The organism is Cytobacillus sp. FSL R5-0377 (assembly GCF_038004385.1).
GTDB lineage: Bacteria > Bacillota > Bacilli > Bacillales > Cytobacillaceae > Cytobacillus.
The window spans coordinates 57672-173014 of the sequence record NZ_JBBORA010000002.1 but is presented as its reverse complement, the minus strand read 5'-3'; the positions used below and the strand labels follow the sequence as shown (position 1 = coordinate 173014).

The 115343-nt window shown below is 35.9% G+C and carries 103 protein-coding genes (1 of these 103 only partly in view); 47 read left to right on the top strand and 56 right to left on the bottom strand.

The window, feature by feature from the left end:
• On the top strand, positions 1–2017 hold the 3' portion of the coding sequence (locus NSQ49_RS25720; RefSeq protein ID WP_159871211.1) for a tetratricopeptide repeat protein. 122 nt of this gene lie to the left of the window's left edge; only the last 2017 of its 2139 coding nucleotides appear in the window; its start codon lies off the left edge, out of view; its stop codon occupies positions 2015–2017.
• Complete coding sequence (locus NSQ49_RS25715) at positions 2017–3246, top strand: MFS transporter (RefSeq protein ID WP_159871208.1); 1230 nt, start codon at positions 2017–2019, stop codon at positions 3244–3246. The genes NSQ49_RS25720 and NSQ49_RS25715 overlap by 1 nt, the downstream gene beginning before the upstream one ends.
• A 44-nt stretch (positions 3247–3290) precedes the next feature.
• Here NSQ49_RS25715 and NSQ49_RS25710 read toward each other — a convergent pair whose 3' ends face one another.
• The 3 genes from NSQ49_RS25710 to NSQ49_RS25700 all read right to left on the bottom strand — a co-directional run bounded on the left by NSQ49_RS25710 (position 3291) and on the right by NSQ49_RS25700 (position 7175).
• On the bottom strand, positions 3291–4622 hold the full coding sequence (locus tag NSQ49_RS25710; RefSeq protein WP_159871205.1) for a UDP-N-acetylmuramate--L-alanine ligase: 1332 nt from the start codon (positions 4620–4622) through the stop codon (positions 3291–3293).
• A 49-nt stretch (positions 4623–4671) separates the two neighbouring features.
• A complete protein-coding gene (locus NSQ49_RS25705) occupies positions 4672–5457 on the bottom strand; it encodes a Cof-type HAD-IIB family hydrolase (protein WP_159871202.1) in 786 nt (261 codons plus the stop codon).
• A 605-nt stretch (positions 5458–6062) separates the two neighbouring features.
• A complete protein-coding gene (locus tag NSQ49_RS25700) occupies positions 6063–7175 on the bottom strand; it encodes a hypothetical protein (protein WP_159871199.1) in 1113 nt (370 codons plus the stop codon).
• Between the two features lie 868 nt (positions 7176–8043).
• Between NSQ49_RS25700 and NSQ49_RS25695 the strand changes: the two genes are divergently transcribed.
• Both NSQ49_RS25695 and NSQ49_RS25690 read left to right on the top strand, forming a co-directional pair.
• Positions 8044–9765, top strand: a complete 1722-nt coding sequence (locus tag NSQ49_RS25695; RefSeq protein ID WP_159871196.1) for a helix-turn-helix domain-containing protein — start codon at positions 8044–8046, stop codon at positions 9763–9765.
• A gap of 29 nt (positions 9766–9794) precedes the next feature.
• Entirely contained in the window at positions 9795–10049 is a 255-nt protein-coding gene (locus NSQ49_RS25690; protein ID WP_236566341.1) for a hypothetical protein, read from the top strand.
• 385 nt (positions 10050–10434) lie between these two features.
• Here NSQ49_RS25690 and ltrA (NSQ49_RS25685) read toward each other — a convergent pair whose 3' ends face one another.
• From ltrA (NSQ49_RS25685) to NSQ49_RS25665, 5 genes are all read right to left on the bottom strand, one after another.
• Complete coding sequence (gene ltrA, locus NSQ49_RS25685; protein ID WP_159871190.1) at positions 10435–12234, bottom strand: group II intron reverse transcriptase/maturase; 1800 nt, start codon at positions 12232–12234, stop codon at positions 10435–10437.
• An 834-nt stretch (positions 12235–13068) separates the two neighbouring features.
• Positions 13069–13353 (bottom strand): hypothetical protein, encoded by a 285-nt coding sequence (locus NSQ49_RS25680; RefSeq protein WP_159871187.1) that lies wholly within the window; start codon positions 13351–13353, stop codon positions 13069–13071.
• Between the two features lie 184 nt (positions 13354–13537).
• Entirely contained in the window at positions 13538–14446 is a 909-nt protein-coding gene (locus NSQ49_RS25675) for a stage II sporulation protein P (protein WP_159871184.1), read from the bottom strand.
• Entirely contained in the window at positions 14436–14975 is a 540-nt protein-coding gene (locus tag NSQ49_RS25670) for an RNA polymerase sigma factor (protein WP_285871337.1), read from the bottom strand. Before NSQ49_RS25670 ends, NSQ49_RS25675 begins: the two co-directional genes overlap by 11 nt.
• A gap of 598 nt (positions 14976–15573) precedes the next feature.
• A complete protein-coding gene (locus NSQ49_RS25665; protein ID WP_159870551.1) occupies positions 15574–16869 on the bottom strand; it encodes an IS110 family transposase in 1296 nt (431 codons plus the stop codon).
• Positions 16870–17251: 382 nt separating this feature from the next.
• On the opposite strand from NSQ49_RS25665, the gene NSQ49_RS25660 reads away from it, so the two are divergent.
• Positions 17252–18487 (top strand): IS110 family transposase, encoded by a 1236-nt coding sequence (locus tag NSQ49_RS25660; RefSeq protein ID WP_159871969.1) that lies wholly within the window; start codon positions 17252–17254, stop codon positions 18485–18487.
• Positions 18488–18838: 351 nt separating this feature from the next.
• Here the strand turns inward: NSQ49_RS25660 and NSQ49_RS25655 are convergent, their stop codons facing one another.
• The 4 genes from NSQ49_RS25655 to NSQ49_RS25640 all read right to left on the bottom strand — a co-directional run bounded on the left by NSQ49_RS25655 (position 18839) and on the right by NSQ49_RS25640 (position 24338).
• A complete protein-coding gene (locus NSQ49_RS25655; protein WP_201306633.1) occupies positions 18839–19357 on the bottom strand; it encodes a SecY-interacting protein Syd in 519 nt (172 codons plus the stop codon).
• Between the two features lie 30 nt (positions 19358–19387).
• A complete protein-coding gene (locus NSQ49_RS25650; protein WP_236566356.1) occupies positions 19388–21115 on the bottom strand; it encodes a T7SS effector LXG polymorphic toxin in 1728 nt (575 codons plus the stop codon).
• A 434-nt stretch (positions 21116–21549) separates the two neighbouring features.
• Positions 21550–22752, bottom strand: a complete 1203-nt coding sequence (locus NSQ49_RS25645; protein WP_159871975.1) for an IS110 family transposase — start codon at positions 22750–22752, stop codon at positions 21550–21552.
• A 299-nt stretch (positions 22753–23051) separates the two neighbouring features.
• On the bottom strand, positions 23052–24338 hold the full coding sequence (locus NSQ49_RS25640) for a S41 family peptidase (protein WP_159871958.1): 1287 nt from the start codon (positions 24336–24338) through the stop codon (positions 23052–23054).
• Between the two features lie 389 nt (positions 24339–24727).
• Between NSQ49_RS25640 and NSQ49_RS25635 the strand changes: the two genes are divergently transcribed.
• The gene (locus tag NSQ49_RS25635) at positions 24728–25957 is read left to right on the top strand and encodes an IS110 family transposase (protein WP_009333976.1); all 1230 of its coding nucleotides are present in this window, start codon (positions 24728–24730) and stop codon (positions 25955–25957) included.
• Positions 25958–26170: 213 nt separating this feature from the next.
• On the opposite strand, the gene NSQ49_RS25630 is transcribed toward NSQ49_RS25635, so the two are convergent.
• The 3 genes from NSQ49_RS25630 to NSQ49_RS25620 form a co-directional block, all read right to left on the bottom strand.
• Complete coding sequence (locus NSQ49_RS25630; protein ID WP_159871956.1) at positions 26171–26656, bottom strand: YjdJ family protein; 486 nt, start codon at positions 26654–26656, stop codon at positions 26171–26173.
• 518 nt (positions 26657–27174) lie between these two features.
• On the bottom strand, positions 27175–28470 hold the full coding sequence (locus tag NSQ49_RS25625) for an IS110 family transposase (RefSeq protein WP_341071464.1): 1296 nt from the start codon (positions 28468–28470) through the stop codon (positions 27175–27177).
• A 63-nt stretch (positions 28471–28533) separates the two neighbouring features.
• Complete coding sequence (locus NSQ49_RS25620; protein WP_159871921.1) at positions 28534–28680, bottom strand: hypothetical protein; 147 nt, start codon at positions 28678–28680, stop codon at positions 28534–28536.
• 87 nt (positions 28681–28767) lie between these two features.
• On the opposite strand from NSQ49_RS25620, the gene NSQ49_RS25615 reads away from it, so the two are divergent.
• The 3 genes from NSQ49_RS25615 to NSQ49_RS25605 are packed head-to-tail and all read left to right on the top strand — an operon-like array spanning position 28768 to position 30381.
• Positions 28768–29190: a MerR family transcriptional regulator gene (locus NSQ49_RS25615; protein WP_159871924.1), complete on the top strand. Its 423-nt coding sequence runs from the start codon at positions 28768–28770 to the stop codon at positions 29188–29190.
• Positions 29180–30202, top strand: a complete 1023-nt coding sequence (gene clpP / locus NSQ49_RS25610; RefSeq protein WP_159871927.1) for an ATP-dependent Clp endopeptidase proteolytic subunit ClpP — start codon at positions 29180–29182, stop codon at positions 30200–30202. The genes NSQ49_RS25615 and clpP overlap by 11 nt, the downstream gene beginning before the upstream one ends.
• 11 nt (positions 30203–30213) lie before the next feature.
• Positions 30214–30381, top strand: coding sequence for a hypothetical protein (locus tag NSQ49_RS25605; protein WP_159871930.1), 168 nt, complete (start codon positions 30214–30216; stop codon positions 30379–30381).
• Positions 30382–30557: 176 nt separating this feature from the next.
• On the opposite strand, the gene NSQ49_RS25600 is transcribed toward NSQ49_RS25605, so the two are convergent.
• The 7 genes from NSQ49_RS25600 to NSQ49_RS25570 all read right to left on the bottom strand — a co-directional run bounded on the left by NSQ49_RS25600 (position 30558) and on the right by NSQ49_RS25570 (position 38653).
• Positions 30558–31073 (bottom strand): phosphoribosylanthranilate isomerase, encoded by a 516-nt coding sequence (locus NSQ49_RS25600; protein ID WP_159871933.1) that lies wholly within the window; start codon positions 31071–31073, stop codon positions 30558–30560.
• A gap of 89 nt (positions 31074–31162) precedes the next feature.
• Complete coding sequence (locus NSQ49_RS25595; protein ID WP_159871936.1) at positions 31163–31504, bottom strand: YunG family protein; 342 nt, start codon at positions 31502–31504, stop codon at positions 31163–31165.
• Between the two features lie 458 nt (positions 31505–31962).
• Positions 31963–33258, bottom strand: coding sequence for an IS110 family transposase (locus NSQ49_RS25590; RefSeq protein ID WP_159871962.1), 1296 nt, complete (start codon positions 33256–33258; stop codon positions 31963–31965).
• A gap of 712 nt (positions 33259–33970) precedes the next feature.
• Positions 33971–35266 (bottom strand): IS110 family transposase, encoded by a 1296-nt coding sequence (locus NSQ49_RS25585; RefSeq protein WP_159870551.1) that lies wholly within the window; start codon positions 35264–35266, stop codon positions 33971–33973.
• A 299-nt stretch (positions 35267–35565) separates the two neighbouring features.
• Positions 35566–36711 carry an o-succinylbenzoate synthase gene (gene menC / locus NSQ49_RS25580; protein WP_201306616.1) on the bottom strand — a complete coding sequence of 382 codons (1146 nt, stop codon included), beginning with the start codon at positions 36709–36711 and terminating at the stop codon, positions 35566–35568.
• A gap of 1 nt (position 36712) precedes the next feature.
• The gene (locus tag NSQ49_RS25575; RefSeq protein WP_159870548.1) at positions 36713–37843 is read right to left on the bottom strand and encodes a M20 peptidase aminoacylase family protein; all 1131 of its coding nucleotides are present in this window, start codon (positions 37841–37843) and stop codon (positions 36713–36715) included.
• 12 nt (positions 37844–37855) lie between these two features.
• Entirely contained in the window at positions 37856–38653 is a 798-nt protein-coding gene (locus NSQ49_RS25570; protein WP_159870545.1) for a MurR/RpiR family transcriptional regulator, read from the bottom strand.
• A 112-nt stretch (positions 38654–38765) separates the two neighbouring features.
• On the opposite strand from NSQ49_RS25570, the gene NSQ49_RS25565 reads away from it, so the two are divergent.
• Positions 38766–40175, top strand: a complete 1410-nt coding sequence (locus NSQ49_RS25565; protein ID WP_159870542.1) for a YfcC family protein — start codon at positions 38766–38768, stop codon at positions 40173–40175.
• Between the two features lie 127 nt (positions 40176–40302).
• On the opposite strand, the gene NSQ49_RS25560 is transcribed toward NSQ49_RS25565, so the two are convergent.
• From NSQ49_RS25560 to NSQ49_RS25550, 3 genes are all read right to left on the bottom strand, one after another.
• Positions 40303–40506 (bottom strand): hypothetical protein, encoded by a 204-nt coding sequence (locus NSQ49_RS25560; protein WP_159870539.1) that lies wholly within the window; start codon positions 40504–40506, stop codon positions 40303–40305.
• 423 nt (positions 40507–40929) lie between these two features.
• The gene (locus NSQ49_RS25555) at positions 40930–41115 is read right to left on the bottom strand and encodes a hypothetical protein (protein ID WP_159870536.1); all 186 of its coding nucleotides are present in this window, start codon (positions 41113–41115) and stop codon (positions 40930–40932) included.
• Between the two features lie 46 nt (positions 41116–41161).
• A complete protein-coding gene (locus NSQ49_RS25550) occupies positions 41162–41401 on the bottom strand; it encodes a hypothetical protein (protein WP_159870533.1) in 240 nt (79 codons plus the stop codon).
• Positions 41402–41787: 386 nt separating this feature from the next.
• Between NSQ49_RS25550 and NSQ49_RS25545 the strand changes: the two genes are divergently transcribed.
• Entirely contained in the window at positions 41788–42285 is a 498-nt protein-coding gene (locus NSQ49_RS25545) for a hypothetical protein (RefSeq protein ID WP_159870530.1), read from the top strand.
• A gap of 177 nt (positions 42286–42462) precedes the next feature.
• On the opposite strand, the gene NSQ49_RS25540 is transcribed toward NSQ49_RS25545, so the two are convergent.
• Positions 42463–43311: an ATP-dependent DNA ligase gene (locus NSQ49_RS25540; RefSeq protein ID WP_019380460.1), complete on the bottom strand. Its 849-nt coding sequence runs from the start codon at positions 43309–43311 to the stop codon at positions 42463–42465.
• Positions 43312–43526: 215 nt separating this feature from the next.
• Here NSQ49_RS25540 and NSQ49_RS25535 point away from each other — a divergent pair, with 215 nt between their 5' ends.
• Both NSQ49_RS25535 and NSQ49_RS25530 read left to right on the top strand, forming a co-directional pair.
• Entirely contained in the window at positions 43527–44561 is a 1035-nt protein-coding gene (locus tag NSQ49_RS25535; protein WP_159870528.1) for a hypothetical protein, read from the top strand.
• An 11-nt stretch (positions 44562–44572) separates the two neighbouring features.
• A complete protein-coding gene (locus NSQ49_RS25530; protein ID WP_159870526.1) occupies positions 44573–45283 on the top strand; it encodes a hypothetical protein in 711 nt (236 codons plus the stop codon).
• Positions 45284–45303: 20 nt separating this feature from the next.
• On the opposite strand, the gene NSQ49_RS25525 is transcribed toward NSQ49_RS25530, so the two are convergent.
• The 10 genes from NSQ49_RS25525 to NSQ49_RS25480 form a co-directional block, all read right to left on the bottom strand.
• On the bottom strand, positions 45304–45936 hold the full coding sequence (locus tag NSQ49_RS25525) for a hypothetical protein (RefSeq protein ID WP_159870524.1): 633 nt from the start codon (positions 45934–45936) through the stop codon (positions 45304–45306).
• Between the two features lie 2 nt (positions 45937–45938).
• On the bottom strand, positions 45939–46469 hold the full coding sequence (locus NSQ49_RS25520) for a hypothetical protein (RefSeq protein WP_159870522.1): 531 nt from the start codon (positions 46467–46469) through the stop codon (positions 45939–45941).
• A 43-nt stretch (positions 46470–46512) separates the two neighbouring features.
• Positions 46513–48636: a peptidoglycan DD-metalloendopeptidase family protein gene (locus tag NSQ49_RS25515; protein ID WP_034297894.1), complete on the bottom strand. Its 2124-nt coding sequence runs from the start codon at positions 48634–48636 to the stop codon at positions 46513–46515.
• A gap of 4 nt (positions 48637–48640) precedes the next feature.
• Entirely contained in the window at positions 48641–52726 is a 4086-nt protein-coding gene (locus tag NSQ49_RS25510; RefSeq protein WP_159870520.1) for a hypothetical protein, read from the bottom strand.
• Between the two features lie 16 nt (positions 52727–52742).
• Positions 52743–54848 carry a VirB4 family type IV secretion system protein gene (locus tag NSQ49_RS25505; RefSeq protein ID WP_159870518.1) on the bottom strand — a complete coding sequence of 702 codons (2106 nt, stop codon included), beginning with the start codon at positions 54846–54848 and terminating at the stop codon, positions 52743–52745.
• Positions 54787–55707, bottom strand: coding sequence for a hypothetical protein (locus tag NSQ49_RS25500; RefSeq protein ID WP_019380453.1), 921 nt, complete (start codon positions 55705–55707; stop codon positions 54787–54789). The genes NSQ49_RS25505 and NSQ49_RS25500 overlap by 62 nt, the downstream gene beginning before the upstream one ends.
• Positions 55704–56048, bottom strand: a complete 345-nt coding sequence (locus tag NSQ49_RS25495) for a PrgI family mobile element protein (RefSeq protein ID WP_159870516.1) — start codon at positions 56046–56048, stop codon at positions 55704–55706. The genes NSQ49_RS25500 and NSQ49_RS25495 overlap by 4 nt, the downstream gene beginning before the upstream one ends.
• A gap of 73 nt (positions 56049–56121) precedes the next feature.
• Positions 56122–56493 (bottom strand): pilin, encoded by a 372-nt coding sequence (locus tag NSQ49_RS25490; RefSeq protein WP_159870514.1) that lies wholly within the window; start codon positions 56491–56493, stop codon positions 56122–56124.
• A 219-nt stretch (positions 56494–56712) separates the two neighbouring features.
• Positions 56713–57312: a hypothetical protein gene (locus NSQ49_RS25485; protein ID WP_009336127.1), complete on the bottom strand. Its 600-nt coding sequence runs from the start codon at positions 57310–57312 to the stop codon at positions 56713–56715.
• A complete protein-coding gene (locus NSQ49_RS25480) occupies positions 57309–57734 on the bottom strand; it encodes a hypothetical protein (protein WP_019380475.1) in 426 nt (141 codons plus the stop codon). Before NSQ49_RS25480 ends, NSQ49_RS25485 begins: the two co-directional genes overlap by 4 nt.
• A 408-nt stretch (positions 57735–58142) precedes the next feature.
• On the opposite strand from NSQ49_RS25480, the gene NSQ49_RS25475 reads away from it, so the two are divergent.
• Positions 58143–58421, top strand: coding sequence for an HU family DNA-binding protein (locus NSQ49_RS25475; RefSeq protein WP_159870511.1), 279 nt, complete (start codon positions 58143–58145; stop codon positions 58419–58421).
• Between the two features lie 42 nt (positions 58422–58463).
• On the opposite strand, the gene NSQ49_RS25470 is transcribed toward NSQ49_RS25475, so the two are convergent.
• The 11 genes from NSQ49_RS25470 to NSQ49_RS25420 all read right to left on the bottom strand — a co-directional run bounded on the left by NSQ49_RS25470 (position 58464) and on the right by NSQ49_RS25420 (position 68966).
• A complete protein-coding gene (locus NSQ49_RS25470; protein WP_159870508.1) occupies positions 58464–58826 on the bottom strand; it encodes a hypothetical protein in 363 nt (120 codons plus the stop codon).
• A gap of 2 nt (positions 58827–58828) precedes the next feature.
• The gene (locus NSQ49_RS25465; RefSeq protein WP_236566337.1) at positions 58829–59224 is read right to left on the bottom strand and encodes a YolD-like family protein; all 396 of its coding nucleotides are present in this window, start codon (positions 59222–59224) and stop codon (positions 58829–58831) included.
• 39 nt (positions 59225–59263) lie between these two features.
• On the bottom strand, positions 59264–59599 hold the full coding sequence (locus tag NSQ49_RS25460) for a YolD-like family protein (RefSeq protein ID WP_159870505.1): 336 nt from the start codon (positions 59597–59599) through the stop codon (positions 59264–59266).
• A gap of 361 nt (positions 59600–59960) precedes the next feature.
• Positions 59961–60713 carry a hypothetical protein gene (locus NSQ49_RS25455; protein WP_159870502.1) on the bottom strand — a complete coding sequence of 251 codons (753 nt, stop codon included), beginning with the start codon at positions 60711–60713 and terminating at the stop codon, positions 59961–59963.
• Positions 60714–61418: 705 nt separating this feature from the next.
• Positions 61419–61823, bottom strand: a complete 405-nt coding sequence (locus tag NSQ49_RS25450) for a DUF6262 family protein (RefSeq protein WP_236566336.1) — start codon at positions 61821–61823, stop codon at positions 61419–61421.
• Positions 61816–63822 carry a tyrosine-type recombinase/integrase gene (locus tag NSQ49_RS25445; RefSeq protein WP_159870499.1) on the bottom strand — a complete coding sequence of 669 codons (2007 nt, stop codon included), beginning with the start codon at positions 63820–63822 and terminating at the stop codon, positions 61816–61818. The genes NSQ49_RS25450 and NSQ49_RS25445 overlap by 8 nt, the downstream gene beginning before the upstream one ends.
• A complete protein-coding gene (locus NSQ49_RS25440) occupies positions 63812–64906 on the bottom strand; it encodes a tyrosine-type recombinase/integrase (protein ID WP_159870496.1) in 1095 nt (364 codons plus the stop codon). The genes NSQ49_RS25445 and NSQ49_RS25440 overlap by 11 nt, the downstream gene beginning before the upstream one ends.
• A gap of 589 nt (positions 64907–65495) precedes the next feature.
• Positions 65496–66755, bottom strand: a complete 1260-nt coding sequence (locus NSQ49_RS25435) for a DUF3854 domain-containing protein (protein ID WP_159870493.1) — start codon at positions 66753–66755, stop codon at positions 65496–65498.
• A 36-nt stretch (positions 66756–66791) separates the two neighbouring features.
• Positions 66792–67085 (bottom strand): DUF4258 domain-containing protein, encoded by a 294-nt coding sequence (locus NSQ49_RS25430; protein WP_159870490.1) that lies wholly within the window; start codon positions 67083–67085, stop codon positions 66792–66794.
• A gap of 182 nt (positions 67086–67267) precedes the next feature.
• The gene (locus NSQ49_RS25425) at positions 67268–68749 is read right to left on the bottom strand and encodes a hypothetical protein (protein ID WP_159870487.1); all 1482 of its coding nucleotides are present in this window, start codon (positions 68747–68749) and stop codon (positions 67268–67270) included.
• Positions 68721–68966, bottom strand: coding sequence for a helix-turn-helix domain-containing protein (locus NSQ49_RS25420; RefSeq protein WP_009336117.1), 246 nt, complete (start codon positions 68964–68966; stop codon positions 68721–68723). Before NSQ49_RS25420 ends, NSQ49_RS25425 begins: the two co-directional genes overlap by 29 nt.
• Before the next feature lie 451 nt (positions 68967–69417).
• Between NSQ49_RS25420 and NSQ49_RS25415 the strand changes: the two genes are divergently transcribed.
• The 10 genes from NSQ49_RS25415 to NSQ49_RS25370 all read left to right on the top strand — a co-directional run bounded on the left by NSQ49_RS25415 (position 69418) and on the right by NSQ49_RS25370 (position 80572).
• Positions 69418–69759 (top strand): Rad52/Rad22 family DNA repair protein, encoded by a 342-nt coding sequence (locus NSQ49_RS25415; RefSeq protein WP_236566335.1) that lies wholly within the window; start codon positions 69418–69420, stop codon positions 69757–69759.
• 750 nt (positions 69760–70509) lie between these two features.
• Positions 70510–72411, top strand: a complete 1902-nt coding sequence (gene ltrA / locus NSQ49_RS25410; RefSeq protein ID WP_159870484.1) for a group II intron reverse transcriptase/maturase — start codon at positions 70510–70512, stop codon at positions 72409–72411.
• Positions 72412–72524: 113 nt separating this feature from the next.
• Positions 72525–73211 carry a hypothetical protein gene (locus NSQ49_RS25405; protein WP_201306615.1) on the top strand — a complete coding sequence of 229 codons (687 nt, stop codon included), beginning with the start codon at positions 72525–72527 and terminating at the stop codon, positions 73209–73211.
• An 84-nt stretch (positions 73212–73295) separates the two neighbouring features.
• Entirely contained in the window at positions 73296–74420 is a 1125-nt protein-coding gene (dnaN, locus tag NSQ49_RS25400; RefSeq protein WP_159870481.1) for a DNA polymerase III subunit beta, read from the top strand.
• Between the two features lie 44 nt (positions 74421–74464).
• Complete coding sequence (locus NSQ49_RS25395; protein WP_159870478.1) at positions 74465–74809, top strand: hypothetical protein; 345 nt, start codon at positions 74465–74467, stop codon at positions 74807–74809.
• A gap of 12 nt (positions 74810–74821) precedes the next feature.
• The gene (locus tag NSQ49_RS25390; protein WP_159870475.1) at positions 74822–75364 is read left to right on the top strand and encodes a hypothetical protein; all 543 of its coding nucleotides are present in this window, start codon (positions 74822–74824) and stop codon (positions 75362–75364) included.
• Positions 75339–76046 carry a hypothetical protein gene (locus NSQ49_RS25385; RefSeq protein ID WP_159870472.1) on the top strand — a complete coding sequence of 236 codons (708 nt, stop codon included), beginning with the start codon at positions 75339–75341 and terminating at the stop codon, positions 76044–76046. Before NSQ49_RS25390 ends, NSQ49_RS25385 begins: the two co-directional genes overlap by 26 nt.
• A 797-nt stretch (positions 76047–76843) precedes the next feature.
• Positions 76844–78655 (top strand): group II intron reverse transcriptase/maturase, encoded by a 1812-nt coding sequence (gene ltrA / locus NSQ49_RS25380; RefSeq protein ID WP_251168858.1) that lies wholly within the window; start codon positions 76844–76846, stop codon positions 78653–78655.
• A 209-nt stretch (positions 78656–78864) separates the two neighbouring features.
• Entirely contained in the window at positions 78865–79725 is an 861-nt protein-coding gene (locus NSQ49_RS25375; protein ID WP_341071722.1) for a hypothetical protein, read from the top strand.
• Position 79726: 1 nt separating this feature from the next.
• Positions 79727–80572, top strand: coding sequence for a ThiF family adenylyltransferase (locus NSQ49_RS25370; protein WP_159870466.1), 846 nt, complete (start codon positions 79727–79729; stop codon positions 80570–80572).
• A gap of 106 nt (positions 80573–80678) precedes the next feature.
• Here the strand turns inward: NSQ49_RS25370 and NSQ49_RS25365 are convergent, their stop codons facing one another.
• From NSQ49_RS25365 to NSQ49_RS25345, 5 genes are all read right to left on the bottom strand, one after another.
• Positions 80679–81530, bottom strand: a complete 852-nt coding sequence (locus tag NSQ49_RS25365) for a hypothetical protein (protein ID WP_009336108.1) — start codon at positions 81528–81530, stop codon at positions 80679–80681.
• 21 nt (positions 81531–81551) lie between these two features.
• Complete coding sequence (locus NSQ49_RS25360) at positions 81552–82202, bottom strand: hypothetical protein (RefSeq protein WP_159870463.1); 651 nt, start codon at positions 82200–82202, stop codon at positions 81552–81554.
• A complete protein-coding gene (locus NSQ49_RS25355; protein WP_159870460.1) occupies positions 82199–82783 on the bottom strand; it encodes a hypothetical protein in 585 nt (194 codons plus the stop codon). Before NSQ49_RS25355 ends, NSQ49_RS25360 begins: the two co-directional genes overlap by 4 nt.
• Positions 82784–82915: 132 nt before the next feature.
• A complete protein-coding gene (locus NSQ49_RS25350; protein ID WP_019379635.1) occupies positions 82916–83788 on the bottom strand; it encodes a tyrosine-type recombinase/integrase in 873 nt (290 codons plus the stop codon).
• A gap of 515 nt (positions 83789–84303) precedes the next feature.
• Positions 84304–85218, bottom strand: a complete 915-nt coding sequence (locus NSQ49_RS25345) for a hypothetical protein (protein ID WP_159870457.1) — start codon at positions 85216–85218, stop codon at positions 84304–84306.
• Between the two features lie 819 nt (positions 85219–86037).
• Between NSQ49_RS25345 and NSQ49_RS25340 the strand changes: the two genes are divergently transcribed.
• Positions 86038–87386, top strand: a protein-coding gene (locus NSQ49_RS25340; protein WP_159871978.1) for an IS1182 family transposase whose coding sequence is annotated in 2 segments (ribosomal slippage) — positions 86038–86602 and positions 86602–87386 — 1350 coding nt in all. Because the reading frame shifts where the segments join, the coding sequence is not laid out codon by codon here.
• A 127-nt stretch (positions 87387–87513) separates the two neighbouring features.
• Here the strand turns inward: NSQ49_RS25340 and NSQ49_RS25335 are convergent.
• Complete coding sequence (locus tag NSQ49_RS25335) at positions 87514–88869, bottom strand: cell division protein FtsZ (RefSeq protein ID WP_113885130.1); 1356 nt, start codon at positions 88867–88869, stop codon at positions 87514–87516.
• Positions 88866–89207 (bottom strand): hypothetical protein, encoded by a 342-nt coding sequence (locus NSQ49_RS25330; protein WP_009336102.1) that lies wholly within the window; start codon positions 89205–89207, stop codon positions 88866–88868. Before NSQ49_RS25330 ends, NSQ49_RS25335 begins: the two co-directional genes overlap by 4 nt.
• A gap of 1094 nt (positions 89208–90301) precedes the next feature.
• On the opposite strand from NSQ49_RS25330, the gene NSQ49_RS25325 reads away from it, so the two are divergent.
• From NSQ49_RS25325 to NSQ49_RS25240, 18 genes are all read left to right on the top strand, one after another.
• Complete coding sequence (locus tag NSQ49_RS25325) at positions 90302–91624, top strand: hypothetical protein (protein ID WP_236566287.1); 1323 nt, start codon at positions 90302–90304, stop codon at positions 91622–91624.
• The gene (locus NSQ49_RS25320) at positions 91614–94388 is read left to right on the top strand and encodes a type IV secretory system conjugative DNA transfer family protein (RefSeq protein ID WP_159868168.1); all 2775 of its coding nucleotides are present in this window, start codon (positions 91614–91616) and stop codon (positions 94386–94388) included. The genes NSQ49_RS25325 and NSQ49_RS25320 overlap by 11 nt, the downstream gene beginning before the upstream one ends.
• Positions 94389–94593: 205 nt before the next feature.
• The gene (locus NSQ49_RS25315; protein WP_009336099.1) at positions 94594–95499 is read left to right on the top strand and encodes a S1 RNA-binding domain-containing protein; all 906 of its coding nucleotides are present in this window, start codon (positions 94594–94596) and stop codon (positions 95497–95499) included.
• Positions 95499–96455, top strand: coding sequence for a hypothetical protein (locus NSQ49_RS25310; protein ID WP_159868165.1), 957 nt, complete (start codon positions 95499–95501; stop codon positions 96453–96455). Before NSQ49_RS25315 ends, NSQ49_RS25310 begins: the two co-directional genes overlap by 1 nt.
• A 4-nt stretch (positions 96456–96459) precedes the next feature.
• Entirely contained in the window at positions 96460–97050 is a 591-nt protein-coding gene (locus NSQ49_RS25305; RefSeq protein WP_159868162.1) for an HD-GYP domain-containing protein, read from the top strand.
• Positions 97051–97288: 238 nt separating this feature from the next.
• On the top strand, positions 97289–98815 hold the full coding sequence (locus NSQ49_RS25300; RefSeq protein WP_159868159.1) for a hypothetical protein: 1527 nt from the start codon (positions 97289–97291) through the stop codon (positions 98813–98815).
• On the top strand, positions 98812–99576 hold the full coding sequence (locus NSQ49_RS25295; RefSeq protein ID WP_159868156.1) for a hypothetical protein: 765 nt from the start codon (positions 98812–98814) through the stop codon (positions 99574–99576). Before NSQ49_RS25300 ends, NSQ49_RS25295 begins: the two co-directional genes overlap by 4 nt.
• A 16-nt stretch (positions 99577–99592) precedes the next feature.
• A complete protein-coding gene (locus NSQ49_RS25290; RefSeq protein ID WP_159868153.1) occupies positions 99593–100750 on the top strand; it encodes a ParA family protein in 1158 nt (385 codons plus the stop codon).
• Positions 100751–100763: 13 nt separating this feature from the next.
• Positions 100764–102290, top strand: a complete 1527-nt coding sequence (locus NSQ49_RS25285; protein WP_236566286.1) for an ATPase, T2SS/T4P/T4SS family — start codon at positions 100764–100766, stop codon at positions 102288–102290.
• Positions 102283–103266 (top strand): hypothetical protein, encoded by a 984-nt coding sequence (locus NSQ49_RS25280; protein ID WP_019379623.1) that lies wholly within the window; start codon positions 102283–102285, stop codon positions 103264–103266. Before NSQ49_RS25285 ends, NSQ49_RS25280 begins: the two co-directional genes overlap by 8 nt.
• A gap of 15 nt (positions 103267–103281) precedes the next feature.
• On the top strand, positions 103282–104196 hold the full coding sequence (locus NSQ49_RS25275) for a hypothetical protein (RefSeq protein ID WP_236566285.1): 915 nt from the start codon (positions 103282–103284) through the stop codon (positions 104194–104196).
• Between the two features lie 26 nt (positions 104197–104222).
• Positions 104223–104366: a hypothetical protein gene (locus NSQ49_RS25270; protein ID WP_157380284.1), complete on the top strand. Its 144-nt coding sequence runs from the start codon at positions 104223–104225 to the stop codon at positions 104364–104366.
• Positions 104367–104377: 11 nt separating this feature from the next.
• Positions 104378–104530 carry a hypothetical protein gene (locus tag NSQ49_RS25265; RefSeq protein WP_019379620.1) on the top strand — a complete coding sequence of 51 codons (153 nt, stop codon included), beginning with the start codon at positions 104378–104380 and terminating at the stop codon, positions 104528–104530.
• A 27-nt stretch (positions 104531–104557) separates the two neighbouring features.
• On the top strand, positions 104558–104719 hold the full coding sequence (locus NSQ49_RS25260) for a hypothetical protein (protein WP_009336089.1): 162 nt from the start codon (positions 104558–104560) through the stop codon (positions 104717–104719).
• A 55-nt stretch (positions 104720–104774) separates the two neighbouring features.
• On the top strand, positions 104775–105152 hold the full coding sequence (locus NSQ49_RS25255) for a hypothetical protein (protein WP_019379619.1): 378 nt from the start codon (positions 104775–104777) through the stop codon (positions 105150–105152).
• Positions 105153–105163: 11 nt separating this feature from the next.
• Positions 105164–105661, top strand: coding sequence for a peptidase M23 (locus NSQ49_RS25250; protein WP_159868150.1), 498 nt, complete (start codon positions 105164–105166; stop codon positions 105659–105661).
• A gap of 358 nt (positions 105662–106019) precedes the next feature.
• Positions 106020–107066, top strand: a complete 1047-nt coding sequence (locus NSQ49_RS25245) for a hypothetical protein (RefSeq protein ID WP_159868147.1) — start codon at positions 106020–106022, stop codon at positions 107064–107066.
• A gap of 2 nt (positions 107067–107068) precedes the next feature.
• A complete protein-coding gene (locus tag NSQ49_RS25240) occupies positions 107069–110830 on the top strand; it encodes an Ig-like domain-containing protein (protein WP_251283957.1) in 3762 nt (1253 codons plus the stop codon).
• Positions 110831–110881: 51 nt separating this feature from the next.
• On the opposite strand, the gene NSQ49_RS25235 is transcribed toward NSQ49_RS25240, so the two are convergent.
• Positions 110882–111073, bottom strand: coding sequence for a hypothetical protein (locus NSQ49_RS25235; RefSeq protein WP_019379616.1), 192 nt, complete (start codon positions 111071–111073; stop codon positions 110882–110884).
• A 12-nt stretch (positions 111074–111085) separates the two neighbouring features.
• Entirely contained in the window at positions 111086–112354 is a 1269-nt protein-coding gene (locus NSQ49_RS25230) for a tetratricopeptide repeat protein (protein ID WP_251283958.1), read from the bottom strand.
• Positions 112355–113041: 687 nt separating this feature from the next.
• On the opposite strand from NSQ49_RS25230, the gene NSQ49_RS25225 reads away from it, so the two are divergent.
• From NSQ49_RS25225 to NSQ49_RS25210, 4 genes are all read left to right on the top strand, one after another.
• On the top strand, positions 113042–113368 hold the full coding sequence (locus NSQ49_RS25225) for a hypothetical protein (protein WP_113885545.1): 327 nt from the start codon (positions 113042–113044) through the stop codon (positions 113366–113368).
• 294 nt (positions 113369–113662) lie between these two features.
• Positions 113663–114193: a hypothetical protein gene (locus NSQ49_RS25220; protein ID WP_159868138.1), complete on the top strand. Its 531-nt coding sequence runs from the start codon at positions 113663–113665 to the stop codon at positions 114191–114193.
• Positions 114193–114609, top strand: a complete 417-nt coding sequence (locus NSQ49_RS25215) for a hypothetical protein (protein ID WP_159868135.1) — start codon at positions 114193–114195, stop codon at positions 114607–114609. Before NSQ49_RS25220 ends, NSQ49_RS25215 begins: the two co-directional genes overlap by 1 nt.
• A gap of 18 nt (positions 114610–114627) precedes the next feature.
• On the top strand, positions 114628–115008 hold the full coding sequence (locus NSQ49_RS25210; protein ID WP_159868132.1) for a hypothetical protein: 381 nt from the start codon (positions 114628–114630) through the stop codon (positions 115006–115008).
• The last annotated feature ends 335 nt before the right edge of the window (positions 115009–115343 follow it).

Here is a 115343-nt window from a genome sequence, read left to right as displayed (position 1 = left end):
ATTATTAGAGAAGTGTTATGTATACAATACCTCCAGTGCTTGTTTGCCTACTGAATCCTTTTATACGGCAAAACAATTAGTGTATCAACAGCTAGATAAACTTGAACCTCAACATTCTAACCTTTTGGTTAAGTATAAAAAACCCCTTTTTTATTTGATGCCATGGTTAAAAGATGAAAATGATTTATTTAAAGACGTTTCATTAGGGTTAGAAATCCCACAAGAACAAAATCCAACCTCGTTTACTCTAAGCTTTGTCTATCAAGTAATAAATGGGATCATTAATTTTTTACTTGAATCAGCAAGATTACAAAGTAAAAATGATAAAGTTGTTTTTATTTTTTCTAATATCGATAAAACAGATTTCTCAAGCATACGCTTTATTGAGCAACTTTCAAAGCGTGCGAATCAAGCGAATTTTTATTTGGTTGGTTCCTACTCAGAGGAATTTCTCCCGGAAAAATACTCAACGCTTTCTAAATTAAAAGCTATTAGTTGTGAAGATATACAATCACAATGTGAAAGGCGGCTAAATTTAGAAGTAAAATATCCAGAGCGGGACTCTATTCAGCGGCATAGCTATCATGAAAAGGATTTGTCTACGAAATATGCTAATCTTCTCTCTTTGCAAGAAGACAGTAAGGAAATGGCTGAGTCATTTAAAGAAGCAGCTTTCTTTTCAAAGAGAAATGCTTGTTATGAAGAAGCTATTTATTATGTGGATATATTAATGGATAAATACTGGGGTTTCTTTGATGACAACCGCAAGGCCAAATTACTTCGTTTAAAAGGTGTATCGCACGTTCTCTTAAAACAAAACGATATTGCTATGAAATGTTTAGAAGAAAGTATAAACCTATCTAACGATAGGTATTTTAAAGCCAAGGTCTGCTATATTATCGGTTCCTTTATAACGAAGCATATAGATGAGCAGCTTGGCCAAGAGTGGCTTGATAAAGGATTTTCCCATATTGAAGGACTTAAAGATAAACAAGCAGTAACGGAAAGACTTTGGTTAAACAATTCACGAGCGCTTTATTATTTCAAAAACAGGGAATATGATCGTGCCATACAGATTGAAAAGGATAATATTAAAGAGTTTAACCTTACTTTTGATTCAAGTGAACATCTTATGACTCATGCTATTTTAAATTACAATACAGCATATGCATTACAAGACAGAGGAAATTATGACGAAGCACTATCTTATATAAATAAAGCAATAGACTTGGTACCTTCCCACCTGGATCTATATAACAACAAAGCAAATATCCTGCAAGCTATGGGTCGATATGAAGAAGCAGTTCACTACTATGATAGGGTAAAGGAAGAAGGTTTACCTAAAGATGAAGTCTACTTAAATTGTGGTAATGCAAAAGCATCTCTAAATATATGGGATGAAGCTTTGGATGACTATAATTATTCTTTATTTATTAACCCAGAGAATATTACTACCTGGAATTCGCGCGGGTATTTATACTACTTAACCGGAGATTATTTTAAAGCAATTAAGGACTTTGAACAATCACTAAAGATCAATCCTAAATATATACCTGCCTTACTAAATAGAGCCCTTGCATATGAAGCAGTTGGACACTTTAATAATGCCTTAAATGATTACCGTATTATTGAGGAGCAAAATACAAGTACAATAGAACTCTATGTAAATAGGGCTTCGCTATATCAAAAAATCGGTATGCTTGCCGAGTCAAGAGCGGATTTGAAAAAGGCTATAGAATTAAAGCCAAACCAAGCGGAGGCTTATGTAAATTTAGCTATTGTCTATAATGAAGAGGGTAATTTACTTGAAGCAAAAAATATGCTTATTAAAGCAGTAATGTTTGAAACAAATAACCCATGGATTTATTTTAATAAAGCATATATTCATAAAGCATTAGAAGAATATAATGAGGCAAAAAGTGAGATAGAAATAGCTTTAAAAATCTCCCCCAACGAGGAGGAATTTAGCGATTTACTTATTGAAATTAATGAATTATTACATCAGGTGGGGACTTAATGAAACTTTTAAAAGGTGAGTTTGCCAAATTACTGTTTAGTAAAAATTATGGATTTTTCTTTTTGGGAGGGGCAATTTCATTTTTTGGGACCGGCCTAACAAGAATAGCCCTCCCTATTCTGATTTTGGAAAAGACCGGATCTGGATTATTAATGGGTCTTGCTTTTGCCATAGAAGTCCTTCCAGCAACTTTATTGGGCCCATTTCTTGGTGCATTAACCGATAAATTTAACAGAAAAAAATCACTTATTGTAGTTGATTTATTACGAGCACTTCTTATTCTAGGTATCTTACTCAGTTCTAATCTTTATTTGATTTTTACAATGTTGGCTCTTATTGGTGTTCTAAAATCTTTTTATGCGCCAATTAGATTAGCTGTTGCACCCGATATCGTACCAAGAGCACATTTCCCTAATGCAGTTTCATTAAATGGTGCCACACAACAAATTTCTAATATTATCGGACCTTCGCTTGCCGGGATTTTAATTGCCTTTACCAGTACTTATGTGGTTATTCTTATTGACTTAATAACCTATTTAATCGCAGCCATTCTAACCTTATTTATCAAGATCCCTCAAAGAAAACTTGATAAAAAGGATTCTCTTGGAAAACATATCAAAGAGGGGTTCCAATTCCTTTATAGAAATAAGCTTCTTCGAAAGTTAAATTTTTATTGGATAATCCTAGAATTTGCTTTTGGTGGTCTACAAGTTCTTTTGTTGTTATACCTACAAGAAGTAAGTATGAATAAATCTTTTTACGGTCTGTTAATGACTTGGCTAACTGTAGGCATATTTACAGGAACAGTACTTGGACCTAAGATAATTAAAAAACGGAAATGGATAAAAGATCGATTAATTAATATATTACCTTTATCTTTTACCTTACTATATTGTGCGCTTATCTTTGATTTAAGCTTTTTCCCCCTTGTATTATTCATCACTGTATTAGGATTTTTATATGGTACTTTTAATATATTGGCTAGTGTTGATTTTGGCCTTGCGATCCCTTCAGAATTAAGAGGTCGGGTGTATTCTAATGCTAATGCTTTTACAACACTTTCATTCGCTTTAAGTACTGTTCTTACTGGAGCGACCAATGAATACTTTAAAGTTTCAACTATCTTTTTTATGATCGGGATTCTTTGTTCACTTCTATTATTGATTATAATTCTGACACATACATCATTAAAAACTATGTTTAATAATAAAAAAACAATAGCTTCATAATATAAAAAACCATAAAAGCTGCCTATGCTTTTATGGTTTTTAATTTAAGATAAAATGCTAACGAGTTCGCTTTTGTATTTTTCTATGTTGCCAGCACTTAAGAATAAATAAACTGCATCCTTATATTGTTCAATGTTTCTTATGCTCATTGAAGAATACGTTGGATTAACTACATTGGTATTATCTATCTTATTTTCTCTGTTTTCTGGACTATATATATCAGTAATAAAATGATGGTCAGCTTTTGATAACTCACTTTTAAAATCATTTAAGAATGTTTCAAATCTATTTATGGTATGTGGTTGGAAGATTGCTATAATTTTTTTCTGTGGGTATTTTTTTCTGCATGCTTCTAGTGTTACCCGGATCTCAGTAGGGTGGTGACCATAATCATCAATGATAATAGCCTTATTACAAGGAGTTTCTTGGAATCGACGTCTTGCTCCATTTAAATATTTTAAGTCTATTACATTACTACCTGGTAATTTGTGTACTCCATTTAAATATAAATTTGTTACCAATGCAGCTGCGACATTCATAATATTATGTTTTCCGAAGAAGGGAGTATAAATATTGAATCGTTGTTTTTTGTACTCTAAATCAAACATAGTATACATCTCAGTATTATTCTCACAAACATTTGAAATAACTGCATCGTTATCTTCACTAAATCCAAACTTGACTAAATTTATATCTAAATCTTCAATACACTGTAAAACATTTTCATCATCTCCATTTATAATGGCCACCTCCTTCGTGTTTTTTAGAAAGTCTCTAAAAACAGATTTGGTATCTTCTATATCCCTAAAAACATCTGGATGGTCAAAGTCTATATTTGTAATAATGGTTATCTTAGGAGAGTAATTCAAGAAATTGTTTTTATATTCACATGCTTCAAATAGAAATAAACTCTCAGGTTTTTCAGTCAAGTTGCCTACTCTTTTATTTCCACCAGTCCCATCACCTATTATGTAACTTATATCAGTAAATGCAGGCCAATCTAATTGAGATAGAATGTTCGTTGTGGATGTTTTTCCGTGTGTTCCGGATATGGCAATACTTAAATATTCTTCACTAAGGGTTGATAAGAAATCTGTGTACTTTATAATTTTATGGCCTAACCTACTAGCTATTCTGTAATCTATATTGTTATCAGGATTGAAAGAGTTTCCTACAATGATCTCTGTATAAGAATCAATTGCTTTTTCTATCTCACCAAAATTAAATATGTTAATGTTATTTTGTAGTAACTTTTCTTGGGTAAAGATGTATTCATTGGTATCTGAACCTTGAACACTGTATCCTTTCTCATGCAGCAACAGTGCTAAAGCACTCACTCCAGCCCCTTTAATACCAATAAAATAATAATTCTTCATTCTAATTTCCTCCTCATTCTGTCACTATGATTCTCACTAATTATAAAATTTAAATAATTCCAAATCTTTTTAGTGCATAATATATTCCGTCCTGGCTAGATTTTTTAGTAACAAAATCAGCAACATTTTTTAGTTTTTCACTGCCATTTCCCATTGCTATACCAAGACCCACCAGCTCTAACATGTCAATATCATTTTCACCATCCCCAAATGCTATAGCTTCCGATCTATCTATACCGAAAAATTGTAAAGTCTTCATTACAGCTAGAGATTTTGATACATCGTCCTTTAAAATATTTAACACGTATGGATGCCACCTTTTAAATGTTAAATCAGGGAATTTTTTATTATATCTTTCTACTGTTTCATCATTTGCAAACAGACAAAGCAAAAATACCTCTTGATCAAAAATAAAAGGATTGGTTTGTGGATATTCATTCAATGACAAAGTTTCTTTTAACGCACTAAGGATTTCTTTATCCTCTACTCCATTCATACTGAAATCTTCAGTATAAAAAGATAGGGCGGAATTTTCTTCTTTCGCAAAATCAATAAGTTCCTTTATTATATTTTTATCCATAGGAACCTTATGGATAATTTCTTCCCCGTGCTTAACATAACCACCATTTGCGGTTATGAATGTCTCTATTCCAATGGCCTTTAATTCTTTACACATTGATAATGGTCTTCCGGTTGCAGCAACTACCTTGATTCTTTTGCTTAATAACATTTTTATAGCTTCAATTGTGGACTGTGGAATATTTCCATTTTCATAGTTTGTAATAGTCCCATCCACATCGAAAAAAACAATTTTGTAAGCCTCAGAAGTACTCATAGCCACTACTCCCTTAATTAGTGAGATAATTTCTAATGAAAAACAACCATTTTCTATATTTTACCATAATTGATAAGTGATTAGAAAAGTCTAACCCAATAATTAGAAGTTTATGGTTTTAACCTATTTGTATTCCTCTTTGCATTTTCATGATCATTCATTATTCGATAACAAGTAAACAGATTAATGCTCATTTTTTAAGTGATAAAAGTTCATATTTGATAATAAAGACATATTAATAATAAGAACAACAGAATTAGTAAAAACATCAAATTAAATAAGCCCTTTAACCATTTACCCACTTTCCCCTTCTCCCCCAAGGGTTTTACAATATCACCTATATGAAGCCATTCAAATAACTAAGAATTTAACAGAAGCAAATAAAAGAAAATAACAAGTTAACAGTTTGTTTAATACACTGTATACAAACTCACAATAGAATTATTGAATTATTAAGTATTCCACAAGTGAATATTCGAAAGGGATTTTGGAATTTAAAAAAGAGGTTCCATAAATGGGACCTCTTTTTTTAGCTAATTCAAATATTAAACATGAGAATTGAAACGCCAAAAGCCTTGTAACAAGTAAATTTTTTACAAGGCTGTTTAGATATCAAATTTTGCAAATTCCGGTATTTCTCCAGTCAATTGATATTGTTCTACTTTAGCATCGTGAATTAATTCATATGGGATCTTCTTAAGTAAAGTTTTTATATCTTTACGGAAGGCTTTCCTGAAAAAGGCTCCCAGGGAATGTATTCTAAAAGTTGATTTAAGCACACTTTGTTCAGTTATGTAGGAACCAATACTATCTATGCAGCTAATAAAGTATCGCTTAATCGAATTTTCAAGATTAAAGGATTCATCATTTTTAATAAATTTCACCTTATCATATACCTCTTGCTTAAAAGATAGCATGATGTCAAATTGGTCTCGAGGCTTGTATTTTATTTTATGCCCATCAAGAAAATATATTAATTCATGGGAAAGCATTGCGATGAGATGATCAACTTTAAATTCACCGCTGCTTTGTTCTTTAACACAATCTTCTTTTAATGTAATCCATACCTTTTTAACCCAAATCTGATTGCCACGGAACTGTAAGCCCTCAAATTTAACATCAAATAAAGGTTCCAACAAAGCTAAAATTTCTCTAACCTTCTTCGCATTTTTATTTAATTGCTTCTTTAAAGTTGACATGTTACGAGATTGTTTAAGCATTTTCAAGTCAATGTCTTCTCTTTTAGACATAGCTGTACGGAACTGGTTAAATAAAGAAAGCATTAACTCAATTGCTTCGGGGTTTGCTGTCCTAACCAATTCTGCGAGAATATTTGTATCAAAAAGAGAATGAGGAATCAGAAGGTAATTTAGTTTACCTCCTTCCACACCTGGATTATTGCACTTTTCAATGTCTTTTAACACTAAGACAGAGATTCCATTTTGGATCTCCTCTTTAACAAAGTGATATTTCTCTAAATATAATTTCCCTGAATACAAAGAAGAATAAGGAATCTGGAGTTTTTTGGCCCAGTAAGAAAGGTTGAACTCTTTTAGAATACCTCTTTGGTTTTTCTCCAAGTCCAGCTGCTTGAGCATAGTTAGGTAGACAACATAAGCGGATGCTGGGGGCCGTTCAAACGTCTGGTCTCGCAACAAATGAAATTCTTTTAGTATAGATTGGTGCATTCTGAAACCGTCAATCTTCACTCTTTTCATGCTCAAGCTCCTTTCTAATTTATGTATTGATTCGCAGAAAGCCAAATAAAGACTAGGTACAAGAGATCTTTGTCCTGAATGCATGTTAATCTCAAGACATGAAAAAATAGCTTTTCTATAGACAATTCTATTAATCTCTTATTGTTGAAATAAGTATAACTCAATCGAAATTTGGAAAATGATCCTCTCTAGAGAAAATGCACCACAAATAAAAGTGGAATAAACACTGGTATAATAAGCTTTCGGAAAAAGTTATTATTTTTTTCTTATACGATTACCGCTAGATTATGCACCAATAGATATAAAATGCACCATTTAAAATAAATAAAGAACTATTAATAAACCTTTGATAAATGGGGATTTATCTATAATGTAAAGGATTATATTTATACGGGTTCCGCTATAATGTCTTTGAATTGGTGCATTTTAAGTTATGCAGCAGTCGCAGTAATTGATTTCAGTATTTGAACTTTCATTTGGTTTTTTTAATATTAATTACCAACTTTCTTTTTAAATCAAGGTTTTTAATCCATACAGGTTCCGCTAGATGCCCATCAAATGGTGCATTTTTAGTGGTGCGTTTTATTTTTATTTCTATACAGGTTCCGCTATAAATTCATATAGCCGGCTGTTAACCCCTACAACCTCCGCAGAGAAAAAGAGATATAATATCTATTAAACCCTTGATTTATAAGGGTTTATATAAGTTAGTTATATCAAAAGTGGTGCATTTCTTTTGAAAAGTGGTGCATTTTGATTAGGCATGTCGGGTAAAATGGTGCATTTCTCGATTTTTTAATTTTTATTTGGTGCATTTTGATATTATTAAGAGGACAAATTCACCCCTTTTTCTAAGGAGGTTAGAAAAATGAAATATGAAGACATACCAGAACATTTAATCCTAAATTATGAAGCTCTGAAAATTGTTCTTTTTGAGGAAGTTAAATCACTCTTTATGGATCGCCCTCATGTTTTGTCAAAGTGGAGCAGCTTAGCGTATCAAATGACAAAAGAAGAAATATTAAATCAAAAGCCCACAGATGATATGCGTTCTTTTGGAGTGTTAATCTCCCTTTTTACAGAAGCATTTTTTCACCAGAAACCAATTACTAAGGAAATGATCAAAGATGTTGTCTCCTCATCTGGTGACACGATAAAAGCATTTATAACAGGTCATCTGCACCAGGAGTTTCCTGAAGTCGAAGTGAAATATAGTTTTAACGACAATAAAATTGAAGAAGCGCTAGAGAAGGACTATATCCTTTCCAGCACGAATATGGATTTTCATCTAATGAGAGATATGGTTACGAAGAAGAATGATTTCAAAGAAGGCGAAGCAGGTTATCTAGCGACTGAAATTATAGACAATCGAGGTAACGTTAAAGGGGTTGCTGAGCTGCGGCCGCATGAATTACAAACTGAATTAACGATAGAGCAGCAAGTATGGCTAGAGACCTTGGGTGAAACGCTTAACTCGTTAGATGACTTGACCGCGGATTTATTTGATTTGATATCATATTTATGGCTTACACAGCCAAAGTCGAGTGATGGATACATAGAGTTTCATAGTAATGATGCTTTGCGACTAAGAAATATAAAAAAGAGAAGTTTTGCTGGTAAAGAATTTGATTACCGGGAAGAAGACCGTTTTAACATTATGAGAAGAGTAGCGGCACTCTCAAGTATTTGGGTATCCTTAGGTGACCAGACTATTAAGATTGTAAATACGGAAGGCCTTCAAGATAGCGAGCTGTATAAATTTAAGGATTTCCAGAAGATGTTTGAAATAGGAAAAATACGTATAGCCTATGATAAGAACACAGGAGAAGCTAAAGGAATATATGCTGTCCAGGTGCGCCCTACTTCTATTTTAACTCCTTATCTGGAAGGTCCTAAAAAGACACTTGGTATATTAGATTTAAAGGTCTTTAAATACAGCCATACCAGCCAAAGAGCTCATAAACGGCTGACAAGGTATTTAAACCTCCAATGGAGGATCAGAACGGTTAGGAACACGCTTGGGCAGCCATTTAAGGTAGGAACTCTTTTAAAAGAAATGGACTTCTCCTCCCGTTATACTGGAGTTGCACTAAGGGATAAATTTGAAAACACTTTGGATGATCTCCAGGCTGATGGTGTTATAAAAAAATGGATGTATTTAGATGAATTAGACGAAGAAATGGTAGGAAAACGAAACTGGGTTAAAGAATACTGGAGTAAGTTAAATGTACATATTTTGCCGGCTGATTATATTGTAAAGGAAAACAGAAAGATTCTTTCTTCGCAACCAGTGACAAACAAAAGATTAATCGAAACATCCATAGCGCAAAGTGCAGCAGATATTGAATTAGTACCAAGCGGACATTCTATGGCTATACAAAGTGCAAAAGACTCACAAGGGCCGATTACTTTAACTCCTGAAAAAATGAAGGAAGCATTGGAGTTTTTAAATATTAGCATCCGGCAAGCTTCTGAGGAAATAGGCATTGCTCACACTACCCTATCGCGCTATATAAAAAGGGAAAATAAAAGGCAGAATAAGAAAAACGATGAGAAAATGTTGAATTGGCTGAAGCAAAAGCTTAATTAAACCTAAAAAGGATGAACCCGTTGGAAATTGTGATTGAAACAATAATGGACATTGAAGGTAACAGGGGTTTAAGAAGAGGTACTTTTCATGTCCGTGATCATGAGTTTAAAAAAAACCCTACTTTTACAGCGGCAGTAACAACCTATGAATGGATACAGTCTCAAATAAGGGAAAGTGGCTTTAGACAAACTGTAATTGAAAAAGTGACATGGAATGAAAATAACGATATTACAGAAGACGTAAAGCAAATTAGACCAATAATAAAAGATGACTTACCATTTTAAAAAGGCCAAACTCATAGATGAGTTTGGCCTTGTTCTTCAGTTGGAACTAAAATAAGAATAGACAAAGAGGAAAATGTTCCTTCTTTCATATATTTTCCTCAAAGTTTAGATGCTTACTCTCCAACCATACCATCATTGTCATTATCTCGCATATACCGATATAACCAATGTTATATTAAGGTTATAGGAATACATTGCTTGATATTAAAAGAACCACACATAATAGATATATCTAAAATGTGTGATCTAATTTTAATTTCTTATTCAACTAAAGCACCCTATAATTTAATAGCAATAGGTAAGACTTTGATGTAATCTCCATCTTTTCCCCTGCTCCACACCCAACGTGCGATTTTCACCGCATTAGGCGTTCCATCTTATTCTTTTAGACTAAAGCAATTAAATTACAAACTTTACGGAATTGGTTTAGTTTCTTCAGTTGTTTTCCATCCAATTGAAGAATGTTCCTATATCGTTCAATCGTCGTTTCATTAGTAGCATGGATTAATCTATGTACATCTTCATGTACGATTACAAGATTGCTAAATTCATCTGTCCCCCCCATATGTCGGGGTAACTTATGGTGACAGTGCAGCTTATCGGATGTCAAAAATTCCCCTGTTACAGCACATTTTCCTAGTTGCATAGAGTACCTTGAAATTTTGTTATCTGCAAATTCTAAGTTGTCTTTACCGTAAGGTATTTGTAACATCTTGTTTATTTCTATGGCAATGTCAGCCCTAAGATTTTGATGAAGTTTAAGCCTTCCTTCTTTTGTATAGTCACATATATCTTGACTGAAGTTCATGGCATTACTTGTTTGTGTATCTCCGAAGAGAAATAAATGCAAACCAGCAATTTTATATGTTTTGAAATTATTCTTATGAAGTCTCTTGTATGTTTCCGATGGATTAATGGGTTTTCCATATTTCCCAATTGATTTTAGACGATTATACATGGTTTTCGTTAGACGATAGGCTATTTTTCCAAAGTCAATATTTACATGAGTTGCAATTTTAAAGTAATTTTTTATTCCGAGAATATAAGAGTTATAATCCAAAACAGTTTTTGGCGTTGGCTTATTTTGAATCTCGCGAATTAAATATCTAAGTTTATCTAGTATGTTTTTCTTCTTTTTATCCATAATATGTGTATTGGCTACATATTTATTACGCTTGGATACTGCTTTAATAGAAAAACCTAGAAAATCAGATTTTCTCTTTCTTAGATTAGTAATCGCTGATTTCTCGGAAGATACATCAAGGTTTAATTGATTTTTTAGGTATTCTTTGGTGGCGTGATGTATTCTTATAGCTGATTCATGAGAATTTGTGAAAATCTTGAAGTCATCCGCATATCTGATGATATACATTTGTTTGAGATTCGTTTTCTTTAACGCTCTAGTCTTACTATTAGGTGCATAAGAATGTTTTAGTTTTAAGCATTCCCATTGGTTAGCTATCCACCAATCTAAATCATTTAAAACAATGTTCGATAGTAGGGGGGATAGGATACCTCCTTGCGGAGTTCCTTTAGTTGGAACACCTATGCCTTTTATTGGTGCCTTTAACATTTTTGAAACAATGGCTAATACTCTTTTATCCCGTATACCTATACTGTACATTTGTTTAATTAATTTTGAATGGCTTACATTGTCAAAAAAACCTTTTATATCAATGTCTACTACATGATGTAACTTCACATTATTGACTAAGAACTGACATCTAGCCATTACATGATGAGTTGACCTATTTAGTCTGAAACCGTATGAATGGTGATAAAATTTAGCCTCACAAATTGGTTCTAATACTTGTTTGAACATCTGTTGTATTAACCTATCTCTCATAGTTGGAATTCCTAATGGTCTTTTCTTTCCATTCGGTTTAGGTATTTCAACTCTTCGTACCGTTTGAGGTTTATAATTCTTTAATGCTTTTCGAATTACTTCAATAAATTCATCAACGTTTTCAATTTTATATTTATCAATCGTGATGCCATCAGTTCCAGCTGTTTTTGAACCTGTATTCGCTTTGATGTTTCGAAAGGCTAATAAGATATTGTCTTTCGATATGATATGTTCATATAGCCTTAAACCCTTTGTAGCATTGTTTTTACTTCGCTCGTAAAGGTCATCAAATATGTCTTGCATACTGTAATATTCTGCATGCCGTAAAGCTGTACTCACCGATGGATTGTTTCTCCTTCCTTGCGGAAAATCCCATCATCGTACTCGACCCTGTGAGTTTCATTAAATTGATTTGCCTTCAACGAATAAGACTTGGGACCATCCCTCCACGTTCGTTACACGTTTCATCGGTACTATATCCCTACTTTCGCAAGAATAAAGTCACTTCGATGTTTATTTATCTTATAGACACCATCCAGATAGTAGTCTTTTAATAGTGGATGTTTCTTACTTACAACGTTCCGATTAACCTAGCTTTACATATATCCGTAGGTGCTTACTTTAAGCCTGTCAATTCTATATCCTCATTAGTTAGATATTCCGAGGTTCCTATGTACTAGTCGTACTTTTCGGTGTTTGACACTGCATTTACAGCATACGTCTTTCGAGCGTATTAGATTCTAGACCTGTACATTCGCAAGTTCGTCAGTCCATCTGGACATTCTCACCTTAGATATTTTATAGCATCCCGACCTATCATGAACCATATTCTGTTTAAGAACTTAGGTACATTTCAGCCGACTTCACCTAGCTTCATACACGTTCGGGCTACTACCATTCCGTGCATGTAGGAGTATCAGATAACTCGTTTCAGCTCAACATGACGGCCCTCATTCCAAGTTTCAATTAATCAGTTGTGATTGCTTTTTAGCAATCCTCCTATTTCGTGTTTATACACTTATAAGGAAACGTTTCGCACAGTACATTTCTTCACAAACTTATTGCAGGAATGCTGCCCCAGTGGTTGAATAAGAAAAAAGCTGCCGAAATGACAGCTTAGACTTTTGCTCCTGCACCCTAAGTTCTATAGCAAATCACCTTTTAAGGCCTAAGCTAAACAAGGTCTAATTTATCTTTTGAGTGTTCATTCATTACCTTGAACATAGTGAAAGTTGACTCCTGGTCTGTTATATAACCTTTTCCTTCTAAGTGTTTATTCTTTTTATGATGGAAAGACTCAAAAACCTCGTTATCCTTAAGTTCATACGTGTAATGAAACCCAGGGCACAAACAAAACTCCTCTATATTTTTATATGGTTTGTTTGGAATTTCTCGTGCAATTACTATGTTTGGATCGAAGAAGAAGTAAACATAGGGTTTATTTGTTATTATTTTCAACTAAACACACCTTTTCAAAAGACTTTCTGTACATCAAATGGAATAACTATATTCTTCTCTATATTTACTTAATATCCTTCTTAAATAAACCTGCCCCTTAGCACAATAAGGAAAAGCTCCTTTTTAGAGAATAAAAATAGGATTGCAACAGCAATCCCACTATTCAAACACAAGGATTCTGGCATTATTTCTGATACTTAAGTAATTCCTCAACAACTTCCGCAAGTGCATCCGCTGTTCTATATTCTTCTTCCAATGTATTTTCAACTCCACCAATTTCCATTAAAACTGATTGATTTTTTAGGTCCTGGTTGTAGGTGTTTTGAGTATTCGGATCTGTTTTAACCAATACCCCTCTCGATAAACCAGGATATTTTCCTTCAACTATCTTATGAAGGTGTTGTGCAAATTTTAAACTGTCCTCGTCTTTAACATTTGACCGAAAAACGACAAATGCGATTCTTGCAAAATCTTCTCCATTTATTTTGGCCGTAGTCCCATTCTTTTCATTTGAGTCCCGGTGTATATCAAATATCATTTCAATGGTAGGGTTATTTTTCAGGCTTTCTTCTAAAGATTCTCTTGAAACAGAATATGATTGATCATAGGAAAGCCCTCTGTCCTGAAGAATTCCCATAGTATCACTAGTATCGTGTACTGAACTGATATTTCTTTCCTTTAATGCCTGACTAAATCTATTTCCCACTAATGAGATATTCCTTGTGGGATGGTAAGGTTCGTTGTTGGGATCCTTCGTCTTCGTTTCTGAGATAAATGATTCTTGATTATGTGAATGATAAATATAAACTAAAGGTTCGGAGTTCTTAACTGCCGATAATGGATTGTTTTCAACAAATGAAGAAAGTGTATTTTCAATGGTTTCTTTACCATTAAATGAAAAAATCCATAAGATAGCAAGGAAGCTCAGGATGAACCCACTTGATGTAAGTGAAATCAATTTAAAAGTTCTTTTTCTTTTCATTTTCCTTGCAGCTTTTCTAAGTTCTAATTCAGTATTTAAAACAAAATCCGGTCTCGGTTCCATTGAATAGGTTTCCTTAATTTGGTTAATGAAATCCTTATCAGTTTGCATTTTCGATTACCTCCTCTGCACCTATATCTAGCTTACATTTAAGAATTTTTAATGCCCTATGATAATCTACTTTTACCTTGGATTCGCTGCAATTAAGAACCTCAGCTGTTTCTTTTATTGAAAATTCGTTTATAGCCCTCAGGATTACAACAGCCCTAAAACTAGGTTTTAATCCTGAGATAGCTGTATGAACCATTTTTTTCATCTCATTTTGTTCAACTAAATCGTTAGGCTCTTTTTCGGTTGAAGCTAACTGCTTAAAAAACCCATCCGTAAAGATTGCACTAAATCTTTTCTTGCGATAATGATCAATTGCAATATGCTTAGCTATCGAAAAAATCCAAGTCTTTACGCTGCTGCTTCCAGAATGGAAATTTTTAAAATTATTCAGAACGCGAATAAACACTTCTTGGGTCAAATCCTCAGCATCGTTTTGATTTCCTGTAAAACAAATAAGAAACCGATAGACATCCAAATAATATTGCCGATAGATTTCAACAACTCTGTTTTCGTAATCGTTATCAGCCAAAATTATCCCCCCAATTATGTATTCGCTAATTAATCGTTTGAGATATGGAAAAGGTTACAAAAATTTTATTATCATATCAAAAGACCGTCCTTGACGATACTTTTTGATTTATCAAGTAAAAAAACCATATTACTTATTCGTTCTTCTTTTTTAAGAATTATCCTTCTTCGACTAACCTCCCTCAATAAAAGAAGCGAAAACACTTATTTACTCTTGTTTTCTTAGAATTTCATAGTTATTTACCTTTCGGTAACTCACTTTATAAATGGAGGATCTTCACTTGAAAGGATATTTTTGGACAGAGTGAGAAAAAAGAGTTAGAACCCACTAACCAATCCCTTACAGAAAATGGTGGATGAGTAAAAATATAACCGCACTGGTGGATGTCCACATTTACTCATGGAGGTCAACCCTCCCATGTCTCACAGAGTCTTCGCTCTCAAATTCCTTCGTCCAACCTTTCCATGAGGTGGATGTCAGCCATGCTGCCCCACAGGGTCCAAGCCCGTAATTTAGTTGCTTTGCCGACTAATCCGTGCTTCAAATGTCTCCAAAACTATAAAAGCAAGAACTACTACTTATCTAATCTAAACCAAAGTTAAGCTGCCATTTCCGTCTTCTTTGTTACTGCCAAATGAGGGATGTCCTTTAGCATCTTTTCCTCATTAAAATCAAATTGCTTTTTTCCTATACTGAAGAAAATCCGAATTAGTTTATTACACAAAGCAATCAGGGACTGCATCTTCTTTAAAGGATTATCCGGACGTTGAGTATAGTAAGCATGTAATGCTTTAAATGCAGAATTTTTGGCAACGAGAATCATACAGACCCTGAATAACAGTGCCCTGAGTTTCTTTCGGCCTCTTTTTGTGATGGTCGTTTTTCCTTTGTGCTTGCCGGATGTATTTTCTTTTAAGCTTAAGCCGGCCAGCTTGATAATCTGCCTTGGATGATTGTATTCACCTAAATCTCCTACTTCCGCAAAGAAGCCGGCAATTGTATCCCTGCCTACACCTTTTATCGCTAACATTTGTTGTACACCTGGTATTTCATCAAGCTGGCTGTCTATTTTGGCGTCCAATTCTTCGAATTGTAACTGAATTAATTCATACTTAGCCAGAATGGTTTTTAGCTCCAGCCTGGCCATTTCAGCACCTTGTCGAAGTCCGATGGACTGGCTAGCTGCCTGTTTTAATTCGCGGATCTTGTTTAATCCAACACTCCGAGATACGGACTTTCTCAAATGGACGAGTAGTTCTTCTTCGGTGAATACAGCTATTTCATGTGGCAAGGCATAGAGCTTTAAGAATTGTAAAGCAGCCTTACCTTCCCATTTCTTAAAAACCTTGAGGAATTCCGGAAAATACCGGTCAATCCAGTTGTGCACCTGTCCTTGGACCGTTTGTAGGTCTTCAGTTAAAAGATCGCGTATTTTCTTTGCCACACGGAGTTCTGCATAAACACCTTGCGGTATTGTTGGTTCGGCGTATCTTCCATCCTTGACCAGCTGGGCTATGACCTTGGCATCTTTCACATCATTTTTGGTGGGTGAGTTATCATCCAACTCTTTGCTTTTCTTGACGTGCAACGGGTTTACTGCGACAAACTTTATCCCATTTTCTTTTAAGATATGGGCCAGATTAAACCAATAGTGGCCTGTTGGCTCCATGCCAACCATCACTTTACTCATACGCTGTTCTTTTTTGATTTCCGAAATCCATTTAAGAAAGTTTTCAAATCCTTCTTTTGTATTTTCAAATTGACACGGGGATCCAAACTCCATTCCCCTGAAATCCTGGGCACGAGCCACATGTTGGAATTTCGCAATATCGACTCCTATAATAAGAGTTTGAGAAGTGATTTGAGCAATCTTCTTATTCTGGTTATAATTCATTGTAAAGCCTCCTGGTGTTTGAGATTTTTGTCCTTTTTGCTTGCCGGCTTCAGGACTCTCTCATTCTACCAAGAGGTTATTTTTTTGTTCAAACTCCATTTTCATTCATTACAGGAATGCTGCCCCTTTCGTATTATAAGGTCATCCAGATATGAAAATATTTCTGGTTGACCATTTTTTATATGGTCTTATTATAACGGTAGCCGGGGTAAAACGTAACTGCCCGTGGGACCTGGATCCCGTCAGCTAAACAGTTTGCCCCCTACTTGTTGAAACATGATTGAGGCTGGTTGGGACATAGATCTCGTATAACAAGCGAAGCTGTGATACTGCAAGGAGAATAAGGGGTACCGGCAAAATTAAAGATTAGGAGATGATTTTGGTGAATCCAGTCGTTGGTCTGGATATTTCTAAGGGGGAAAGTCAGGTTCAAGCTTTTGTCGATAAAGGTAAACCATTCCGAAAGAGCTTTAAAGTAGCACATACTATTCAGGGTCTTGCTTTACTTGTAGAGTTTTTAGAGGTAGTACAAAAAGAAACAGGTTTAAAACCTCCAGTTATTCTTGAAGCTACTGGACACTATCAAACAGCAGTAGTCCAATATTTAGAGGAACGTGGATATTTATTAATTATTATTAACCCTTTGATTTCCTACAAGGCGAAAAGTTCAAGTTTAAGGAAAGTAAAGACAGATGCCGTCGATGCTTACCACCTCTGCGAGTTGTTTTACAAGGAGGAGTTAGAACCTTATAAAAAGCGAGGGGTTCAGCTTTTAAATCTTCGTAACCTTACAAGACAACACGAGAATATTACAGGAGTGATGATTCAGACAAAGCTTCAGTTCCAGGCTATTCTAGATCAAGTATTCCCTGAATATCGGGGAGTGTTCGGTGATTTATATTCTGTAGTATCACTCTTAACCTTAAAGGAGTTTCCGTCCTCTGAAGACATATTAGAAGCTAGTGATGAAACACTCTCAAATAGAATTAAGGAATTATGTAAAAGTCGCTCAATCAGATGGGCCAACGAAAAAGCCTTACAACTAAAAGAGGCGGCAACTCGCAATCCCTTTGAAAAGACAGTCTATCAGAGTCATTTCTTAAGCTTAGGTATGTATATTAATATTATTCTTCAATATAAAGAGCACCTATCCACATTGGAATCAGAGATAGATGCCCTCGCTAAAGAAGTTGAAGAATATAATATTATCAAATCTATCCCTGGTATCGGTGAAAAGATCGCTGCCACGATCATTTCTGAAATTGGGGAGATAGATCGATTTACTGATCCTAAAAAGCTCGTGGCTTTCGCTGGAGTAGATCCTAGTGTTTTTGAATCAGGCAAGTTTACCGCCACAAAAAACCGAATCACTAAAAGAGGTTCCAGCAGGCTTCGCCACGCCTTATATATGGCTGTTCGTTGTGCGATACGTGACTGTCGCAAGAGCAAAACAAGCGATGAAATCATTCCTCGAAATAAGAAATTACGAGAGTTCTATGATAAGAAACGCGAGGAAGGAAAACCATTTAAAGTAGCTGTAATTGCTTGTGTAAATAAGCTCTTACACTGGATATTTGCCTTATTAAGAGACAGAACAACTTTCCAAGATATAGCATAGTAGCAACATCTAACTAAATAACGAAAAACCTTCCAGTTCAGAGAATATGAAGGTTATTTAGTATACCCTTTTTTAGTATATCACGATGAATTTCGATATTTTAATGAAAAATATTGACAAACTATTAGCTGGTTTTGTTAAATAAGAAAAAGCTGCCTGGTTCGGCAGCTGGATTTTAAAGTAAGGCACCCTATAGTGTAAGTACATTTTTTACAATGTTGTTTTTTATTTTAGGGATGCTGCCCCTTCATTTGAAGAAGAATGATAATTTAAGGGTCTGTATCCAAAACTAAAGAAAAAAAAGTATATTACTTACATTAATTACTGGGAAAATCATCTCTAAATAAAATATTATCTTTTTAATCTCAAATTTCTTATTAATTCTTCAATATTCTCAGCAATATTTTCAAATGTACCTCTTTCAAAATCTTCTAATTGAACTATTCCACTATTGTTCTCAATTACCAACAACAAACCATTTCCCTCAATCCCAAGAGGTATCTTCTCTAAACTATCCCCATGATTTTTTTTATATCCTTTCAAAGATTCCTTGAATGAACTTATCTCATTATTAGGTATGACAGGTTCTAATTTAATATAGTTTTCTTGATAAAAACCATCTAAGTCTGCAAACCAATATGAGTTAAAATAATCAACAATTGTTTTATGCAATTTTATGTCAAATTCATCTTCTATACTTGTAAAATCTTGTGAAACAGTCATTTCTACAGGTTTCCATGTGATATATTCATCCTCATCGACTTTACCTTCATAAATTATTAGGTTATCTTCACTACTAATAGGTGTTTTAAATAAAAAATCCAAACCTTCCTTTGCTACTTCTTTCCTCAACTGAAAGTATTCTTGCATTGCTTCTTTTATTTTCAATGTTATCATCCTTTACTTTTTTAGAAATTTTTCAAGTAATTCAGCATATTGACTATCATTTCCCCAAATACCTGCAGCTTTTTCTGCGTTATGAATTCCACCTGTCCCAGGATGTAACTTTGAAGGGACTGCAACTGCCTGCCCACCCCCACCTACATGGTGATGGATTAAAGTATCATTGTATAATTCCTTTATATCATATTGCGGGAAATGTTCTCTAAACGCTTTATCATTAATAGGAGAAAAACCCAAGTTGATTTTTTGTTTATTTGCTTTACTTAAACTCTCTGGATGTTTATTCATTATTTCTTTCCAATAAAAGTCTTTATCACGTAGCCAACCTTCTGCATTTGTTCCTGATTTCCCCTTACCTACATATGGCATTTCAACTGTAATTCTAGGGTCAGCAGTATATTTTTCTTCTAGTTTTTTTAAATTAGCATTTCTATAAGTTCTTATATGCTGGTTAGTAATACCTATTCCCTTAACCCCAAACACATCTTCAGTCACCATCTTGATTTTCGTCAACGGATCAAAAAGAACATTGTAAGGCACCGGCCCTCGAGCTAGTCCCCCTCCTGCCATGGCTGGTGTCTGAACCGGCGTGTAAATCGGTAGTGCCTTCTCTCCTTTACCAGCCTGGCGAACTGACTTGGCAATGGTTCCAGCCTTCCCAATCCCCTTATCACCAAGAATGCCAATTCCCAAGGAAGTCAGGCCATAGGTAAAGAAAGCTGTCCGGCTTTTGGTATCACCATTTATGACATCCCGCTCCCAGGCGGTGGTGACAGCGGACCATATATACTTCGGCATATCCAAAGCCCGGCGTACTTTTCCTATAGGGTCATTAATAATGCCTAAATAAAATTCCTGGTGCTTCCTTTGGTTTTCAAGAAGCTGGTCACGGTTAAACAGCACTTCATTGCCCAAAAACAGCGGACTGAACGGTCCCATGATGGTTCTTCCCAGCTCATAGGTTGACTTCAAGCCTTCCCATGTATCTCCTACAGCTTTGCCAGTCCCTTCAATGGCACCTTCAGCTATATCCTGAAGAATACTTTGCTCACTCTCTGGGTTGGGATTCGATATATCCTCGTGGAAATCCTTCCAGTTGAGAGATTTAGGCTGATATTGGGCCAGAGATAAGCTTCCGCTTTGGAACATGCCCGCCATTTTTTGGATGTACTGGTTCATAAGGGATAGATCTTGCAGGAGAGGCTCCAATGCAGCCGTTTCCCGATGGTCGAAGTCCTCCAGTTTCTCAACTGTTTCTCGGCTTGAATCCTCGGCTCGCTTTGATGCCTGGATAAAACGGCCATCCTCCAGCCGCGGAAGCACAACAATATCGCTTACGGACTTCATAATCTCATTTGCTTCCTGTGTTAGATCTGCGGTAATTTGCAGGGTGCTTCTCAGCCCCTGTTTGAGCTCATGCTCCAGGAATTCCTGGCGGATAAAGCCTGAAGGGGAGGGTTCAAGATCCCGCAATGAACCTATGAAACTTTTTAAATAGGATTGATACTCGCCAATCCAGGATTCAAGGAATTGCAGAAAAGGCTGGTGGCATTCCTGGTAAAACGCACGTATAGCCTGGCCGCCCTGCCCTTTAAAAGCATCTTCAAGAGACACCAGCTCCTGGATGGATACCTGAACTTGATTTACCTGATCTTTAAGGATAGATAATTGATTGCTCGTCTTGTCGATTCCTGCAAACAAGGAATCTGCTTCTAATACCTTCAACAGAATCAGCTCCGCATTGTAAATTACATTTTATTCCATTTTATCTTAAAGGACTCGGGCAATTAGTTGAATAGGAATTTTGGCATGAATTAGTGTAAAAAGTTCCTTAAAAATTGTTTATTCCATTAAATATGCTGTAGTCATCATTGATCCCGACTTAAGATAAATACATAGCTGCATAACCCACTCTTTATTTTTTTGGCTGTTTTCGTAAACATTGTTGCTTACCATCAGGTTATAACAAAGAAAACTCGCATTAGAAAATTGCGAGTTTTTGTTATTTAAGGATTTGCTAATTCAACTAAACCAGCTAATAGGAGTCAAGAACTTCTTATTAAAAATTTTTTTCTTCCGTGTTATACTTTGGAAGGCACGCCAAATAACCCTCCAAATATCTTTTGGAAGGTTTTTCATTAGCTGCTTTTTCTTGTTGATTAAGCCATATCTAGGAACTGCTCATTCCTTTTTAGGATTGCATAAATCCAGTGTAAAAGCTTGTTTACACAAGCTATCATCGCTACTTTTGAAGGCTTTCCTTCATTTCGTTTCCGATCATAATATTCTTTTAGCTTCTTGTTCCTCGAGCTTCTTATACCGCATAATACGGCCATATATAAAGCGTGCCGTAATCGGCTTGAACCTCGTTTGGTAATATGATTTATCGTAGCGGTGAACTTACCTGATGAATGGACACTTGGATCTATTCCTGCGTAAGCCACAAGTTTTTTAGGGTGATTAAACCGGTCAATTTCCCCGATTTCAGAAATAATCGTTGCCGCGATTTTTTCTCCTATACCGGGAATTGATTGGATTATCTTACATTCTTCAATTTCTTCTGCCAGGACATCTATCTGCCTCTCCAAGCTTGATAGGTGTTCTTGGTATTGAAGAAGCATATTGATATACATATCCAAACTGAACAACTGGCTTTCATAAACACCTTGTTGGAATGGATTCCGCTTAGCTGAAGCCATTAATTTGTGTGCCTTCTCCCTCATCCAACTTGGGGATCGTTTAATACGCATTTCCTTAATTCGTGCCAAAATCTTTGCTTCTCCTGCCATCAGTACATCTTCGGATGTTGGAAACTCCTTTAATATTTTAAGAGAAACTTTCGAAAATAAATCCCCGAAGACTCCCCTGTATTCAGGAAATATCTGATCAAGAAGAGTATGAAACTGAAGTTTTGCCTGGATGTAAAGGTTCGTAACGGTTTCGTATTGCCTTGACAATGTTCTCAGGTTTAGAAGTCTCAGTCCTCTTTTCTTATATGGCTCAAATTCTTCCTTGTAGTAAAGAACACAAAGGTGATATGCATCAACGGCATCAGTCTTTACCTTTCTAAGGCTTGTTTTCTTAGCTTGATAAGAAATGATGGGATTTACCAAGATGTATAGATACTGACTTCCCTCAAGACATTGAATAATCGGTGTATGGTAATGTCCTGTAGATTCAAGAATAACTGCTGGCCTAACCCCAGTATGTCCCTCTATCTCTCTCAAAAAAGAAATAAGCGAATCTAAATCCTCCTTGGTATGCTTTACACTGAAACTTTTCCCGAACGGCTTGTCTTTATCTAAAAAGGCTTGAACCTCACTTTCTCCTTTGGCTACATCTAGGCCAATGACTGGATTCATTAATATCTCTCCCTTAGTTTTACTCACCAGTAACCCCTATACCTTCCTGTAGTTCCATAGCTTCGCTTGTTATACGAGATTATTTGTCCCAACCAGCCTCAAACATCATTCTACAAGTAGGGGGCGAACAGTTTAGTTGACGAGATCTAACTCCCACGCACCCGTACGTTCTACCCTGGCTACTGAAATAATAGGTCCTATAAAAAAAAGAGCAACCAGTAAAAACTGGTTAACTCTATAATACGAACGCACCCGTTTGTTTAAGTACATTTTTTCACAAAGTGTCCCATTATTTCCTATCACTTTAATACGTCCAAAGCCATTTCAATATAAGAATCTGTTCTATTATAAATATCTTCTCTAGTAACGTTAACTTGAATGTCAGGTTCAATACCAATTCCTTCAAATTCATCACCAGATGGATAATATACTCGAATAGATCCAATCCCTAAATTTATATTTTCTGTTAAGTTTACGTATGCTGGTTGACCAGTTGATCCGTAGGTGGATTCTCCAAGTATCGTTCCACGTTTATGATATTTAAAAGGCATTGTAAAGTCCTCAGCTGCTGAAGCAGTATACTTATCAACTAAAATGATTATTTCTCCTTGATAACAATTGTCAATGTCTTTTGGATAGTATTTAATGGGACCACATAATGTATATCTAAAGTCCTCTTGAAATTTAAATTCTTCATTAGTATAACGTTTGTACATCCACTCAGGATGTCTAGATCTTTCTAGCCAAGAGTTATAAGGTATCTTCATAAGAAAATTAATCAGATCAAAAGGTGTTCTTCCTCCACCATTACCTCGTAAATCAATTATTAATGATGGTGAATTTTTAAATTTATGTATAAGTTTTATCGCTTCTTCTTCAAAACTTTTACTGCTAAAACTTGGTATCTTAATATAAGCAACTTTATTTTCTTTAATCCAGTATCCCTGCGTGGTAATAGAAGCATTTTCAACTAATTTGATGTAATTATTGACATCTAAACATTGAACATTCTTTGTCCTTAAAGAACCCTTACTATCCAAATATTCAACCTCAATATTTTTAGCATTTAAAAAGAAAGATAACATATTTCCTAACTTTATCCTACGGGATGTTTCCTTTTTAGCACCGATGTATTTTCCAATTTCCTGATACCATTCATTAAGGTTCTTTCCTCCTACAGAAACAATCAAGTCACCCATTTTTAACTCTTCGTCAAAAGAGTTTTTTACTCTCCATTCATTTGATATTGGTTCAAGGATGAAATTTTGATGTCCATACTTGGGTACCATTATTTTGTCTACGTACCAGGTATGTCCATTTCGAAAACCACCAATTAATTCCCACATTAGTAATGTAAAATCATATTGTGTTTCTATCTCTGCCGCCTTCTTGAAGTAATAAGAAGTAAGGGATGAAAGCTCTTTCGGACTTATAACACTGTCTTCCCAGTGAACAAAGTATTGCTCAATATTTCTAATCGTTTCACTTATAACAAATAATCTTTGATCTATAGGAAGGAAAACCATCATTTTTACACCTTCAATCTGTTTATTATATAATCCTTTTAATTCTATAATTGAGGACATATTCCTTCTTCAACAAACCTGCCCCTCGTATATTATGTTTAACTCCTTAAATACCATTCTCTTTTTCATCTTTTCTATCAATATAAGGTGGTCTGTTTGGACGTCTCGAGATATTTCTAGATAATGGTCTTAGGATCATTTGGGACAATTCTTCCTGCCCCTGTAGCTTGACTACATCTAAAGACTGTTTCTCAGTGTACGTGCGGCACTTCATACTCGCAGGCTGAGCGCACTGCCTCTCGAACTCAGGTGACAAGCAGCCCTGAGGCGGCTTTCGATGCAGATGCAGTTCTGATACACGAGGTTGATGATCGGCGTCCATACTAGAGATATCTCGAGGCGTCCAAGGAAATACCCAATGATTCCACAATGAAAGGAGGGTAACCCCCATGCGATTATTTGTTGGTTTAGACGTAAGTTCGTTTGACATGAAAGGCTGTATCCTTGATCAGGAAGGATCAAAAGTGGATACCTTCACGGTATCAAATGACCTTCCAGGAGCCACAGTTTTGAAGGAACGAATCCTCGGCCTTGCGAAAGGACGTAAAGTTGAAAGCGTTAAGATCGGTTTGGAGTCCACTTCGGTCTATAGCTTCCATCCTTCTATGTTCCTTCATTATGATGAAGACCTTAAGGTCTTTGACACTCAAGTGTTCGTCATTAATCCGAAACAGATTGCCAACTTCAAGAAAAGCTATTCGGATATGAATAAGACGGATGAAATTGATGCATTCGTGATTGCCGATTATGTCCGATTCGGCCGTAACCAGATGTCCATTGTCAAGGAGAGCCAGTATGTCGCACTCCAACAGTTGACCCGTTCACGTTATCACTTGGTTAAGATGATGACAAAGGAGAAACAGCACTTTCTCCAACATCTGAATTTCAAGTGCAGCAACTTTTCCCATGAGGTGGACTCTTCCGCCTTCGGAAATGCGATGATGGACCTCTTCCTCGAAAGATACAGCCTGGAAGAACTGGCCCAGATGCCTTTAGATGAATTGGCTGCGTTCCTTCAGGAACACGGGAAGAATCGTTTCTCTGATCCCGATAAAGTAGCTACTTCCATCCAACGGGCAGTCCGCTCTTCCTACCGCTTAGATAAAGTGGTAGAAGACTCAATGGATCTCCTTTTAGGTACTTCCATTGAGCTGATCCGTTCCTTTCAGAAACAGATCAAGGAAATCGACAAAGCCATTACCCGTCTAATGACAGGCCTTTCCCAGACCTTGGAGACTATACCGGGCATCGGGCCTGTATATGCCGCAGGCATTATTGCCGAAATCGGCCAGATTGAACGTTTTGAAGATGAAAGCAAGATTGCCAAATATGCAGGTCTATACTGGCGGAAACACCAGTCTGGCCGCTTTACAGCTGAAGACACTTCTCTTTCGCGACAAGGAAACGAATATCTGCGCTACTACCTCGTTGAAGCCGCCAACTCGGTTAGGAGACAGATTCCCGAATATCGCGAGTTTTACCAAAAGAAATGTCTTGAAGTTCCAAAACATCAACACAAACGTGCCCTCGTCCTAACAGCAAGAAAACTCGTGCGATTGGTGGATGCGCTGCTTCGCAAACGCCAAGTCTTTGCGCAAGAAAGGTGCGTGAAGATCTGACAAATATACTTTGTCAGCGCAAGCCTTCCTGATTTCCAGTAAATTACATTTATTTACTGGTGTAGTTCCTTACGGTCTTTTTTAGTCACAAGTAAATTGAAAACTAAACATCTTTAAACTTTTGGAGTTGACATATTACCGCAGGTCTTTAGTCGAATAAGAAAAATGCTTTGCTCCTTATTGAAGCAAAGCAAACGCTAATTCTTAATTAAATTAGTTAGTAACCTTATTTACCTTGATTCGATTTAAAATTTGAAAGTAAATTATTAAGGCAGCCGATACGCATAATAAACCACTAATAATGAAAATAGAAAATAGTATATGACCACCTACTGTTGGAGAATTAGAAGTAAAATAACTAAATAAAAATAATCCTCCACCTAAAAAAGTTAGATAATAGGCTAACCAATTTTTCTCCTGCTTTAAGATATTGCACCCAATTAGAATTAACAAATATAAACTACTCAAAATCATAATTATGGGGAAAGTGGGTTGGAATTTAGAAGCATAGACAAAGTAATCCAGCTGTGATATGTCACTTGGATTATTTACTACTCCATATAATAACTGTGTAAAAGGTGTAGAATATCTCCATTCCCAAGGGTTATCTAAAATAGCACTCCCTTCAAACCAAGCAAAAGCTGTAGAAAACAAAAGTAAAGTAATGGAAACACTAAATTGAAGTACAAACCGAATCATAATTAAATGGCCTCCAATATAATATTTAACCTGTTTCTTAAATACTAACATATTACAAGTTATATATGGGTTAAAATCCCATTTCGCTTCTTCTACAAACCTCCCTCAATAAAAGAAGCATACACACCCGATTACTCCTGATTTCTTAGATTTTCATAGCTATTTACCTGCCGGTAAATGGTTTCAATTGGAGGATAGTCACTGAAAAGGATATATTTAGACATACAGAGAAAAATGGGCTACAACCCACTAACCAATCTATTACAGAAATTGGTGGAGTAGTAAGAATATGACCGCACTGGTAGATGTCCACATATCTCATGGAGGTCAACCCTCCCATGCCTCACAGAGTCTTCGCTCTCAAATTCCTTCGTCCAACCTTTCCATGAGGTGGATGTCGGCCATGCTGCCCCACAGGGTCCATGCCCGTAATTTAGTTGCTTTGCCGACTAATCCGTGCTTCAAATGTCTCCAAAACTATAAGCCAAGAACTATTTCTAATCTAAACGAAACCAGAATTAAGCGGCCAGTTCTGCCTTCTTTGATCCTGCCAAGTGAGGGATATCTTTTAACATCTTTTCTTCACTAAATTCAAATTGCTTTTTACTTATACTAAAGAAAATACGAATCAATTTATTACACAAAGCGATAAGGGATTGCATCTTCTTTAACGGGTTGTCCGGCCGTTGTGTAAAGTAAGCATGCAGGGCCTTAAAAGCTGAATTTTTGGCAACTAGAATCATGCAAACCCTAAACAACAGAGCCCTTAGCTTCTTCCTGCCTCTCTTGGAGATGGTTGTTTTGCCCTTATGCTTTCCAGACGTATTTTCCTTCAGACTCAAGCCAGCCAGCTTAATGATTTGTCGGGGGTGAGAGTACTCACTTAGGTCACCCACTTCCGCAAAGAAACCAGCGACAGTATCTCTTCCAACACCCTTGATCGCTAACATTTGCGCTACACCTGGAATTTCATCAAGCAGGGAATCTACTTTTCCGTCCAATTCTTCGAATTCCTTCTGAATCAAATCATATTTAGCCAGAAGAGTTTTCAGCTCCATTTTTGCCATCTCAGAGCCTTGGCGAAGTCCGATGGACTGACTCGCTGCTTGCTTTAATTCCTGAATCTTATTAGCACCTACACTTCTTTTTACGGATTTTCTTAAATGGATAAGCAATTCATCTTCTGTGAAATTGGCTATTTCATGCGGTAGAGCATAAAGCCGTAAGAATTGTAATGCAGCCTTGCCCTCCCACTTCTTAAAGACCTTAAGAAATTCCGGAAAATACCGGTCAATCCAGTTATGCACCTGACCCTGGACCGTTTGAAGGTCCTCGGTTAAAAGATCGCGAATTTTCTTTGCCACACGGAGTTCGGCATAAACACCTTGCGGTATAGTAGGTTCGGCGTATCTTCCGTCCTTGACCAGTTGAGCAATGACCTTGGCATCTTTTACATCATTTTTAGTTGGAGAATTATCATCAAGTTCCTTGCTTTTCTTTACGTGCAAGGGATTTACAGCTACAAACTTAATCTCGTTCTCTTTTAAAATATGAGCCAGGTTAAACCAATAATGACCTGTTGGCTCCATACCGACAATCACTTTCTCCATACTACGTGCTTTCTTCGTTTCCGAAATCCAATTAAGAAAATGCTCAAAACCTTCTTTTGTATTTTCAAAATAACAAGGAGTTCCAAACTCCATTCCCCTGAAATCCTGGGCACGTGCCACATGCTTGAATTTCGCGATATCCACCCCTATAATCAGGGTGTAAGGAGTAATTTGAGCAATCTTCTTATTCTGGTTATAATTCATTTTAAAGCCTCCTGGTATTTGAGTAATGTCCTTTTCGCTTGCCGGCTTCAGGACTCTCTCATTCTACCAAGAGGTTATTTTTTTGTTCAAACTCCATTTTCCTTCATTACAGGAATGCTGCCCCGTTTGTTCAATAAGAAAAAGAGCTGCTGCAGCATCCCATTTACTAAAAACAAATACCTTAAGTGAATTTTTTACAATATCTTTCACAAATTGGTTTTAAACTCCTTCTCGTTACACTATAATGTAACTATAACAGTTAACTGTAACAGATGTGAAAAGGGGGTCAATCTTACAATGGAATTCTATACAGCTCAGGAAATTACAGACATTTTAATAAAAGAAGGAGCTGACATTAACCTACGAACCGTTCGCTATTACACGCAGCTTGAGTTGGTGCCACCACTTGAACTGCATGGCAATAAAAGAGTCTATACTGACAATCACTTACATTACTTTAGGGCTGCCCTAACATTAAGCAAAACAGGAGAATCATTAGCAAGTATCCAAGAAACTCTGTCTGGCCTTTCGATTGATGAAATAAAAGGGATTGCTGAACAGTTTTCCTTTTTGAACTCAGAGAGAATTGTTCAACAACATTTGCACATGGTTAATGAAGATATTTATATTACCATCAACAAACACCTTTCAGCTGACGTTAGACAAAAAGTGATTGACTCAGTCACGAATGTGTTAAAAGGAAATAATCATGAAAGTTAATTTAGCTCTTTCAAAACAGCAGATAGAAAATGAAGAAGGAATGACTCACCTTTGTATTAGTCTTGATCCCCTCCCAAAACAGATAATTGGTCAACTTCAGGTAAAAATTCTTCTACCAGATGGGCTACATAGAGTTACTAACTTAAACGGATTGCCTGAAGAGAATGGGTTGATTATTGTTAATAACCTCACAGATCCGTTAGACATACTATTTGAGATCTTTACCGAACAGCAGCTGCACGAACATGAGGTTGAAATTGTGGTAATTACCACCTTCACTGACCACCAACAGGAACTTCAGTGTGTAAAAAATCATATTCACGTACAACTCGTGGATCCAGAAGACATTAGGTGCCATTCCCTTAATCAAGAAGTTGCAGCAAAGATTTTGAATATATCTGAACGTCAATCATCTCAAGGAGGAGAAAAAATGAATCTTATCCCTTATGTTGTTGAACAAACGAATCGAGGCGAACGGTCTTATGACATCTACTCTCGATTATTAAAAGATAGAGTTATCATGTTAACAGGTGAAATCAATGATCAAGTGGCCAACAGCATTGTTGCCCAGTTGTTGTTCCTTGATTCTGATTCTCCTGAAAAAGATATATCTATTTATATTAACTCACCAGGTGGTTCCATCACAGCAGGTTTAGCTATTTATGATACGATGCAACTGATAAATGCACCAGTCAGCACTTTATGTATAGGTATGGCTGCTTCAATGGGGGCATTTTTACTGGCTGGAGGAGAAAAAGGAAAACGATACTCCCTGCCTAATAGTGAAGTAATGATTCATCAACCTCTGGGAGGAGCAAGAGGTCAAGCTACAGAAATTGAGATAAGTGCAAAACGTATCTTAAGACTTAGAGACCATCTAAACACTATTCTTTCAGGACGCACAGGGCAGCCTAAAGAAAAAATAGAAAGAGACACAGAACGGGATAACTTCCTAACGGCTGAAGAAGCTATAGATTATGGATTAATTGATAAAATCTTAACCCATCATTAGGAGTGATTAGCATGGATGAATCCAAGACTTTTACGGTTGAATATGAACTAGGCGGAGTGGTGTTTTATCAACAGGTTCAAGCAAAGGATATTGAAGAAGCAAAAATCAGGGTTAGGCAACTCCGATCAACAGCAAACATTCGAGCAGTTACCCTGTTTAATGAAAAGAAAATTGATTAACTAATGAGGAGAGGCTACATAGCCCTCCTCATTGCTTTTCATTTAGTAAGTAAGAAATGTTAATTTTCCACTACACACTAAAAAAAATGTCCTTCTAAAACAAAACTGCCCCGTTTGTTACATAAGAAAAGGGCTTCCAATTATTTTTAACAAAACATCAGTTAATTCAATTAGATTTAGTAAGATTTTTGGTTACCATTTAACATACTTTTTAAGAAATCTATCTTCCTAATATCTTTATTATTATTTTTATCTGCTCGATAGCTATCCTTGGATGATGACTCGTAAACACTTAAATACTGTTCAAGATTTAGTAAGTAATACTTTACCTCTTCCATTTCATGCATTTCTAAATCCTCTAATTGTACTCCGGCAAAACTTGGTAGTGTGTCAGTAATGCCAAACTCAACTGTTAATCCCTCTGTAGAGAACTCATGCTCATGCAAATCAATCAAGCTATATCCCATTGATTTCATAATGTTCACAATTTCATTCCAGTTGTGTATATTTAATTCAGGCGGTACTTCCCACCCTCTTACATCACCAGGTACATGAATATCTAAGTCTTGAGCATCCCAACTTTTTCCTGTAACGATTTCTAAACCAACCGAACCCATTAACAATGGGATAATCTCAATATCATTTAGTTTCTTTGCAATTTTAATAAACTCATTAAATTTATGATTATACACTTGTCCCTCCATATTTCACTTAATTTCACAAAAAATATTATTACATTAACCTGCCATGTTTGTTCTAGTGCGTCTCTTTTAAAACGCTCTTATAAATGTATCTTTACACTTTGCTTGAGAAAATCATATTGTTTCTGATTTGTATCCAAGAATGCCTCTTCTCTATTTGAAGGAATGTCCATATACCTGATATCTTCATTGAACTGTGAAACAGTAAAATCATAACGTATACCATTTATTTCGTTGTAAAAATGCCATCCTTCAAATAACGGGGTCTTTCTTATAAGTCCGCCTAGTAAATCATTTACTACTAACGCTGTTACACCGCATTGGCCTTTAGCCGGATTGTCTTTAGTCCATTTGAAACTTGATTTGATTGACCAAGATTTTAATAATGCTTCTTGCAGCTTCATAAATGTTGATTCCCTCATTTAGATCTCCTTTATTAATTTTCAGATTGGTTTCTAATTCAACAAACCTCCCTCAATAAACAAACACTTATCTCTTAAATACGCGGTTTTTCTCAATATCGCTATCCAGCTTGTTTAACTTTATAGAGTTGATAAGTACGAAAAGAACACAATCAAGCAGTTTAAGAAGAAAATGAGCGCAAGAAACTAGCCAACCTTCGGTTAATTTCCAAAAAATTGGATAAATAGGTATGTACGCACCAATGGATATCCACATATCTTATGGGGGTCTACCCTCCCAAGTCTCACAGAGTCTACGCTCCTACATTCCTTCGTTCAACCTTTCCATAAGGTGGATGTCGGTCATGCTGCCCTACAGGATCTAGGTCCTTACGTTAGTTGCGTTGCCGACTAATCCCATGCTGATCTTGTCTGTTTAACCGTCCAAATCTACTCGTTAAAAGTCAGTTTGATAGTGATTAAGCTGCTATTGGTTCTTGAATAAATGCATGCATATGGGGGATATCCTTCAACATCTTCTCTTCCTGGAACACAAACTGTTTCTTCCCAATAGAAAAGAGAATGCGTATAAGCTTATTACACAAAGCAATTAAAGACTGCATCTTTTTCAACGGATTGTCAGGCCTTGTTGTGTAATGATGATGTAGAGTTTTAAAGGCTTTATTCTTCGCTACTAGAATCATAGATGCCCGAAATAATAAGGCTCGTAATTTCTTTCGACCCCGTTTCGTGATTTTCGTTCTTCCTTTATGCTTTCCTGATGTATTTTCTTTTAAGCTGAGTCCTGCCAGCTTGGTTATTTGACGGGGATGATTATACTCCCTCAAATCTCCTACTTCAGCGAAGAAACCCGCCACTGTATCGCGTCCAATTCCTGTTATGTCTAACATTTGATCAACGCCTGGAATATCCTGAAGGAGTGTATCCAGAGTTTGGTCAAGCTCTTCGAACTTGGCTTGAATGAGTTCATACTTTTGAATTAACGCTCTTAATTCCATTTTAGCCATCATGGCGCCCTGACGAATGCCAATCGACCGATTGGCTGCTTCCTTTAAGGCCTGAATCTTCTTTATGCCTATACTACGTTTCACTGCTTGCCTAAGGTATTCTAGTAATCCTTCGTCTGTATAACTCACCAATTCATCCGGTAATGCTTCAAGCTTTAATAAATGAAGAGCTGCCTTCCCTTCCCAACTTTTAAAAACGGTAAAGAACTCTGGAAAGTATCGATCAATCCAGTTGTGTACCTGTCCCTGCACAATTTGTAAGTCTACATTTAATAAATCGCGTAATTTCTTAGCCACACGCAGTTCCGCGAAAACTCCTTGTGGTATTGTTGGTTCGGCGTATCTACCATCTTTAACTAGTTGTGCAATGACTTTTGCGTCTTTTACATCATTTTTTGTTGGAGAGTTATCGTCTAGCTCCTTACTATGCTTGACGTGTAAAGGGTTGACCGTTACGAACTTAATCTGTTCCTCCTTTAGAATATGAGCTAAATTAAGCCAATAATGGCCTGTTGGCTCCATTCCAGTAATGACAGACTCCATTTCGTATGACTCTTTTATTTGATTAATCCAATTAATAAATGCCCTAAATCCTTCTTGGGTATTATCAAAAAAGCAAGTCGATCCTAGCTCCATCCCACGATAATCCTGTGCTCTAGCTACATGATGATGCTTGGCAATATCAATCCCGATTATTAGGGTATTAGGTGTAATTTGAGCTATTTTATGATTTTGGTTATAATTCATGGTAAGACCTCCGAGTAGATGTTTTGTCCCTTTTAGCTGGCCAGCTCAGGACACATTCATCTTATCAAGAGGTCTTTTTTCATTCAAACCGCATTTTCAGTTATTACAGGAATGCTGCCCCGTTTGTTTAAAAAGAAAAAGCTACCCTTTGGCAGCTGAATCTTAGAGTATTGCACTCTTCATCTGAAATAAGGACTTGTAATAATACAGTCTATTTTAAATCAGTTTTACTTTCAGCTTAACAAAGTCTAATAAAATTATGACGAATGAGTTAGAATTAACGCCTCCGCCTCCCTCAATAAAAGAAGCGAAAACACTTATTTACTCTTGTTTTCTTAGAATTTCATAGTTATTTACCTTTCGGTAACTCACTTTATAAATGGAGGATCTTCACTTGAAAGGATATTTTTGGACAGAGTGAGAAAAAAGAGTTAGAACCCACTAACCAATCCCTTACAGAAAATGGTGGATGAGTAAAAATATAACCGCACTGGTGGATGTCCACATTTACTCATGGAGGTCAACCCTCCCATGTCTCACAGAGTCTTCGCTCTCAAATTCCTTCGTCCAACCTTTCCATGAGGTGGATGTCAGCCATGCTGCCCCACAGGGTCCAAGCCCGTAATTTAGTTGCTTTGCCGACTAATCCGTGCTTCAAATGTCTCCAAAACTATAAAAGCAAGAACTACTACTTATCTAATCTAAACCAAAGTTAAGCTGCCATTTCCGTCTTCTTTGTTACTGCCAAATGAGGGATGTCCTTTAGCATCTTTTCCTCATTAAAATCAAATTGCTTTTTTCCTATACTGAAGAAAATCCGAATTAGTTTATTACACAAAGCAATCAGGGACTGCATCTTCTTTAAAGGATTATCCGGACGTTGAGTATAGTAAGCATGTAATGCTTTAAATGCAGAATTTTTGGCAACGAGAATCATACAGACCCTGAATAACAGTGCCCTGAGTTTCTTTCGGCCTCTTTTTGTGATGGTCGTTTTTCCTTTGTGCTTGCCGGATGTATTTTCTTTTAAGCTTAAGCCGGCCAGCTTGATAATCTGCCTTGGATGATTGTATTCACCTAAATCTCCTACTTCCGCAAAGAAGCCGGCAATTGTATCCCTGCCTACACCTTTTATCGCTAACATTTGTTGTACACCTGGTATTTCATCAAGCTGGCTGTCTATTTTGGCGTCCAATTCTTCGAATTGTAACTGAATTAATTCATACTTAGCCAGAATGGTTTTTAGCTCCAGCCTGGCCATTTCAGCACCTTGTCGAAGTCCGATGGACTGGCTAGCTGCCTGTTTTAATTCGCGGATCTTGTTTAATCCAACACTCCGAGATACGGACTTTCTCAAATGGACGAGTAGTTCTTCTTCGGTGAATACAGCTATTTCATGTGGCAAGGCATAGAGCTTTAAGAATTGTAAAGCAGCCTTACCTTCCCATTTCTTAAAAACCTTGAGGAATTCCGGAAAATACCGGTCAATCCAGTTGTGCACCTGTCCTTGGACCGTTTGTAGGTCTTCAGTTAAAAGATCGCGTATTTTCTTTGCCACACGGAGTTCTGCATAAACACCTTGCGGTATTGTTGGTTCGGCGTATCTTCCATCCTTGACCAGCTGGGCTATGACCTTGGCATCTTTCACATCATTTTTGGTGGGTGAGTTATCATCCAACTCTTTGCTTTTCTTGACGTGCAACGGGTTTACTGCGACAAACTTTATCCCATTTTCTTTTAAGATATGGGCCAGATTAAACCAATAGTGGCCTGTTGGCTCCATGCCAACCATCACTTTACTCATACGCTGTTCTTTTTTGATTTCCGAAATCCATTTAAGAAAGTTTTCAAATCCTTCTTTTGTATTTTCAAATTGACACGGGGATCCAAACTCCATTCCCCTGAAATCCTGGGCACGAGCCACATGTTGGAATTTCGCAATATCGACTCCTATAATAAGAGTTTGAGAAGTGATTTGAGCAATCTTCTTATTCTGGTTATAATTCATTGTAAAGCCTCCTGGTGTTTGAGATTTTTGTCCTTTTTGCTTGCCGGCTTCAGGACTCTCTCATTCTACCAAGAGGTTATTTTTTTGTTCAAACTCCATTTTCATTCATTACAGGAATGCTGCCCCGTTTGTTGAAAAAGAAAAAGCCACCTGATTAGGCAGCTGATTTTGAACATAGGCACCTTATTGTATAAATAAAGGTTGGTTTAATCAATTCTTCTAATTTTATGAAGGATGTTATACCCTTGTAACACCTGGCTATATAAGAATTGCTCCTCTAAAAAATATCTTTGTTTAAACTATCCTAGGGTTGGATGAGTAGATTCAGTTGAATAGATTCTTTCAGAATGAGTCAATATTTTCTTCAATTTCCCTCGATCAATCTCATATCCTATTCCCAATCCTTCTGGAACCTGGATGTATCCATTTTCCATTGTGATTTCGGGCTTTACTATATCATCTTCCCAATAATGAGAAGAAGGGGCTGTATCACCAGGCATTGTGAAATTAGATAGTGCTGTCATATGAATATTATGTGCTCTTGCTATTCCAGTTTCTAGCATTCCTCCGCACCATACAGGGATATTATGCTCTTCACATAAATCATGGATTCTAATAGATTCTTGGAGCCCTCCAACACGGCCGATTTTAATATTTATGATCTTGCAGCTGCCAAGTTCAATTGCCTTTCGTGCATCTTCAAAACTATGAATACTTTCATCAAGGCAGATTGGTGTAGAGATGTTTTTCTGCAAAATAGCATGATCAATAATATCATCATGGGCCAAAGGCTGTTCAATCATCATGAGGTTATATTTGTCCAACTTTTTGAGGTGTTCAATATGCTCTAAGGTATAAGCGGAATTAGCATCAGCCATAAGGGGGACATCGGGATATTTCTTGCGAACAGCATCAATATATTCAATGTCAGCTCCTGGGGCAATTTTTACTTTTATTTTTTTAAATCCTTCCTTAACATACATCCCTACCTTTTCAACTAATTGGTCAGGTGTTTCTTGAATACCAATGCTTTTTCCAACAGCTATCTTTTTCTTTTCTCCTCCAAGAACCTCTGATAATGAACTTCCATTTTTTTTAGCAAAAACATCCCACATGGCCGTTTCAAGGGCAGCTTTTGCTATTTGGTTTCTGCGTACAAAAGAGAGCATTTTATGGACTTCTTTAGGATGGGAGATTTTTTTTTGAATAACTTTAGGAATAAGGAAATCTTTTAACATATAAACTGCGGTATAAGTTGTTTCCTCATTATAATATGGTTCATTGCTGGTAACCGTTTCTCCCCAGCCTGAGATACCAGATTCGTCAATTGCTTCAACGATACAAACATCCTTAGTTTGGATAGTGCCAAAACTTGTAGTAAAAGGGGCTTTCAAAGATACCCTAGTATGATGCAGTACCACCTCTTTTATATAAATTCCTTTCATATCAACACCCCTTTTTACTATGTAGAATGATAATTTCAGATAAAATATTTATTCCATTGAGTAAGGAATCTCTATTAAAAGTCATATTCGGATGGTGCAGGCCAGGTTTTAGGTCGCATCCTAGCCCAACCATAGTTGCTTTTAAATGTGGCTTTTTAATCGTATAAAAATGAAAATCATCTCCACCAGGTGTAATCAGGGGGGCAACCAACTTTTCTTCGCCTAAACAATTAACAATTGCTTGCTCAGCCATTTCTAATGCTTCATTGCTGACTTCAGCTGCCGCAATTCCATAATCATTCGTCAAAACGATATCTGTATTAAAAAGTTCACTGGAGGATTGTAAAATTTCGAGCACTCTCTGTCTTAATTTTTCCATAATTTCATTTGTCTGCGCGCGTAAATCAATAGCCAAAGAAGCACTGCCAGGTATGATATTCGTATTTTTTCCTCCTGAAATGAATCGAGTAGCTTTTATTGTGTGAGCCACATTTGGATCTAGGTGAATTGTATTAAAGGAATTTAGAATAGAGTTTCCAATTTCAATTGCATTATGAGTTAAGTGAGGACGCGCACCATGTGCATCATCTCCTCTGATTTCAAATTCCATAGAACCTGTGGCACCATGCATAATAGCGGGAGTAACATAGCCATCTGGTGTTTCTTGGACTGGTCTTAGATGAATCCCATATAGAAAATCGACATTATCAACGATTCCTTTATCTACTAGCTTTAGTGCTCCTGCACCAACTTCTTCTGCAGGCTGGAAAATAAACCTTACACCGACCTTGTCTTTAAGACCCTCTAGCTCTTGTATTTTCCAGAGAACGCCCAAAACCATAGTCATATGGGCATCATGTCCGCATGAATGATTAGCCTGTAATTCACCGTTGACCTCTTGCCAGAGTGCATCCATGTCTGCACGAATTGCAACAATTGGCACATCTCCCGAGAAATCTCCATAATCCCCTATTACTCCTGTACAATCCTCAAACGTTTTGACTGAACATCCTGCCTGTTCCAAACGCTTTTTAATATATTCTGTCGTATTAGTTTCTTTCCAGCTTAGTTCTGGGTGTGAATGTAAATAATCAAATGTTTCATCGATCTTCTCTTTTAGATAAGCTACCATTTTTATCACCTTTCATTGAATATAGTATCGATTAGTGGGATTCACAAAATCGAGCTTTCCAACCTTTTGGGCTATATGGAGCAGAAGTGTGTTTAAAACAGAAAAGGTTACAGGCCCTTTTTCCAATAGGGACTTTTGTGATGTGTTTATAGTTAAAACAAGATCTCCATATTCCACAATTGGTGAGATCTGTGAATCTGTAATGACGATAATATTATTCCCATTGGATTTTGCCTCTTTTGCTAATCTAATTGATTCCAAAGCATATCGATAATAGGAAAAAATTAAGACCGTATGTTCATTACCATCTTTAGTGATACCAACATCAGTTTCAGGGCGATATAAAGTGGTGTTATCCAAAAGACTATTTAGAACGTATGAAAACCAATGTGCATAAGCAAATGATTGGTAATACCCCACTATTTTTACTGAACGAGAACCAACAATCTGATCAACAATATTTCTGGCAATATCCCAGTCAATATTTTTTGCAACCTGATGGATAATGCCTTCATCAATGCTCATTACATTTTCAAATGAATCAGATGTATCGGGGGAAACCTCTTTACCTGGCGGCTGAATCGTTAACAATCTGTATTGGACATCTTTTTGTAATTCTGCAAAGCCAATGTAGCCTATAGCTTTACAAAAGCGGATAACCATTGTCTCGCTTACATCAATTAAAGAAGCTACTTTTTTAGCCGGGTGAGTGGCAAATAAAACTGGATTGGAGAGTAATGATTCAGCTACTTTTTTTAATCCTTTCGTTAAGGAATTATAGTGTTTGTTTGTTTTTTCGATATAAGACATGTTTCAACTCCAAAATAAAGTATTTAATTTATTGTTGTTAAAATAAAGTTTATGCTTTATTATAATAAAAGTCAATGAATATTAAGAAAATTCAAACGGGGGGGTGTTTACAATGGAGAAAGCAAAAGAAAAGAAAGGGTTAAAATGGGGTATACCTGATGCCTATATTATTTTATTTGGTATTTTAGCCCTTATGGCGGTTTTGACTTATCTTATACCAGCTGGTGAGTTCTCTAGAGAAGAAATAGAAGGTATAACAATGGTAGTACCAGATAGCTATCAGCAGATAGCTTCCTCACCTGCAAGTCTTCTAGACATATTTCTTGCCATTCAAGAAGGGATGATTAGTTCCGCTCCTTTGATTTTCCTAGTATTAATCATTGGAGGATCGTTTGCAGTTATCGAATCAACTGGTGCAATTGATGCAATGATTTTAAAAACGATAGAAAAAACTAAAAATAAAGAATTACTTTTGATAACAGTTGTGTGTATCCTCTTTTCAATTTTTGGAGCACTAGGGATTATCGTTAATGCGGTAATAGCATTTATACCTATAGGTATCATTCTGGCACGTTCAATGAAGATGGATGCTATAGTGGGTGTATCAATTATATATCTTGGAGCATACGCAGGATTTAATACCGCTTTCCTTGACCCGCTAACAACAGGTACTGCACAGCAAATTGCCCAGCTGCCTTTGTTTTCTGGTATCGGGTACCGAATTGTCATTTATATCACAATACTAATTACAACCATTGCCTACATTGCTTATTATGCTAATAAGATTAAAAATGATCCTGCTAAAAGTGTATTGGGCAATACCCCTTTTCCGAAAATCGAAGAGAAAAATCAGTTAAATAAACAGGTTGTTCTCACTGGTGTACATAAACTTGTGTTGTTCTGGCTTGTAATCGGAATCGGAATCTATGTATTTGGGGTTTTTCAATACAATTGGTCCTTAAATGAGATGGCTGCAATATTTCTAATAATTGCAGTGGGAACTGCAATCATTGCAAAGATATCACCAAACAAACTTATCGTAGAACTCTTTAAGGGTGCTAAGGGATTAGTGTATGGAGCAATGATTATTGGAATGGCTCGTTCCATTGTAGTGGTGTTAGAAGATGGGAAGATCTTAGATACAATTGTTCAGGGTATGGCAAATCTGATGACACCTTTTACTAGTGTTATGGGTGCGTTGGTAATGTTTATTGCCAACTTATTATTTAATATCTTAGTTTCTTCTGGAAGTGGCCAGGCCGTTATAGTTATGCCAATTATGACACCATTGGCAGATATTATGGAAATTCCCAGACAAGTTGCAGTACAAGCATACAAAATGGGAGATGGTTTTACAAATGTAATTACACCTACATCTGGGATATTGATGGCAAATTTAGCAATTGCAGGTGTATCGTGGATAAAATGGATCCGATTCATTTTTCCATTACTTATGATTTGGATCATCCTGGGATCAATTTTCCTTGTAATCGGCGTATGGATGAATTGGGGACCTTTTTAAATTGCGCTTTTTGAGCTGCCAATCACAGCCTGGAAAGTGATAATGAAGGTAAACTGTAATTAAGAGCCTTCTTTTCTCTTATTTTAAACTCTACTTCCCCCGTTCAATAAGAAAGTGATAACCAAAACTATATAAAGTTGACCAATTTATCCTTAGAACAATAACTACATTGCTTAACTTCTCTTTTGATATCGCCTTGTTTCTTAAATTTATTGCAAATCTGATTAACCTGCTGCCTTGGTTGAATATTTAAAACCTCAGACAGACAATCATCACAATAAATATCACAAGTACTTTTTAAGAATTTTTGTATTTTTTCAGTATTAGTCACTACCGACACCTCATAATATTTGTATTTGTTTCTTAATGCTCATTATTCCTTATTAAGCTAAACTATCCCTTTAGCTTAATAAGGAATTCAAGAATGAAAGCGATTATCCTTTCACGAGCACTTCAAGTGTTAATAAAAATTGAATAAAAGTATTATTTACTTCTATCTTTCTTCCATTTATTAGGTTTGCTTGACCAATTATATAAAAGAATAAATAAGAACATCATAAAAGATATCCCTATATTATCAACCCACTTAACCTCTTTATTAACAATAAACTGACAAACAATTGATACTACAAAAAATATTAACGGATATCTAATGCTTTTTTTAAGCCAATAGTCACCACTTTCAATTCCCTCTTATGCTAACTACCCCCTCTTGTGCCCTTTACATTAAAAGAATGCTCCTAATGACTTTCCTTCAATGTCTTTTTATATCGAAATAACTCATCAAACCACATACTAAAACTCCTAATCCCAAAAAAACAGTAAAAAACCAATTCTCTCCCCAACTTACAACTACACTATATAAACAAGCCAATGCAGTAATTAATGCTGCATATTTTGCTCGCAGTCTTTGTATTATTGAAGGTTTTACATCATTCAAATTATTACACTCCAATTTGGATAATTTAGTGACGTGAGTGCTATACCTACATTAAGTTATTACTGACGTACCATCCTAAAAGCCAACCAATGATTCCGCCTATAATTCCTAAATAAATCATTGCTGACCCTTGCTTACTCCCCTGGTAATCTCGCCTTATTACAACTCCTATGCATATGGGGAAAAACAATAGCATAGGCGGCATTAAGTTAAAAGTTAATAAGATGACAGATAACCACCCAATTGTTAGGAGTATACCTTTACCATTTTTTTGTTCTTTTCCCATCAACTCACCTCATTTAATACCCTAAATTTTACATTTGTTCCTCATTCTATCATATAGAGAGCTTTAAAATAATAATTTCTTTGATTATCTAATCTGCTTTGTTACTTGGATAAGAAAAAGTAATTAATGTTTATTGAAGAATCACAAGTATAAAAAATATGTACCTATTAAAAAAACAGGGCCTTTTAAGCTATGAGAATAGATCCTTAAGAAAAGCATAATTAATAAGTTTATGGGTTGTTTATCTTATTTTATTTTCCAAAAAAAGGGTGTTTCTATTAAAGATAGAATTTCTTATGAACAGGAGGTGTTTGGTAATTTATGGGGTAAGGAAATCAAAAATAGTGGTTTTCTTAGGGCAAATCAATTAAAGGGGAGTGTTTTATTTGAAAAAGTTTATTAGTTTGGTATTCTCGCTTCTACTATTAATATCTATTTCTTCTCCAACTAGTGCATCTACAAATCATACAGATAATCATAACCATGATATAGAACATCACAATCATGCGCACGAAAGCTTCTCTGATACTAGTAAGAGTAAGAAAAAGCAAGATGGGGATATTGGAGTCTTATACGTTCCCTGTCCAGAGACAGGAACAAAACATCAAATGAAGGCTCGCGGGACTGGAAAGCATACTCTAACCAATGGAAGTACATGGATTGGGAATTTGTATCAATGTTCCGGTTGCCTTATGACATTAACTACTTACTATAACTATTTTAATTCTGGTGAAAGGCCAAATGGTCCTGGAAAATACATTTTAGCTTCAGCACCTGTTTTTGTAAGTCCTGCAGGCTACGTCTTTTCTGGAAGATACACGTTATCAGGACCAGCCACTTCATGGATCACAGGTGTATTTGGAAGCATGTCGTTTTCATATTAGTATCCTAACAACTGACTAAATCGTTGCTAAATCTTTGTTCACTATACTAGTTAAAAAGGGATTTGTGACGCGAAGAACTCTATAAACTTAAAAATGGCTTGCCAAAACTATTTTTAGTTAGCAAGCCATTTTTATTGACATTTATTTGATATGCACTTCAAAACGAAACTTTTTTCATTATGAGATAAATTCTACAAAGGAAGGGATACGTAATTTATTTTCTTTTGTCAGGTTACGATATTTTACCTTTGCCTTTATTTTTGGTTCCAGGAAAATAAAGTCCTTGTTTTCATCAACTACATAATTACGGTACTCTTGATAAAACTTTTTCCTCGCTGCTGGAACCATGAACTCCATTAATCCAACAGGTCTCATTTTGTTCCCCTCTTCCAAGCTTAGAAGGAGTCCAAATTCGTTTTTTCTCAATCCTGTAATGTAAACATCAGCGAAAGAGTAATTGATGACTTTAAGCCAATTATGAGACCTATTTTTAATTTTATATAAGGAGTCTGCTTTTTTTATAACAATCCCTTCTAGTCCATGCTCTTTGGTTAAATTAAAATATGCTTCCGCATTTCCGGTTGTCCATTCGACCGGTGCTATATATTGAGAAGGTTTGATTAAAGATTTTAATAGTTCTTTTCTCTTGAGCAGAGGTAAATGCGTAATTCTTTTATCCTCAAGATAGATAATATCGAATACACAATACTGTATGGGTTGTATTCCATTTCTCCCCGCTTGAAATCTGCTCATTGTTTCCTCGAAATCAGGTTTACCTCCAGGACCAGGCACAACTACTTCTCCATCCAGGATCGTTCCATTTGGGATAACTATATTCAGGAGCTCAGGAAACTTCCCTGTTATTTCATTTCCATGTCGAGTATATAGTTTTATAACGTTATCCCATTTAGCTAGAAGTAACCTAATCCCATCTATTTTTAATTCGGAGATATATTCATTTTCATCAAATGGAAGCTCATCGAATGGAGGACTGAATTTATGCAATAACATTGGTGAAACAAACATCCATACCACCTCATTTCAACATTAACAGATACCTTCAATAGTATCCTTATAAAATTGGTGGCAAGTTATCCAAATGCTTGTAAAGTAACCATTTTGGAGGATTTGAAGTCTAAATTTTCTTGACCCTGCCATAATTAGGTAATATAATAAACACTATAAATTGGTGTAATTTAAAACGAATTTATTTTTTTATTTAATTACTGGTGGTGAATAGGATGAACACTTTACTTAGTGCGGCTAATGCAGCATTGCAATATAACAGAGGAAAACAAACAGGGTTAGCGGGTTTAGTTTTTATAGGAATTGTATTACTTGCTGCTTATCAATGGGATCATATCGTCCCTATTTTCGAAGCAATCGGTTTGATAAGTTTTCTCGATAAATGGGGTCTCATATATGAAGGTGAATCTTATATGACTGGATTCAGCATCTTTATGGTTGCATTTAGGATTTGCATATTGTTTGTAGTACTAGGATTTCTAACCTTAGTTCTTGGTATTATATTTTCAATTATTGGCTCAAGTAATATAGGTGCTGCAATTTTGGGTACTTTTGTGGTTGTACTAGCATTACCTTTTATTTTGTTGTGGTCACTCTACGATACTATATTTACACCAAAAGAAGTCCGGGAAGAACGAAAAAGAGAACGAATGAGAAAATATAAAGAAGCTAATAGTACTCCAATTGATATCATAAAGGAGAACTATAATGAAATTACTGAAGATGAGGCAATAAGGTATTTGAACCGAATTCCTACTAAGGGAGACCATTTATTCTTATTAGGGATAACGGAGGAAAACGAAGTATTTTTTGTTTTTCCAAAACCATATTTTTTAAATACTGAGAATTTCAGTGCTGGCCTATGGGGAATAAAATCCATTATGAAACGGTGCAATGGCTCAGAATTTGGTATTGGGCCATTTCAGATAGATATTAAGCCAGAAGAGATTTACCCAGGTAGAGGTATTCAGCCAGTCCCAATTGATCGGATTACTTTCTATCACTCTGAAAATAGCCTTAAGGATATTAAAGCGAAATCTCAGCAATTTAGTTACCGGGATGAATATAGAAAATACATTGATGAAATACAGTCAACATACATTCAAAAAAAGGATAATTTAGAAAAAACCATTTCTATTACTCCAAATAAAGAAAGATTCAATGAAGCAGTCCAAGAAATAGTAAATTTCAATGCTTCCAATGAGGAGATAGTAAGGATGATGATACAATCTGAAGGAAGAGTACAATAGAGAGGCAATCTATGGATAACGAGGAATTAATAAATCAATTAGAACAACACAAATCGGAAATAACAACTGCTGCACATTGGAACTCATATGCAAAAAGTGTTGGTTTACCAGATTCAAATAAGTTGATCGCTAATTATGGGTCATGGAATGAATTAAAACGTAAGCTAGGGCTTCCGGTAACAAATACATCATATACTCCGAGCGAGATACGAACAATAGTCAAAAAGCATAAGAATCATGTTAGGACCCAATCTGTATGGGATCTATATGCGAGGGAACATTCTTTACCCTCTTCTAAGACGCTTATAAAGAGTTTTGAAACATGGAGTGAAGTAAGGAAATATGTTGGGAATAAACGTGAAAGAAAACCGACATATACAAAGAAAGACATTAAAGATATACTCAAAAACCATGCTCCCAATTTCCAAAATCGTACACAATGGGATGTTTATGCAAAAGAGAATAAACTTCCGACTTACAAGACTATAAAGAAATTTTTTGATTACGAGGAAATTACAAAAATTCTTAACAAGGAAAAAAAGATTAATTTATCAAAAGATGATCTAATACGCATAGCACTTAAGCATAAGGATATATTTTTAACATCAAGCATGGCAAGATGGGATATATATGCTTCTGAGAATAACTTGCCTAGAAGTACCACCTTCCATAAACATTTTGGCTCCTGGAACACAGCTAAAAATGTGATAAAGCCAATGTAATTTAAAAGCCAGCTCTCCTGTTATTGGAGGCTGGCTTCTATCTGTTTAATGATATCCCATGCAGAAGTAGTTATTACGTAAGTGCCTATTTCATCCTCATGGTGAGAGTCTGATAAAGTTAAAAGATCAAAATTTACTGTGGCTTCTTTTTGATCGTCGTATTTAATGGTTAGTGAGATTGTGTTGCTATCTGCATTTAAGAACCCTTTATTTACTTTATACAAAATCTCTTTTAGAGTACCATTGCGAGAAATTTTATCCATTATTTCTTTAGTAACAGCATCTTTATCGGGATTTTTACTCTTAAATAAATCTTGAGAGATAGACTCTACATAAAAACTAGATAAAAAGATGTCGGTATTGTTGCTAAGAAGCCCAGCAATAAAATATTTTATGGCATCTTTTTTGGGATCTTCTTTTCCCTCATGCTCAGCATGTTCTGGATGGAAATAACCGATGTCTTGGTCGTTACCTTCCGCTAATTGAATTGTTTTCTCAGTGTATTCTTTTGAATCTTTTATTTCCTTCAGTACCTCTTCTTTAGTAGCGTCTAACTCAATCCTTTGTTTGTCTGAATTGATATCTAGATAGATAAACAAAGAAACACCTAAAATGGCCATTATTGATATTAAAGCGGCGAATTTTTTATTCATGATTATTGAGGTGTCTCTCCGTCTGAGGTTTCAAGACTCTTTCTTAGTATTTTCCATTCATTATTGATAGATGCTTGATTCGTTTTAATTTCTTGGTACTCAGTTCTTAGATAGTTTTTATCAATTTCATTTTCTTCAGTGTTGGCCATATCAATAGCAGTTAACAAAAGTCCGTGAGAACGATTAATTAGCGCAATAAGATTTTGATGGTTCTCAAATAATTCGGGCTCTACATCTAAACTTTCAACATCAGAAACTAGTGTATTTGATATTTCTATATTGTCTTTCATAGATTTTGCGAATTGTTCACGGCTGTATTGTTCAGTATATAAGCCATCTAATGAATTATTAAAGGACTTAAAAATTGATGTCATTTGATCAAAATATACTTGTAAGGACTTATCATATTCTTCTAGATAGGATTTATTTTCTTCAGTTACCTTTAAACTTGCTGTAGCATTTTGTTTTGAGGAACATCCCATTAAAATTAAGATACTAGTAATGATAATAGTTGCAATCCCTAGCTTTTTCACAAATACTGATTCTCCTTTTTAGAGGGGGAATCCCCCTCATTTATTAAAATTGAACAACTAATGCCGGATTCATCGCATTCCCTTTATTGGGTGTCCACTGGTTTTTGTGCACTTCAAAGTGTAAGTGTACTCCAGTTGAATTCCCGGTCGTACCCATATAGCCTAAAAATTGCCCTTGCTTGACTTTTGCACCTTGACTCACTGCTCTATTGGTCATATGAGCATAAACTGTTTCATAAGCTTGCCCATTAATGTTGTGCTTAATAAAAACAACGTTTCCATAAGATGAAGAAAAATATGATCGGCTAACTGTCCCATCTGCAGAAGCAACGATAGGAACTTTGGATTTACCCCCAGAAGCGATATCAGTTCCATAATGTACCGTTCCCCATCTTGCTCCAAAAGGAGAAGACACAGGACCAATAGCTGGCCTCATAAAGCTACCTGGTTTTAATGGAGGAGTATCTCCACCACCTTCATAGGTTGCTGCAGTCTTAAATTTCTCTGCGTTGGAAAGTACCTTATTAACATACCAATCTGCGTGATTGTATTGCCAAATGGCTTTTCTTGCATCTTTTGCATATCCATTTTTTGATAAGTAATATGCTGCGGTATGAATGGCATCTTCCATGTCCCAAGGGTCTGCTTTGCCGTCATTTTGGGCATCTCTTCCGTATCCATTTCCAGCAGCAATGACTGCTGGACTGGTGATATCTAGACTTGACGAAACTAGTCCTCCGCCGATATTGTACTTCCAGCCAACCCATGTTGCGGGCATGAACTGCATGTGTCCAACAGCGCCAACAGATGAAACCATAGTTTTATGTGAACTGAATCCAGTTTCAACAAAATGTACAGCTGCTAATACATACCAATCAACACCATACTTCTTTTCTGCAGATCGATAGAAAGGCATGTATTGTGGAGGTACACCTGCACCAGGTATTATAGTTCCGTCAAAGCCAGGAGAACCACCGAAGCTACCGCCGGTTCCCATCGTTTGAAGCCAATCTGTATAAGCAATAGTTCCTCCCATAAACATATAGTTTGCTTCTACTATACTTTTATCGGTTAGACCAAGCCCATAAGAATTGAGGATGCTATCAAAAGTAGCATAATCAGTAATAGTAGATTTAGAGGACTCGAAATATTGTTGACGTGTTTTCGTAATTGTTTTTACTTCTATTTTTCGAACTTTCTCGACTTCTACTTCTCTAACCCTTTCTTCTTCCCTTGATTTAGCTTTTTTGACAGGAACTTTTTTATACTCTGTTTTAGTTACCTTTTTATACTTTGTAACAGTTATATACTCTACGTACCTTCTACCGTTTTCATCAAGTTTTACAACAGCAATTTTTTCTTCATAAGGAACGTATTCGGTAACTGTATAGGGCCGTGTCTCATATTCGATATAGTACTCCACTACAGTAACGGTGTATGTTTCTTTTACTTTTTCTTTATATTTTTCTTCCCGGTATGTGATCTTCTCACTAGTTTTCCAAGGAGTAACTTTAGGTGTGTACGTAAAAGTTGTTGTTCCATTCCAATACTCTACATGGTTTAATTTTGTAACCATATTTGAGGTTCTTTTTACAGGTCCAGCATTACATTTTCCATCTTCACATACCGTGACCTGTTTTTCTTTCCATTCATCATATTGACCGTAATCAAATGTAGGAGCAAGAGCATTGGCCATTTTTTTAATGACGCTTTTAATATCATCATTCTTTTGGAAAGCATCTAATTGAATAGTGGCAGCTATTAGTTTTTCGGGTACGCGATAGGGTCTTTCAAGTGAACTATTCATATTTACTGTGCCATTTGCCTGTTGCACGATATATTCATGAATCTTCTTATCTTCACCCTCTAGTCCATCGCCTGTACCGAACATGAAGCTCCAGGCTAATGAGATAACAATAAGAGCAACAATTACCGCTAAAGCTATCCCTATAACAGGGAGGCCAACAGCTCCAACTAGCCAAGCTAGTACTTTTCCAAGTAGCAAGACAAACTTTTTTGCCGCGAATTTAGCTAATTTAACTGCAAATTTAGCTCCTTTTTTAGCTAGCTTTTTAGCTACTTTCCTGCCCTGCTGTTTGGCCTTATGTTCAGCATATTTTCTTAATACGGATGGATCTCGTTCTTTTTCTTGAGGTGAAGGCAGCATGCGATCACCTCAAGCCTTCCACAAATGCTTTATTTCTGAACTTGTCATTCTGTTTTCTCATCATATTTCGTTTGTTAGCTGGACGATAAGCGACTAAATCCTCTGGTTTTAATGTAGTAGTATAACCATCAGGATTATTTGGAATCAGCTTATTATTTCTCATCTCACAGGTGATCTTTTGAGTTTCATCAGGGCTAATTCTTGTATCACCCGGTCCATAAGGAGAAATGCGGTAGGTTTGTCCATTCTTTACTCCTTGAAGGTAGCTTCGATTTCTGTCAACAATCATTTCAATGTTGGACATTTCACTCATTGCATTTTTTAAATAATACTGTCCGCTATCTACCAATTGGTTATAGCTTCGTACTTCTTTTACAACCCTTGGAGTTTTAGGTGTGTTCCTATTAGCTACCAGTCTATTAGGGTTAACATTTATGGTGCGGTTTAAATTAACCCTCCCTCCTCCACTGTCTTCTTGGTAGACATTAGAAGTTGGAGTGAGTTGGCCATCTTGAATTGATAAATCTTGATAAAGGGTTTCTCCCTTTTTTAAAGAAGAATCACCCGAGCCAATACGAGAAACTGTTTGAAGCTGTCCCGATTTCGTTCTTACTTGAAGGACTGTTTGACCCTTAGAAGTAACCATTCGAACTGCTCCAGATGCAAGTGTTTTTTGGCCATCATCACCAATTATAGTTTGAGCCATTTGTTCTATCTCAGATATTTCAGCAACATCCGGAGACTTTTGATTAACAGCGTTGTTATATGGATTCCATCCTTTTAAGCCAAATGCTTTAGTTACTTGTGTTCCTCCAGCTGCATAATTCGCTCCGGCTTTATAACCCTTTACTCCTCCCAAGATACCTACTGAATAAGCAACAGTGTTTCTAAAACCGGCTTGTTTACCGACCACATTTTGAGCAACATGATTATCTGCTGCACTCCAAGCATTCTTTAATCCAATTCCCACAGAATCTGCTGCTGCAGTGACTGGATTTTGTACAGGATTTCTATTTTCCCATGCCGTTTTTGTATCTGTTACTAATGCTGTTCCGAATGCCCCCATCTTAGTATCATTCAGAAATTGGCCAACAGCCTTCGGACCAGAAATAATACCCGTACTTTCAATGACTCCACTAGCAACACCTGCACCTAAAGCAGATGCTCCTCTAACGAAACTACCTCCTCCGATTAACCGATGGTCTAAAGGTATATGTCTAGGGAGTCCGCTTACAGGATTGGCTAACGCGTTTAAGTTCTTTTGAAATTGAGATGGTGCATGTGTTGTGTTCCATTCTTGAACAGCCTCTTGTCTGGTTGCCCCAGGGTTGCTACTAATATGCTGTTCAACAAAAGCGTCCCTTTGCTTGTTTGTTTGCATTGAAGCTAATTGATTACGTAAGAATGGTGTATTTACCGACTTCCCTGAATACAGTGAAGCGTTCTTTACGGCACTTGTAGCTCCACGAACAGCGAGGAGGCTAGCGCTTTGACCCGCTCCAATTACCGCGCCTACTTCATTTCCAACCTCATTAACAAAGTCGTCCTTATTAATGTAAGAATTGGCACTAGAAGGGATATATCCTAATTTAGAAGCGGCCTTACTAGCAATCTGACTAATTGTGTTTCTTTTACCAGCAACCGCATTTTGCCAAGCAACTTCCCGATTTTGGTTATGGGTTTGTATAGTATCTGAACTTGCATCTGCAGGCAATGGGTTGGACATATCATAGTTCTTCATAAAGGATTCACGATTATTTTTAGCCCACTTGCTTGTCAAATTGCTTACAGTTGCACCGATTAATTCAGAACCCTGAGCTTGTCCCACTTTAACTCCATTAGTCGCAGCTTTGACTGCTTGAATACTTTCAGGATTATTAAAACCGGTAATGGAACTGACTTTATTTCCAAGCTGATTTACAAACTCTTCCTTATTAATAGAGGATGAATCAACTGGAGATCCATTCCCTAGTTTGGAGGCAACCGAAATGGCAGCATTTTTAATAGCATTTTGCTTTTGGCCAAGTGCTAGATTCCAGGCAGCTTCTTTAGATTGTTGATGCATTGTTTTTTCTTCTGTAGAAGCATTCGTTGGTAAGGGGTTTTCATTATCATAATTTCTCATAAATGCTTCTTTATTTTTACTGGCCCATTCTTTTGTTAGGCCACCAACAGAAGTATTTATCAAATCTGTAGCTTTTGCACGATTTAAGTTAACGCTATTGATTGCATCCTTAACGGCACCTAAACTTTCTTGTTTCCCATTGATGCCAAGAACGCTACCGACTTGATTGCCAACCTCACTAATAAAGTCATCCTTATTAATGAAAGATTGACCATCTAACTTGCCAAATCCGAGTTTAGAAGCTGCTGCCAAGGCTACACCATTTATGGCATTTCTCTTTTCAGCTATCTTCTGATTCCAGGCTTCATTTTTATTCTGATTATGTTTATTCTTTTCAGCTTCCGTAGCATTTGCTGGCAACGGATGAGCGGCATCATAATTTTGTTTAAAGGTATCTTCATTGTTTCTTGCCCAATCATTAGTCAGGTTATTTACGGTGGAATCTACTAAGTCTGAAGCTTTTGCAAGTTTCCCATTTTGTGCTTTAAGTCCTTTTACTGTTGATCTTGCTTTTTCGAGAAAATCACTTTGCTTAGACGCAACTTGTTTATCCCACATTTGATTGATTTCGCGATCAGTGGCATCAGGGAAACGCTCTTTAATATCTTTTAGAAATGCATCTTTATTTTCACCAGCCCATTGAGAGGTTTCTTTATCAGCAAGGGTATTAGCTAATTTTTCATCTGCATGAGCTTCAGCATTTTTTAAACCATCAAACTTGTTTTTCCCCGCCTTAAAACCAGCTTTAGCTCTGTCTGCCAATAATTCTGCACCAGCCATACCCGCTCTTCCCGCTACTCCACCGATTGCACCACCAGCACTAAAACCTAAAGTTGAGCCAGCAATTGAACCGACAGGACCCATCGGTGAACCAGCAATAGCTCCGGCGGCTCCAAAGACAGCTTTACCGCCTTTTGAAAAAATTTCTCCAGCTTTTAGCATTCTTTCTGCTCTTGAGGTAGAACCTATGTCTGTTCCAGCTCCTGCAAGGAGACCTTTTGCACCGTCTTCTTCAGTACCATCTTTTCCGCCTTTAGCATTTTTAGCTACCTGGCCAGCAGCACTTCTTAATGATTGAGCGACAGATTGTCCACTTAAGGCCCCTTTAACTGCACCAGCAACACCCATTAGTGCAGAACCACCCATCATGGCTGCCGTTTTACTTAACCGGTCATTCATCTGTCCTCCTAAACCTAAAAGAGATCTGATTGATTCCGTAACAGGAATAAAGATGATGTAAAGTAAGATACTTCCGATACCAGGATTCGCACCAGCAATTGCTGCAATTACCCAATATACCCCGGCATGAACGGATTGAACAAATACAGTTCCTGCATATTCTTTAAACAATCCAGCGGTAATACCTTTCGTTTGCGGAATAAGGTAAAGAGCCACTGCCAAAGGCGACATTATGGTTAAAATCATTAGTGTAAGGGTACGCATCATATAATAGAAGTTTGCCCATATTGAAAGTCCAAGAAGTACCAATCCTATTATTAATCCCCCTAGAACACCTTGCTTTAGAAATGTAGTAGCCTGTTTCGCAATATCTCCATCCATGACTTCTTTTGCACTTGAGAATGTCGAAACAAACATTTCATTTACGGAGTACATAATTTCGAAAATTGTGCTCAAGTTAAAAAACAATATAGCTACAAGAATAAAGTCTTTAAAATATTCAAATGTATAGGTCCTGTTAGAAGGATTTATACCGGAAGAGGATATTCTCATACCCGCTAATATAATAGAAACTAAAATGAACCCTACAGATAAGGACTGCATAACAGCCATACCTTGAGCTATAACACCAAATTGATCCTCATTAAAAACACCATAATAGTATTCTTCTTTTCCTGTGTCATAAATGAGCCCCTTAAGAGTGTCTAGATCCTTAAAGGGACCCAATATCCATTCGAGCATCTTCTCAAATAGGGACTCAAATATATCCATAATTTTATCTTGCAAGGACCACCACCCCCTTCTAACGCTGTTCCATGAGTTGTTTTCGCTTCATTTGTTCTTCATAAACTGCTTGGTTAGATTCAATGAAGAATAATTCTTCCTCACTAGGATTTGTTTGTAACCACACGGAGCTTTTTCCCATCCGAAGAATTCCTTCACCTTTATCCGGATTCCCGAATAAGATATTTATTTCACCAGCGCTAAGGTCAAAGTTTTCCTTAATAACTTTCAAATCAATTTTGTTTTGCTGAAGGAATAGATAAGCATGTGTATTTTGTAGAATCCCTCTAGCTTTGTTATTAGTAACAAAGCGTACAAAGTCCTGACTTGCCAATCGAAGACCTGTGTTTCGTTTACGGGCTCTTCGTGCCATTTTTTCAAGGAAACTGACTGTTTGCTCAGAATCGATTAATGTCCAAGCTTCATCGGCGTAAACAAATTTCTTTTTTGTTGCGTTATCTAGATTTTTCACAAAATGCTCCCATAAATAATTCAGGATTACATGATAAGCAATTGGGCGTAAAAAGCCTTCCTCCATTTGGCTAATATTAAAATTAACCAGCCTTGCATCTTGCAATGATTGGGTAACTCCCTTGCCAAGATATGTTTGTCCATCGAAGATAGGCTTTGAGCCATCCCTTAAGAAGGGGCGAATGGCGGCTATTAATCTTAGAGCTTTTGGCTCTTCCTCATAATGATCTTTTAAGTATTCGAACACATCAGATATAGTCGGTTCCGGTTTCCTTACTTTTGATTGGATCAATTGGTTGTCAACTTGAACTACCTCGTTGCTGAATAAGGAATCCGGATGAGATGTAAGCTTTAACTTTTCATTAAAGATGTATTGAACTGTTTCTTCTAAATAGTTTCTCTCAAAAACATCAAGGCCTCGATCTTCCGAATTCTTACCGCGGCAAATAATATCGAAAAAGTCCAGAATGTCATTCATTTTTTCTCTAAGAGGTACAAACCGAATAAATTTCTTCCCCTCTTTTTCAATAACTTCTCGTTCATCAGTATCTTCTAATAAATCTAACTCTTCATCTTGCTCATCCATTGGGACGTCAGTAAAGTTAATAGCGAGAGGATTAATGCAAATATCTTCTTCTTCACTAATGTTTAAATTGATACCACCTAATCGTCTGGTGATTCGAACAAATTCACCTTCTGGGTCTATTAATCTGCTATAGATATTTGCACCAGTTAATTCCCGAGCAATTAAGAGCTTAAGAGTTACTGATTTACCTGAACCAGATATACCAACTACAAACATGTTATAGTTTTGTGGACGGTACTCTTCATTCCCAAAACTATTGATAAACTCTAATTGGCCAGTAATTTTATTTATTCCTAATGGAATACCTCCCATGTATTTACCGCTGCCACTAATGAAGGGAGCGAAGGTAGATAAAGCACGGCGGTCAATATTACGAAATGAATCCGGAATCTCATTTTTCCCAAAAGGAATAACACTTTTAAAACCTTTTTTGACTCTGCTCCAGGTCGAGACTAAAGAGAAGAATTGACTGCTCATTTCATCCTCGATGGCTTCACTGTACCTATTTAGTTCCTTCTCGCTTTGGCCATATAAAACCCCTAACGAACTAACGTTATACATGTCATTCTCGGAGAACTGTATTTCGCTCATAAGTAAGTCTGTGTCTCGAATTTTAGATTCCAAATCATTAATTTGATCAATGTTTCCTCTTTTAGTCTGAAAGGTTAAGTTCGACTGGAGCATTGTAATTTGCCGCTGTAAGGTTCTAATGGCATCTGATTTTCCTACTTTATGTACATCAATTAGAACGTCTACTTCTCCACTTGAAGAAAGATTGTAGAGCCAATTAGTCTGCATTTTTCTGGGATAGCCGTCTCTTGGAATATAAATTGGACGGAAATATGTTTTGGTTCCTAGAGATTGCTTTATTATTCCAAAATCTTCACTATTAATTTTTAAGCCTTCAGGGGAAATAATGTCCCACATTGTAGGCTTAGTCACCATTTGATGATCTGAGATCGCTTCATCCTTACCGGACTGTTTTTTCTTTTTAACCTTACTTTCTTTAACTTGCTTGGCTTTCTTCTGTTCGATCTTCTTTTCGCTGTTCTTCTTGGTTAAATTCATTTTCTTCAATAGCCTCCTTAACCGCTTCAATATGTTCATCAGTCTGCTCAGCTGTTACGTACAATGCATTTTTTTCTGTTTCTACTAAATCTTTGAAACGATTTTTTACTGCTTTTCGACGATTAAAAGTGTGATAAAGCAATTCATAAATCCCTTCTGTAGGAAGAAGAGAAACATTCATTTCCGCTCTCCTTAATTGAGATTTAGCGGCATTCAATCTCCTCATTAATTCAGCAAATGATTTCTCAACAAGTTTTTCTTCTAATTCTTCAGCTGAATCAGCTGAAATGTCCTTTGCGTTGATTTTATGAGTAAATATGAGATATCTCTTAGTCTCATAACGTGGTGTTTGTGATTGCCAATTTTGTAAGTCATCAATCATTGATTGGCCAAAACTTAATGCTGCTTCATTAAGGTCTTCTGAATTTCTCATGCTCTCTTTCATTTGCTGAACCGGTTCAGAAATATCTATAAAACGATTTTGTAGGTAAAACTGTACAGGGTAATTAATGGCAGCTAACCAACTTTCAAAAACCATATCGATCGCTTCCTGTTCATCTTGGCTCTTAAGGAAGTAATTGACCGGCTCAACTTCAGCTATCATGGTGAAGGAATTATCATTAAACCTAATCATATGGTTTGATATGTCCTTTACTTCATCAAATAACTCTTGAAAAAGCTTTGGCTCTTCTTCGATTGAAACCTCATGCTTTTTCTTTTTTTGTTTCTTTTTATTTGATGGGGTATCTGATTCATAAACTTTTTTTTCTTTCCAAGGGAGAATGGGCTCCTTCAACATCATTTTGTAAAATACATAAGCAACAACCCCGAAGATTGCCATTACGATAAGTTCAATCATTTATTAGTCACCTTCCAATTTTTAGAACGGCTACCTTTCCGCCAAATGCCTATCTGTGTTCCGTAATTAAGCTTAATTAGAAAATAGTGGTCAAAATTTAGATGAAGTTTTGTTTTTTTCCAAAAACCAAATATGAAAATAAAAACCAGTGTGGGAATTGCTGAAATAAGAGCAGCTATCCCACCGACGATAAAATGCGGGAATATGTTAAAGACTATGGGGATATATGTATATAAAATGGCCCCGCCAATGATGAGGTAGATAAGTTGCCTTATAGAGATAAAGCCTAGTATTGTTTTTTGTTCAGAGGACATATCAATTGGAACAGTTTCTTTTCTCAAATGAGCACCTTCTTTAAAAATCTACCCCTCTAATAATTTAGAGGGGTATGAGTTTTTCTATTTGAATTTCTAATTAGGATCCGAATCCTGCAAACCAACCAGCAATAGTCGTTGCTTTAACAATAATGAAAATTCCAAGTCCAGCCATTAAGATTCCAATAAAGCCCTGCGTTCGGGCCTGTGGATTTCCGCCCTGAGCAGCTGAGAGTCTCATACCCGCGAATAATAGGCATCCAATAACCCAGAATCCACCTACAGCTGTAATAAAGTAAACAATATTAGCAAGATCGGTGTAAATTTTACTGTTTTGCAAATTTCCCTGAGGGGTAATACCGGATTTTTTCCAAGCTGCTGCGGCTTCCTCTGGAGAGAAAAGAAGTAAAGAAAAGGCAAATACTGCAGTTAACGCTACAAATGGAAATAATTTTTTCATAGACTTTTTCATGGTTCCACCTCCTTCGAGGAACAAAAAAAGCCCCGAAGAAGCTAAGAGCTGCAGATACAAAAAGTATCTGCTCTTAGTTCTTCGGGGCTTTCCCGTTGGTTTAATTTATATATCATCATAATAATGTAAATATTGGATATGGTCAAGCCTTTATTCCTGTTTTTTGAAGGGCCTATTGCTCCGTGAAATCCTAAATTATGGTACCAACTTTAATAAGGATTATAAGTTTCTATAACGAGCAACAATATTTTCTATTACGTTGGTTAAATTTCCAGTTCTATATTTCTGTATAAAGTCGCTATAAAGAATTCTTAGCACCTGGTTAACTGTAAATGATTTGTTTTCCCCTAATTCTGCTATATCACTTAAAATTACTTCCAGTCGTAAGGCTTCTTTTCTTCTGATGGTACATTCAAATATACGCTCTTTTCCTTTAGATGTATTACGGTTATATGTTTTATTCCCACCTTCATAGCTATTCACCTTTAACGAGTGTTCACTCCTTATATCTAATTCATGATAAAGATCATATGGATTGTTTCGTTGTTTTGCTTGATACAAAAAATCGTCAAGGAGTAAACTTATTAGATCTCTTTGCGTGAATTTACACTCCATGGCTTCAGATACATCATTGCAAAATAGTTCTCCCCTTAAGTATTCAGATGCAGGCACAGAAAAAGAGTATTGAAGTTCTTGAGATTTATATAAGCTTCTACCCAGATTAAAAATTAACTTATCAATCAATCCACTTGGTTGATAAGATAAATCGTCAAGTTCTTCTTCATATATTTCATATTGACCATATCTGGTTTTATTCATAACAATAACCTTCTTTCAATGGTTAGCATGAAACTTATAATCCTGTAGGCAGCCTCTTTTAGACTACAATCCCATTTAACTTTATAATCAAAAAGCTGATCATGGTAATGAACTTCAAGTTTTGCAGGATAAGGTTTCCCTTTTGGATTGTAATAACAGGGAGGAAAATGATGCTCTTCCTTGAGCGCCTTCTTGATTAACAAAGTGCAATAAGGAGTCGGTTCCAGGCCACGCATTTTAGCAAGCCTTTTAATTAATACCCTCTCTTCGTCATTGAATGGTATCTTCACATCTTTCTTTTTATCGCATCTTTCTTTTCTGCCCTCAGCCTTCGTTACAGGCTTTTTCCGAACATTGGGTGTATGAGTTACGGATAGCTTGTTTTTATTTTTGTTATCAAAAATTGGATTGATTGCTTTCAATATACTCCCCCCTCTTCTAAAAGAGCCCCTCTCTCCTCTTTTATCCCAGTGTCAAAATGTTAAATAGTTATATTGTTAATCTATTCATCTAGTGGAGAGTATAGTACGTTTAGAATTTATTAATTTGGACAAACTAAAAATTAACGAACGAAATAAGAGGGCAGGTGGGGAATATATGGCTTCTAAAAAGGATAAAAAAACATTGCTGAAGGAATTAGGGAAGGCAGCAAAAAAATCTAAAGCTGTGACGAAAGTAAAAGTGAAGTGATTTTAGCAGATTTTAAACTCAAGCTGGTAAAGTAGTAAAATATGAAGAGATTATTTTTCTTGAATATAAACAAGCTTATATGCTATTACTTATAGTGCAACATAAATTGATGATTCCAAATTTTTCTAGAGGTGACCAAAATGAATAAAACAGAACTTGTAAATGCAGTGGCTGAACGTAGTGAGCTTTCCAAAAAGGATGCTTCAAAAGCTGTTAATGCAGTATTTGAAGCAGTTACTAATGTATTAAAAGAAGGGAAAAAAGCCCAATTTTTAGGTTTTGGTAACTTTGAGGTTCGTGAAAGAGCCGCTCGTAAAGGGCGTAATCCGCAAACTGGTGAAGAAATTGAAATTGCTGCGAGTAAAGTACCAGCATTTTCTCCAGGTAAAGCACTGAAAGATGCAGTGAAAAACAGTTAAAATAACTGGTTCTAAATGTAGTAAAGCCCTTCTTAAGGGCTTTTAATATTTAAATCGCTTATACAGGTAAAACTCCATTAGTTCCTGGACCCTATTTCGAATTCTTGGATTAAAATAATTATGTTTTTCCTCATAGCCTTTGTAAATAAATAAAAACATCGTGAAAGCCTCATCCCGGGTGATTTCTTCAACCTTCATTTGACCTTTCCTCATTGCATCTTTAGTTATTTTTAGATCATATTGAACGGCCTTTATCGTCTCATCAATAAGTTCCAAGTATGGTTGTTTAAGTTTGAAGGAACCTTTATCAAATAATATTCGATCCCTTTCGAGAATGGTAAGGAGCATCGGGAGATACATAGCTTGCTCTAAAATATCCCGGTCTTTATCTGGAATCCTGGTCATTTTTATATCCTCTCAACAGCCGTAATTTCGTGAATAGATATCCTTAATAACTCACCATTAGATTCTAAGAGTAAATATTTCATTAGCATATCCACTTTATCTACGATTCCGGTTCTAAACATAAAAAACCCGTCTTTCCAAATCGTCACTTTAATTGGGATGGTACACTTTAAGGATTCCATGACAATATAACCTATTTCCTCAAATTCATGTTCATCCAACTGAGGCTTTTTTTGCTTTTTGTCGTCGATTGTTATTCGATTAAGCATGGCCCTATGCTCTGGCATAAAATGAGCTGGCTGCCATTTTATTCTGTTATCAAGACTTTTTTCGATAAATCTTTTTAATTTCAAACATTCATTCATTAAAGATATGTTTATATAGATAATCCTTACCATTTAGTCCAACTCTTACTTTTGCTCAATTTTTTTAGAATATTATTCATAGTAGTTTGATATGCCCATGATATTTTCTAATTTTAAAAAGTGCTTTTCAGCCCGTTGATCAATAATTCTTAACTCATTTTTTAATACATCGAAATAGTGAATATTGCCAATATATTGTCTGATATCCCCTTGAAAATAATAAGCAAATTCCAAGGTATTATTCATTTCCATAGCCTCAGATACGATTTCATTAAACTGTTCATATTTCTGTTCATCAAGAGACGGTTTTGGAATCTTATTATAATTTGCGTTATATTCCCTCAACATCTTTACATGTTCAGGTAACATTAGTGAAACCCACTTTTTAGTACCTCTATCGCGGATCATTTTGTCCCCTCTTTTCTCTACAAATGAATCCTTTGCTAAATTATCGAACATATGTTCTTTTTATTGTATTATAATTTTATCCTTTTTTCAATCTTGCTATTCAATAAGGTTTTGAGTATTAAAAGAAACCCATCTCAGATGATGGGTTTAAATTTTGTTGATTTATTCCTTTATTATATTTTAATCAACATCTTTTTTATTTTTCCCTGAGAAGGCTGGTTTACCTAGAAAGAATACAGATGAACAAGCCGCTATTATACAAATTGTCGAGACTCCAGAGGGATAATATATAACAGCTAAAATAGTGGCTATAAGGAATATTAACCCATGCACAACTAGTTTTTGTTTACTGATGCTATTATTACGCATTACTCATCATGCAATGCATTACATGCCCACCTAAACATCCGGCACAAACTGCAGCACCCCAAATATTACCTCCAAATACAACGCTGAAACAAGCAGAAGAGCAAACTGTCCTTAACCAACTTGGGATTTTACTCCAAGAATTCTTAATACACTTTGCAACATCGTTCCAATAGCCATTCACTTGATTATCAGGGTATTCGATCTTTTCTAAATATTCACCATCCTCACTAAATAAGAATCCAGCAACAGCAACGTTATCAAGGGTTTTATATTCGACACTTGGCCGTTCATCATTTTCTTGTGGGTCAATTTCCATCAAAATTGGGTTTAGAATCTCCCCATCTTCCACTGAATAACCAGCCATTAGAAATACTAAATTACCACCTTGTTCAAGTTTGGTAGAAGGTACAACTAATGAAGAGTCACCATTTTCGTATTTTGTTAGTGTAACTTCATTCCAATTAAACTCATTGGTATTATAATAAGTTACTCCTAAAGATTCCCACTGATTATACTGAGATTTAAAATTATTGATTACTGTTGTATCCTCTACTTTAATGGATTCTTTCACTAATGAATTTTCACTATTATCGTTTTCACATCCACATTCTTGACCTGTTTCTTCATTGAGTACTTCTTGAGGAGGTTGGGGAGGAATTTCCCTAGTTTGGGCATTTGTAGAAAAAGGTAATAATATACTTACTGTTAAAACAAAGACACTTAATAATTGAATTATCTTTTTCATATTTCTCTCCTTTTTTGTTGTTTTTTTCTTTCTTGCTCTTTATTGGAGTAAAAAAATTGTTCTCACATTCCCCCTTTGTAAATAAATAATACATATTTTAATTTTCGAGATATGCTATATAAAACCTTCCCAAAAATGGATAAACGAGGAAAACGGTAATTATTCCCTATGATCTCAAAGAATTAAAAGTGGTTTAAATCTCGAATCAAGGCTTTAGGTTGAGGATAATTTTCCTGCACTAATAAATAATGAGGAAAAAATTTTTATAGGGCAGCTCATAGAGGTTAAGGAACACTTTAAAGACCCATCATATAAGAAAGAATAGGTCTACAATTTGAATGTAATCAGTTTATCAGAGGTTATTTCGCGGCTCTAAAAAAAAGGTAATAATGATTTTAACATTTGCTCTATTTATAGATTGAAGACGTAAGAAAAACATAAATAATCCTCATATATCAACGAATCCAAACGCTAAGCCAGGAGATAGTTCGAACTGTATGGTGGAGGATTTTAACAACAACGGGGGTAGATTTTGTTCAATAATGCCTTGCAATAATCTTCAACAAAAATAGAAGCTAAGGTGTTATACCGTTATAGAATTTAATTGAATAAAAGGGCGATACAAATTAGTCATGTTTAAAATGTATCGCACTTTATTTTTCATGACTTTTTAATCAGATATTTTGAGTTGGAATGATACCCTTACTATATCTTGTCATAAATATTCCCTAGCTCAACTTTACGTGTTTCTTTTAGTTGTTTGTTTTCTAGTTCCAATTCCCGATTTTTTCGGTTTAACTCACTTATTTTACTCTTTAATGCCTCAATAATGACATCTTTCGATGTTTCCGATACACTTTTCTTATAATGGTTTAGAGACTGAATTCCTTCCTGTTCTTTTCGAAATGATTCAATTTTATTGCGATACTCTAATTCTTTATAAAGAAATGCTTTTGATACTTTGGCCACTTTTGAAACTGAATTAAAGTTAATTCTCATGTTCTCTTTATACATTTTTTTTAAGGCTTCATCCACACGTTCCTTCGTAATTATTTTCTTCTGTAACGCATATGTTTTTAATCCTTGAGTATTTGGATTTATATTAGCCATGTGGTCCTCCTTTATTACATTCTGAGCCTATATATTCTCTTCTCTCTTTTGATAGTCCTAAGATTTCAGTGCCCTCAGATATTAAGTCACGGATCTCCTTGTATTTACTTATTTTTGGCTCTATTAATTCGATAGAGCGATGACGTCCACTTTTTTTATATAATTCAATATCCGATTCCATTTTTATGATCTGACTATTGTAATAATCTAAAAACGTTTGATCTACATGAAAGCTTCGACAATTATTCTTTATACAAGGTGGTTCTAATGTTTGTTCTAAAAAATCACAATTAAGTTTCGGGCTTTTTATACAAAAACCATGGTCTAGTCTTACGGAATCCATATTATGACGTATCCATTCTAACTCAAGACCATTTTCTTCAACTTGTTCACTTAAATCTGCATGTATAACCTCTCCATAAGGATTTAAACGAACTGCATTTTCGACTTTTTCCCATTCCTTACGGAGGGTATTATCTAGTATTCTAGCGTATGTTAAAGTCATCTCAGGGCTTGTATGTGCCATTAATTTTTGTACGTGGAGAATATTCATTCCATTATTTATTAAGGTTACGCCATAACGGTGCCGAAAAGCATGGTTTTTAAAATGATAAATAGAGCCATCCTTGTCTAATACTTTCATCTTCAGTGCCAACCGATTAAGGGCATTGCTCACCATTTTCTGTGATACAGCTTTACCTTTATTTCTACCGGATAGCACAGGAAACAAGAACCTATTAGGATTATCGTCTCCTTGAGAACGCGAAAGTACATACTCTTGTTGCATTTTTATAATAGTTACGATTTCCTTAGATATAGGAACAGTATGCTTTTCATGCCTAACTTTGCGCTGATCACCTATTAACCACCAGCCATCACTTTTGCGTATTAGACAATCATAATTTAATTGACATACATCTGAGACACGGAAGCCACTAGCCTCTAAAATAATAATTAATCTTGCTATTTCCGGTTCAAGAAGGTGTAAATATTGTTGTACTTGTTCCCAAATTTCATCTGGTACATGTTTAATATGATCACTATAACGAATAAATTTTCTTTTAGGTATATCTTCCTTAAAAATCAATAGTTTGACCGGTATTGCGGGTGCTTCTTTCCATTCGTATCTCTGCATGTATTCAATTAATCTTCTAACATTAGAAATACATTCTAAAATGTGTCTATTACTTGGTTTGCGATTTTTTGTGTAACTCCTGCCGCCCATCTCAATATTTCTGACATACAAGAGAAACCGTTCGATATCTATTCGGGACAAATTGCGTAAATCTCTCCAAGTCGGATGTTCTTCAACAATAAAGTCAAAAAATAAATACATTTTTTTCATAATATTTGTTGCTGTTGAGTAGGTAATTAACTGCTGAACAAGAAGGGTTTGATACATATACCTCTTGACCAGTTCACGAAATACAGAAGGTATATTCCCGAAATTTATATTCTTATCTCTTCTGGACATATTGAATTCAATGCCTAGCCTTTCAACATTCCAACAATCTTTTTTATATTCTGGTCGATCATCATAAAAATCTGTCCAAAATTTATAAAACTCATTATAAACACTTATATATCTCGAAATACTATTTCTGTTACTTCCTTTTAAAGGTTTGTTGTTCTCAATTAGAAATTGTTTATATTTTTGAAAGGATTCTTGATACGGCATTTCTGTTATCGACTGGATATTTTTACGGTATGAGGAGATGAACTTCCAAATCCAAAGTAAATAATTGTATGTACCATAGCTGTAAGAGGAAAGTAGCCAATACTCATGAGACAAACCATAAAACGAATAATATTTTATTTGGTGCCTAATGTTTGAATTTTGAATTACCGTAAAATCAAATTTTGCTTTACCCACACGGCGTCCAAGTTTATTCGGATATGGGAAATCTTTCACTTCCCATATGTCAGCCGCCCAATAGTCCGTTAATTTAGGATCTATGTTCTTATTAGAATTTAGTAATGTTACTAAATTAGTTGTCATATAAGCCTCCTGTTTGTTTCTTCATTGCAATTTCCCAATGTTTTCGAATAGTCTCATCAGAAGGATGAACATACATTTGCATAGTTGTCTGAACATGAGCATGTCCTAAAAACTTTTGAATTGATGAAGCATCCATTCCATGCTTATGTAAGTTAGTTGCACATGTATGACGAAGCATATGTGCTGAAAAATCAATACCAGTCTTTTTCCCTATTCTTCTTATTAAGGATTGAATTGTCCAATATTGTATTGGTTTTCCTTTATTTTTCCCTGATAAGTTAAAAAACACAAAATTTGTATCTACCTCATCCGCATGATAATCAATAATATAATCTTGAAAAATATTCATCGTCTCTGTAGAAACATAAACTTTACGGTTTTCTCCAGCTACCGTTTTAGATTTTCTAACAAGAATACTGTGATCATTAATATTAAAATCTTCTATCCATAAATTTATTACTTCGCTTGCTCTTAACCCCCCTTCATACATTATTCTAATAATTAGTTGGTCCCTAATATTCTTACACGCTTTTTGAATCTGTGTTGACTGTTCCTCAGTAACAGTTTTAATTTTTCTTCTAGGTTCTTTAACTTTTAATACGTTCATTGTTTGTAACTGCTTATCTGAAATGTGATTAAGGAAAGATTTATAAGAGCGTTTACTTACCTTTATTTCTTTCATTACTTTAGTTTTAAGGTCTTTCTCGAAGCCATCTAATCTCATTAAATAATCATAGAAATTGATAACACAGTTAACAATTATATTTATAGATTGCTCACTTCTTTTTGCTTTTTCTCCATAAAGGTATTTAACTTTCCCTTTTTGTTGCGGCATCCTCAACCAACCTATGAAATTTGCTAATAAATTTAGATCAACTTCTTTAAAGCTCTTATCGTGGCTAAGTAGGAACTCCCAGTAAAGCTTTAAATGATAACAATAGGATTTGAGTGTATTAGGAGCCTTTCCTAGACTATCAAGGTACTTTATATATTTCATTATTGGAATGACTGGCTCAATTTGATTAGTTAACACTATCCACCTTTTCTCCCCTGAAGGTATAACAACCTCTCTTACTACAACCATCTTGTTCCTCCGTTTGATTAATCATTAATTACTATAAGATCTACATAGAATTAAATATTGATAATGAATTTACAACGTAAAAAAAGAAGGGGAAGTATATCGTTAAAAACGATTTATCCTCCCCTATATTATAGTATTGTTTAAATTTTTCCTCTGTCACGGATCATCTATTCTCATCTCCTTATATCAATAATTATACAAACATTTGTTCTTAAATCAACTTGAAAACGAACATTAGTTCCCTTATTTTTATGTAAAAAGGAGCTGATAATACATGAAATGCTTGTTTAATTTCTCAAGGGAAAATAAAATACCGATTGATCTAATTTATATGAATGATGCAGGGAAACTCACATATAGGGCAGTGGTTGTAAGGAGTTATACTAGCGAAGTTGTTCTTACATTGGATGTTGGGAAGCAGCAACTTAGGACTTTTAAATGTTCAAATATCTTATCAGCTGCCAAACAACGAAAGGGATGGAAAGTTGCCAATAACATTTAATTTTGTTTGTTCAGTTTTTGATGTAAAAAGGAAAAATCCCTTGAGAACTCAACTCAAAGGACTTTTTTATAGCTTAAATAATATTTTTTAAAATAATTTTTTTATATGTGGTAAGCGGTTTTTGATAAATAAGTCATCAATCCCCTTAGCTTCATCTTCATTCCATAAAACAAGGTTTGCTCTATAGCCTTCTTCTTTTAGACCTTTCGCACATTCCATCAAGTGTTTCTTTACATATACATTGGAAACGGCATCAGCATCAAAGCAAATATTTACTTGTTCCACACCCATTTCCTTTAATACAGGAAGGGCTAGACGCCATGCTCCTGCTCCCGGAAGTGCTAAGAAGATATCACCTATATCATCAATTTCTAATGGATCATATAGTTTCCCAATACAATCTGATGCTATGTCGCATTTTAAAGGACCTTCAGATAACCATACAGTTCTTGCTTTTAGACTAACCCCTTCTTTCCATTCCTTTAACTTAGAAGTAGGTACTGCAACATGAATGGGGGCTGGATTACCTGAACCTGTTCCTTCTGGTTTCTTTGCTGAACTAAGCCAGAAATAACGGTTTCCTTTTACTACTCGAACCCATCCTTTAACTTCATTTTCATGTACAATGGTTGTCCATGTTTTGTTAGATTTAATCTCTTCCTCTAAGATGATTTCACCATCAAAAGAGACCTGCACAAGATCTGGTTGCTCTATAATCCGGGCTTTAAGACCAGGGCGATTAACTTTTACTTCAACCACATTTTGAGGATTATCTATTCGGTACTGGAAACCGACAATTTCATTATAGTGATTTCGAAAAGGTATCAAAATGCCCTTGCTGCCGGCAATAGTCCAGTACTTTTCTTCTTGTAGATAAAAACCAGGGATTCCTTTAAAATGTTTAATTTCCAAACCTTCTTTCAACAATCTCGCTACCTCCCAAGGCTTATCTGGAAAGCTGCGGTATTGCCTTAGCATAACTTGCTTATCAGCTAGCTGTCTTGAAGGAGAAGTTAAGTGTTTGTAATGTACATCATCAAGTTCTAAGCATTCTATTAATGCACTATAAACAGTATTAAGGACTTTATCTTTTTGCTTGGGATGTCCTACATGAATTTCTTCGATTTCCTCTTTGTTAATCTTTCGCTTATTATCCCCTTTAAGTAGGTGAAGGTAGCTAGGTAAAGCCGAATTTTTTGAAAAATAAGTGTCACTTTCAGTTCGGATACAAGCTACCGCTGAACCATCAACGTGAGCCATACAACCACCTGTCTTACCACAAATTACACATGGGGTTCGATAGTATTCATACCAATCTTTGACTCTAGTTTGCCTCATTAATTTCATAATTCGTAACAACCTTTCTTATAGTTCTTAAGCTCTTTACACACAATCCTTAAATCGGAAATGATCAATTGGCGGCATGACTGTTACAAGCTTAAAAATAAAATGCGAATGTTTAGCGATGACCACAACAATCGGGTTATCATCCATATCTCTCCCGGCTATTACAACCTTAGATGCCCCTTGTCTTTCAACGATTTCTCCATTAAATAAAGCTGAAACAATGTCTCCTTTAGAGTACCCTCGCTTTTTAAGTCTTTTCTTAGTGTGTGTCCCTATTAAAATTTTTCCTTTTCCAGTCATTAAGACTTTTTTAATTTCCTTTAAATTCATTTTTTTCCACCTCCATTGAATAAAAAAAGCGGCCAATGGAAAGAAGAGAGAGCATCAAAAAGAAAGCTCTTGCTTCGATCCAAAGACCGCTAAATTGATAAATTACCGCTTATCTCATAAAAGATAGCCAAGAAATAATAAAAGAAAATAGATTACTATCAGTTTAGCACCTACATGAAGAATCAATCAACAGCATCTAATAACTTTCTTTTTATTTTCATCCAGAAGGTTGGTCGGTATATTTTATCAAATTCTTTCCCCACAAACCCTCTAGCTATTTTAATAAATGGCGGTATGAGCTTTTGAGCTGCAATTATGTCAGCAATCAATGGTTTTCTCTCATGGTTATTTGCCATTACCCTGTCAAACATGGAAGGTAAAGATGTGATGAGCTCCAAGTCTAATAATTCTGCTACGTCCTTTGGCCGGCTATGAGTACCAGTGCGGCTATGAATCAATTTAACTGGCTTTTTATACTCCTTAATGAGTGTATTGTGTATGAAATTTTTCCATTCTTTAGTTCGGTCAAACTGGTCATCAGCAATTACCCAAATTTCGTCGAGGTATGGAAGTGTATTTAAAGTGGAATCATCCATCTTTCCGGTAGGCAAATCCACTAATACATAAGCATTTTCTTTAACTGAAATAAAAAAATCTAAAATTAGATCCTGGTTTCGATCAATATCAAAATCATTTAAGCCTACCGGGAACCATTTGACGCCTTTATAAATCCATAAAGAGTTATTATTGCCATTGTCATTGGAGTAAAGGTTTTCCGTTAGTGAAATCCAATTGTCTGGCTTTGAACCAAACCGGTGTAACATCTTAAACAAGTGAGGATTCTCTTTTGGGATCTCCACAACTGATATAGGAACACCATGTTGCTGAAGGAATATGGCATAATCCACAATGAAGGTTGTGGCCCCTGCTGTTAAAGGTGCCCAAATACCCACAGTCTTTTCTGTACTGAGATTTACACCATTTAATTTTCTACCGAAATCATGAGCCTTTGTAGGTGAAGAAATGTATATTTTCTTCCTCTTTTTTTGTGAAGCTGATGAGTTGTCATGTTCTTGATTAGGTGCTGCCTTTTTAGATTCCGGACTTGGCGTTTTACTTAGGGATTTACTATTGATCTTTTCTGAGTTTTTTTCTAGATCGTTTTCTTTTGGAGGAATTTTAGAGTTTGTATTATCCTTTTCCTTCGAGAATTCTGGAGGTGATTTGTCTATGGCTTTTTCCTGATTATCACTCTTCTTAACGTCATTTTCAGCTGTTTCATTAGCAATTTCTTTCTTTATCGGCTTATCATTGGATGGTTCCATTACTGTTCTATCTATTCCTAAGTGGCCAATAGGTGAATCATAGATGGCCATTCTTGTATCATTTGTACTTCTGCATAGAACTATGTTTTTATTTGTAACGTTTATACTTTTATCATAGTCGATTACAATGAGTTGACCCTCTAATTTAATGGATTCTAAAATATGTTGATCCAGAAAGTCACTTAGAGTGATACATGCTAAAAATGGGTTGCTTATTGCCTCTAAAACTTCCTCCTTGGAAGATAGCTTATGTACATCTACAAAGGGAAGCAATCCTTTAATTGTACTTCTGATTTCTCCATCTTCTTTATCAGAAACTGCTAAATATATCTTTTTCATGAATCTCTTTCTCCCGCTTCAGATAATCGTTAATCCGAACTCTAAGTTGGGGAGAGAATGGTACCTCGCCCCTTTCAATTTGTCCAAGATAACTTGTACTAATTCCCATCCCCTTTGCAAACTGATATTGGGATAAGGCCATTCGTTTTCGGAGAATTAACAATCGTTCTACGTCATCTTCTATTTCAATTTCATTAAATGTATCAACTGTTAGCATTTACTTAACTGTTCTCCCCTCTTTATAGATTCAAATAAAAAAGACCGCTAAACACACCTTTAACAAAAGGCTGTTTGAGCGGTCATCGCTTTAAGTAAATTAAATTATAGAAATATTATAGCACATCGGGATACATTTTAAAGGTTAAAAACACCACATTAGCACAATACTGGAAGTTTATTATTGTTAATTAAATGATAAAATTGTATAATTTTTTCAGGAACTTTTTTTATTTTTTTATTTTTTGGCAGCCATAATTTGGTTAGCGGATACTCTATTAAACTTACAACCTTTGGGTTGATGGAATTCAAATAGGCATTTTGTGCTTATTTGTAACTATCAAACTCAGAGGTTTTTTTGCGTTAATGGAGCGAAAAATAAGTGGTGGAAAAGTTCTAAAAAACTTTAAGGGGCTGTTGTTGTGAAGAAAGATTGTAGCATGGAGGAAGTTATGCAAAATCTGCAAGCGCCTTTTCCTTCAAAGGATATTGAATGGCGTGTCAGTCGAAGTGGTCAAAGCAATGGTAAAAAATATGCCTTTGTCTTAGCTTATGTCACAAATCGAGCAATTCAAAATCGATTAGATGAAGTATTCGGACCAGCTGGTTGGCAAAATGATTTTTCTGATTTTATGCAAGGAGTCCTTTGTACAATCTCATGTTATGTAGATGGCGAATGGATAAAAAAATCAGATGGAGCAGAGCAAACTCAGTTTGAATCATTGAAAGGTGGCCTTTCAAGTGCAATGAAAAGAGCTGCAGTTCAGTGGGGCATTGGAAGGTATTTGGTGTGAACTGTTCTCGCACAAAAAGTTGTGGAAACACACTATATAAAAGCGAGGGAACAACAATGTTCCAACTGCATGTTTGACTAACAAGACTTGGAAGTGAGTCTTGCAAGAATATCGTAAATTCTTGAAAAGGTCTAATCCTACGGATAGCAATAATAGATAACCCTATTATTGTTATAAGCCCGTTGAAGTCGGTGAAAATCGAGCCTAAATTCCTGTGGGAACATGGTAAGAGAAGTAATCGGGATGCCATAAAATATCTATGGATAGAATGAATCACAGATTCTGACGAATCACCGAATGTACATGTCGATACTATCCGTTCCATAGAAATATGGAGGAGGTAAACCCCTACCTTTTCAGTTGTGGAAATGATAATCAAATATATCAAATCTACGGATAGGGACTATCCCCTATTCATCTAATGAACCACATTACGATTAATTCATTAGTAACTGACGGCATAAAGGTGAATCCTAAGGTTATATGCAAGGCTAGAACATGCGGAACAGTTGAAGTTGGTGAGAACGCAATACGGTGGTTAATTACCGGTTCGTGGATATAAGGTATTGAAACAATACTGAAATTCCTTTACACCAATGGCAGCAGGGTCATAGTACTGATGAGGGTTATGTAATGTAACCGAAGGGAAGGGCCCGAGTCTACAATCAAGCAAAAGCGGAATTATTCTAGGAATGTGTAACAGTAACCGACTAAACCTTAGAGCAAAATCTCATTAAGAGGTGATGCAATATGGTGCGAAAACTAGAATACACTCTTGAATCAGAATCAGAATTAAGATGCACATTAGACAAGCTGCACTCAAGAACAAGAGAGCAACTGGAAAACAATATCAAGGTAAAACACACATCTCTCCTTGAAATAATGATGTCAAAACCCAATATTGTCACAGCGATACATTCACTGAAGAGCAATAGGGGCTCTATGACACCAGGAGTCGACGGAAAAACAATACGCGACTACTTAAAACTATCCGAGGAAAAACTCATTGAGTTAATCCACGATAGAATTAAGAATTTCAAGGCACATACCATAAAACGTGTGTTTATTCCAAGGGCTAACGGCGGACAACGACCTCTGGGTATTCCTACATTAGAGGACCGAATAATCCAGCAAATGATGAAACAAGTTCTGGAACCTATATTAGAGGCACAATTCTTTAAATATAGTTTCGGGTTTAGACCTGAAAGAACTACTTATCATGCTCTGGAAAGAATCAAAGTCCTTGTTCACCGTACTGGGTACCACTGGATCGTGGAGGGTGACATTCGTCAGTTCTTTGACAAAGTAAACCATAGAATCCTAATAAAGAAATTATGGAATATGGGTATCAGAGATAGACGAATATTATGCTTAATAACTGAATTTCTCAAAGCTGGTATCTTCAAAAATATTGTCAGAAATGACATTGGAACCCCACAAGGAGGCATTTTAAGCCCCCTCCTAGCTAATGTATATCTGCATTACTTTGACAAATGGGTTGCTAAGCAATTTGAAGAGTTCACCACTAAACACAAATATTCAAAACACGACCATAAATTACGAGCTCTAAAATCTTCTAAACTCAAACCAGGCTATCTAATCAGATATGCTGATGACTGGATTTTGGTCACAAATAACAAATCCAACGCGCATAAATGGAAAACTGTTATTAAAAATTTTCTCCAGAAGGAACTTAAACTAGAACTCTCTGAAGAAAAGACGAAAATCACCAACATCAGAACGAGTCCAATTGAATTTCTAGGATTTAAATACAAGGTAGTTCTAAAAGGAATAAAAGGTAAAAGGAAGAAAGATAAAAAGACTAGATACATCAGTCATGTTACCCCTTCCGATAAGAAGATTAAGAGCAAAGTAAAGGAACTCAGAGCTGAACTCACCTCTCTTAATAAAAAGTTAAATCATGACAAACTGAGTAACGCACAGCTAATATTAGCCTACAACTCAAAGGTTAGAGGTCTAGTAAATTATTATTCATATGCAACAGATACTTCCATTATGGATAAAGAAGGTTATAAATTAAGAATAAAAACTTATAACATTCTTGCCAAACGTGGAGGAGTCTTACAATCTACCAATAAATGTGTCAACCTTGCGGTCAAATATCCCGAACGGACACAGAAAACTTTGGCTATCGAAACCGAAGTTGGATTTGTCGGCATAATGCTTCTCAATCTAGCAAAAATGAATGAAAACCTGTTCAAACAAAAAGTTCAAGACGAAACCCCCTATTCTCCTTTCGGTCGAGCATTAATCGAAAAAAGAAAAGGAACTAGGGAAATCGGTATCAGGCATGATGAAATAACAAGCTTATCCCTTCTTGAGAAAATTAGGAAAGAACTTGTTACTTCGCCACGATACAACTTTGAATATTTTATGAACAGAGCATACGCGTTCAACAGAGATAAAGGTAAATGTAGAATTACAGGAGTCCCTCTCGGGAAGCATAACCTGCATGTTCACCACATTGACCCTAATCTTCCACTAGAAGAAGTTAACAAACTGCCAAACTTGGCTTGTGTTCATAAGGAAATCCACAAGGCTATACACACCGCAGTAGATATGAGCAGCATCTTGAATAATAAGGAACTTAAGAAACTGGAACGGTTCAGGAAGAAAATTCGCACAAGCTGATAAGTAGATGGAGCGCCGTATGAGGTGAAAGTCTCACGTACGGTGTGGACCGGGGGAAAAGTCAATCTTAACGGGTAGTGCTGAAGAATTGGCTTACCTATCGGTATTATAGATTGGAAGAGAATTACGTACAAGTTTTTGATAATAAACGTGATGGATCCAACTATATAAACGACAAGAAAACTAATGTTAAGGGTTATTGGATGCCACCAAAGCTTCCAGATTGGGCTTTGCCTGCTGATGAGAAAGGAAATTGTAGAAATGCTTCTCAGGATCCTCAAAATAAGCCTGAAAAGCAATACCAAAGAGAAAATAGCCAATCTAAGCAGAGTAATAAAAATGACTCTGTACAGAAAAACACCGGAAAACAACCTCCTAAAGAAACTAACCAAAAGAATCAAAAGGAAGAATTTAACCGCTCTCGTTGTTTAAAGGTAATTGGTGAGTATTTAGAAACTACGGGTCTGAAAGAACAACCGAAATTTATTATTCCGCTGTTCAAAAAGGTGACCCAAAATTCTGCTTGCAAGTCACTACAAAATATTTTTGATAAAGCAACAGAAGAGGAACTTAGAGCATTTTATGGTGTTTTGAGGCCGGTTAATGACCTGGTTCTTATCACAAATAATTATAAAGTTGCTTTAAGTGATTCATTGAGATATGTACAAATTCTTCTTCCTAATGTGAAGATTGAGAGTTTGTTTAGCTGCTTTATACACCTAACGAAGGATCATGTTAAAGAAGTCGCTACTTTTATTAAAGAGGACCTTCAAAGTGGAAATTTAACTAAAATCGCTTAATTGTGGAGAGGCACTAAAGAAGATTTTTCTATCTTTCTTTTGTGCTTTTTTATTTATAAAAAAACAACTCTTGGGGGAATAACAATGCATATTAAAATTAATCATTCTGTTTTGTCTGATGCTTTAAAAAAGGTAGAGAAGGTAGTAAACGCCAAACACAATATCCCTATATTACAAGGAATCTACATGGAAGCTACAAATGAAGAACTTATTTTTATAGGTTCTGACAGTAATGAATCATTCCGCTTTCACGTACCTGTGGATGGTGAAAACGTTGAGATATGTGAGCCAGGGAAAACGGTATTACCTAAACAAGTGACCGAAACAGTAAAAAGATTCAAGAAGGACATTACTTTAAAGCTTGATGGTTTTACCCTCCTTCTGCAATCAGGCCGGTCTAAGTTTAATTTGAATACGTTTGACCCGGAAGAGTTTCCAAAGTTACCCGACTTTGCTATTGAAGAATCTACCCTGTTCTTAAAGGGCACTGACCTTAGCAATCTAATCAAGAAAACGGGATTTGCTGCGGCTGATTCTGAAATACGCCCTATATTAACCGGTGTATGCCTAGACCTTTCTGGAGATTGTATGCAAATGGTTTGTACCGATTCTCACCGGTTGGGTAAAGTCCAGGTGAGAAACACTTCAGATAGGGATTTAAAGTTTGTTATTCCTGCGAAATCGCTTGATAAGCTGAATAAAACATTTGATTTACAGGAGGATGTCCATATCTATTGTGAATCAGAAAACCAGCTCATCTTTAGAAGTGGTTCCTTGGTGTTCTATTGTCGTTTGTTAGAAGGCACCTACCCTGATACTTCCCGTCTCATTCCGCAAGATTTTAAAGCGGAAATGAAGATTAATCGGAAAGTGTTCCTGGATGAAATTGAAATAATCCGCGGGATTGCTAATAATGCAGACAATGGACAAGGAGGAGTAATTAAACTTCATGTAAACGGAGCAGCAACTATTTCTTCTTATACCGCTCAAACAGGCAAAGGTGAATCGGTTGTAGATTATGAGTCTTTAGAAGGCGAAGATAATTTCACGATTAGCTTTTCGGGAAAATACATTGTTGATGCTTTAAAAGCCATCGATGACGAATTCATAAGTTTCAAGTTCAACGGAGAAATGAGACCTTTCTTGTTAACTCCATGTGAATCTGAGTATGAAGAGCTTCAGCTGGTCTTACCAGTTAGAACACAGTAAGGAGCGGAGAGTTATCTCCCTCCTTTTCTAATGGGGGAATTAATTTGAAGATTGACTTTCATAAAGTAGAAAAACTTTTGGAGCCTTATAAGCAAATTAAAAAGCAAACCTCTGAAAAGAAAGAGGAAGGAGTAGCCAAAGTCATTCAATATGTATGGAATCATACTCCTACCAAAAAGGTGGATTTTGATTCTTTTAATCTAAACGGAGGTCTTAGAGCTTTTTATGAGTTTTATTTCCTCCCCCACTACGATGATGAAATGACACAGGCAGATTTAGTCTCTATTAAAGACAATCTATGGGAGATTAACGCTGCCTGGGATGACTTGATCTATTCATTAACCAAATGTAATAACAAGGTTTATGAGAATGAAGATGATTTCATTTAAGGAGGAATTGGCATGAGAATGTTATTAGATGCAGAAGAAAAATACGCTTACGATGAATCAATAAGCAATTTTCTTACATTAAAGATTTGGCACGATTTAGGGGTTAATGTGAAAGAATTTCCGGATTACATTGTGTATCCAGGTGGTTATGATGGTTCATCTTTCGAGATTCTAGAAGCTGGATTAAAAGCACTTTATCCAACATTCAGACAGCTGGATTATGAAGATGAACACAAACTAGAAACCATTGCTAAAGAATCTAATATTTCTTCTACTCCTGAGCGGCTATATTTATTAAACAATGATAAGGTTCAAAAGCTACTAGATACGGGTGAGATAGATAAGCTAAAAAAGCCATTATCCAAACTTTACGGAGATCTTACTGAATTTGATATGAGTTTCCATAAGGAATATGGATTGGTCTTGGCAATTTATTTTACAAGTGTATTTTTTGAAGCGGCTGAGGCAGTGGCTAGAATTACTAGATTAGTAGAGGATTTTTATATACAAATTGAGGGTGTGACAGATAATGGATTATGTTATCAAGCTATCTGACAAAATTGATGACTATGAAGGTTATGTAGAGGTTCTGCGATTATCTGACCGTTTTGATGGAAAGACAGAAAGCTTGGACAAGATGGTGAAAATAGAAAACCGTCTCATCCAGGATTTATATAAAATGACTCTATCAGATTTAATCCGGATCCTATCGGAATCTAGTGCAGGTGGAGAAAACATTTCAACTCCTATTTTACCGCAAAATTGCATAAAGCATGTATGGGTGAATCGAGCTGCTAAACAGCATGAAGTATACATTGAGATACCGAAAAGGCGGTGGGATATTACCTATCATTCTCAGGCTTTTGAGAAGGTGGGATTCCCAAGGATGATTTTTAAATACTCAGTGTCTGACACTAAAGTAATCCTATCTAACATTGTAGCAGTGCAAGAGCAAGGGATACTAACTGATGAAACCCCTTTATTTCTGTTTCCTTTTTCAAATGTGAACACAGATACAAAGGTATGTATGGGTGGAAATGAACTCCCTCCTATTAAAACTCTATCTCAGTTAAGTACTTTTCATAATATCTTTTTTGCGGCACCGTTCGGGGATGACTATGGGTCAAAGACGTCTAATGGAAAAACAATACGAGAGCTTTTTACCGTACTTAAGGACAACGATTTTAACGATGAATGGCTTGTTCCTTTAAAAGAGTCTATACTTGGAAATTTTTAAAAAAACTAATTGGAGGAAATAAACAATGACAAAGGTAGAACAAACTGATATTTTTAGCAGTGCGACACGTTCCTAACTTAAAAGGTTAGGCACTAACAACAAGTTAGTAGAACTATTATTCTAAGAAGTCAAATGAATGGGTAACGCCATGAAGGGCTTCCTCTAATACTCCGACATGCACAATGTTTGGTAAAGAACAAGGTGTTTGAAGCTCGGTGAAGTCGGCCAAAAGCTACCGTAACAAGTAAAGTTGACGAAAGCTCTCCAGAGGTGGAAGGTGTAGCTGATAGGTCGGGAGTCTATAAAAAACCTATGATTAGAATGTTCAGAATACCTTTATGTTTGGTTAGAACTGACGAATCTTCGAATGTACGGATCTATAAAATAGCTGAATAGAAATGTTCAGAGACTCAATATGAGTTGTGATTATGGATGAGTAAGATTTGCTGATATGAAAGTCCATATTATGTTACAGGCATAATCAAGATCACAGGTCCAAAGAAGAAATCTAAGGGTTTATGCACAGATAGGAATAATGGAACGTGGTAAATCTGCTACGTGGAGGGATTGCCCCCTATGAAACGGTTCAAGGAAAGTACTGGTGATATTAGCCAACTGTATAACTTGATTTAAGCAGATGAAGGTAATGGCACAGTACCAATGAAACGTCTAATTAACGTGGAGGGATAGCCATTAGTCTAGTGAAGATTAATCCAACTAAAAGTGACATTTCTGACGAGTTATAAGGTTCGAGTAAGACTAAGAGAGGTTTATCTCCTCAGAGGAGGAACCAACTTATGACTAAAGGAAAGAAAGCCAAACTCAGACATGTAGAATACTATTCTCTTCAAGCAACCCTTGATGAACTGTATTCACGTAGCCTGAATGGGAACAACTTTTATAACCTTGTAGAACTTATGAGCAAAGAGGAAAACATAAGACTAGCATACAGAAATATTAAGAGAAACAAAGGAAGCAAAACACCTGGAACTGATGGAAGAAATATAACTGACATACAGAACCTAAGTGTCGAAGCAGTAGTTGCTAAGGTCAAATCAATGTTTAATAGATATGAACCACAGTCAGTTAGACGTGTGCTAATACCTAAACAAAACGGAGAAAAAAGACCGCTAGGGATTCCTACCATATGGGATCGGATCTTCCAACAGTGTATTCTGCAAATTCTTGACCCTATTTGTGAAGCTAAATTTCACAAGCACAGCTATGGTTTTAGACCTAATCGTAGTGCCCATGATGCTATAGCTCGTATGAACGACCTGATTAACAAAGGAAAGAAATACTATTGCGTAGACATTGATATCAAGGGATTCTTTGATAATGTGAATCATGGAAAACTTCTAAAACAAATATGGGCATTAGGAATAAAGGACAAAGCATTAATTTCCATAATATCTCGCCTACTTAAAGCTGAAATTGAAGGAGAAGGACAACCAACTAAAGGTACACCCCAAGGTGGTATCCTTAGTCCCCTTCTCTCTAATATTGTGCTTAACGAATTTGATTGGTGGATTAGTAATCAATGGGAAACTTTCAAAACGAAATTCCATTATAAGACTGAAAAAAACAAGTTTGCCCCACTCAAAAAGTCGAGGTTGAAAGAATGCTTTGTAGTCAGATACGCTGATGATTTTAAAATCCTATGTAGTAATTACCAAACCGCTAAGAAAATTTTCTACGCTACCAAAGACTTTCTTAAAACTAGATTAGGTTTAGATATAAGTCCTCAAAAATCTAAAGTTATAAATCTAAAAAAGCAAGGTAGCGAATTTCTAGGTATTAAAATTAAAGCTGTGGCAAAATGTAAGAAACTTGTTGCACAATCGAAAATGACTGAAAAAGCAAAAGGAAATGCCAAAGCCAAGATAAAACTAGAAATTAGAAGAATCCAGAAGAATCCAAACGCTGATACAGTTTGGAACTTCAATTCGGTGGTTATGGGAATTCACAACTACTACTCGGTGGCTTCTAATATTTCGTTAGATTTAGCGGAGATAAACAATTCTCTAAGAATAGCTCTTTATAATCGATTAAGAAAAAACTTTGCGGAAGCTTCAACAGCAGATATGACTAAGACTCTTAAAAAACGATACGGTAGTTATAAACCAAAGCTTTGGAAAATACAAGGTATGGTCTTAATACCCATATATGCTCAGAAAACCAAGCCTGCTATGAACTTCTCACAGAACATATGTAACTATACTGTAATGGGGAGAAAGAAAATTCATGAAGGTCTTAAGAGTATCAATAAAAGAGTACTAGAATTGCTTATGAAATCCTTCATTAGAGATACGAGCATTGAATACAACGATAATCGTATCTCCAAATTTATTGCTCAATATGGAAAATGTTCAATATCCAAAAGAATTCTCGGGATTGAAGAGATACACTGTCATCACATAACCCCAAAGGAATATGGTGGAGATGACAGTTATCAAAATCTCACCATTATCCATAAGGATTTGCATAAACTTGTCCATATGAAGGATGAGGGAAAAATCATTCCCCTTCTTAAAAGTTTCAATCTTAATAATGAGCAAATCTCAAAACTTAACAAGTTAAGAGAAAAAGCTCACAGAAAAGTGATATAGGGATGGATTGATTGGATTAGATGGGACGCCGTATGCGGTGAAAATCGCACGTACGGTGTTAACCGGGGGAAAAGCTGGAGATAACCTCAAATGCTTACCTATCGGAACTGTTTGATATTGAGGATGAGGCAGTAATTAAGCTTGAAGCTGCAAAAGCAGCCGCCGTAAAAAAGCGAGAAGAACAAATCGAAAAATTAAGGAAATCAAATGTGGAAAAGAAAGAGGCCAAAGCTTCTACACCAGCTGCTCCAAAAAAGGATCCATTTAAAGTCCTGGTTGATACCATTGTTCGCTATGCGGGTATGGACTTGCCAGTTACCAACTATTTCTCAATAGAAGAGCTAGAAAATGGACTTCCGACTAAAAAGAAGAAAAAAGATGATGATGGAGAAGAATCAGCATTTGAGCCGATTTCTGAAAATGCTCTCAGAAAGAAATTAGAAGATGACTTTCCTGAGCTTGTGGCCAACTTTACTCAACTTGTATACATTGAGAAGAAAAACATTATTGTACCCGTACTTTCTGCAAAGAAGAAAGGTATGGTGGATTGTAAGGAGACCTCTGCATCTGCAGAGGTTTCTTCCTGTTCAAAGAAAAAGAAAATTCCCTTTCACATATTGGCTGATTTTATCGTAGTAGCCAAAGATTTTTCTAGTAAGTTTGGAACGGAGGTTCATGCCGACATCTACCTTGACAGAGACAAAGGAACATTTATCTTAGATTTTCCCAAGCAAGTGGTTAATTCTGTGCTTTGCTCAATCGATGATGATAATGCGTGGCTTTATGTTGAGAAATACGGTGATAGAAACTTAATGAAAATTATGGAGATCCACTCTCATCATGTAATGCCGGCTATCCCCTCTCCAGTGGATGATGCTAACGAAAGGTCCCCTATCCTTTATGCCATAGTTGGCCGCCTGGATAAATTTTTTCCGGACTTAATCGTCAGAACATTTAACAAGGAGACTCAAAAACACTTTAATATTAATCCCTTTAATGTTTTTGAAAACCCGGTATTTGATGACTATGCGACTTATCTTAGTGATATCTCAAATGTGGAGGTTGAGTAATATGCCGAAAATATCTGTGGATTTTACAAAAGGCAAACGACTTTTCACCCATATTGTGCTAGTTGGAGCGGGAGGTAATGGAGGTTATGTCATTCAGCAAGTAGCTCAAATGCTCAATATTTTTGATGTGTGGGGCAAAATGGTGATTGCTGATTATGACCATTATGAAGAAAAGAACCTAGCTAACCAGCTTTGTTTACGCCAAGATTTAGAAAGGAACAAAGCGGAAGTATTAGCTAAACGTTATCGCTCAGCTTACCAGGTAAACATTGAAACATATAGCGCTAGTTATATTGAGAATGTTGAAACCTTAGACAATTTATTTAATACAGACTATGAAGGTTGTCATGGCTGGAGTACATCATATGTACCAATCTTAATCTCTTGTGTTGATAACAATTTCTCTAGAAGGGTATTCCATGAATACTTTGAAAAAGTAGATAACCTATTATATATCGATATTGGGAATGAGGAAGTCCAGGTTCCCAATGACTTCCGTATCCGGTCAAAAGATGCCTGGACAGAAGAAGAGTTGGAAACTTATGAACGATCAGGCTTTACGGGTCAATTGGTATGTGGCCTTAAAATTAATGGGAATGTAATTTCTGAGCCAGTTGCTTCTGTATTTCCTGATATTTTAGAAGACCAGGATGAAATTGCCCCGTCCGAACTTTCATGTACTGAACTTGCTGCTTCTAATCCGCAGAGAGTGATAACTAATCGTTACTCAGCTCTAGCAGCATCCACAGTATTGAATGAAATATTCGAATTAGGAACAGTATCTACCCATAAGATATTTTATCATTCTAAGAAAGGATATATGAGAAGTGAGCCGATAACTCAATAAAATAAATTATTTTCTATAAGACCATCATTTTTTAGATGGTCTTTTTTGTACTTCGAAAAGAAGATATGTAAAGACCAAGCAGAGGCAATCTGCTTGGTCTTGTTTATTAGTTGTATTGAAAGAAACTGTCTACTTGAGCTAAGTTAACTGTAAGTTTATCTGTATCAAGAGTATTCATAACAACTGCTCTAGTAACTATTTGATCTAAAAGATTGTCCTGCTCTAAATCAGTTAGGCTAGTTTTTATTGAGATATTCAGGAAAAGACCTTTTTCGCTATCCCCGATATCAACAGCCAAAACTGTTACTTCTCCTATTTTGTCTAATCCTCTATAATCTGAATTTATAATCTCCCAAACTTCACTTAAACTATTTACTGCAGTTAAACTAAGATAGTTCTGAGGATTAATAAAGGTAATGTCATCTAGAGAAGCCATAATGCCTTTGTGTTGAGACTTATAAAAATGTATACCTCTTTTATTAGCCTCGTCTTTAAAAGCCCATAATGCCCCTAAACAAGCCGTATTTAAGGATATATCCATCAGGGTAGGGTAAACACCCTCATATTCAATTACCATCCATTTGATCAACTCTCTAAGGCTATCCATGGTTATTACTTCTTCTAGGTTATTATTTGAGCCGACTCGGAGCATATCGGGGATTTGTTGCGCTATTACCCCTTCTGCTTGTTTAAACCAATCATCCTCAAAGTTCGATTCGCTGTTTTGCATTAATTCCATTGCCATAAAGTAACCATTAAATATTTGTGATTGAATTCCTGCAAACAGCATATTCTCCATCTTCTCTACTTTGTCATGCTGCACGTATTGTAATAATCTATTTTTATAGAACTCATAGATTGTTGCTAAATCAATATTGAACTCTTGATTATTCTGTTGGTGGGCTTTTAATTTCTTTTGTGTGTATTCATAAATATTAATCTCAGTGGTTTGTGTCATCTAAATTCTCCTTTGTAAGTATTATGAAGCATTATCCTGAACTTCATATGGAGGTGAAGGACTATCATCAGCATATTTCCAGACTCCATTTTCCTTTTGAATTATGGATATAAAATACTCCTCCCCGTTTGTTGTTAAAACCTTACGATAAAAACTCCCTTCATTTTTAAGCCGGTTAAAAGTAACATTTGTTAATGTGTAGCTTTCGCCATTAATATTTTGTTTTAGATACAGGTCCTGTAATGAAGAAAATACAGTTACAGCATCATCCTTAGAAGGTAAAGATTCCTTTACTGACTCAGTTCCATATTGTAAAAGGAATTCATAATAGTTTTCCGGAGAAAGTTGCACTGTGTAGAATTTATACAATGCGTCTGCGACAAATTTTGAAAACTCTGCAGCATCCTTATACTCTTCTAAATTTTTGTAGTCTAGATTTTCAACTTCTTTTAAGGTATCTAACTCATTTTCATAGACTACCTCATTAACTGGTCTCTCCATATCTTTGTATATTTTCTCTTGTTCTTCTTTTTCTTTGCTATCCTTAAGTTCACCTTGCTTCTTTTCTTCTTTTAGAGCTTCAATTCTTTTTGATTCTTTATCGAATAAACCACCGCATCCAGTTAACAGCAAAGAACTAGATAGAATTAGAGAAATAGCTTTAACTTTCATCTTAAGATCCCTTCTGTCAAAAGCTTCTTTTCTTTAGTAGTAAGATAATTTAATAGTTCTGCGCTATGTAAAGCAGAGATGTCACTCACTGCAGATGTGACAAGTTTAGGTATATCTGTTATTTTCATTTGGTTATTGCTAGGTGTTACTGGTACTTTTAAATGCTTTTCTAAACAATATGAAAGAGTTTTAAGATGATCTCTATCAATACTGGTTGGTAGTGATATGCTTTCTAATTTTCTAATTCCAAATAAGTTGATGCAGACAATAATCGATTTTAAAGTAACCAAGCCTGGATCTAAGGTTAAGCTAAATATCTTCGAATTATCTTTGTACCATTGGTCCTTCAAAGTTTTTAAAATTGGATGTGAATGTATACTAAGCTGTTCTTTTTTACTATTAATTTCAATATAGTTACTAATCTGCTCATTCTTAAGAACTTCCGATAAGTATAAAGATTTTTGTTTGTTAAAAGGTATAGATAATACATCATTGGAATTATTGAAATTAAAATCTCCTTCTCCTATTAAGACTGCTTTGGAGAAATCTAATAGGTTTCTAGCAACTTGCTTATCTTCCAACGCTACAGCTCCTTTCCCATAAAAAAAAAGCACTCCAGAATAAAACCATCTCCAATAAAAGATAGTTTTTCTGGGTGCTTCCCATTGTTGTTTTTGTTTTTGTTTCCACAATTATACACTTAATTTTGAAGCCTATTCAAGTTCTTTTTGGGTATAGGTTCCTTCGACTATCTGTTTCAGATAGTATGATGCAGTATTTTCTTCAATTCCTAATTCGGCGGCTATGAGCTGGATTGGTACTTTTTTAGAATAAAGATCAAATGCGATAGCTCTTCGAATTATAGTAAGAGTTAAAGCTGGAGATCCTTCAGGGAGGTAATCACGAGATATTGCTCTTAAATGACTTTGCATGGACATTACCTGTATAGGTCCAGTTACGTTCTCTCCGTGATGTTTTGTCGTAAATACATACTCGCTGCCATTAAAAAAAGTGGAGTAAAAGTACTCATGGAAGTACGCCACTTCAGATCCCTGGAGGGTAATGGTTCTATTTTTCAATTGAATTTCAACTATATCTTTATTTGCGTTATCTTTAACTTTATCCTTGGTAAATCCAAACTCAGCCATCTTTAAGCCTTTAGTGGCCAATAAAAACAATACTTTTCTAAGCGGCGAATATTCATCATTAAGCAGAACTAGATCAAGCACTTTTAGAATTTCGTGAAATTGAATGTGCACAGTTGGCTTTTCTTTTACAACAAACCTCTTGATTTTGACTGCAGGATCAACACTTAAAGGTACTTTGTCAGTTTCCCAAAAATAGTTAAACATAGTCTTTAAAATGGCAAGTTCTTTATTTATTGTCGAGATACTTTTTTCTCTTATATCACGTTGATACTCTAAGTATTTGATTATGTCTGAAGAGGTAATTTGAAAAGGTTCCTTATTCTCCGGATATTTATCTTTAATAAAGGCAAAAAATTGGTTTATAACCTTTTCGTAGCTATTTACTGTTTCCTCACTATACCCTTTATTTTCGATATGCTTAATAAATCCGTAAGGCATTCATTCTCCCCTCCTAATATCAGACCTTTATATTTCCTATATTATACTAGATTATATGTTCGTATCTTCCTTAAAAACTAAAATACTGCCAATTTTAAGTGGTTTTTTGTTGTAATTTACTACCGCAAGTTTTAGACTCACCTTAACTACTCAGCGGTTTTGAAACCTAACTTTTTTAGAGTTCAGTTGTACCCTGTATTTTATTTATTTTTCAAACCAAGAACGCAGCTAAGGTTTAACAAAAACCCATTAGAAATACAATAATAATGACTAAAAAAAGCTCATTCAGTAAATATTTACTGAATGAGCTTTAATAGCTTTAGGAGATATTGAACTTACCAATTAATGATTGTCCTGGCGATAGCTGCTAGCAGAGTTACTGCGGTTGCAGCTACCACCACTTTATCAATTGTTCTAACTGTTTTCTCTTTAAAATAATATGTTAACACTCTGCCCCACCCCTTATGAACAACTTTAGTAAGCCCATTATAAAACATATGTTCGGAAATTTCAATCTATTTCATATTTGCACTTAATAGTTTTTTGTCATCTACATCAGTATTGAGCTGCATATTCGAAAAAGATTCACGCTCTTGCTGTAATAACGTATTTACTTTCCTCTTTTCCTCTTGAAGTGTTTCTATTTCTTTTCTTGCTATATTGATCTTCTCTTTAATTTCTTGATCCATTTTTTCTTTTAGCTTTGTTTCTACATCCTTGTTAATTTGCTCAACATCAATAATATCAGGTTTCTTAAAAAGCCCTAAAAAAGAAGGTTTTTGAATACTTTTTTTCAATGAGGTTGATAGCAGCTGCGTTTGTTTTTCTTCTAAGTACTTCATATAAGCATCTGTCTTGATTTGGTCTATCTCAACTTCTTTTCTCTCTAGTTTTCTCTCAATATCAGAAATATCTTTTTCGTACTTAAGTATGTTCAGCATTTTACTCTGGAATCCTAGATTTCGCTCCATAGTTGATAAACGTTCTTCATAATTATTCTGCAGCTGATCGCTATACTCTTGAAGATCGGTACTTTCACGTTGAACCCTCTTTACATTCCCTCCCATGGAAACACCAGGTTGCATTCCTAGCTCAGCAAGAAGATCCACAGAAGTTTTAGAGGCCTTGTCCATTAATACAAATATTAAATGTAAACGAAATACACTTTTATAATTTAACCTGTAAAACTTCCCGAACTTTTCAGGTTGAATGTACTCGATTAGATCTGAACGAAAATGATTTCTAATTGTAGAGTCAGACCGTTCAATAATACGACCTGCCTCAACAGTGCTATATGTCATGTCTTTATGCATTGATTGAATACCCATTGTGAACACGCTGTCCTCTAATCCATTCAAAACAGCCATTCTGTATATAGGATCATTTTCAAATTCTTTCATAAGCAGTTCTTTCATATCTAAGCTTTCCACACAATCACCTCCAGTACTGTAGATTTCTACAATCATTTATAAGAAATATTACACTTAATATATCCATAAATCAACTCAAAACGTTGATATATTAGGCGTTAACAAGCTCCGAACGATTCGCAGCGCTTGCGATATTTGCCACAAACGAACATCAGCGCGAACGCTACCTTACGAAATTTAATAAATCAATAACGTAATTGAATCAAACGCATATGTATGAATCTATCGTTTTCGTAATTGAATTATAAAGAGCGCTATTTAACGTTACAAGAACGGTAACGCTACATATCGTTTGTGCTTAATAGCGCTTGATTTATAAGGGTTCTTGTTTTGTTGTTTGCGTTTGATTGAGAATGAATGATGAAACATCGTCCGTGTTATATTGAGTGAAGATGAATTTTGTGAATTACTGGGTTTTTATCCAGGTTAAGAGCTTTTTTTGCGTCTTGGATCCAGCACAAGTCTTTTCTTTGAATTTCAAAGCGAACCTAACATAACTTAAGGGCATTCTTTGATTTTAACTTATAGTAATAACCGTATTAGTAAGGTAAAAATAATTTTATATGTACCGCAATTGAGGTTGCTAATTATGGTACACATATAAAACGTTGATATACGAGGGATTGATGGTTTACGGTCCTTTTAGGTACATAAAAGGGGTACACAAAGTTTGGAGGAATAAATACAAAAAAACAAGCCTAGAAGGCTTGTCAGGCTGTCGAGAAACTCTCGACAGCTTTTATTTTTATCATTAACTTTATTAATTCACCGCGTTAATTTGATATAATATAATTAATTTTACTTAGGATGGTGGATGGCATGTTCAAACCGAAAAGAGAATCACAAAATGAAGCGGAATTTGTTTTTATTGAAGATTTAGTCCCTGAAGATCATCTTTTAAGAAAAGTTGATAAGTACATAGATTTTTCTTTTATCGGGGAGAAAGTCCGTCCCTTCTATTCAGAGAATAACGGGCGTCCTTCGGACCCCATTATGCTTTTTAAGATGATGTTCATTGGTTACTTTTATGGCATCCGTTCAGAACGACAATTAGAACGGGAAGTACAGATGAATGTGGCGTACCGATGGTTCCTTGGCTTGAAGCTCAATGATCCTGTTCCGGACCATTCAACCATCAGTTGGAACCGGCGAACTCGTTTTAAAGATACAAATATTTTTCAAGAGATCTTTGATGAAATTGTCCATCAAGCCATTAGTCATAAAATGGTCGGTGGAAGAGTTTTATTTACTGACTCCACTCACCTTAAAGCGAATGCAAACAAGCACAAATTCACTCGTGAAGAAGTAGAAATTGAAACTCGGGAATATATAGATGAACTTAATAAAGCTATTGAGGAAGACAGGTCAAACCACGGAAAAAAGCGCTAAAAGAAAGAGAGGAGGTGACAGAGACCAAGGAAATCCGAAAAAGTACAACCGATCCAGATTGCGGATTCATGTCCAGGGAAAATAAGCAGGAAATGTTCTGTTACTTAGACCACCGAACAACGGATATGAAGTTCAATATCATAACGGATGCCTATGTTACTCCTGGAAATGTCCATGACTCTATCCCTTATCTTTCTAGATTGGATCGTCAGATCGATCGTTTTGGATTTAAAGTAGAAGCAGTGGCACTCGACTCAGGTTATTTAACGAATCCCATTTGTAAAGGGCTTCACGACAGAAGCATTTTTGGTGTAATTGCACATCGGAGATATCAGCCGACCAAAGGATTATTTCCAAAATGGAAGTTTACCTATCATAAAGAACAAGATATCTATGTTTGTCCAAATGGCCAGAAGCTAGTTTATCGCACAACAACAAGAGAAGGGTACAGAGAGTACAAGTCTGATTCTAAAAAGTGTTCAGAATGCCCACTCCTGAAGGAGTGCACAAGGTCAAAGAACAAACAAAAGGTCCTAACACGCCATGTGTGGGAAGAATTTAAAGAGAAAGTGCGCCTAAACAGACTCTCCCTCTCCGGAAAAATTCTTTATAAATATAGAAAAGAGAAAGTTGAGCGAAGCTTCGCAGATTCAAAAGAACTGCATGGGCTTCGCTATTGCCGGTTACGGGGATTGCACAATGCGAGTGAGCAAGTATTACTCACCGCAGCGTGCCAGAATATGAAAAAGATCGCCACTCACCTAGCCAAGCTAGGATAATTGTGGCGATCTATTGTTTTTCCATAAAAAAAGCCTATTTTTAAGTCAGTAATTGAGAAAATAAAAAAAGCTTGTGGAAAAATCATACCTTTCTCCACAAGCTGACAAGCCTAGAAGGCTTGTCTTTTTAAAAATCAATATCATTCAAATCGGCAACTTTAGCTTTCTTTGGCTTATTCTCATTATCCTCAAATTCTAGATCATCTAAAGTCATCTTTTTCCGACGGACTGTAGTGTTTCCAGAAGAAAAGAAGTCATCAAATTCATCTAACCCTAGTGCTGAAGAAGCTTGTTTCTTAGCTTCCTCTTGTTCTTTTTCTAACTGTTCCCACTGCGATAATTCTTCTCTTAACTGTTGAATTCTTACAGAGGGAGAAGGGTAAACGGCAAGGCCATATAAAGTAAGGTTTTCCAATTTGCTATTTTTAGATATTGATAAGTTTACTTTGGTATCAAGCAAGTCAGAAGTATATCTGAAAACATCATCTGCAATCTTAGGTGAAATATTCTTCGAAGAAGGATATAGAACTGCTACAGCACCAGCCACTGCATTTTGAACTTTATAAGTAGCCAGTACTTCATTGTTATTAAATAGATTTCCTATAACAGATTCGATATTTTCATCATTTCTCAGTTCCTTGTGCTTCGATATAGATAGCCAGCCTGGAGTTGATAAGGTAGTAAGTAGTTCCGTTTTATCAAATACGGACCGTCCATCTAAAAGAGGTAGTGATGAAATCTCTGCCAAAGCACTTGCGATCACCATATTGCTATAGGATTTAGCATCAATTTCAAGGCCTCCGTATGTTTTGAGAGGGCTATTTGCGTAATAGTCTTTCATTTTTTCATTATCAATAACTACAGCAGCACCCATTTTGTTTTCATTCATAAGCTGCTGAATTACACTAATACCAGCAAGAGCGTTCCTTCTAAATGCAGAACCTCTTTCGTCAGAAGAAGGCAGGGAGCAAATAACACCTAAAGGAATTTTCCCGCCTGGTAGGGCTCTGTTTTCTCTAACTTTTGACAGGTAAGCTAATGCTACTTTTAGCGCTCCATTACCAGTCCCGCCGCCTAAACTAACACATACCCAAACGAACTCTGAGTCCTGTACTGCATCGTCAAGTGCGACCTTTTTATATAAGTCTGCATTTTCTTTAGCGATTTCAAATCCAAGCTGTGCATTTTTATCTGTACCTTCAAGTTCAGGAAAGTCTTTACTGGAAGTTACAATCCTATGAGTTTCCGGTATTAAATTTTTATGTTCTTCCATATCTGATTTTGATGAATTGAGTAAGAAAGTTGGATAACCAAACCTTGATAATTCAGCAGCGATTCGGCCACCACCTTGTCCAAGACCAATAATTGCTTGTGAAGGATAACGATCCATTTCAGATTTTAGTTCATCAGATAGTAAATGTGGGGATAGCAGCGCTTTAATTGCACCTAACTTTTCATTTTCTCCAAAAGCCTTAATCATCATATGTGTTGCTCCTTCCTTAACTTTTCTTCATAAAGTAGTTGGGCTAATTGTTTGCCTCTTACTGTAACAAAATAGGGAGTCGCGGTTCCGTCTTCTTTTTTCTCAACGAACCCTTGAGCTTCAAGAGTCAAAAAAGCGGAATCATACTTCTTTCGTTTGCTATGAAAGTTATCTAACCTAGTCTTAACAAGGCCTCTATGTATCTTGTTTTCTTTCACGACCTGTCTAAATACGTCAATAGTAAAGTCATCTAGCTTTTTTCTAAGGAATCGCAGTGTGTCATTATCGTATTCCAGCTCATCTAAGTCCCTGAAACTCTTAGCTTCAAGTTCACTCATTCCTTCACCACCTTATGAACCTTAAAAGACCTCTTTTGTGTACCTTTAAGGAACATTATAGAAAACAAGCCAAATAAATGCAATATATATACTTTATTATCTCAAATAAATGTACTTTCCTTCCATCCTTGTGTACCTTAATTGTGGTACACAATATAAATCTCAGACAGCTTGATTCCTGAAAAAACCTACCCTCCAATGACACTCGATGTGTACCGCAATTGTGTACCTTAATTATGAACCTTAAAATTTACATAATAAAGTCCCCCATATTTCATTTTCGTATCATTAAATTCAATTTAGTTCTGTTTAAAAAGGGAAGAATGATCATCTTCGATCACAATTCAAATTCATTCAACTTACATATTTACCGTTGTCTAGCAATCATTCAGGTTCATTCAAGCTCATGTAGTAGCATTATCATTAAAATAAATTTTTTTAAGTAAAAACAGCAAATTGTTTTATACGATTACTGGAATACGGAGTATTAAGTGCCGGGGAGCCATTGCCAGAAGGAAAATGATTGTAGGAGATTGTCTGTAGTGGGGAGGTCTCGAAAGGATTCCTAACTATCTTTTACATAGGGGTATTCACTTTTTCATTCAATCCATGATTTTATATTTAGTCCTCAAGATATAACAAAATCAGTAAAGTTCCACTTACCAGTGGAAAGGTTGTGGTGGAAAGATTATCGTTCCACCAAAAGTTTTCCACCATGGTACACCAATAATAGTACTTTGAAGTCTTGGTATTATAGTAAATACGGGTTCCAAAGCAAGTGTGAGTTCTTACCGTATTTTCACCCCGTTTAAGGTAAAGGATTGAGACTGAATTCTATTGATTTTACAACATCGATTTGTACCCTAAAATATAGCTATTTCATAACAAAACTTATTAAGTACGAAGGTCACCATTCTTTGTATATCCCTGTATAATCATTCGCTAGATATCACGATATTTTATTGCCAGCTCTTATATAAAATGGTATACTCAGGTCGAAATTTCATATCTAAAGGGACGACCCTGGACTCACTAAGCTTAGGCTTGGTTTGTTCGGGGTCTTTTTTTATCTCATAGAAAGGAGGCTATAAGTGGTGAGTGAGAAGTCTATCTATACTTACAATAATGGTAGGGCATGGATAACTGAAAAGGATAAAGAATTATTAAAGCTAATATGGTTACATAAATCAGTAACTGTCTCACAAGTAAGGTTCTTTCTTTTAAAGGCATATGGTATGAAAAAGAGTGCTGTCTACAAGAAGCTTCAGAAATGGAACGAGCTTAAGATTACCAAAACACAAGTTTATAGCGGGAGGAAGAAGGTCCAATTAAGATGTGTACAGATGAATAAGAATGGAATTGATATTTTAGTAAATGAAGGGGTTATCCATAATTCAACTTATCCTTTGGTAGAGCTGCCAAATCCTAAAACGGCTGATCACTTCTTTTTAACAAGAGAAATAGTTATAAGAACGTATTTAGAGTTTTATAAAAAGGGAGGTAGGTTTACTTCAATTCCTCCATTAGAAACTCCTTACTATGACACTAAAGTGAAGAAGGCTTATAAAGAACAAGGAAAAAATCTCTTAAAAATACCAACTCTAGTAGAACCGGATTGGATTTTGTACAGTGATTCATCAATACTGAATATTGAATCGGATACCGGGCATGAAAGAGCAAATACTATCATCGACAAAGTTAAAAGGTATGTAGAATATAATGCTCAGAATTTAGAACATAAAGACCATCATATATTGATTGCCCCTATAGATTCTGCAGATGATGACATCCTATGCTATGTGGAAGATCGGCCAAAAGAACGTAAAAAGCGTGTAAGCCAAATAAAAGAATATGTTATTAGGGCAAGCGCTCATATCATTCCTAACCTTCATTTCCATGTGGTCACTTCTAGCAGAGCAGGGAAAGTAGCTTATAACATACTAACAGGAAAGACTAAGGAACATTCCTATGTACTAAATGAAAGTATTGGAGCTTTAGAAACTAATAAACACCTCAATGTTTCAATGGTAAAAAGGCTACCTGAAGAGTTTTATACCGGAAACGTATTAAATTCATATTTTGCTGACGGCCATTTTGACATGAAAAGAGAAGGAGAGAAGGTAAAAACATTTTTAATCAAAGTAATGGATGAAGGCTGCGTAAAGTCCTTGGACCAACTTGCTTATTTAAACTGGCTTTTAGAAAAAGACCGTTATAAAAGTCATGTCGATGGAATCCTTGCTATCTATCAAACAGAAGAGGAGAGATTGCATGATAATCTGGGTGACCTTTGGGAGTTAAATCATGTCTATTTCAGTTCTTTAGAAAGGCTACAAAGAAATAGTATTGACGGATCAACATTTTATCAGCAAACCTCTAAATTTAAGAGGAAGAAGGTGTTGCTTTATGAGGGATAAACTGCTGTTAAAATTGCCGGGCATTGCCGTTTCAATACTGGGTATTCTCTCTTTGTATCTAACAATCCGGGCAACCATAAATTATTTCTTTTTAATGTCTGCTCAATTTAAAGGTGTGGTACCATCATTTATTTTATTTGGTGATTCTACAGAACCTGGCCGAATCGGTTTCTGGTTATCAGCAATCTGTCTTATAGTGGGATGGCTAATCAGTACAAAGTTTAAAGCATTTCAAACGAAAAGGTGGAGAATTGCTTGGTTTGGAAATATGGCTTTAGGAATGTTTTTTCACTTCCTTTGGTTGATTAGTGCACCAGTATATAACACCCTGATCCCGTATTTAGGAAATCGCATAAATCAAATGGATGTTCAAAGTATATGGTTAGAAATTGCGGTGGGTGACACTCAAACATTGCTTCTAACAGTTATGTTCGTTCCTACTACAATTACTTGCGTAAGTATGCTATGGCTATTTGGACAGTACTCACAATATTCAAAGGAACTTAATCAAGCATTTTGGGAATATGAATACAAGAATGTTCATCTGCAAAAATTCTTTAAGATTTGCAAAAAGGAACTATGGCCAGATGTGGTATTGGGGCCAGACTCAGACACAAAAGAAATGGTTGTCCAACCAGGTAAGGACCGTACTCTCAACAATGTCATAATTGGTAGTATCGGTACAGGTAAAACCGCTGCTTTGGTTCTACCTATAATTAATCAGGATTTACATTGGATGAGCCGCTACATAAATGAATATCCTTCTCTGTATCAGAGGGAGGACTTCCATACGGAAGATGTTAAGGGTATGTACCTAAATGGAGTAAGCATAATAGAGCCTTCAAACGACCTTTGCCAAAAGGCATTTCAGTTAGTAAAAGCACATGGCATCCCAGAGGAGTCAGTATTTTACATCGACCCTACAAATCCGAATACTCCATCTATAAATCCTATGGAAGGACCGGTTGATAAAGTGGCTGAAGCTTTCGCTATGGTTATCGAGGGTCTAGCAGAAGGCGGTCAGGCAAACTTCTTTTTCCAACAGAGTGAAAGGAACCATTTAAAGCACTATATCTATTTACTAAAACTGCATGAGCCTGAACAAGAAGTTACTTTCGACATGTTGTTAAAAATGTACGATAATCCTAACCTTGTTCGTGTAATGCATGAGAAACTTAAAAAGACCTTCCCAGAAAATGTGGACCTGATGGAAGATCGTGATGAGCGGAATCATTGGGCTATCGTAAAACAGATAGATGAATGGTTTGACACAAACCTTCTTCCGAAAACAGAAAGAGCAGGTCAAGGAAACGTACCAAAACTTGTCCAAGAAGGGGAGTTTCGTGGGCAGCAAGAATATTACGATGCTAAAGCGGAGTATGTACAGGGTTTAAGAAACATTCTTAACGACATAGGGGCAAGCCCGTTAATACGAAGAGTATTATTTGGGAAATCTGATTTTTCATTTGACCGCCATCTAGAATCAGGTGGTATTTTACTAGTGAACTCGGCCAAGGGAGAACTCGGCGGCCTATCCAACGTATTAGGTAAACTCGTATTGTTGAGTCTTCAGAATGCAGTTTTCAGAAGGAAACCTAATATATCAAACTTTCATCATATTTTAGTAGATGAATTTCCAGATTACATTTATCAACCATTCAAAGAGTTTCCAGCTCAGTCACGTAAATATAAAGTTATTGTTACCGTTGTAGCACAAACTGTTGCCCAGCTAGCGGATAAGTATGGAGAAACCTATATGCATACTTTGCTAGGTACCTTACGACACAAAATGGTTTACGGGGATATTCCTGATTTTGATGCTCAACTTTTCTCAAAAATATTCGGGGAGGTTGAAAGATTTGAAGAAGGAGTAAATGAACAAGCAGTCAGCCCGCTGCAAGAAAAGCCTATGTTACGGGTTGGGAATTCCTATCAGAAGAAAAAGGAGGCTATCCTATCTCCAAGCGATATCATTTTCCAAAATCCATTCCAATGTGCAGTTAAAATTGTTGCTAATAATAAGCCGGTGCCGGTTATGCAAATTGATGCAAACTTTGTTCCAAAGGAAGAATTTAACGAGGCCGTGATCCAGGTAAATGAAGAAGCTGCTAAAACATGGCTAGAGTCTAGAAAGGGCATAGTTTTGTTAACCGAGAATCAAACTCTCGAAGAATTTGAAGTATTAGATGAAGAGGAGGTTATTAAAGAATTAGAGAAATCGGACATTGAGCAGGCAGAACCGCTTCTACTAAATCCCGGTAATGATCATCCTATTACACTACCAATTTTTAATAAAAAAGACTCGGCCCCTGAGGCTGAAATACCAGCTGGAGTTTCAAGTGACAAATTAGAAGCTGTTCCGGAAGATTTAAAAAAGAATACTGACGCAATAGAGCCGATTGTTCCTTTAAGTCCCGCTAATTCAGAAGATATCAAAACATTACCACCTTCTAATAGTGTTATTCTAAGTAGCGATGATGGTGAACCCACTGTCAATGTTTTGTCCAAAGAAATGCCACAGGGTTTACCAAAGGAGCGCATAAACATAACTCATGAGTCAGACAGTAATATATCAAATAAAGAGGTGCAGCGACCAGTACTGTCTCAATTAGGCGAAAAGCAGGAACAGCTTCAAAACGAATTACTAAAAGAGTTAAGTGAAATACCCGCAAAGTCAGAGGTTGCTGTAGCTTCTGAAACAGACAAAGAAGCAAAGAACAATTCTAAAAAGGCTGAAATTCTATTCAGTGTATTTGAGGAATAAAGTAGTAATATAGTTAATTATAGTAAATTAATTATTGCCAAATCTATAACGCTTAGTATACACTTTTGGTAAGGTAGCAAGAGCGAAAATTAAATTATTCTAAAATGGGAGTCCCCCAAGAACCAGAGTAGTACTACACTACTCTCGTTTTTGGGGGACTTTTTTTGTTTGCTTACCTGCCTTTTTAAAATCAGGAGGGATACAAATGGAAGAACTCACAACAAAATCTTGGAAATCTGAAGAGCAGCTAGATGATCTTGCAAGATATAAAAGAAATAAAGAGATTGTTAAAGGGGTTGTTACCTCTGTAGGAGTAATAAAAGCAAGGGTCCTGGACGCTGACTCTCAAGAGTATGTAAATAAAGAGACTGAAATTGCTTATCTAATGCTTGAAAACGGGGTAACAGCTTATTGCCCGGCACATGAATTCTCATCACATGAGTTCCGCAGCCTAAATGGATTTGCAGGTACGATGCAGGAGTTCCTCATCGACCATCTGGATTTAGAACAAGAAATTTTACTTGTCAGCATAAAAAAGGCAGATGAGATTAAACGGGCAAAATTTTTAAGCCAGCTTGAGGTTTTAGAAGAAACTGACCAATTGCATGAATTTGTGTTTGATGGAACGATAACTGGTTTTGATAGAAGAACTAGAAGAATTTTCGTTCGTGTAAATGGTGTTGATTGCACTATGTACCCAGACGATTACAGCTGGGAGCGGGGAAGACGTATTGAAGAACAAATTCACCGCGGAGAAAATATCAAAGTAAAGATTATTCGATTTAACAAAGAGCGCAATACCATACGTGTCAGCCGTCGTCATACAATGGAAGATCCATATGAAAAACTAGAATCGTTACAATCCAGAAATGCAATCGCTGGTAAAGTTTCAGGTGTAGACGCTGTTCACGGCATCTTCATTCAACTGGATGTTGGATTAGAAGTAAAAGGCGTTAAACCTAATTATCTGGAGGAGCCAGTGGTCGGAGATGTGGTAAGCTGCGCCATTCGAAGCATCGATAAAGAGAATCGGAGAGCCAAAGTTGTCATTACTGGATATCCAAGGGGTAAAAAGAAACGCAGGGACGTTGGAGCGTTCTTGTTTGAATAATGGAAGCTCTTATTCAAGACCAGCCTAACCCAGGAGTAACACAGGAGTATCCATTACTCACAACAAAGAAAGGTGAAGTGCCTTTATGGGATCACCCCTTCCTTAAAGGCACTAAGGTCTTGCCGAAGAAATACTACCCTTACACTAATTTAGAAAGTGTTGTAGAACATTTTACGAGGGGTAGGTTAGACGAGAAGGATTTCACACTCTTAAAAGTTCTTGGTGATGCCATTTGTGCAAACGAAAACCAATTACGAAGGTACCTATTGCCTATTATGAGTTCTTCTCAAACATCTTTAAGGCTAGACCGCTTGCGCCGAAATGGGTTTGTTGAACGCTGGAAAATACGAATTCACGGAGAAGAGGATGCAGTAAAACCACCCGCTCCCTTTACTTTGGGAATGGCCGGATTTAAGCTTTTAAAGCACTATTATAATTCTGATTTCTTTATGGACGCGAATCGTTGGGATTCTTTAGGTGTTGGTGGAATCAAACGATATGTATCCATGAATGAACTTCGCTGTTTAATGGCGGAAATGAACATCTTAAAAAAATGGAAGTGGAATCCGATAATTGCCACTCACCATCAAAATAACCGACCATTAGGAGCGGGAATCATAGAGTTTCCCCAGGGTCAAATGAATTTCCTTATTGATCGAGTTCAAGGGACTCAAAACTATATTGGGTATTTCAAGGAAAGACTATTCAATTGGAAAAACATTTATGAACACTATGGAAGAATTCCGGTAAGTGAGTTTCCTGATAATACTTCCTATATCATAATATTTGCTTCCACCCTTAGCATTGCGAATCATATACATCAAGAACTAATGCTGGATACCTTCCCATTTAATATATGGGTATGTGTCGAAGAGGATGTTCTTGAAAGTGGATTTAATACTTCTTTTTACATTCCGAACAAGCAAGACCTAAAACGAATTAGACTTGATTTTTAAGGAGGTGGAGAAAATTAACGAGGAGCTTTTAGAAGAAACTTACACTCTTGTTACAGCCTTATTTCATCACTGTCTCGATACGTATATGCACTCATTCAGGGTAGGGGATGAATTATATGCTTTCTCCAACTTCTTAGGATTTAGTAATGCTCAAGACATTTTTGTGCTGGGGCTTCTTCATGACATTGGTAAGCTTAAAATCCCTTACTCCTTGCTGAATAAAACTACACCTTTGACTGAAAGTGAATTTGCAGAGATAAGAAACCATGCCGACTACGGTAAAAAAATACTTTATAAGCTTGATGTCTTTCCTCCAGATTATACAATGTGTATTAAATATCATCATGAAAACTTTGATGGCAGCGGGTATTTTGGAATTGCGGGCAAAGAGATTCCACTTCTTGCTCGGATGATAAGAGTCATAGACAGTTACGATACTATGCTAAATGGAAGAATTTATCAGCATACTAAATGTCATGATGTAGTAGTTCACGAATTGTTATCTAATAAGGGGATACTATACGATCCAGATATAGTTGATCGATTTATACAATTTCTTTCAAAGCGATTTACACTGCAAGCTACTCGAATATAATGGTTGAATTTAGCAAATCGGGATGATACAATGGGATTACAACAATGCAGTTGCTTTATAGCCTTGAAGCAACAGCCTTTCTTAAAGTTTTTTAGTGTGGGCCTTCTAAGAGATTAGGAGGCCTGAAAAAAACTATAATAAAACGGGAAAAACCCGAAACCTAATTTCCAATCAATACTACATGGTATTGTTGGTGATTACGTTTCGGGTTTTTTGTTTTTTCCAGGAGTGATTTTAAATGCCTAGAAAAGTGCTTATTGCTGTAGGGGATAAATCGTATACAGACATATTGATTAATACGTTTCAGCAACATACAGAGGATTTCACCTTATCCTCCCAAGAAGTGCTGCATAGACGTTTCCTTCAAGAAATTGTTGAAATTGAAACCCCAGAAATATTAATTATGCACGATTATTACCTTGAAAGTGATTATAACCGACAGGAATTGAAAGACAAAGAGCTCATATTATTCCTTAAAGACATGCGGATACAGTTTGAAGACTCTTTACGTATCGTTTATTTATGTGAAAGGCCAAAAGGGGATCCAATCCTTTCAACAATAGTCAGTTTAGGGATTATGGATATTTTCAATACAAATTCATTTGATTTGAGTGTGTTTGTTGAACAGCTAAAAGCCAAACCACAATTCTCTAAAGTTGCTAAGTTCCTTTCATCAGAAATCTTTTCAGATACCTCTAAAGTCAAAGAAGTTGAGCACCGCTCCAGTGAGGAAGAAATAAACGAAAATGAAAGTAAAGCTGATGAAAACCACAACCATGAAAAGCAAAAGCAAGTCGTCCAAAAGGTAATTGAAAAGAAAGTCGTTCAAAAAGTCGTTAACAAAACCACTATCAAGAGGGACTACACTTTTCATGTACATAACCATAACGAAAAGATTGTAGGTATTCCTGTAAAAAAGAAATTAGTGATGATTGGTAGCCCGATTGAACGAAGTGGCAGCACATTTATTTCACATCTTTTGGCAAGGTGCTTAGCGAAAATGGGCGTTTCCACTACCTATGTAGAATCTCCATTCTCTAAATCGTATACATATGATCGATTTTTCGGGCATTTATATTCGGATGAGTACAAAAGTAAATTCTATCAATTCAGCAAGTACATAGATCCAAAGATTAAAAGCATATATGACTGGAGCAAATCAGAAGTAGATATTATTTGCAAACACCCCACTAAAGAGCCGCTTTATCAGGAGGAGGACGTTTCATTTGATGCACTTATCAAAGTATTGTTCTCTTCTAACTCGACAGTAACCATAATGGATGTTGGTACTGACTGGCAATACGAACTCTATCAAGATGTATTTGACATTGCTGATCATGCTTACTTCATTCTTGAACCTGATATTCCTTTTATCCAGCATTTTGAGGAATCAAGTGAAAAATCAATTGAGTTTCTACAAAAGCAGCTTCAGTCTGATAAATCTTCATTGGTAGGAAATCGATTTGATAAAGCTCTAATGAAAAACGAATTGCTTAAGGATCTTTACCTGGAGAAAATGATAACCCATTTACCTTCTTTTCCAGTAACAGATGTGTTTCAAGCACAGTTCCAGGGATTATTCTTGAATGATACAAAAGATTACGAAAAACAATTGGAATCAAGTTTGCGGCCGCTTTTGGAAGATATCCTTCCTGGTGATTTTCTTAAGAAACAAAAGAAAGCTTCTGGAGTATTTAAGGGGCTCTTTAATAAGAAGATTAGTGTTGAAAAAGCGGAATCCAAAGGAGAGGAGACAACTGTATGAAGCCGGGAGTCAAAATAGCTTTAGGAATATTCACTTCCGTGGCTACTGCAGGATTTATTTTTGTATACGATTTTTATATAAAAGATCGTATTTATTCAGCAGAAGTAGTCGTTGTGAAAGCTGGGGAAGAAATTCTTAAGTCTGAAAGTATAACCAAAAATAAGTTAGCTATAGAAAGAAGGCCAAAAGAGGCACTAATTGACGATGTGGTACTTGCACAAGATATGGACCAAATAGTGGGGCAGGACTCATCCGTCAATATCGTAGGAAACTCAATGATATCAACTAAAATGATTGATTTTGAACAATTGATTCCCGATGAAACCGAAGGAGAAGCTATTCGCCCTATTACAAAGGAAATGATTTATGCTCAACCAGGTTCATTGCGAAGGAAAGACTCTATTGATATATATCTTGTCAATCAGGATGGAACAACGAATCTTATTACCAACGGTTCTCCCGAAGTTACCTCTGAAACAAAGGAAGAAACAGATTCAAAAGAGGCAGAGTCTAAAGAAAAAGTTGAAATCAATACTTCAGTCAACACTAAGCCATTCCTTAAAGATGTAAGAGTGGTGTACGTAAAGGATTCCGGCAATAAAGAAGTCGTATCTGCTGCTGAAGGTAACAAAGGCGATAAACGCTTAGATGCTACCTCTACCATCAGTGATCTGGAAGTGATATTAAATGAAGAGGACTTTACAAAATTAATGGGTGAGGTACTTGGTAAGGGAGCCCGCTTATATATTACTTACCATTAAAGGAGAGTATTATCCCATGAATCTATTAGTGATATCAAAAAACTCTATCTATAAAGAACGGTTTGAAAAACATGAGGAAATCACGACAGTACTTATAATTGACGAAGCAACAAAAACAAATGTTGAAATCAATGCCATTTTATTAGATGGTGAGAGTTTTGATTTAGATAGTTTACAACAAGTTAGAGATCTTTTTCCGGAGAGTTTAGTCTTTTATAAACCGCTTGGAGTAAACAGCGATATTATCATGCGAAATATTACCCGCTTATGTGCTGCCTATAAGGTCAAGGTCTTAAGTGAATATTCAACAGTGGATCAAGTTGTAGATGAAATTATTAATCAGATTACAAACAAAGATGATTACCTTTCAAAAAGACTTGTCAGTTTTTTCGGTACCCATAGCGGGGCGGGTGTTTCAACTACTACCCTAAATCTTGCCCGGTCACTCTCGAATAAGATAGAAGAGAAAGTCCTGGTCCTAAGTTTAAACAGCTGGGATCCATCTGATTATTTTTATCACTATAACGGAAATTATTTAAATGACTTAAAAGTTGACCTGAAGACCCAAAACTTAACACCAGCAAGGCTTTCAGAAGCGGTTTCACATCAAAATGGGTTTTATCACCTTGCAGGAAACCGGGATATTAAGATGCAACGGTTTTACCAACCACATGAAATTGAACATCTTATTAAAGTCGCTCAGCAACTATTCGATGTGATTTTAATCGATGCCGGTACTCATTTTGATACCGCTCCAACGGTTCAATCCTATATATCTAGCAATTTACGCTTTTTGGTAACAAACCAAGAAGAAAAAGGTTATAGAGGTTACTTCCCTTACGTTTTCCAACAACTTATTGAGCCTACTGGTGGTGTGTCAGACGACTTTATGTTGATTATTAATCGTTTTCAACCGGCCAACATGCTAATTAATGAAAAGGCATTAGAAGAAGAGCTCGGAATGACCAAGGTAGCCACACTGCCTGATATGGGTGACCTAGGAGCGATGGCCGCATATCAAAAGAGGCTCCTATATGATGTATCGGATTCTTATTATACAAAAAACTTAGACCTGCTATCGAATTTAATTATTTCTGAATGTAGGCTAACCGAAAAAGAGCAGCTTATAGAAGAACGGAATGAGAAAAAGAGATTCTTTTCTTTCTTGAAATAGGAGGTGGTTATCGTTGAAGCAAATTAAAATGGAATTGGGAGTCGAAAAAGAATTTAGTTCTTCTGATTGGTTGGCAGAGACCGTTCAAAAAAAAGGGTTAAAAGTAAATTACATTACAACCTTTGCGAGAAAGAGGTCCTTTAAAGATATCTGCCAAAAGGTCCGGGAGCAATTAAATGACATTATTGTAGATGGATCCATTTCAGAACCTAACAGAGAAAAAGGAAAAGACCTCGATGAAGTACACTACAATGAAAATATTTGGTTGGAACGTCAGCATAAAGCAGTAATTGGTGATGCACAAGCAATGTCTTACTTTATTACGAAGATCAATGAGGTTTTACAAACAGAGAATATTACCACTAATGAGTATCCTCGCTTTTATGATTCCCTTGCTGAAGCTATCTTTCATGAAGTATGGGGAGTCAGTATCCTTCACAAATGGGACAAGCTTCCGAATAGTGAAGCAGCCGTCATACGTGGAAAAGAACTTTGGCTTGATATTGATGGTCAATTTACAAAACAAATAGAGGAATTTGAAAATGTAGAGGCTGTCGAACGAATAAAAAGGGCTTTTACTATGAGGGTCAAAGATGCGGTTATTAATGAACAAACACCGGAACTTGAAATAGAAAGAGAAGACGGAAGCCGTATCACTATGATCCAAAAACCAAGAGGGAAAGAAAATTACATCATGTTCCGCCGCTTTGTTGTAAAAAATATGAGCCTTGAGGAACAAGCTAATTTAGGAACTATTCTTGTAGATGATATTCCCTTGTTTCGTGCATTATCCAGGGTAATGGCTAACACCATTTTTGCCGGCCGTGTCCGGTCCGCTAAGTCGACTTTTATGAAATCTATGTTGAGAGAACGGGATTCCAGCTATGTTGCTGCTGTTATGGAGAAGCACTTTGAGTTGGATTTATCCAAACAATTTAAAGACCGGCTTATCTTTGAAATACAAGCCAAAGAAGGCGATCTCCATCATGCTGTCCCAAGACTGCTAAGAATGGAGCACGACTATATCATAGTTGGAGAAATACGAAGTCTTGAAACTGAAGGCTATCTCCAAGCTTGTGAACGTGGGGAAAGGGGAGCATTTTCAACCTATCACCTTACATCTGTAGAAAATGTGGCACCGCAGATTACCCGACATATCTTAGACGAGTTTCCTAATCGGAACTTTGAAAATGAATTGGAACGAGTAGCGCGTAATATTGACATTATTGTAACCATGAGCGCGGATCGAGATAGGAGAAGAAAGCGAGTTATTGGAGTCACCGAAATCATATGGGATGAAGATAAAAGGGCTCACCGAACACAAGATTTAGTCAGGTACAGTCCAGTAACAGATAAATATTACTATTCTTCTAATATCACAAAAGATTTATTAACTCTTATGGCAGCTGAAAGTCTAGAAGATACAAAAATTCTCATTAAGCATTTAAAAGATAAAGAAAGACAATCACCAATGAAGGATTACTTAAAAATAAAGGATCAAATTATCGATACCCTCTTGGGAGAGAATCTAGATGGATAGCATCTTACACTGGGTATGGCAAATTGGCGTAAATTACTTTCTATATGCAATTCTTCTCTGCCTGTCATTATGGACTGCTAAAACAATTATGCTGTCATCAATAAAAACGAAGGTAAATGAGTGGAATTACAAATATAGGATCCGGAAGGTCAAAACGAAAGCTGTTTTGTCTAGGAGTCACGAATACAAAAATCCCCTATTAAAGCATCTTAACCTATTAATAAAAACGACTAGTGAAGAAAGGAATGAAAACAGTGTAGAAATTTTCCTTATTCTTTCAATACTGTTAGGGGTCTTATCAGGAGTTTTTATCCTATTCGTTTTTGGAGATATTTTTGTATCTGTGACGTTTGGCTTTCTATTACTTTTAATCCCTTATTTATTCTTAAGGTTAAAACTTAATAAGATACGTTATCTCATGAGTTTGGAATTTCTGAACATAGTTCAAAAGCTTACTCAAAATTACAATGCAATGCATAACGATATGTATCATGCTTTATCTGAAACTCAAAAAGATATCAGGAGTCCAGAATTAAGGAAAGTAATCGTTAAGTTAATTTCTGATCTCCAGGTCTCAAGGAATGAGTATGAACTCCGTGAAAGTGTTCAGGTATTTACTTATACAGCAGGGACAAACTGGTCGAAACGTCTAGGAAGTATTATCTTAAAGGCTTACCTCTATAACGAAAAGGTTCTTAATGCCTTAATGGTATTAACAAAGCAGATGGAAGAAACGGAAGAAATGTTAGAAGAAGAAAAATCTCAAACAATGGATTCTGTATACAACGGATACTTAACCATTCCGGTTTTTATTGGGTCGCTTATCCTTGGGTACTACTCTTCTGGTGCTCAGGATTGGTGGAAACTGCAGTTTGGTAGCCAATGGACCATCCTATTATTTTCAGTTTGTTTATTAGGCGTTGTTTTCTCAATTATTATTTCGGCATTCCTGAAAAGGCCCAAAAATGACTTATAAGAGGAGCGTAACCCCTTGGCTGAGACTATTTTCTTTAAATATCTTCCATATGTAATGTATACACTCTCTCTTCTTTTATCATGTTTAGCCGGTGTGTTGGTTTATACAGGATTAAGTTCACAAGCAGAAAGAGTACAAACCCGAATCCGTTTCAGAAATAGCTTAATAAAGAATAAAGAGAAGCTTGTTTCTAGTTCAAAAGAAACTAAAGCAGAGGAATGGCTAAAGCTTGCTCAGTATCCTTTGGGCATTACTGGTTTAAAATACTATCTTGTTACTTTTGGGTTCATCCTTTTCCTAACTATATACTACGTAATTCTTCCGATTTTCATTAATGGAGGAGCACAGAAATTAACAATGGTAGCAGCTGTTATCATCTTATTACTTGCTCTCCTGGCTGCACCAAGCAACCCATATTCTTTGTTTGTTTATTTGATGAAGAGAGTTATCGAATACCACCAAGCAAAAAAGCACGCGGAAGTTTTTATGTTATATGACTTACTAATTAACGAGATTGAAATGATGAACATCAGCAGGATCAATACCTATAATATATTGCGAAATATTAAACCCTACTTCGTTGTTTTGGACAAGCCACTCACAAAACTTCTAACTGCCTGGAGTAACGATGAAGGACCAAAAGCGGCTTTAGAGCAGTTTGAAAAAGAGCTTAATTCAAAAGAATCCCAGGCGTTAATAGGTGTTATAAAAAGTTTAGATGACTTAGACAGAAAAACCGCTTTGGGACATTTACGCGGAATGCATAATATGTTTGTTCGTTCGCAAATTGAAAATTATAGAAGGAAGAGAAAAATCACTACTGATTTATTAGGAATTCCTATTAAGATAACTCACTTTTTGATAATCCTGAACTTCCTTGTGGTCATCGTAACAATGGTATCAGTTATATTGAAATCTTCCAGAATGTAATAATTCTACATTCCTTTAAGGAGGTGATGTCGATAAATACTTCACTAAGCACATTTATGAAAATTGCCATCACTGCAGTTGTAATCAGTGCCTTTATTTTTGGAGCTATGTTTACAGATATGGGCAGCATTTCAGATTCCATTGCTGATTACATAACAAATAGTGGATAGGGTGAAAACGTGTGAATAAATCATTAGCCACTTTTATGTTAATGGCATCTATCGTCATAATTATCACTGGACTTCTCTTTGGAGTTGCCTATGATTCTTTAAAGCAAAAAAATAATCATCATGAACAAATGTTAAATACTGAGCACCAAATAAAATTTAAATAAATTATTTATTATTGGAGGAATTTAACCATGAATCAAACATTATCTACATTCTTAAAAATTGCAGTAACAGTAGTATCGATTAGCGCATTTCTATTCTTTATTGGATACAACATGATCAGCTCAGAATCTACAGAATATCAAACTGAAATTACTGGTATTAGTAACAACCTGCCATCTGATGGTAATTAATTTTTAAATGAGGGGGAGGCATCATAGCTTCCCCCTTACTAAGGAGGATTCTTAAATGTCAAAGACATTAGGAGAATGGATGACCCTTTTTATTGTCATAAATATTATGTTTGCTCCGATTCTGGCTTATCTTGATAGTCTACATAGAGAAGCTGTAGAAGTAGTTCTCACCGAGGGAGCAAAGAAAGCATCGATAGAAGGCAGATTCACTCCCGCTATTATTGATGAGATGAAAGACACTTTAGTAGATAGGTATAACTTTGATGAATCAAAAATTAAGGTAACAGCCACACAATCATTAACACCCCGTAACCAATATATAGAAGCAAGTATTGAAGCCCCAAGAAGTTTCATTTTTATTCTAGATATTTTTAATCAAGGTCCGGGTACTTTTAAAAAGGAAACCAAAATCTTAAGTGAATATATTAATTAGGAGTTATTTGTATGGCTACTACCCTTAGAACCATTCTATTTATTCTCTTATTCGCATTCATAACGCAAATTCAATTTAATCTTGATGCTGATAAAACAGCTACAAGGCAATTAAAAAATGCTTTGGAGTTAGCTGTTCACGACGCTGCCTTAGCTGTTAATCCTGAACAGTTGGGAAATGGACGAATTGTTTTTGATCAGGATAAGGCCATAGATAAGCTTAAAGCCAGTTTAGAAAAAAATTTAGATATTAAAAGTGGTTCCGGATTTGTTTATACACCAAATAAAAGTTCTTTTTATAAGAATGATATATTTCTTTTGCATCTTGAATTTATAGATGATAGTTATCCAAGGACCTATCCTTTTACTTACGTTAATGACCAATTCAAGATTATGGAAACTGTTGATGGTCCTAGTGTCATAGCAGTTATTAGTACTGAAAGCCCCCGCTGGTTTGTCGGAGATTCGAGCTTTATAAGGCAGGCAGCGGTTTATGAATATAAAAAATAAATAATGGCTCTTATTTAATTGACCCATAATACCCATATGTATTATGATTAAATTAATATATGGCTAACGGGAAAAACCCGAATGAATGATTGAACTTATTCAATTGTTTGTTCGGGTTTTTTTGTATTCATATTTAACCAATGTTTGAAAAGTCTTCCAAAATTTAATATAATAGTCTCAGATGTTAGCTTTTACTATTTTATTGCATCTCCTACTTTGGAGTTAGCGGATTCACAAAAAGAGCGGTTCTTTGGGACTTAAGAGTTACAAGGCTTATAGTATTTATTTACTATTGCCTAAAAACCTCTACCAAGGAGCCGTTTTTGTTTTGTGAAAAAAAATATAGGGGGAAGAACACATGTTGAGACAAAAGAATGCAACAAAAATCGAGGAAAATTCTAGAGAAAGAAGGGGAAGACGAATGAGGAAATTTATGAAGGCAACGTTAGCGACACTATTAGCTGCAAATATAGGAGGGATCTTTCAAAGTAATTCCGTAGAAGCAAGTTCAAAGGCCAGCTGCAGTATGACAATTCAATCGGATATTCATACAGAAAACAACTGGGCAAATGCAACCGGTCCCTGCAATGGGTTGGTTAACGGCTTTTATTCTGCAAGCGCTAATAACTTTCATGTTGTTGGCCACGTTACTACTGAAGTAACAAGAAGCGGTCAAAAGTTCACAATATCTATCTTCGAGGAGCCTTTTCAAGCGGAACTAACTGTAACAACTATCTTGAAGGCGAAACCGAAACCAGAGCCTAAGCCCGAGCCAAAACCAGAACCTAAACCAGAACCGAAGCCTCAGCCTAAGCCTAAGCCTGAGCCAAAACCACAACCAAAGCCAGAACCGAAACCTCAGCCTAAACCTGAGCCTAAGCCACAGCCTAAGCCAGAGTCAAAACCGACAACGAAGCCGGTGTCTAAACCTACAGAAACTCAAAGTCAAACAAATAAGACATCAACTTCATCTAATAGTAGCGGTGGAAGCAGTAAAAACACTTCAACAAATACCACAACAACATCAAAGGCAAAAGGCAATGAGGAAAATTCTAAATCAGTCACTGAAAAACAAGTAAAAGAGGTGGCGAGTGCATCAACTAAACCTTCTGGAGATAAAGAAAGCTCCAATGATGAAGCAGCAAAAGAAAAAGACGATAGCAAATCTGAAGATGAAAAGTCATCTGAAGATACTATAAATCAAGATGAGGATAACGGTGGTGATGGAGAAGAAAAATCAATTCAAACAGAAGAAAAAATTAATAGTCAATCTGCTTTAAAAGATGTTTCTAGTGATAGCAACCAAAATTCTAGTAACAATAAAATTTGGGTTGGCTTTTCCTTATTAATCTTAATGGCGATTGGAGGAGTTATTTGGTTTTTCAAATTTAGAAAGGTGAGATAGATTTGAATCGTATCAAATTCAAATTAATAGCATTTCTATTCTTTTTACTTGTAGGGGGAAGTATTTTCTTCTTCCCCTCTGCAAGTTCCGCTGAATATTCTCCATTTGATGTTCCAAGTACAGTAAGAAGTGGGTGGAATAAAACGCCTGGTGGGAAACATTACAAAGAGAACACCGGGAGAATGCTCATTTACGATGTATATTACAACAAATATATATCTGGCGGACAACGTATCGTTAACAAGAATTTTAACGGTACGGGAACACAACCTTATTTAGAATTTAGAGGCTGGTCAGTAATTTTTGGACATAAACGGCATTTAAGTTCTAATAACGAAACCTACATCGCAGCTCAAAAAGTTGCTGGTAGTGGAGCCGGGGCAATAAAAATATTTAGAGCACAGCAACGAGGATTATACGCTACCGAAGATCTTGAGTACAATAACCAAGGATCTGGTATCTATAACGAATGTTCCGCTTCAACAACGAATACTCCAAACTATGATTGTAATATGCGTTATGAAAGTGTAGGATTTGATGCTTATTTACCTCTTAATGAATTATTCCCTGACGACAGTAAAGATGCTGTTTGGTCCCTCTATCTAATAAAAAAGGTAGACTCTCATATTGTCTATACACCTCTAATAGTTCCTTTTGATTTTTCAAATAGAGATTTTAAATATGGGAGCATTTCTTTATCTAGCGGACAAAACACCAATAAACTGACGATGAATACCGATGAAGTTTTAAGGCGTTCCAAACCACGTGAAGCAGCTGCAAGTGTACGGGATGAGTTAGGGTCTGATCGTTACTTTACAAACAATACGACTTATACTCGTGTTGATTCGGAGGAATCTCAAACAGCTGTATGGTATGGAGTAAGGAGCCCTAAAGATAGCAATAAAACCAAATGGGCTGCCACTTCTTATTGGCGCTTTTCAGGAGATCAGGCCAGAATATCATATATTACTGAAAACGATCCACCTGAACATATTGCCGATAGTATCACTAATCATCGTTTTCGAGATGGCAGTAATCATTGGGTTCAACCTAATGATACGGTGACTGTAATGCTCCGCCAATACGATAAAGAATCAGGAAATAAAAATCAGTTCTTAAGAATGCTTGGAAGTGGGGTTGAGGTTCGAGCACGACATGATTTCTTTGATGCCACTAACCATAACTACCATTGGGTCAAAAGTAATCATTTAGTAATTGAAGCAGCAAAAAGGACTGAAAATACCAAGTATGGAAAAGTCGAATGGAGTGTCACTCCTAAAACACATGGCCATACATATGACGTCCAGTACCATTACACTGATAATGTGGGAAATGCTGTAGGATATGATACTGGCTCAGGAAATACCGGTCTTAAATTAAGTGTTGATGGCGTCGCTCCGACTAATATAACAAACAGTCTTACAGGGGCAAGATATATTAACGGAAATGATTACTGGGTAAGAGAAAATGAATCAGTAACCATTACATTAAGACAAAGGGACCCTCATTCCGGAAACAAATACCAATATCTTAGATTATTAGGAAGTGGGGTTGAGGTTAGATCTCGCCATGATTTCGCCGCTGCTTCAGATTATAACAACCATTGGATTAAAAGTAACCACCTTGTTATCGATGAAGCTAATAGGACCGAAAATACTGATTATGGTACTGTGAAATGGAATGTTACCCCAAAAACACATGGACATAATTACGATATCCAATATCACTATTTTGATAATGTAAACAATGGTAGAGGATACGATACCGGTGAAGGAGACACAGGTATGAATTTACGTGTTGATAGCGTTTCTCCTTCTCATATATCCCATAGCTTAACCGGTGCCAAATACGTTAACAATAATGTTTATTGGGTAAACTCTGATGATAAAGTCACAGTACAATTGATGCAACATGACGGTGATTCTGGAAATAAGCGACAATATTTACGTTTGGCAGGCAACAATATCGATGTGCGTTCCAGCCACTATTTTAGTGAAAGTACTAATCACCAGGACTCGTTCTTTAAAAGTTCACACGCAGTTATTGAAGCGGCTAACAGACAAGAACAAACAGCTTATGGAAAAGTGAATTGGACAGTGGTACCCAAAACACACGGCCACCTTTATGATATACAATATTATTATCAAGATAACGTCGACAATATTAGCAATGTTGTAATCGATGAATCGGCTAAAGGTTATCAATCTACAAATATGAAACTTGGCGTTGATGATGCAGGACCAGTTATTCAATACCGAAATAATGAAGATACAGCTGATTTTTCTAGTAGAGATTGGAGCAAGGAGAGCATTAAGGTTCGACTCAAATTTAACGATGCTCATTCTGGTTATAAAAGATCCCGATATGTCTGGACACAATCCTCTAGTACTCCAACTGAATCGCAGTGGTCTTCCTGGTCAACCAACTCAAATTATGTAGTAACGAAATCAGGAAAAGGGCAATGGTACCTTCATGTACAATCTGAAGATAATGTTGGTAACGTGTCCACTACGTATAAAGGTGCTTATAAGTTCAATAACCCTCCAGTAGCTGGGTTTAATACAGATAAAACAACCTATTATCGTGATGGAACCATTAAGGTTACTTCGACTGCCACTGACCCGGATGGAGACCCACTGACTTACCATTATGTGCTTGTAAAAGCAGATGGCACTAAGGTAACCAGTACTTCCGTTAATCCTTCTTTTACTGGATTGGATAAGCCTGGTACCTTTACTATTACTCAAACCGTAAAGGATCCTGAAGGGGCAACAGATAGCATTACAAAATCGGTAGAAGTCGTGAATAGACCGCCTACTGCAGGATTCAATACCGATAAAGCAAAATATTTTAACAATGAATCAATTAAAATTACATCTACTGCTTCTGATATTGATGGTGATAAATTAACATACGTTTATGAGTTAACGAAGCCTGATGGCAGTAAAGTTACTTCTTCCGCTGCTAATCCTACGTTTAATGGTTTGCAATTAATTGGTGTTTATACCATAGTACAAACTGTTAAAGATACCTATAACGCTACAGACACCATCACTAAAACAATCGAAGTGGTTAACAGACCTTCAACAATTACGTTGACGTATGACCCAACTGATCCTTATGAAGGAGATACAATTAATGTTTGCGTAAGGGTTCATGATGCAGATGGTCATAAAATGGATGTGAAAATCTATGTTACAGAAGAGGGGACATTTGAAAAGACAGTACTTACTAAAACAAAAGTAGTCTCCGATACCAAACATTGCTACAGCTTTGTTTCCAAACATAAGAAATATACATTCCGGGCAACCTCCGATGACGGATATGATGAGACTGAGGTTTCAACCTGGGTGAATGTAAAACCTCTAATTCTAAAAGGTTACGTCAAACACACCCCAGATTGGCAAAATAAACACCAGTCATTAGGTCACAAAGATAATCAGTTTTATAGCGGAGAAAAATTCTTGTTAGAAGCTGATGTTTCACCATATCCAGTCGAATATGTTAAAAGTACTTTAAAGGCATTACAGACCAATTCTGTTTCAATTAACAAAACGGTCAGCCTTAAGAAGGGAACTTCAATTCTATACAAAGGAGAGTTGTATGACCCTGCTTTTATAGAATACCCAACAAATATAAAGCCAGGGCCGGCTATCTTTGAATTTGAAGTAAAATATACCAACGGTGTTATTAAAAAAGATAGTGTACCAATTGATATTCTTGCAGATTCTTATAAAGCGTTTAAGCTTCATAGAAAGTATTAATCAATAAAGAAACTCCACAGCTACCGAATGTAGCAATGGAGTTTTTTCTTTTTATACATAATTTTTCTTTTCAAGTTTAGGCTTTGGTGTAACAATCAGAGGTGGGAGAATTTCATCGTCCTTAGCAGTTGTAATGTTCTCAGAATTATTTAGAATATCTATAGAGTAATTCGCTCCAGTTGAGCAGCCGCTCATTAGCAATCCGATAGTAATAGAAGAGGTTACAAGCAATTTTTTATTCATGGTGACACTCCTTTATTTGGTTAGGTTTGATTTATTAAGAAATTCTCTTGAATACGCAAAATATTTAGCAGCATTTTTATATTTTCCATTAGCATAATGGTGATCCCCCAGAAACAGACAGTAATTAGATAAGGAAAAATACTTTTTTTCCATTTCCAACGCGGGAATTACTTTAGAGAACAATAATTTCTGTAATTCTTCATATTTATCAAGCAATAATAGATTATAAAAGTTAAATTCTAAATAAAACTGATTTTTTAAGTCAGGGTGTTTAATCAACAATTCAAAGCCTTTTTGAACTAGCTGAAATGCCTCTTTATTGTTATTTCTTTTATGTAATTCCTTAACTAAAGAAAGGATAGTTTGAACGTGAACATAAGGGGTCAATTGATCTTCCTTACTTAAAATTTCTTGAAAAAGATCAATTGCTTTATCTATCTCTCCGATGACACCGTACAGAAACCCTAAATTATGCTGGATTGTTAAGTAAATATCTTTGTAATATATCTGGCCAGCTAAGTCTAAAGCGGTTTTATACTGAGAAATTGCTTCCTCCATATTATTATTCCTTCGATGAGTAATCCCTAATAAAACATGACAGTCCACACATCTCTTTAGAAGATAAAGCTCCTGGTAAATCTCTAGTGCTGATTGACAATATTTTAAACAAATAGCGGTTTTTTTCAATCTTGCGGCAGCGAGCGAGTAAGCATAGTATAGGTCAGCTATTTCTAAATTATTTAACGTAAACATCGTAACTAGGCTCACTGATTTTTCAAAAAAATATAATGATTTCTCTGCCTTTTGGGTGTGGTAGTAATAATAACCTAATGCTTTATAAAAGAAATATCTTAACTCAGATGGAAGCTGGGCTTCTTTTGAAAAAATTGATTGTATCAAATGGGGGAGTTCTTTAAACTGCTTTCTTTCCACAAAGTAGAAAATAGAAATAACTTCAAATCTCAAATTTAACGCTTCTGAAAAGTCCTTATTTAAAAGTTCCTTATAAACTTTCTCTGCATTTTGAATGTCCTTATTTAGCAGAAAGTTATAAAATCCTTGAATCTCTCTTTCTCCAAATTCATTGTTAAGAGTGCTATCCTCAATACCTAATTTCTTAATTAATAAATTTTTAATTTCTTCACTCGGGTAAATGACTCCGTTTTCTATCTTAGATAGATATGAAATCGAACAAATTCCCTTTGCTAGTTCATTTTGGTTTATTTTCTTTATTGTTCGTACATATTTAATCTGTTGGCCAAAGGTAAACTTCTCAAGCATTTCCTCCCCCCTTCCTATAACAAGTTATATGTATATTTTACTATCTTTAGTAATATATTGTAAGTTGTGTGTAGGGGAGTTTGTCGATGAACGGGTATGAAATTTACAGATAAAGCATCAATAAAAACAATATAGTTCAAGAAATTGAACTTTTATTAAAGAATTTCCTATTTTTTTAGTTGTTTTCCACTTTTATTGAATAACTAATTGAAATATCTAGGAAAATGCAGTAGGTATATTGATCGAGAACTGAAGTTTGATAAACAAATTAGAGGGTAAGTATCAGATATGCATAAAGTCCTAAAAAATTGTTGCAAGAAAATATTTACTCTAGAAAAGGATAAATGTATTATAAATTAGCCATTCTAGTTTAACATTTTATGCAATCACGAACTTGTGTTCGCTATTAAGAAAAGGAATTTTTTAGTATACTTTATTAAACAAAAGTATCTTAAATTTTATGGAACCTTATATTATTAGGGGGAATAATTAGCTTAAGATAAAGTAGAGTATCATCAGGTTTATCCTACTGATCATTTAAAAAACCAGATAAATCAATTGGAAAATAACCACTGATAGCAACTGATTTTAAATTTGTACTCTAATTTATTGTGAAAAAATACAATTAAACCTACATTCATCTTGTAAATTAAAACTAAGAAAATCTATAGTTAAAGGATGATAGAATTGAAACAAGAAGTCATTTTAAATGTACTATTTTATATAAAGAGAACAATTTTTAGAAATGAAGAAAATAATAACCTTATTGAACTCATTTATATAACAAAAGAGGAAAAAGAAATAAAGAACGGTATTTCTCTTACTACTCCTGAAATTTTGACATCTTATATTAATGAATTTAATGAACAAAATCTAACAGGGTTAAATTTGTCTTATGAGGAAGGGGTAGACCAACAAGTATACATTACAAAAGAAGAAGCTGAGTACTTACTGGAGATTTCTGCAGATGAACAAAAGTTTGTGGAAGCTTGTCATAACATTTTAAAAGCTTGAACTAGGATGGTGAGAAATGGTAAAATCAAACTATAGTTTTTATTGATTTTGTAATTTTATTGCAACCATATTTAGGTTAGCAGGTCCTTATATAAAACATATGCGTCCTTTGGGATGATCTAGAAAACACTATTTTTGTGTTTATTTTAGAACATTCTAAAGGGCGTTTTTTTGCGTTTTAGAGGGGGCCCATTAGAATCATTAAAACTATAAAGTAAAAACTTTATAGAAGGGTTGTGTTGTTAATGTTTAAAACAAAGGCTAATTTTTTCTGGCGAAATGGAGGAGATTGTTATGTTTAAGTTAACATGCTTTGCTCCGATTGAGCCTGAACAGTTAGGAAAAGCTTTAAAGAGTATCCACTTCAAACAGGTGAGAAATGGATTTGAATGGGCTATTGATGGTTCAACTTTTCGTATTGAGCCATTTGAAAACCAGCCTAGAACTTCGCTAAAAGGGTATCGAATTACATTTAATTGTGATTTATCTGGAGGGTTGTATTTATTTGATCTATCTTTAGGATGCCTCGGTGCATATGTAACAGGGATTGAATTTATACTTGAACATCCATCAATGTTCCATGCTAATTGGATGAAAGAGATGCGTAAAAGGCCATCATTTAAAATGATAGATGCGAGAGGGCTATTTTTCAAAGATGGAATTAACATTGTTCTAGTAAATGACTCAGTGACAATTAAAATTCATAGCAGAAAAAATAAAAAACTAATATTGGCGGATTGTATAAAACAGATTGATCTTATTCGGGAAGAACTGCAGCCGAATGATTTCAATCTGTTTTCGTTTCAAAGGGAGGATATCGCATAATGGTTGAGTTTTACACCAAAGATGCAACGCAGTTTATTGTTACTTCTGAAAAGATTTATCGAAATGGTGAAGTCGTAATTCAGGGCAATATTCATATTCATCATCTCATATTAAATGAGCCAGCGTGGATTGATGTTCAGCAAGGAGAAGATAAACCACCCATTTTTCTTAAACTTGATAAAGTATCTGCTGTATTACCTAGCCAGGAATTCTTTAACGGGGATAGGTGCCATCGGAATGCTTACCAGGTTTCCTTCTATGTTCATAAAACAGAGGGTTGGGTCATGGAAAAGGAAGTATTATCAGCTGTTAATGATATGCATGTACGCCAAATTTTAAAGGCTAAACATGGTAGAGACATTCGTTCAGTTTCTTCTGAGCTTTTATCTGATACTGAACTTTCAATTACTTATTAACCTGGAGGGGATTAAAAAATGGAGTCAATTATTTATAGAGTTTTACTAAGCGGCCATAAGTTTGCTAAGGATGTAATTGTGAACGAGGATAATTTGTGTAGCTTTCTTCATACAGTACGAAATTGTCCTTTAGTTGTAGTTATGGGACCTGAAAATACTATATCTCTACGCATAGAACATGGAAACATTATTGGAGATGAAAAGATCAAAAACCAACTGCAGGAGATTGAACATGCAGAACAAGCGGGAAACTGGAGACCTTTATCTCTGTATCAAATCTCTTACTATTGTATACTTCATGAAACCGTTTACTTATATGCAGAAAACCAGGAACAAGCCAAGAAAGATTTCTTAACTTGGTCAATTTTTGAACCAGAGGTCATTGTTTTAGTGGCTTAATCTTAGAACTCCATACTCCCTTTCTAGTGGGGAACTTATTCTCAGGTTCCCAATACTAGATTAGGGAACCTAATGAAGTGAAAGAAATGAGTAGAATACCAGCTGCAAGATTAATGGAAAAGTTCATTGAGGATGGACACTACCCAGAGTTTAAAAAAACTGAGGGGACGTATTCTGCCTCATCATTTCGATATCCATATACAAAATACGTTTTACCTTCGTCTTGGCGGTAATCCACCTTTAAAACATTATATGATTGTTTGATAATTTCAAAATTAAATTCCATCTAATCACCTCACCAATATATTTTCCCAAAAAATAGACAAAATCCATGA

Coding starts and splice junctions, on each gene's coding strand:
- NSQ49_RS25715 (WP_159871208.1), top strand. CDS start 2,017: ATGAAACTTTTAAAAGGTGAGTTTGCCAAATTACTGTTTAGTAAAAAT.
- NSQ49_RS25710 (WP_159871205.1), bottom strand. CDS start 4,622: ATGAAGAATTATTATTTTATTGGTATTAAAGGGGCTGGAGTGAGTGCT.
- NSQ49_RS25705 (WP_159871202.1), bottom strand. CDS start 5,457: ATGAGTACTTCTGAGGCTTACAAAATTGTTTTTTTCGATGTGGATGGG.
- NSQ49_RS25700 (WP_159871199.1), bottom strand. CDS start 7,175: ATGAAAAGAGTGAAGATTGACGGTTTCAGAATGCACCAATCTATACTA.
- NSQ49_RS25695 (WP_159871196.1), top strand. CDS start 8,044: ATGAAATATGAAGACATACCAGAACATTTAATCCTAAATTATGAAGCT.
- NSQ49_RS25675 (WP_159871184.1), bottom strand. CDS start 14,446: ATGCAAACTGATAAGGATTTCATTAACCAAATTAAGGAAACCTATTCA.
- NSQ49_RS25665 (WP_159870551.1), bottom strand. CDS start 16,869: ATGAATTATAACCAGAATAAGAAGATTGCTCAAATCACTTCTCAAACT.
- NSQ49_RS25655 (WP_201306633.1), bottom strand. CDS start 19,357: ATGCAAGAATACTTTCAGTTGAGGAAAGAAGTAGCAAAGGAAGGTTTG.
- NSQ49_RS25645 (WP_159871975.1), bottom strand. CDS start 22,752: ATGAATCCAGTCATTGGCCTAGATGTAGCCAAAGGAGAAAGTGAGGTT.
- NSQ49_RS25640 (WP_159871958.1), bottom strand. CDS start 24,338: ATGTCCTCAATTATAGAATTAAAAGGATTATATAATAAACAGATTGAA.
- NSQ49_RS25635 (WP_009333976.1), top strand. CDS start 24,728: ATGCGATTATTTGTTGGTTTAGACGTAAGTTCGTTTGACATGAAAGGC.
- NSQ49_RS25630 (WP_159871956.1), bottom strand. CDS start 26,656: ATGATTCGGTTTGTACTTCAATTTAGTGTTTCCATTACTTTACTTTTG.
- NSQ49_RS25625 (WP_341071464.1), bottom strand. CDS start 28,470: ATGAATTATAACCAGAATAAGAAGATTGCTCAAATTACTCCTTACACC.
- NSQ49_RS25615 (WP_159871924.1), top strand. CDS start 28,768: ATGGAATTCTATACAGCTCAGGAAATTACAGACATTTTAATAAAAGAA.
- clpP (WP_159871927.1), top strand. CDS start 29,180: ATGAAAGTTAATTTAGCTCTTTCAAAACAGCAGATAGAAAATGAAGAA.
- NSQ49_RS25605 (WP_159871930.1), top strand. CDS start 30,214: ATGGATGAATCCAAGACTTTTACGGTTGAATATGAACTAGGCGGAGTG.
- NSQ49_RS25595 (WP_159871936.1), bottom strand. CDS start 31,504: ATGAGGGAATCAACATTTATGAAGCTGCAAGAAGCATTATTAAAATCT.
- NSQ49_RS25590 (WP_159871962.1), bottom strand. CDS start 33,258: ATGAATTATAACCAAAATCATAAAATAGCTCAAATTACACCTAATACC.
- NSQ49_RS25585 (WP_159870551.1), bottom strand. CDS start 35,266: ATGAATTATAACCAGAATAAGAAGATTGCTCAAATCACTTCTCAAACT.
- menC (WP_201306616.1), bottom strand. CDS start 36,711: ATGAAAGGAATTTATATAAAAGAGGTGGTACTGCATCATACTAGGGTA.
- NSQ49_RS25575 (WP_159870548.1), bottom strand. CDS start 37,843: ATGGTAGCTTATCTAAAAGAGAAGATCGATGAAACATTTGATTATTTA.
- NSQ49_RS25570 (WP_159870545.1), bottom strand. CDS start 38,653: ATGTCTTATATCGAAAAAACAAACAAACACTATAATTCCTTAACGAAA.
- NSQ49_RS25565 (WP_159870542.1), top strand. CDS start 38,766: ATGGAGAAAGCAAAAGAAAAGAAAGGGTTAAAATGGGGTATACCTGAT.
- NSQ49_RS25550 (WP_159870533.1), bottom strand. CDS start 41,401: ATGGGAAAAGAACAAAAAAATGGTAAAGGTATACTCCTAACAATTGGG.
- NSQ49_RS25540 (WP_019380460.1), bottom strand. CDS start 43,311: ATGTTTGTTTCACCAATGTTATTGCATAAATTCAGTCCTCCATTCGAT.
- NSQ49_RS25535 (WP_159870528.1), top strand. CDS start 43,527: ATGAACACTTTACTTAGTGCGGCTAATGCAGCATTGCAATATAACAGA.
- NSQ49_RS25530 (WP_159870526.1), top strand. CDS start 44,573: ATGGATAACGAGGAATTAATAAATCAATTAGAACAACACAAATCGGAA.
- NSQ49_RS25525 (WP_159870524.1), bottom strand. CDS start 45,936: ATGAATAAAAAATTCGCCGCTTTAATATCAATAATGGCCATTTTAGGT.
- NSQ49_RS25515 (WP_034297894.1), bottom strand. CDS start 48,636: ATGCTGCCTTCACCTCAAGAAAAAGAACGAGATCCATCCGTATTAAGA.
- NSQ49_RS25505 (WP_159870518.1), bottom strand. CDS start 54,848: ATGAATTTAACCAAGAAGAACAGCGAAAAGAAGATCGAACAGAAGAAA.
- NSQ49_RS25500 (WP_019380453.1), bottom strand. CDS start 55,707: ATGATTGAACTTATCGTAATGGCAATCTTCGGGGTTGTTGCTTATGTA.
- NSQ49_RS25490 (WP_159870514.1), bottom strand. CDS start 56,493: ATGAAAAAGTCTATGAAAAAATTATTTCCATTTGTAGCGTTAACTGCA.
- NSQ49_RS25485 (WP_009336127.1), bottom strand. CDS start 57,312: ATGAATAAAACCAGATATGGTCAATATGAAATATATGAAGAAGAACTT.
- NSQ49_RS25475 (WP_159870511.1), top strand. CDS start 58,143: ATGAATAAAACAGAACTTGTAAATGCAGTGGCTGAACGTAGTGAGCTT.
- NSQ49_RS25470 (WP_159870508.1), bottom strand. CDS start 58,826: ATGACCAGGATTCCAGATAAAGACCGGGATATTTTAGAGCAAGCTATG.
- NSQ49_RS25465 (WP_236566337.1), bottom strand. CDS start 59,224: ATGGTAAGGATTATCTATATAAACATATCTTTAATGAATGAATGTTTG.
- NSQ49_RS25460 (WP_159870505.1), bottom strand. CDS start 59,599: ATGATCCGCGATAGAGGTACTAAAAAGTGGGTTTCACTAATGTTACCT.
- NSQ49_RS25455 (WP_159870502.1), bottom strand. CDS start 60,713: ATGAAAAAGATAATTCAATTATTAAGTGTCTTTGTTTTAACAGTAAGT.
- NSQ49_RS25450 (WP_236566336.1), bottom strand. CDS start 61,823: ATGGCTAATATAAATCCAAATACTCAAGGATTAAAAACATATGCGTTA.
- NSQ49_RS25445 (WP_159870499.1), bottom strand. CDS start 63,822: ATGACAACTAATTTAGTAACATTACTAAATTCTAATAAGAACATAGAT.
- NSQ49_RS25440 (WP_159870496.1), bottom strand. CDS start 64,906: ATGGTTGTAGTAAGAGAGGTTGTTATACCTTCAGGGGAGAAAAGGTGG.
- NSQ49_RS25435 (WP_159870493.1), bottom strand. CDS start 66,755: ATGAAATTAATGAGGCAAACTAGAGTCAAAGATTGGTATGAATACTAT.
- NSQ49_RS25430 (WP_159870490.1), bottom strand. CDS start 67,085: ATGAATTTAAAGGAAATTAAAAAAGTCTTAATGACTGGAAAAGGAAAA.
- NSQ49_RS25425 (WP_159870487.1), bottom strand. CDS start 68,749: ATGAAAAAGATATATTTAGCAGTTTCTGATAAAGAAGATGGAGAAATC.
- NSQ49_RS25420 (WP_009336117.1), bottom strand. CDS start 68,966: ATGCTAACAGTTGATACATTTAATGAAATTGAAATAGAAGATGACGTA.
- NSQ49_RS25415 (WP_236566335.1), top strand. CDS start 69,418: ATGCAAAATCTGCAAGCGCCTTTTCCTTCAAAGGATATTGAATGGCGT.
- ltrA (WP_159870484.1), top strand. CDS start 70,510: ATGGTGCGAAAACTAGAATACACTCTTGAATCAGAATCAGAATTAAGA.
- dnaN (WP_159870481.1), top strand. CDS start 73,296: ATGCATATTAAAATTAATCATTCTGTTTTGTCTGATGCTTTAAAAAAG.
- NSQ49_RS25390 (WP_159870475.1), top strand. CDS start 74,822: ATGAGAATGTTATTAGATGCAGAAGAAAAATACGCTTACGATGAATCA.
- NSQ49_RS25385 (WP_159870472.1), top strand. CDS start 75,339: ATGGATTATGTTATCAAGCTATCTGACAAAATTGATGACTATGAAGGT.
- ltrA (WP_251168858.1), top strand. CDS start 76,844: ATGACTAAAGGAAAGAAAGCCAAACTCAGACATGTAGAATACTATTCT.
- NSQ49_RS25370 (WP_159870466.1), top strand. CDS start 79,727: ATGCCGAAAATATCTGTGGATTTTACAAAAGGCAAACGACTTTTCACC.
- NSQ49_RS25365 (WP_009336108.1), bottom strand. CDS start 81,530: ATGACACAAACCACTGAGATTAATATTTATGAATACACACAAAAGAAA.
- NSQ49_RS25360 (WP_159870463.1), bottom strand. CDS start 82,202: ATGAAAGTTAAAGCTATTTCTCTAATTCTATCTAGTTCTTTGCTGTTA.
- NSQ49_RS25350 (WP_019379635.1), bottom strand. CDS start 83,788: ATGCCTTACGGATTTATTAAGCATATCGAAAATAAAGGGTATAGTGAG.
- NSQ49_RS25335 (WP_113885130.1), bottom strand. CDS start 88,869: ATGATGATTAAGGCTTTTGGAGAAAATGAAAAGTTAGGTGCAATTAAA.
- NSQ49_RS25330 (WP_009336102.1), bottom strand. CDS start 89,207: ATGAGTGAACTTGAAGCTAAGAGTTTCAGGGACTTAGATGAGCTGGAA.
- NSQ49_RS25320 (WP_159868168.1), top strand. CDS start 91,614: ATGAGGGATAAACTGCTGTTAAAATTGCCGGGCATTGCCGTTTCAATA.
- NSQ49_RS25315 (WP_009336099.1), top strand. CDS start 94,594: ATGGAAGAACTCACAACAAAATCTTGGAAATCTGAAGAGCAGCTAGAT.
- NSQ49_RS25310 (WP_159868165.1), top strand. CDS start 95,499: ATGGAAGCTCTTATTCAAGACCAGCCTAACCCAGGAGTAACACAGGAG.
- NSQ49_RS25300 (WP_159868159.1), top strand. CDS start 97,289: ATGCCTAGAAAAGTGCTTATTGCTGTAGGGGATAAATCGTATACAGAC.
- NSQ49_RS25295 (WP_159868156.1), top strand. CDS start 98,812: ATGAAGCCGGGAGTCAAAATAGCTTTAGGAATATTCACTTCCGTGGCT.
- NSQ49_RS25290 (WP_159868153.1), top strand. CDS start 99,593: ATGAATCTATTAGTGATATCAAAAAACTCTATCTATAAAGAACGGTTT.
- NSQ49_RS25280 (WP_019379623.1), top strand. CDS start 102,283: ATGGATAGCATCTTACACTGGGTATGGCAAATTGGCGTAAATTACTTT.
- NSQ49_RS25270 (WP_157380284.1), top strand. CDS start 104,223: ATGTCGATAAATACTTCACTAAGCACATTTATGAAAATTGCCATCACT.
- NSQ49_RS25260 (WP_009336089.1), top strand. CDS start 104,558: ATGAATCAAACATTATCTACATTCTTAAAAATTGCAGTAACAGTAGTA.
- NSQ49_RS25255 (WP_019379619.1), top strand. CDS start 104,775: ATGTCAAAGACATTAGGAGAATGGATGACCCTTTTTATTGTCATAAAT.
- NSQ49_RS25250 (WP_159868150.1), top strand. CDS start 105,164: ATGGCTACTACCCTTAGAACCATTCTATTTATTCTCTTATTCGCATTC.
- NSQ49_RS25245 (WP_159868147.1), top strand. CDS start 106,020: ATGTTGAGACAAAAGAATGCAACAAAAATCGAGGAAAATTCTAGAGAA.
- NSQ49_RS25235 (WP_019379616.1), bottom strand. CDS start 111,073: ATGAATAAAAAATTGCTTGTAACCTCTTCTATTACTATCGGATTGCTA.
- NSQ49_RS25230 (WP_251283958.1), bottom strand. CDS start 112,354: ATGCTTGAGAAGTTTACCTTTGGCCAACAGATTAAATATGTACGAACA.
- NSQ49_RS25220 (WP_159868138.1), top strand. CDS start 113,663: ATGTTTAAGTTAACATGCTTTGCTCCGATTGAGCCTGAACAGTTAGGA.
- NSQ49_RS25215 (WP_159868135.1), top strand. CDS start 114,193: ATGGTTGAGTTTTACACCAAAGATGCAACGCAGTTTATTGTTACTTCT.
- NSQ49_RS25210 (WP_159868132.1), top strand. CDS start 114,628: ATGGAGTCAATTATTTATAGAGTTTTACTAAGCGGCCATAAGTTTGCT.